The 112,508-nt window shown below is 62.2% G+C and carries 106 protein-coding genes and 1 other RNA gene (1 of these 107 running past the window's edge); 57 read left to right on the forward strand and 50 right to left on the reverse strand.

Features of this window, described 5'->3' with window-relative positions:
• The 13 genes from AC1DYQ_RS13240 to AC1DYQ_RS13300 form a co-directional block, all read right to left on the reverse strand.
• A partial coding sequence (locus AC1DYQ_RS13240; protein ID WP_477687169.1) for an acyltransferase family protein occupies positions 1–356 on the reverse strand: 356 nt, incomplete at its 3' end.
• A 50-nt stretch (positions 357–406) separates the two neighbouring features.
• On the reverse strand, positions 407–2,482 hold the full coding sequence (locus AC1DYQ_RS13245) for an acyltransferase family protein (RefSeq protein ID WP_477687170.1): 2,076 nt from the start codon (positions 2,480–2,482) through the stop codon (positions 407–409).
• A 3-nt stretch (positions 2,483–2,485) separates the two neighbouring features.
• The gene (locus AC1DYQ_RS13250; RefSeq protein ID WP_477687171.1) at positions 2,486–3,544 is read right to left on the reverse strand and encodes a zinc-binding dehydrogenase; all 1,059 of its coding nucleotides are present in this window, start codon (positions 3,542–3,544) and stop codon (positions 2,486–2,488) included.
• A 7-nt stretch (positions 3,545–3,551) separates the two neighbouring features.
• A complete protein-coding gene (locus tag AC1DYQ_RS13255) occupies positions 3,552–4,223 on the reverse strand; it encodes a class I SAM-dependent methyltransferase (protein ID WP_477687172.1) in 672 nt (223 codons plus the stop codon).
• Positions 4,224–4,233: 10 nt separating this feature from the next.
• Complete coding sequence (locus tag AC1DYQ_RS13260; protein WP_477687173.1) at positions 4,234–5,259, reverse strand: aminoglycoside phosphotransferase family protein; 1,026 nt, start codon at positions 5,257–5,259, stop codon at positions 4,234–4,236.
• Positions 5,241–5,858, reverse strand: coding sequence for a haloacid dehalogenase-like hydrolase (locus AC1DYQ_RS13265; protein ID WP_477687174.1), 618 nt, complete (start codon positions 5,856–5,858; stop codon positions 5,241–5,243). The genes AC1DYQ_RS13260 and AC1DYQ_RS13265 overlap by 19 nt, the downstream gene beginning before the upstream one ends.
• Positions 5,859–5,866: 8 nt before the next feature.
• Positions 5,867–6,778: a transketolase family protein gene (locus tag AC1DYQ_RS13270; RefSeq protein ID WP_477687175.1), complete on the reverse strand. Its 912-nt coding sequence runs from the start codon at positions 6,776–6,778 to the stop codon at positions 5,867–5,869.
• A 20-nt stretch (positions 6,779–6,798) separates the two neighbouring features.
• Positions 6,799–7,629, reverse strand: a complete 831-nt coding sequence (locus AC1DYQ_RS13275; protein ID WP_477687176.1) for a transketolase — start codon at positions 7,627–7,629, stop codon at positions 6,799–6,801.
• Positions 7,629–8,615 carry a GDP-mannose 4,6-dehydratase gene (locus tag AC1DYQ_RS13280; RefSeq protein ID WP_477687177.1) on the reverse strand — a complete coding sequence of 329 codons (987 nt, stop codon included), beginning with the start codon at positions 8,613–8,615 and terminating at the stop codon, positions 7,629–7,631. The genes AC1DYQ_RS13275 and AC1DYQ_RS13280 overlap by 1 nt, the downstream gene beginning before the upstream one ends.
• Before the next feature lie 23 nt (positions 8,616–8,638).
• A complete protein-coding gene (locus AC1DYQ_RS13285; protein WP_477687178.1) occupies positions 8,639–9,226 on the reverse strand; it encodes an SIS domain-containing protein in 588 nt (195 codons plus the stop codon).
• A 9-nt stretch (positions 9,227–9,235) separates the two neighbouring features.
• Positions 9,236–10,186: an NAD-dependent epimerase/dehydratase family protein gene (locus tag AC1DYQ_RS13290; protein WP_477687179.1), complete on the reverse strand. Its 951-nt coding sequence runs from the start codon at positions 10,184–10,186 to the stop codon at positions 9,236–9,238.
• A 36-nt stretch (positions 10,187–10,222) separates the two neighbouring features.
• Positions 10,223–10,939 carry an ABC transporter ATP-binding protein gene (locus AC1DYQ_RS13295; RefSeq protein ID WP_477687180.1) on the reverse strand — a complete coding sequence of 239 codons (717 nt, stop codon included), beginning with the start codon at positions 10,937–10,939 and terminating at the stop codon, positions 10,223–10,225.
• 27 nt (positions 10,940–10,966) lie between these two features.
• On the reverse strand, positions 10,967–11,869 hold the full coding sequence (locus AC1DYQ_RS13300; protein WP_477687181.1) for an ABC transporter permease: 903 nt from the start codon (positions 11,867–11,869) through the stop codon (positions 10,967–10,969).
• Positions 11,870–12,377: 508 nt separating this feature from the next.
• Here AC1DYQ_RS13300 and AC1DYQ_RS13305 point away from each other — a divergent pair.
• The 6 genes from AC1DYQ_RS13305 to slmA all read left to right on the forward strand — a co-directional run bounded on the left by AC1DYQ_RS13305 (position 12,378) and on the right by slmA (position 18,526).
• Entirely contained in the window at positions 12,378–13,169 is a 792-nt protein-coding gene (locus AC1DYQ_RS13305; RefSeq protein ID WP_477687182.1) for a glycosyltransferase family 2 protein, read from the forward strand.
• 38 nt (positions 13,170–13,207) lie between these two features.
• On the forward strand, positions 13,208–14,311 hold the full coding sequence (locus AC1DYQ_RS13310) for a glycosyltransferase family 4 protein (RefSeq protein ID WP_477687183.1): 1,104 nt from the start codon (positions 13,208–13,210) through the stop codon (positions 14,309–14,311).
• A gap of 107 nt (positions 14,312–14,418) precedes the next feature.
• Positions 14,419–15,330: an acetylglutamate kinase gene (gene argB / locus AC1DYQ_RS13315; RefSeq protein WP_457281195.1), complete on the forward strand. Its 912-nt coding sequence runs from the start codon at positions 14,419–14,421 to the stop codon at positions 15,328–15,330.
• 119 nt (positions 15,331–15,449) lie between these two features.
• Positions 15,450–16,154 (forward strand): response regulator, encoded by a 705-nt coding sequence (locus AC1DYQ_RS13320; RefSeq protein ID WP_457281194.1) that lies wholly within the window; start codon positions 15,450–15,452, stop codon positions 16,152–16,154.
• Between the two features lie 107 nt (positions 16,155–16,261).
• On the forward strand, positions 16,262–17,719 hold the full coding sequence (locus tag AC1DYQ_RS13325; protein WP_477687397.1) for a sensor histidine kinase: 1,458 nt from the start codon (positions 16,262–16,264) through the stop codon (positions 17,717–17,719).
• A 162-nt stretch (positions 17,720–17,881) separates the two neighbouring features.
• Positions 17,882–18,526 (forward strand): nucleoid occlusion factor SlmA, encoded by a 645-nt coding sequence (gene slmA / locus AC1DYQ_RS13330; protein ID WP_477666576.1) that lies wholly within the window; start codon positions 17,882–17,884, stop codon positions 18,524–18,526.
• 232 nt (positions 18,527–18,758) lie between these two features.
• Here the strand turns inward: slmA and manD are convergent, their stop codons facing one another.
• From manD to AC1DYQ_RS13380, 10 genes are all read right to left on the reverse strand, one after another.
• Positions 18,759–19,970 (reverse strand): D-mannonate dehydratase ManD, encoded by a 1,212-nt coding sequence (gene manD, locus AC1DYQ_RS13335; RefSeq protein WP_457281192.1) that lies wholly within the window; start codon positions 19,968–19,970, stop codon positions 18,759–18,761.
• A gap of 5 nt (positions 19,971–19,975) precedes the next feature.
• A complete protein-coding gene (locus AC1DYQ_RS13340) occupies positions 19,976–21,376 on the reverse strand; it encodes a mannitol dehydrogenase family protein (protein WP_477687184.1) in 1,401 nt (466 codons plus the stop codon).
• A 7-nt stretch (positions 21,377–21,383) separates the two neighbouring features.
• Positions 21,384–22,130, reverse strand: a complete 747-nt coding sequence (locus AC1DYQ_RS13345; RefSeq protein WP_477687185.1) for an SDR family NAD(P)-dependent oxidoreductase — start codon at positions 22,128–22,130, stop codon at positions 21,384–21,386.
• Between the two features lie 87 nt (positions 22,131–22,217).
• Positions 22,218–23,279, reverse strand: coding sequence for a malate/lactate/ureidoglycolate dehydrogenase (locus AC1DYQ_RS13350; protein WP_477687186.1), 1,062 nt, complete (start codon positions 23,277–23,279; stop codon positions 22,218–22,220).
• An 11-nt stretch (positions 23,280–23,290) separates the two neighbouring features.
• Positions 23,291–24,817, reverse strand: a complete 1,527-nt coding sequence (locus tag AC1DYQ_RS13355) for a UxaA family hydrolase (protein WP_477687187.1) — start codon at positions 24,815–24,817, stop codon at positions 23,291–23,293.
• 113 nt (positions 24,818–24,930) lie between these two features.
• The gene (locus AC1DYQ_RS13360) at positions 24,931–26,325 is read right to left on the reverse strand and encodes a TRAP transporter large permease (protein ID WP_477687188.1); all 1,395 of its coding nucleotides are present in this window, start codon (positions 26,323–26,325) and stop codon (positions 24,931–24,933) included.
• Positions 26,326–26,901: a TRAP transporter small permease gene (locus tag AC1DYQ_RS13365; RefSeq protein ID WP_477666580.1), complete on the reverse strand. Its 576-nt coding sequence runs from the start codon at positions 26,899–26,901 to the stop codon at positions 26,326–26,328.
• A gap of 78 nt (positions 26,902–26,979) precedes the next feature.
• Positions 26,980–27,978 carry a sialic acid TRAP transporter substrate-binding protein SiaP gene (locus AC1DYQ_RS13370; protein ID WP_477687189.1) on the reverse strand — a complete coding sequence of 333 codons (999 nt, stop codon included), beginning with the start codon at positions 27,976–27,978 and terminating at the stop codon, positions 26,980–26,982.
• A gap of 86 nt (positions 27,979–28,064) precedes the next feature.
• Positions 28,065–29,030, reverse strand: a complete 966-nt coding sequence (locus AC1DYQ_RS13375; protein ID WP_477687190.1) for a Bug family tripartite tricarboxylate transporter substrate binding protein — start codon at positions 29,028–29,030, stop codon at positions 28,065–28,067.
• Positions 29,031–29,103: 73 nt separating this feature from the next.
• Positions 29,104–29,853, reverse strand: coding sequence for a FadR/GntR family transcriptional regulator (locus AC1DYQ_RS13380; RefSeq protein WP_477687191.1), 750 nt, complete (start codon positions 29,851–29,853; stop codon positions 29,104–29,106).
• 122 nt (positions 29,854–29,975) lie between these two features.
• Between AC1DYQ_RS13380 and AC1DYQ_RS13385 the strand changes: the two genes are divergently transcribed.
• The 14 genes from AC1DYQ_RS13385 to AC1DYQ_RS13450 all read left to right on the forward strand — a co-directional run bounded on the left by AC1DYQ_RS13385 (position 29,976) and on the right by AC1DYQ_RS13450 (position 44,369).
• A complete protein-coding gene (locus AC1DYQ_RS13385) occupies positions 29,976–30,710 on the forward strand; it encodes an SDR family oxidoreductase (protein WP_457281182.1) in 735 nt (244 codons plus the stop codon).
• Positions 30,707–31,453 (forward strand): SDR family NAD(P)-dependent oxidoreductase, encoded by a 747-nt coding sequence (locus AC1DYQ_RS13390; protein WP_477687192.1) that lies wholly within the window; start codon positions 30,707–30,709, stop codon positions 31,451–31,453. The genes AC1DYQ_RS13385 and AC1DYQ_RS13390 overlap by 4 nt, the downstream gene beginning before the upstream one ends.
• A gap of 23 nt (positions 31,454–31,476) precedes the next feature.
• Positions 31,477–32,325 (forward strand): fumarylacetoacetate hydrolase family protein, encoded by an 849-nt coding sequence (locus AC1DYQ_RS13395; protein WP_477687193.1) that lies wholly within the window; start codon positions 31,477–31,479, stop codon positions 32,323–32,325.
• A 291-nt stretch (positions 32,326–32,616) separates the two neighbouring features.
• A complete protein-coding gene (locus AC1DYQ_RS13400; protein ID WP_457281179.1) occupies positions 32,617–33,336 on the forward strand; it encodes a TetR/AcrR family transcriptional regulator in 720 nt (239 codons plus the stop codon).
• A 16-nt stretch (positions 33,337–33,352) separates the two neighbouring features.
• On the forward strand, positions 33,353–35,149 hold the full coding sequence (locus AC1DYQ_RS13405; RefSeq protein WP_457281178.1) for an acyl-CoA dehydrogenase C-terminal domain-containing protein: 1,797 nt from the start codon (positions 33,353–33,355) through the stop codon (positions 35,147–35,149).
• Between the two features lie 31 nt (positions 35,150–35,180).
• The gene (locus AC1DYQ_RS13410) at positions 35,181–35,615 is read left to right on the forward strand and encodes a DUF2147 domain-containing protein (RefSeq protein WP_477687194.1); all 435 of its coding nucleotides are present in this window, start codon (positions 35,181–35,183) and stop codon (positions 35,613–35,615) included.
• A 24-nt stretch (positions 35,616–35,639) separates the two neighbouring features.
• Positions 35,640–36,524 (forward strand): alpha/beta hydrolase family protein, encoded by an 885-nt coding sequence (locus AC1DYQ_RS13415; protein ID WP_477687195.1) that lies wholly within the window; start codon positions 35,640–35,642, stop codon positions 36,522–36,524.
• 2 nt (positions 36,525–36,526) lie between these two features.
• On the forward strand, positions 36,527–38,950 hold the full coding sequence (locus tag AC1DYQ_RS13420; RefSeq protein ID WP_477687196.1) for a 3-hydroxyacyl-CoA dehydrogenase/enoyl-CoA hydratase family protein: 2,424 nt from the start codon (positions 36,527–36,529) through the stop codon (positions 38,948–38,950).
• Positions 38,951–39,062: 112 nt separating this feature from the next.
• Positions 39,063–39,569: a DUF4442 domain-containing protein gene (locus AC1DYQ_RS13425; RefSeq protein WP_477687197.1), complete on the forward strand. Its 507-nt coding sequence runs from the start codon at positions 39,063–39,065 to the stop codon at positions 39,567–39,569.
• A 23-nt stretch (positions 39,570–39,592) separates the two neighbouring features.
• Positions 39,593–40,792 (forward strand): acetyl-CoA C-acyltransferase, encoded by a 1,200-nt coding sequence (locus AC1DYQ_RS13430; RefSeq protein ID WP_477687198.1) that lies wholly within the window; start codon positions 39,593–39,595, stop codon positions 40,790–40,792.
• A gap of 90 nt (positions 40,793–40,882) precedes the next feature.
• Entirely contained in the window at positions 40,883–41,740 is an 858-nt protein-coding gene (locus AC1DYQ_RS13435) for an alpha/beta hydrolase family protein (RefSeq protein WP_477687199.1), read from the forward strand.
• A 43-nt stretch (positions 41,741–41,783) separates the two neighbouring features.
• Positions 41,784–42,662 (forward strand): alpha/beta hydrolase family protein, encoded by an 879-nt coding sequence (locus tag AC1DYQ_RS13440; RefSeq protein ID WP_477687200.1) that lies wholly within the window; start codon positions 41,784–41,786, stop codon positions 42,660–42,662.
• A 28-nt stretch (positions 42,663–42,690) separates the two neighbouring features.
• Complete coding sequence (locus AC1DYQ_RS13445) at positions 42,691–43,515, forward strand: acyl-CoA thioesterase (protein ID WP_477687201.1); 825 nt, start codon at positions 42,691–42,693, stop codon at positions 43,513–43,515.
• A 56-nt stretch (positions 43,516–43,571) separates the two neighbouring features.
• Complete coding sequence (locus tag AC1DYQ_RS13450) at positions 43,572–44,369, forward strand: enoyl-CoA hydratase (RefSeq protein WP_477687202.1); 798 nt, start codon at positions 43,572–43,574, stop codon at positions 44,367–44,369.
• Between the two features lie 49 nt (positions 44,370–44,418).
• Here the strand turns inward: AC1DYQ_RS13450 and amaB are convergent, their stop codons facing one another.
• The 3 genes from amaB to AC1DYQ_RS13465 are packed head-to-tail and all read right to left on the reverse strand — an operon-like array spanning position 44,419 to position 48,196.
• Positions 44,419–45,930 (reverse strand): L-piperidine-6-carboxylate dehydrogenase, encoded by a 1,512-nt coding sequence (amaB, locus tag AC1DYQ_RS13455; protein WP_477687203.1) that lies wholly within the window; start codon positions 45,928–45,930, stop codon positions 44,419–44,421.
• Positions 45,927–47,171, reverse strand: coding sequence for an aminotransferase-like domain-containing protein (locus AC1DYQ_RS13460; RefSeq protein WP_477687204.1), 1,245 nt, complete (start codon positions 47,169–47,171; stop codon positions 45,927–45,929). The genes amaB and AC1DYQ_RS13460 overlap by 4 nt, the downstream gene beginning before the upstream one ends.
• Positions 47,168–48,196, reverse strand: coding sequence for a 2-oxoadipate dioxygenase/decarboxylase family protein (locus tag AC1DYQ_RS13465; RefSeq protein WP_477687205.1), 1,029 nt, complete (start codon positions 48,194–48,196; stop codon positions 47,168–47,170). The genes AC1DYQ_RS13460 and AC1DYQ_RS13465 overlap by 4 nt, the downstream gene beginning before the upstream one ends.
• A gap of 99 nt (positions 48,197–48,295) precedes the next feature.
• Here AC1DYQ_RS13465 and AC1DYQ_RS13470 point away from each other — a divergent pair, with 99 nt between their 5' ends.
• Complete coding sequence (locus AC1DYQ_RS13470; RefSeq protein ID WP_477687206.1) at positions 48,296–49,198, forward strand: LysR family transcriptional regulator; 903 nt, start codon at positions 48,296–48,298, stop codon at positions 49,196–49,198.
• A 4-nt stretch (positions 49,199–49,202) separates the two neighbouring features.
• Here the strand turns inward: AC1DYQ_RS13470 and AC1DYQ_RS13475 are convergent, their stop codons facing one another.
• On the reverse strand, positions 49,203–50,024 hold the full coding sequence (locus AC1DYQ_RS13475; RefSeq protein WP_477687207.1) for an IclR family transcriptional regulator: 822 nt from the start codon (positions 50,022–50,024) through the stop codon (positions 49,203–49,205).
• Between the two features lie 209 nt (positions 50,025–50,233).
• Between AC1DYQ_RS13475 and AC1DYQ_RS13480 the strand changes: the two genes are divergently transcribed.
• The 7 genes from AC1DYQ_RS13480 to AC1DYQ_RS13510 all read left to right on the forward strand — a co-directional run bounded on the left by AC1DYQ_RS13480 (position 50,234) and on the right by AC1DYQ_RS13510 (position 56,990).
• Positions 50,234–51,304, forward strand: a complete 1,071-nt coding sequence (locus AC1DYQ_RS13480; protein ID WP_477687208.1) for an ABC transporter ATP-binding protein — start codon at positions 50,234–50,236, stop codon at positions 51,302–51,304.
• Between the two features lie 23 nt (positions 51,305–51,327).
• Positions 51,328–52,191 carry an ABC transporter permease gene (locus AC1DYQ_RS13485; RefSeq protein ID WP_477687398.1) on the forward strand — a complete coding sequence of 288 codons (864 nt, stop codon included), beginning with the start codon at positions 51,328–51,330 and terminating at the stop codon, positions 52,189–52,191.
• 10 nt (positions 52,192–52,201) lie between these two features.
• A complete protein-coding gene (locus tag AC1DYQ_RS13490) occupies positions 52,202–52,996 on the forward strand; it encodes an ABC transporter permease (RefSeq protein WP_477687209.1) in 795 nt (264 codons plus the stop codon).
• Positions 52,993–53,325 carry a (2Fe-2S)-binding protein gene (locus tag AC1DYQ_RS13495; protein ID WP_477687210.1) on the forward strand — a complete coding sequence of 111 codons (333 nt, stop codon included), beginning with the start codon at positions 52,993–52,995 and terminating at the stop codon, positions 53,323–53,325. The genes AC1DYQ_RS13490 and AC1DYQ_RS13495 overlap by 4 nt, the downstream gene beginning before the upstream one ends.
• A complete protein-coding gene (locus tag AC1DYQ_RS13500) occupies positions 53,322–54,704 on the forward strand; it encodes an FAD/NAD(P)-dependent oxidoreductase (RefSeq protein WP_477687211.1) in 1,383 nt (460 codons plus the stop codon). The genes AC1DYQ_RS13495 and AC1DYQ_RS13500 overlap by 4 nt, the downstream gene beginning before the upstream one ends.
• On the forward strand, positions 54,704–55,858 hold the full coding sequence (locus AC1DYQ_RS13505) for an NAD(P)/FAD-dependent oxidoreductase (protein ID WP_477687212.1): 1,155 nt from the start codon (positions 54,704–54,706) through the stop codon (positions 55,856–55,858). The genes AC1DYQ_RS13500 and AC1DYQ_RS13505 overlap by 1 nt, the downstream gene beginning before the upstream one ends.
• Before the next feature lie 64 nt (positions 55,859–55,922).
• A complete protein-coding gene (locus AC1DYQ_RS13510) occupies positions 55,923–56,990 on the forward strand; it encodes an ABC transporter substrate-binding protein (RefSeq protein ID WP_477687213.1) in 1,068 nt (355 codons plus the stop codon).
• Between the two features lie 136 nt (positions 56,991–57,126).
• Here AC1DYQ_RS13510 and AC1DYQ_RS13515 read toward each other — a convergent pair whose 3' ends face one another.
• Positions 57,127–59,376: a heavy metal translocating P-type ATPase gene (locus AC1DYQ_RS13515; RefSeq protein ID WP_477687214.1), complete on the reverse strand. Its 2,250-nt coding sequence runs from the start codon at positions 59,374–59,376 to the stop codon at positions 57,127–57,129.
• A gap of 92 nt (positions 59,377–59,468) precedes the next feature.
• On the opposite strand from AC1DYQ_RS13515, the gene cadR reads away from it, so the two are divergent.
• The 7 genes from cadR (at position 59,469) to AC1DYQ_RS13550 (ending at position 67,181) form a co-directional block, all read left to right on the forward strand.
• Positions 59,469–60,005: a Cd(II)/Pb(II)-responsive transcriptional regulator gene (cadR, locus tag AC1DYQ_RS13520; RefSeq protein WP_477666599.1), complete on the forward strand. Its 537-nt coding sequence runs from the start codon at positions 59,469–59,471 to the stop codon at positions 60,003–60,005.
• Between the two features lie 73 nt (positions 60,006–60,078).
• The gene (locus tag AC1DYQ_RS13525) at positions 60,079–60,807 is read left to right on the forward strand and encodes a TetR/AcrR family transcriptional regulator (RefSeq protein ID WP_477687215.1); all 729 of its coding nucleotides are present in this window, start codon (positions 60,079–60,081) and stop codon (positions 60,805–60,807) included.
• A complete protein-coding gene (locus tag AC1DYQ_RS13530; RefSeq protein ID WP_477687216.1) occupies positions 60,804–61,688 on the forward strand; it encodes an SDR family oxidoreductase in 885 nt (294 codons plus the stop codon). Before AC1DYQ_RS13525 ends, AC1DYQ_RS13530 begins: the two co-directional genes overlap by 4 nt.
• Complete coding sequence (locus AC1DYQ_RS13535; protein ID WP_477687217.1) at positions 61,685–63,343, forward strand: acyl-CoA carboxylase subunit beta; 1,659 nt, start codon at positions 61,685–61,687, stop codon at positions 63,341–63,343. Before AC1DYQ_RS13530 ends, AC1DYQ_RS13535 begins: the two co-directional genes overlap by 4 nt.
• 27 nt (positions 63,344–63,370) lie before the next feature.
• Positions 63,371–64,549, forward strand: a complete 1,179-nt coding sequence (locus tag AC1DYQ_RS13540) for an acyl-CoA dehydrogenase family protein (RefSeq protein WP_477666603.1) — start codon at positions 63,371–63,373, stop codon at positions 64,547–64,549.
• Between the two features lie 39 nt (positions 64,550–64,588).
• Positions 64,589–66,643, forward strand: a complete 2,055-nt coding sequence (locus AC1DYQ_RS13545; protein WP_477687218.1) for an acetyl/propionyl/methylcrotonyl-CoA carboxylase subunit alpha — start codon at positions 64,589–64,591, stop codon at positions 66,641–66,643.
• A gap of 46 nt (positions 66,644–66,689) precedes the next feature.
• The gene (locus AC1DYQ_RS13550) at positions 66,690–67,181 is read left to right on the forward strand and encodes a thioesterase family protein (protein ID WP_477687399.1); all 492 of its coding nucleotides are present in this window, start codon (positions 66,690–66,692) and stop codon (positions 67,179–67,181) included.
• 660 nt (positions 67,182–67,841) lie between these two features.
• On the opposite strand, the gene otsA is transcribed toward AC1DYQ_RS13550, so the two are convergent.
• The 7 genes from otsA to AC1DYQ_RS13585 form a co-directional block, all read right to left on the reverse strand.
• Complete coding sequence (gene otsA, locus AC1DYQ_RS13555) at positions 67,842–69,224, reverse strand: alpha,alpha-trehalose-phosphate synthase (UDP-forming) (protein ID WP_477651238.1); 1,383 nt, start codon at positions 69,222–69,224, stop codon at positions 67,842–67,844.
• A gap of 121 nt (positions 69,225–69,345) precedes the next feature.
• Positions 69,346–71,205: a glycoside hydrolase family 15 protein gene (locus AC1DYQ_RS13560; RefSeq protein ID WP_477687219.1), complete on the reverse strand. Its 1,860-nt coding sequence runs from the start codon at positions 71,203–71,205 to the stop codon at positions 69,346–69,348.
• Complete coding sequence (otsB, locus tag AC1DYQ_RS13565; protein ID WP_477687220.1) at positions 71,202–72,038, reverse strand: trehalose-phosphatase; 837 nt, start codon at positions 72,036–72,038, stop codon at positions 71,202–71,204. The genes AC1DYQ_RS13560 and otsB overlap by 4 nt, the downstream gene beginning before the upstream one ends.
• Positions 72,039–72,095: 57 nt before the next feature.
• A complete protein-coding gene (locus AC1DYQ_RS13570) occupies positions 72,096–73,391 on the reverse strand; it encodes a multifunctional CCA addition/repair protein (RefSeq protein WP_477687221.1) in 1,296 nt (431 codons plus the stop codon).
• A 59-nt stretch (positions 73,392–73,450) separates the two neighbouring features.
• Entirely contained in the window at positions 73,451–73,756 is a 306-nt protein-coding gene (locus AC1DYQ_RS13575) for an NIPSNAP family protein (protein WP_477651240.1), read from the reverse strand.
• 12 nt (positions 73,757–73,768) lie between these two features.
• Positions 73,769–74,452, reverse strand: coding sequence for a glutathione S-transferase family protein (locus tag AC1DYQ_RS13580; RefSeq protein ID WP_477687222.1), 684 nt, complete (start codon positions 74,450–74,452; stop codon positions 73,769–73,771).
• A gap of 327 nt (positions 74,453–74,779) precedes the next feature.
• On the reverse strand, positions 74,780–75,736 hold the full coding sequence (locus tag AC1DYQ_RS13585) for a complex I NDUFA9 subunit family protein (protein WP_477687223.1): 957 nt from the start codon (positions 75,734–75,736) through the stop codon (positions 74,780–74,782).
• Between the two features lie 180 nt (positions 75,737–75,916).
• Between AC1DYQ_RS13585 and AC1DYQ_RS13590 the strand changes: the two genes are divergently transcribed.
• On the forward strand, positions 75,917–76,360 hold the full coding sequence (locus AC1DYQ_RS13590) for a hemerythrin domain-containing protein (RefSeq protein WP_457281142.1): 444 nt from the start codon (positions 75,917–75,919) through the stop codon (positions 76,358–76,360).
• Positions 76,361–76,385: 25 nt separating this feature from the next.
• Here the strand turns inward: AC1DYQ_RS13590 and AC1DYQ_RS13595 are convergent, their stop codons facing one another.
• From AC1DYQ_RS13595 to AC1DYQ_RS13630, 8 genes are all read right to left on the reverse strand, one after another.
• On the reverse strand, positions 76,386–76,934 hold the full coding sequence (locus AC1DYQ_RS13595; protein WP_477648640.1) for an MgtC/SapB family protein: 549 nt from the start codon (positions 76,932–76,934) through the stop codon (positions 76,386–76,388).
• A 97-nt stretch (positions 76,935–77,031) separates the two neighbouring features.
• Positions 77,032–77,652 carry a YdeI/OmpD-associated family protein gene (locus tag AC1DYQ_RS13600; RefSeq protein WP_477687224.1) on the reverse strand — a complete coding sequence of 207 codons (621 nt, stop codon included), beginning with the start codon at positions 77,650–77,652 and terminating at the stop codon, positions 77,032–77,034.
• A 166-nt stretch (positions 77,653–77,818) separates the two neighbouring features.
• A complete protein-coding gene (locus AC1DYQ_RS13605; protein ID WP_477687225.1) occupies positions 77,819–78,988 on the reverse strand; it encodes an ABC transporter substrate-binding protein in 1,170 nt (389 codons plus the stop codon).
• A gap of 37 nt (positions 78,989–79,025) precedes the next feature.
• A complete protein-coding gene (locus AC1DYQ_RS13610; RefSeq protein WP_477687226.1) occupies positions 79,026–80,879 on the reverse strand; it encodes an AMP-dependent synthetase/ligase in 1,854 nt (617 codons plus the stop codon).
• Positions 80,880–81,081: 202 nt separating this feature from the next.
• Positions 81,082–81,879 (reverse strand): ABC transporter ATP-binding protein, encoded by a 798-nt coding sequence (locus AC1DYQ_RS13615; protein ID WP_477687227.1) that lies wholly within the window; start codon positions 81,877–81,879, stop codon positions 81,082–81,084.
• Positions 81,876–82,673 carry an ABC transporter ATP-binding protein gene (locus AC1DYQ_RS13620; protein WP_477687228.1) on the reverse strand — a complete coding sequence of 266 codons (798 nt, stop codon included), beginning with the start codon at positions 82,671–82,673 and terminating at the stop codon, positions 81,876–81,878. Before AC1DYQ_RS13620 ends, AC1DYQ_RS13615 begins: the two co-directional genes overlap by 4 nt.
• Positions 82,670–83,746, reverse strand: a complete 1,077-nt coding sequence (locus AC1DYQ_RS13625) for a branched-chain amino acid ABC transporter permease (RefSeq protein ID WP_477687229.1) — start codon at positions 83,744–83,746, stop codon at positions 82,670–82,672. Before AC1DYQ_RS13625 ends, AC1DYQ_RS13620 begins: the two co-directional genes overlap by 4 nt.
• Positions 83,747–83,752: 6 nt before the next feature.
• The gene (locus tag AC1DYQ_RS13630) at positions 83,753–84,628 is read right to left on the reverse strand and encodes a branched-chain amino acid ABC transporter permease (RefSeq protein WP_457281134.1); all 876 of its coding nucleotides are present in this window, start codon (positions 84,626–84,628) and stop codon (positions 83,753–83,755) included.
• A 107-nt stretch (positions 84,629–84,735) separates the two neighbouring features.
• Here AC1DYQ_RS13630 and AC1DYQ_RS13635 point away from each other — a divergent pair, with 107 nt between their 5' ends.
• Positions 84,736–86,121: an acyclic terpene utilization AtuA family protein gene (locus tag AC1DYQ_RS13635; RefSeq protein ID WP_477687230.1), complete on the forward strand. Its 1,386-nt coding sequence runs from the start codon at positions 84,736–84,738 to the stop codon at positions 86,119–86,121.
• A complete protein-coding gene (locus tag AC1DYQ_RS13640) occupies positions 86,118–86,486 on the forward strand; it encodes an AtuA-related protein (RefSeq protein WP_477666614.1) in 369 nt (122 codons plus the stop codon). Before AC1DYQ_RS13635 ends, AC1DYQ_RS13640 begins: the two co-directional genes overlap by 4 nt.
• A 116-nt stretch (positions 86,487–86,602) precedes the next feature.
• Here the strand turns inward: AC1DYQ_RS13640 and AC1DYQ_RS13645 are convergent, their stop codons facing one another.
• Complete coding sequence (locus tag AC1DYQ_RS13645; protein ID WP_457281131.1) at positions 86,603–87,040, reverse strand: acyl-CoA thioesterase; 438 nt, start codon at positions 87,038–87,040, stop codon at positions 86,603–86,605.
• A gap of 48 nt (positions 87,041–87,088) precedes the next feature.
• Here AC1DYQ_RS13645 and AC1DYQ_RS13650 point away from each other — a divergent pair, with 48 nt between their 5' ends.
• The 12 genes from AC1DYQ_RS13650 to lepB all read left to right on the forward strand — a co-directional run bounded on the left by AC1DYQ_RS13650 (position 87,089) and on the right by lepB (position 98,251).
• Positions 87,089–88,939: an ABCB family ABC transporter ATP-binding protein/permease gene (locus AC1DYQ_RS13650; RefSeq protein ID WP_477687231.1), complete on the forward strand. Its 1,851-nt coding sequence runs from the start codon at positions 87,089–87,091 to the stop codon at positions 88,937–88,939.
• A gap of 160 nt (positions 88,940–89,099) precedes the next feature.
• Positions 89,100–90,062 carry a LysR substrate-binding domain-containing protein gene (locus tag AC1DYQ_RS13655; RefSeq protein ID WP_457281129.1) on the forward strand — a complete coding sequence of 321 codons (963 nt, stop codon included), beginning with the start codon at positions 89,100–89,102 and terminating at the stop codon, positions 90,060–90,062.
• A 96-nt stretch (positions 90,063–90,158) separates the two neighbouring features.
• A complete protein-coding gene (locus AC1DYQ_RS13660) occupies positions 90,159–90,368 on the forward strand; it encodes a hypothetical protein (protein WP_477687232.1) in 210 nt (69 codons plus the stop codon).
• Positions 90,369–90,603: 235 nt separating this feature from the next.
• Positions 90,604–91,494, forward strand: a complete 891-nt coding sequence (locus AC1DYQ_RS13665) for a transporter substrate-binding domain-containing protein (protein ID WP_457281128.1) — start codon at positions 90,604–90,606, stop codon at positions 91,492–91,494.
• A 106-nt stretch (positions 91,495–91,600) separates the two neighbouring features.
• A complete protein-coding gene (locus AC1DYQ_RS13670) occupies positions 91,601–92,323 on the forward strand; it encodes an amino acid ABC transporter permease (RefSeq protein ID WP_457281127.1) in 723 nt (240 codons plus the stop codon).
• A gap of 1 nt (position 92,324) precedes the next feature.
• On the forward strand, positions 92,325–93,014 hold the full coding sequence (locus tag AC1DYQ_RS13675) for an amino acid ABC transporter permease (protein WP_477687233.1): 690 nt from the start codon (positions 92,325–92,327) through the stop codon (positions 93,012–93,014).
• Positions 93,015–93,069: 55 nt separating this feature from the next.
• Complete coding sequence (locus AC1DYQ_RS13680) at positions 93,070–93,807, forward strand: amino acid ABC transporter ATP-binding protein (protein WP_457281125.1); 738 nt, start codon at positions 93,070–93,072, stop codon at positions 93,805–93,807.
• Between the two features lie 97 nt (positions 93,808–93,904).
• On the forward strand, positions 93,905–94,972 hold the full coding sequence (pyrC, locus tag AC1DYQ_RS13685) for a dihydroorotase (protein WP_477687234.1): 1,068 nt from the start codon (positions 93,905–93,907) through the stop codon (positions 94,970–94,972).
• Positions 94,972–95,754, forward strand: coding sequence for an NYN domain-containing protein (locus tag AC1DYQ_RS13690; RefSeq protein ID WP_477687235.1), 783 nt, complete (start codon positions 94,972–94,974; stop codon positions 95,752–95,754). The genes pyrC and AC1DYQ_RS13690 overlap by 1 nt, the downstream gene beginning before the upstream one ends.
• A gap of 47 nt (positions 95,755–95,801) precedes the next feature.
• Positions 95,802–96,542, forward strand: coding sequence for a DUF3025 domain-containing protein (locus tag AC1DYQ_RS13695; RefSeq protein WP_477687400.1), 741 nt, complete (start codon positions 95,802–95,804; stop codon positions 96,540–96,542).
• Between the two features lie 97 nt (positions 96,543–96,639).
• Positions 96,640–97,515 (forward strand): protease HtpX, encoded by an 876-nt coding sequence (gene htpX, locus AC1DYQ_RS13700; RefSeq protein ID WP_477687236.1) that lies wholly within the window; start codon positions 96,640–96,642, stop codon positions 97,513–97,515.
• Positions 97,516–97,582: 67 nt separating this feature from the next.
• Positions 97,583–98,251 (forward strand): signal peptidase I, encoded by a 669-nt coding sequence (gene lepB / locus AC1DYQ_RS13705; protein ID WP_477687237.1) that lies wholly within the window; start codon positions 97,583–97,585, stop codon positions 98,249–98,251.
• A 41-nt stretch (positions 98,252–98,292) separates the two neighbouring features.
• Here the strand turns inward: lepB and AC1DYQ_RS13710 are convergent, their stop codons facing one another.
• Genes AC1DYQ_RS13710 through AC1DYQ_RS13720 form a run of 3 tightly spaced genes read right to left on the reverse strand, consistent with a single transcriptional unit; the run spans position 98,293 to position 101,298 of the window.
• Positions 98,293–98,964 (reverse strand): ProQ/FINO family protein, encoded by a 672-nt coding sequence (locus tag AC1DYQ_RS13710; protein WP_477687238.1) that lies wholly within the window; start codon positions 98,962–98,964, stop codon positions 98,293–98,295.
• Between the two features lie 43 nt (positions 98,965–99,007).
• Complete coding sequence (locus AC1DYQ_RS13715) at positions 99,008–99,628, reverse strand: flavin reductase family protein (protein WP_457281119.1); 621 nt, start codon at positions 99,626–99,628, stop codon at positions 99,008–99,010.
• Positions 99,628–101,298: an NAD(P)/FAD-dependent oxidoreductase gene (locus tag AC1DYQ_RS13720; RefSeq protein WP_477687239.1), complete on the reverse strand. Its 1,671-nt coding sequence runs from the start codon at positions 101,296–101,298 to the stop codon at positions 99,628–99,630. Before AC1DYQ_RS13720 ends, AC1DYQ_RS13715 begins: the two co-directional genes overlap by 1 nt.
• A gap of 63 nt (positions 101,299–101,361) precedes the next feature.
• Here AC1DYQ_RS13720 and rnpB point away from each other — a divergent pair.
• Positions 101,362–101,702, forward strand: an RNA gene (gene rnpB, locus AC1DYQ_RS13725) — RNase P RNA component class A.
• A 71-nt stretch (positions 101,703–101,773) separates the two neighbouring features.
• Here rnpB and AC1DYQ_RS13730 read toward each other — a convergent pair.
• Complete coding sequence (locus AC1DYQ_RS13730) at positions 101,774–102,658, reverse strand: basic amino acid ABC transporter substrate-binding protein (RefSeq protein ID WP_477687240.1); 885 nt, start codon at positions 102,656–102,658, stop codon at positions 101,774–101,776.
• Between the two features lie 268 nt (positions 102,659–102,926).
• Positions 102,927–104,573, reverse strand: a complete 1,647-nt coding sequence (locus tag AC1DYQ_RS13735; protein WP_477687241.1) for an MBL fold metallo-hydrolase — start codon at positions 104,571–104,573, stop codon at positions 102,927–102,929.
• A gap of 183 nt (positions 104,574–104,756) precedes the next feature.
• On the opposite strand from AC1DYQ_RS13735, the gene dapF reads away from it, so the two are divergent.
• The 3 genes from dapF (at position 104,757) to AC1DYQ_RS13750 (ending at position 107,501) form a co-directional block, all read left to right on the forward strand.
• Positions 104,757–105,644 (forward strand): diaminopimelate epimerase, encoded by an 888-nt coding sequence (gene dapF / locus AC1DYQ_RS13740; protein WP_477687242.1) that lies wholly within the window; start codon positions 104,757–104,759, stop codon positions 105,642–105,644.
• Positions 105,645–105,725: 81 nt separating this feature from the next.
• Entirely contained in the window at positions 105,726–106,421 is a 696-nt protein-coding gene (locus AC1DYQ_RS13745; RefSeq protein ID WP_477687243.1) for a DUF484 family protein, read from the forward strand.
• Positions 106,422–106,445: 24 nt separating this feature from the next.
• A complete protein-coding gene (locus AC1DYQ_RS13750) occupies positions 106,446–107,501 on the forward strand; it encodes a tyrosine recombinase XerC (protein WP_477687244.1) in 1,056 nt (351 codons plus the stop codon).
• A 31-nt stretch (positions 107,502–107,532) separates the two neighbouring features.
• Here AC1DYQ_RS13750 and AC1DYQ_RS13755 read toward each other — a convergent pair whose 3' ends face one another.
• The gene (locus tag AC1DYQ_RS13755) at positions 107,533–109,308 is read right to left on the reverse strand and encodes a sensor domain-containing diguanylate cyclase (RefSeq protein ID WP_477687245.1); all 1,776 of its coding nucleotides are present in this window, start codon (positions 109,306–109,308) and stop codon (positions 107,533–107,535) included.
• A 200-nt stretch (positions 109,309–109,508) separates the two neighbouring features.
• Here AC1DYQ_RS13755 and AC1DYQ_RS13760 point away from each other — a divergent pair, with 200 nt between their 5' ends.
• From AC1DYQ_RS13760 to dksA, 3 genes are all read left to right on the forward strand, one after another.
• Entirely contained in the window at positions 109,509–110,699 is a 1,191-nt protein-coding gene (locus AC1DYQ_RS13760) for a class I SAM-dependent rRNA methyltransferase (protein ID WP_477687246.1), read from the forward strand.
• Between the two features lie 267 nt (positions 110,700–110,966).
• Positions 110,967–112,043 (forward strand): CobW family GTP-binding protein, encoded by a 1,077-nt coding sequence (locus AC1DYQ_RS13765; protein WP_457281110.1) that lies wholly within the window; start codon positions 110,967–110,969, stop codon positions 112,041–112,043.
• A gap of 341 nt (positions 112,044–112,384) precedes the next feature.
• Positions 112,385–112,508 carry the 5' portion of an RNA polymerase-binding protein DksA gene (gene dksA / locus AC1DYQ_RS13770; RefSeq protein ID WP_477687247.1) on the forward strand. 926 nt of this gene lie beyond the right edge of the window, so 124 of the gene's 1,050 nt are visible here — the first part of the coding sequence; its start codon is at positions 112,385–112,387; its stop codon lies off the right edge, out of view.

Here is a 112,508-nt window from a genome sequence, read left to right on the forward strand (position 1 = left end):
ACGTGCTTGCCCAGCTGGCGGTACTCGTCGGGGTACAGCACAAACCAGCCCGCGACCAGCGCAAACAGCAGTACGGTGGTCAGCGCGGGAAATATGCGGCGGATGCGCCGGGAGTAGAAGTCGCGAAAACTGAACTGGGAGGTGGCCAGGCCCTGAAAAATGATCGTCGAGATCAGGAAGCCCGAGATGACGAAGAAGATGTCAACGCCGATGAAGCCGCCGCGAACCCATTCGGGATAGGCATGAAAGCCGAGCACGGACAGCACCGCCACCGCACGCAGACCGTCAATGTCTGCGCGGTATTTGGGATGCGTCAGCGCATCTGTACTCGCAACCTCTCGCCCTTCAGCATCCATCCGTCATGCCCCATCCATGAGTTCGTTCAGGCATTGCCCATGCGACTGATTCATTGTTCGGTCTTCCACGGCAAGCGGTCTTTGCATGCTGAAGTGGCCAAGTATTGCGCCATCTTTTTGGAGCCATAAACCGAGAGATGATGCGAATCCCGCAGCAGAATGCTGCCATTGGCATCCACAAAATTGAGCTTCCCATTGGTAAACAAAATATCAGACTGGCGAAATACGCAAACATCCTTGCGGCCATTGAAGTGTTCGTTGAACAGGGTCAAATAGGGGTACCGGTCAATGATCATGGCCTCGGTAACCTCGCAGTTGCGGGTTGCCCTGAGCAGGCTGGAGTAAGGCCTGTGCACGCAGTCTTTGCTTGAAACCGGGGAATATGCGGCGTCATAGGTCAGGATGACCTGTTTGCCACTGGCCTGCAGCGCGGCAATGTCACGGTCCATCAGCTCCATCGCCTTGGCAAACCGCTCTGCCACAGATGCCTTGGCCGGCAAGTCCTTGTAACCCCAGTCCTGCATGTCGTGCGTAAACACCGACATGATGACGGTCTTGATATGCGGGTCGGCCATAACTACCCGATAGGCATCGTCCACAATTTCGGGGCAGTTGGGCTTGGCACCCCACGTGGCCGTTGGAACCAGCCCGCGAACGGGCGGGCATGCACCATGACCAATATTGATCATGCCTTCGTTTTTTGCCATGACCAGATCAGCAATGCCCGGTACGAGGGCGTTCGCCGTGGAGTCTCCGATGACACCGATGCTGATGGCATTCGCATTGCCAAGCTGCATGCAGAACCCAGCCGGCGTTTTGACTTTAGCGGCGCACTCTGCATTGCCCATGTATTTCCAGGCGAACTGCTCAGAGCTTGCCATACCCATGCCTGGACGTATATTGCCAAAGCCTTCGGTCCGGAAGCACGCAAACGCGATGCCTGCGATGGCGAGCATGAGCAGAAGCAGGCCAACTGTTTTGCGGCGGGCGTGGGCGCCAAAGCGCAAGGGCGTTTCGATAAAGCGATAGGTCAGCCAGGACAGCACAACCGCTGCCAGCAAGCCGCCAGTACGTACGGCCACGGAAGGCGTCTCACTGGCAAGGATGCGCAGGTACACCAGGATGACCCAGTGCCACAAATACAGCGGGTAGCTGATCTTGCCCACCCACACCATCAGCGGATTGGCCAGCATCAGGCGGTTGAGCCAGGCGTGCGGCCCGGCCCAGATCAGCAATGCCGCGCCTAACGTGGGCGCCAGGGCCCAACTGCCCGGGAAGTGCGATTCACGGGTGATGCGCGACATTGCCACGACCAGGAAAAACGCACCCAGCCAGGCCTTGACATTGGAAAGCACCGCCGCTGGCTGAATCTGCACGCCATCGCGGTAAATCACCTTGGTGAGGAATCCTGCAACGCCGGCCTGTACCCGCTTGGCACGCCCTGAATGATCGATCACCAGCAGCGCCAGCAGCGCGCCAATCATCAGCTCCCAAATCCGGGTTTGGGGCTGGTAGAAGGTCCACACCGCGTCCTTGCGCACGTAGGCGATGTTGAGGACATACGAAAACGCGGCAACCAGGACAATGAGGGTGAACAGGTTAAAGCGCCGCTTCCAGGCCAGCCATACCAGCAGGGGGAACACGATGTAGTACTGCTCTTCGATTGCCAGTGACCACAGGTGCAAGAGCGGCTTGACTTCAGCAGCGCTGTCAAAGTAGCCGCTTTCGCGCCAGAGTACAAAGTTGGAGATGAAGCCGGCGCCGCCTATGACGTGCTTGCCCAGCTGGCGGTACTCGTCGGGGTACAGCACAAACCAGCCCGCGACCAGCGCAAACAGCAGTACGGTGGTCAGCGCGGGAAATATGCGGCGGATGCGCCGGGAGTAGAAGTCGCGAAAACTGAACTGGGAGGTGGCCAGGCCCTGAAAAATGATCGTCGAGATCAGGAAGCCCGAGATGACGAAAAAAATGTCAACGCCGATGAAGCCGCCGCGAACCCATTCGGGATACGCATGAAAACCGAGCACGGACAACACCGCCACCGCACGCAGACCGTCGATGTCTGCGCGGTATTTGGGATGCGTCAGCGCATCTGTACTCGCAACCTCTCGCCCTTCAGCATCCATCCGTCATGCCCCATCCATCCGGATCAGGCAGCGTCCGCTTGCTTTGCCGGAGCGCATGTTTTCAATTGCCGTGTTGATATCGGCGAGGGGCACGCGCTCTGTCAGCAGTTCTTTGAGGTGAATACGCCCAGCAACATACAGGTTCTGGTAGCGGGGAATATCTTCGTGAGGAATTGCTTCACCGCCATGTGACCCGGAAAGCACTTTTCCGAAATGCAGGGGCAGCGAGAAGATCTGAGTGGTGTTTCCTTTTCGGGGAACGCCGACCAGCGTCACGCGGCCTTGCGGTTTGGTGATGCCGTAACCCATTTCGATGATGGCTGGTTGGCCGGTGTTGTCGATAAACACGTCGAGGCCTTGCATGCCGACGATGCGTTCAATGGCTGCCTTGGCATCTTCGTTCTTGGAGTTGATCAGGTGGGTGGCACCCATCTCTTTGGCCAGTGCCAGGCGGTTGTCGTGAATGTCGACTGCGATGACAGGGTATGCGCCTACCAGTGCGGATGCCTGCACGATATTGAGGCCTACGCCGCCGGCACCGAACACCACCACGGATTCACCGATCCTGACCTTGGCGTTGTTTTCGACAACACCAAAGCCGGTTGTTACGGCGCATCCGAACAGTGCTGCAACCTCTGGATCGCTGTCCGCTGGAATGGCCGTCATGCGGTTCTCCGCGACGATGGCGTATTCATTGAACGTGGCAATCCAGCCGGCGTTGAGTTTGTTGCCGCGCCAGCGATAGCTCGGTGGTGCGCCCTCGATGCCCAGGCCTTTTCGCCAGTGCAGTACGACCAGATCACCGGCTTTGACATGCTTGACGCCTGGTCCGGTCTCAATGACTTTGGCGGACGCTTCATGACCAAGCAAATGGGGAAGGAATTTGTCTTCGCCCTTGGCGCCGTCGATCTCGCCAAGTTGGGAGCCGCAAATGCCGCTAAAGAGCACCTTGACCAGCACCTGGCCGACCTCGAGTGTGGACGGCATTTCGATGTCGTCAACGATCAGTGGCTTGCGTTGTTCGACGAGGATCGCCGCCTTCATGGTTTTTGGAATGGTCATGCTGGGCTCACTCGAAGTAAATGAAGGAATGGTCGCCGGTGTAGCCGGTTTGCTTGAACCACCAGTCCCACTCTTCCGGCGTGCAGAAGGCTTCGCAGGTCACTTGCCAGTACAGCAGGTTGGCTTTCTCTTGCTCGTTGCGATAGGACTCCACGCACAGATATTTGTTTTTCTTGCCGACACGCTCCATTTCGCGCAGCGCCTTGTCGAGGTCGTAGTTGTGAAGGTTGTGCAGCGTGGTTATCGAGAACACAAAGTCAAAATGGTTGTCAGGAAAAGGCAGGCTGTTTGCATTGCCGACCTGCAGCCGGTCCTTGATTTCTTCTTTGGCGTTTTCAATGGCGTAGGTGGAAGCATCGATGCCATAAACCTCGAGGCCCGGCACCAGTTGGGTTAGCTCATAAAGCTGGAAGCCCTTGCCACAACCGATGTCCAGAACCTTGTCGCCGGCTTTCAGGCCGTAATGGTCGACCATGGCCTGGCCGACGGGCGCCCAGCGCCCGGGCATGTATTTGTAGCCACCGTAGCAGATGCGGCGGTCGCCGTCCCAATAGTCATAACCCCATTGCTTGGCCAGCGCAGCAGCCTTGGCCTTTGGAAACTCCGGCTCGTTGACGCGGGCCAGGTAGTCGCGGGTAGTGCTTTTGTGAACAGATGACAGAAAGTCGATGTAAGCCAATTGAGGTCCTTTAGTGGGCAAATGATTGATAGAGGGTTTGCGCCTTGAGCAACTGGCGTTGCTTGCGCTGTTCTGCGTCGTCCCCGGGATTCGCAAATGTCCTGCGTCTAGCGCCGGCTGGTAGAAATTCGTTAAGGATGATGCAGCACCACTTCAACTGGAACACGGGCTCAAGCAGGCGCACCCTGGCAGCCATGGTTTCAGGCTCCGCAAAAGGCGCCAGCACGGCGGCAAGGAACCTGTCAAAGTACTGCCGGGACACCTGCACCCCGGGATGGGAAAAGAAATCCCCCACCGCCTTGGCTGGGTCATCCCAGCCTGCATATTCAAAATCGATGAAACACAGTGTTCCGTCGGGTCTGACCAATGCGTTGTGAAACCCAAAGTCTGATGGTGACAGGCATCGCTGGGATGCGGGCAAATCGGCCTCGGGGTCGAGCCCCATTGCTTTGCATTCAGCTATCAACCGCGTTTTTGTCAACGCCCAATACTTTGCAAGGTCGGCAACAAAAGTTGCCGCGACGCTGTCGACTGAAGACTCGGGTTGCAAGGTTGCAAAACGTGCGAGCCTCGCATCGACCATCGCCAGGTGCGCGGCAACACTGAAACAGGCTTCCGACGCAGCGGGCAGGGCCCCAGCCGTCGCGCGGCTATGCGCTGTGTTCAGGCTCGCGAGAAACTGCGCGGCCTGCTCCATGTCTGTGTCTTTGATCTGCTGGGCCTGAAGTTTTTCGCCTTCGACAAACTCATACAGCGCAAGATGGTTGACCGGGTCTTTTCCCATAGGTTTGGGAACGCTGCGAAGTCCAGTGTCCCAGGCATGCTCGAGAAAAGCGTATTCAGCGCCCAGACGATCACGCAAATCGGCTGGGTCATGGAAATACCACTTGAGCACCAGGTTTTCGTCAGCGGTGTTGAGGACGAAGACGCGGTTGTTCCCACTGGCCGACAATGGCTGCAGCTCGAACCCCTGCTTTTCCCGCCCAACAGTAGCAAGCAACTGCGAGACGGCAGGTGTCAGGGACTCTGGCGCCATAGAGTCTCCAGGCGGCTACGGACTTCGGGCCAGTTAGCGGCGCGCGGAAGATCCTGCGCAGCATGATGGCCGTCCGGATCGAAGAGCACTTTGTCAGCGGACGCCGGAAACCCCGGGGCCAGCAAGATCTCCGGAAGATCGTCGACGTAGACAGTGCAGCCGATGTCGGTGATGCGTTTGCACTTGGCTTCTTTGGTGAGCTCGAAGTGAACGCGGTCGACCGGAATCAGGGGGCCGTCCGCATCGGTCAGGTACAGGCTGATCCAGTGTCGCGCTGCCTCGTGCAGGTCATATTGCTTGCCCAGAAACGGGTGCTTCGTCTTGTGACTCACGATGGACATCGGAATGCCGTTGGCGCGGGCCCATGTCAGGCAGTCGATGACACCCGGGTAAGCCTGCGCTTCATCCATGCGGCCGCCATAAACGTAGCCTTGCATTTCGGTCCAGACCGGCTCTTTGCCGATCAACCGCAGATGGTCCCGTACGCTTACTTTGGAAACCGGAATTTCTTCAGTGATCCAGCCGCCTTCCATGGCGACTTTATGAAAAAGCCCGTCATAGCTGACGATAGTGTTATCAAAGTCCAACCCAAGGTGCATGGGCATTCTCAAGGACGAGGAATGACTGCAGCCAGAGCCGCCAAAGTCCGGGTCGCCATGTTGTCGGCGGTCAGTCCATATTTTTTACGGGCGTAAACCTGGCTGCCGATTTCGTGCATGAACTCGTCGTCCGTGCCAAAGCTCAGTTGCCGAACGTTGTCGGGCTGAGCCATGCGCCATTCGGCCACTGCGCTTCCAAAGCCGCCGATACGGCTGTGTTCTTCAACCGTCACCAGCAATTTGAAGCGACTTGCCGCTTGCTGCAAGTATTCGGCATCGAGCGGCTTGACGGTGTGAAAGCTCACGACCTCAGCCGAGATACCTTTAGCCGCCAATTGGTCCGCTGTTTTGAGCGTCTCAGCCATCATGTTGCCTGCGCAAAGCAGGGCGACGTCGGTTCCTGGGCGAATCACCAGGGCTTTGCCGAGGCGAAGGTCAGGCAAGCTCTTGTGAATGTCTGCCTCGCCCTTTTTGCCGATACGGATGTACGTTGGGCTGTCGTCTTTGAGCACCTCATGAAGGGCTTGGCGGAGTTCTGACGAATCGCAAGGCGCAAGCACACGCATGCCAGGCAACGTGCGCAAGATGGCCATGTCTTCGAGCGAATGGTGGGTAGGTCCCAGTTCTGCGTAAGACAAACCCGAACCCGTGCCAACAATGACAACCGGTGCATGGTGGTAGCAAACGTCGACACGAATCTGCTCGAAGCAGCGGGTAGTGGTGAAGGGCGTGATGGTGTAAACAAAGGGTCGCAGGCCAGACAATGCCATGCCTGCAGCGACGCCCATCATGTTGGCTTCCGCAACGCCGCAGTTGTAAAACCGCGATGCATCGACCACGCGAAGCTTGTCAAAAAGCCGGTTGCCAATATCGCCGGACAAAACGACAACGCGTTTGTCCGTGGCTGCAACCTTTGTCATCTCTTCTGCAAAGGCGTTTCTCATGCTGCCACCCCAAGTTCAATTTTCGATTGCGCTACTTCGTCTGCAGTGGGGATTCGGTAGTGCCAGTTGTTGTCGTCTTCCATGAACGACACACCCTTGCCTTTGACGGTGTGGGCAATGATGGCGGTGGGTTTGCCATTGGTGTTCGGGAATTGCGCCAAAGCATTCAGCAATTCGGGATAGCTATGCCCGTCCACTTCGACAGCGTTCCAGCCGAATGCGCGCCACTTGTCAGCCAGCGGGTCTAGCGCCATGACTTCCTGGCTGCGGCCAGTGGCCTGCCATTTGTTGAAGTCAATGATGACGCAGAGGTTGTTGACCTTTTGTGCGGCCGACAACATGGCGGACTCCCAAACCGAACCTTCATTGCATTCGCCGTCGCTGAGGACCGCGTAGACGTTGTAGGACTGGCCTTGGATGCGGCCGGCAAGCGCCATGCCCAGGCCGAGCGGAAGGCCATGGCCCAGCGAACCTGTCGCTGCCTCGATGCCGTCCAGATGGTCGGGCGTCGGCGGATGCTCGGCAAACACGCCGCCGTCTTCACCGTAGCTGTCCAGGCGACTCAGTGGATAGAAGCCGCGCTCAGCCAGGACATGAAACAGTCCCATTGCACCGTGGCCCTTGCTGAGAATGCAACGATCGCGGTCCTTGCCGCGCGGGTTGCTGGTGTCGATGCGAAGCACGTTGAAATACAGCGCCGTCAAAATATCCACGCAGGAAAGGCATGAACCGAGGTGAGGGGTGCCGGTCTTCGACGAGGTTTCGATGATGCGCGCGCGAAGCTTGGCAGCCGTTTGCGCGAGTTGGGTTGGGTTTTGGGCTTGCATCAGGGTTTGTGGGAGTAGTCGTAAGAAGACGCCTTGAGCGCCTCGAAATTGTTTCGTACCCAGGCGATGCACTCATCGAGCCCGGCATCCAGGGTGACGTGGTCGGACCAGCCGAGTTCGGTGCGAAGCTTGGTGCTGTCAAGGTGGTAGGCTGAATCCTTGCCCATGCGCTCGCCGACGACCTCGACGTGATCGTCAAAATTGACGCCGAGCTTCTGGCAGATGCGCTCGACCAGCTCCTTGATGGACACGACTTCACTGGTGGAGATATGGTAGGTATCGCCGTTATTGCCCTTGAGCATGATCCGCCACGTGGCGTCGGAGACGTCGGACATATGTATGAACGAGCGTGTCGAAACGCCGCCGCCATGCAATTGCAGTTTGCGGCCCAGCAAAATAAACAGGATGGTGCGGGGAATGATGCGATACAGCTGTTGCCCGGGGCCATACACATTGGCGGCACGCGTGGTGACCACCGGGAAGTCGTACGCTGCACGGAAGGTGCGAAGACTCATGTCGGCTGCGGCCCGCGAGACTGCATAAGGCGTGCTGGGATTGAACGGAAAGTTCTCATCCACGAAACCGGAGCAGCTGCCATAAACCTCAGGCGTCGATACGTGGACGTAGCGTTCCAGGAAGTCGCACTTCCTCAGCGCGTCATGTAGTTTGACGGTGGATACCACGTTGGTCATGAACCAGTCTTCTGGAGTTTTCCAGCTTTCACCCACCATGCTTTGCGCTGCAAAGTTGACGACATGCTTGGGCTTGACCGAATGCAGGAGTGCCTCGATACCGTCGAGATCCTTGTTCAAGTCGAGCTTGTGAAAGGCAAAATTGCTGTGGTCCCGCCACTTGTACGGCAGCATCGCCGGGATAGGCTCTTCGGAACGGCTGGTGCCGATGACCTTGACCCCTTGCTGCAAGGCGAAATCTACAAAGCTGGCACCCGAAAAAGAGTTGCTGCCGATAACGAATACGGTTTCCATGGATACTGCTTATTTTTAATGTGTCAGGTAACGGCCGGCCTGTTGTCGTAAAGCCATTGCATCAACATATGTCCGACGACGAGCTGCATGTCTTCAGCGATCTGCATGTCGTTGACGGGAAAGTGAATGGCTACATCGGCCATGGCCAGGGCCTTGCCGCCGGAATAACCCAGGATGGCGTAACTGCGTACTTTCTTGATCCTGGCCTGCTCAAGGACCTGAAGGATGTTGGGGGAATTGCCGCTGCCGGACAAGGTGATCAGCACGTCGCCTTCGTTGGCAAGTACGGCGAGTTGCTCGCTGTAGATGTGGTCGTATCCGACGTCGTTGGCGAGGCAGGTCATGACCGCTGTATTGGCCGACAAGGCAACCGCTCGAATACCACCGCCGGTACGCTTGGCAACGCCATAAATGAAGTCATTGGCCAAATGCACCGCATTGCCTGCGCTGCCGCCGTTGCCGCAAAAGAACACCTGGTTTCCGTTGTCCCATGCGCGCTTCATGTCTTTGGCCAGCTCGGCCACACCCGACCAGTCGGACGTTTGCAGCACATGCGACAAGCGGTTTGCATAGTCGGCGAATCCTGCTTCCATCGGTACTTTGAGCTCCATCATGGTCTCCTACGCAGTTTGCTTGGACAGCACGGTTTGCTCCATCCACTTCAGGTTGTAGAAGCGGTCTTCGTCTTTCAACTCACCGGCACGGAATTTGGCGATGATTTCCTTGACTGCGTCTTCAACGCCCTTTTTCGGCTTGAATCCGGTTGCAAGCAATTTGTCCGAGTTGACGCGGTAGGAGCGCGGGTCGTTCGATTCGGTCACGACAATTTCAACCGGGACATGCTTCGTGACGATCTTGGCGATGTCAAGGATGGAGATGTTCTCAAAACCTGCGTTGTAGACGCCAGTCACCTCAGGGTGGTCAATCAGGTGCAGATAGACATCAGTGATGTCATCGATGTGGATGTTAGGGCGGGTCTGGTCGCCACCAAACACGGTGATCTTGCCTTTGCTAAGTGCCTGCATCGTCAAGAGGTTGACCGACACGTCGAGGCGCATGCGGGGCGAAACGCCGCAAACAGTTGCCGGACGCACAATCTGGACGACCATGTCGTCCGAATAGCTCAGCAAAACCCGCTCCCCGACCATTTTGGTCTTGTTGTACTCAGAGATTGGCTTGAGATCGAGCTCTTCGGTCACTTGCAGCTCGTCCTTCACCCCGTAGACGCTGCCAGACGAGGCATAGATGAAGCGTTTGACGCCTTTGCGCTTGGCCTTGTCGGCCAGCTGCATGGTTGCCAGCGCGCTGACTTCCCAAGTAAGTTTGGGATCCAGATCGCCACAGGGATCGTTGGCTATGGAAGACAGATGGATGATGCCGTCGATCCCATCGAGGTTGATGGCATCGATATTGCGCACGTCGCCTTGAATGACAGTAAGGTTTGGATGAGGCGGCAGGTAGTTGCCAAACCAGATTGTGTCCAGAACCACTACCTCATAACCCCTGTTCAGGAGCTTGGGAACAAGAACGTGACCTTTGTAGCCGCAGCCGCCGGTGACCAGAAATTTCATAATTGAGGTATTCAAGGTTAAAAAAGATGAAAAGGGTTAACTTTTTTCAATCGAGACGATTTTGCCATGCTCAAGCTTCAGGATGGTCCGGCACTGTTCCTTGATCATCGCGGCGTCATGTGAGGCAATGACGACGAGCCGTGCGTTGTTGACCATGTCTGTGAGCCGGCGTTTTGCCTTGTCGACGAATTCCGCATCGCCAACGCTGAGCCATTCGTCCATCAAAACGATGTCTGCATCTGCACTGGTTGCAATGGCGAAGGCCAGGCGCATCGACATGCCGCTGGAATAGGTCCGCATAGGCAAGTGGAGATAGTCGCCAATCCCTGCAAATTCCGCAATGTTATCTAGCCGCTCTTCAATCTGCTTGCGGGTCAAACCCATGATTCTGCCGCGTAGATAGATGTTTTCAAGCCCGGTAACTTCAGAGTCCATGCCCAAAGTGATGCCCAGCATGGAGGTTACCCGTCCGTGGATTTCGAGGCTGCCACTCGTGGGTTCGTAGATGCCGGCCAGCACTTGAAGCAAAGTGCTCTTGCCGCTCCCGTTATGACCGATCAGGCCAACCCTGTCTCCCTCGCGAAACTCGAAGTTTAGCCCGTCGAGAGCGCGAACCAGCACGCGATTTGCCGCATCTTTGGCCAATACGCCGCCGGTGGCAATATTCACCAAACTTTTCTTTAAAGACCGGTTACTGCTCATCCCGTAGATCGGGAACTCGACAACCAGATTACTCGCTTTAACAATGGTCATTTTTGATTTTCGGGCTGGTCAGCGCCGTTAAAGCCAATAGGCGACGCGGGAGCGAAAACGCGTGAAAGCGAGCAGGGTCAAACCAAATCCGACTACCAGGAGCCCTGCCGCCACTGCCCAGCTGATCAGGCGGATTGGCTCAGCCAGCAAGGGTGCCCGCACAATTTCCATGAAGTGGTATAGCGGATTGAAATCCGACAGAAACCTGACTCGCGGGCTCAGCATTTCCGGGCGCCAGAGAATGGGCGACAAAAAGAATGCAACCTGAACAATATTGGCGATCAGTTGGGGAATGTCGCGAAAGCGCGTGCTCAGTACGCCCAGCAAGAGCGTGAACCAGAACAGGTTGGCAATGATGAGAACCAGCCCGATAGGCACCATCCACAGGTTTTTGAGTGTGGCAGGTGGGAAAACATACAGCACGACCACAATGATCAGGGCGTTGTGTGCCAGCATGATCAGGTTTTTGGCCAGGCCTCTAAACACGAAAACTGACAGTGGCAGCGGCACCTGCTTGATATAAGACTCAGCGCCAATGAATACTGTGCCGGCATCGTTAACGGAGCTGGAGATGAATGTCCACAAGATCAGGCTAATGGCCAGATGCTGGACATAATTCCCGACAGGTTGCCCGAGCAGTGCACCATACAGCGGCCCCATGCCTGCCACCATCACACCCGTACTCAATGTGATCCAGAAAGGTCCCAGGAGAGAGCGCCTGTAGCGTTGTTTGGTATCCAGCCAGGCCAGTGCTCCCCACAATGAGTACATGGTCAAACCGCGCTTGATGTCCAGGATTGCCTTGGCTCGCTGGGAGAGTTGAGAAATAGGCATCGCAGCGCTCAAAACTGAACTCCTGAGTTTGAAGAAGGATCGACTGGTCTGCGTGTCATGCCCCTGAACAACCGACCCAGATCTGAACTGCTGCATGCCTGGCTAAACGGCGTCCACATGTGGGCGTTCGTTTGGGAACCAGAATCGTTGTTGGTAAAGCAAGTAGCGCCAGAGGCTGGCGTTACTGCTCTTAAAGGCTTGTTCACCCAGCTCCTCAAGTTAAATCTCCGGCTAAAAACCTGCAGATTTCTATCCGCGGCATCTTATTCAAGGGGGAGGGGAGGGTAAACGGCAGGCTTCACGAAGCCACCGCATCCCTTGCAAGGGCACTCAAAATAATCAACAATTATAACGCTGACTTCTGCGCCGCCGCCCTGAAGCACTGGCGCGTGCGCGACCCCTTTACACGAACCCACATTCATCGTCCGATCGGCGAGAGCAGAATCAATGCGCCTTATTATTCTGCAGGCTGCGTCATCAGGGCCAAAGGGTGATGATCTCCTGTGCGCCTGGCTTCCAGGCCCCCATTTCAATAAATTTCCTGAATTTAGAATTGTGAACTTGCCAGTTGCGCTGATGCAGGGAAAACCGCAGGAAATAAAAGTTGGAAAATTCGGACGATCTACTAACCGGCAAAGTATGCATATCAGTGGTAAGCCATGGGCATGGAAATGAGGTCTTTCAACTCATTTCCACACTGGAGGCTTTGTGCATTGAAACGGTAAAGCACGTGGTGCTGACAATCAATATTCCGGAGCCTGACTTACTCAATTTGATCAATGCGAGAAGCTGGAAATTCAAGCTGTCAGTCGTACAAAATTTGACGCCAAAGGGTTTTGGCGCCAATCACAACTCTGCATTTTTGAAATGCGACTGCGAATACTATTGCGTGGTCAATCCGGATATTGTTTTAAGTAATGACCCCTTTCCGGCGTTGATCGGCCAATTCAGGGATGCAGCAGTCGGATGCTCGTTTCCAGTGCAACTTGCAGAATCGGGGGCGTTACAGGACTACGCAAGAAAACGTCCGTCGCCGTGGGCTTTGCTTTCACGTTATGTCGGGCCTGATCGACAACAGGCGACATCTTCGCCGCCGGAATGGGTGAATGGCGCGTTCATGGTTTTTCCCACGAAGATATTTGAAGAGCTCGGGGGGTTTGATGAACGGTATTTTATGTACTGCGAAGATGTTGATATTTGCCTCCGGCTTCAGATCGCGGGGTACAGGCTTGGACAATCGAGAGTTACGGTAACGCATCCTGCCCACAGAAATAGCCGAATAAATTTCAAACACCTGGCATGGCATATGACCAGCCTTTTACGTCTTTGGTCAAGCGATTCATACCGAAAATTTTCTCGCCTCAATGGGGCTCCCCAAAGCGTTGACAATGGATAGTGCGTACCGTTGGTGCAGGAACCGTTAGAGGCATATTTATGGTGGCTTTGCTATTTTGTAGCTTTCTCGTGTCCCTGCTGGCGACTATCTTTGTCATACGCGCGGTGCGGGGGCGTACGGGCCACTATGGCGAAGCCAAGCCCCAGCGCTTCCATGCGGGGGATGTCCCGCGCTTGGGCGGTGTGGGCGTACTGGCTGGCATAGCGGTGAGCTGGCTCGCTGCAGCTCTGGCTGAAAGCGTCGGCGTTTCCATCAATGTCGGCGTCGACTGGAAATTTGCTGTGAGCTGGATTGTGGTCGTGCTGCCGGCCGTGTTGGGCGGGGTCTATGAGGACGCAACACAGCGTCTGTCGGTGCGTTACCGGCTCGTGCTGACAGGCATCTCGGCTGTGCTGGCCTGTGGACTGTTGGGTCTGTCACTCTCGCGTCTGGGCTTGCCCGGGATTGACAACTGGCTGCTGGCAATGCCCTGGCTCGGTATCGCGCTTGCGGTATTTGCGATCTGCGGCTTGCCCCATGCGTTCAATATCATCGACGGCTATAACGGGCTGGCAGGAACGGTTGCCCTGCTCGTGTGCATGGCGATTACCCATGTGGCATTGCAGCTCGGCGACAGGCAACTGGCCGCCATGCTGATTTGTCTGGTCGGTGCGACCGCCGGATTTCTTTACTGGAATTACCCGAGAGGGCTGATTTTTGCGGGTGACGGTGGCGCCTATTTGTGGGGTATCGTGATCGCTGTGGCGTCCATCCTGCTGGTTCAGCGCCATGAGTCTGTTTCGCCGTGGTTCCCGATGCTGTTGCTGATTTACCCGGTTTGGGAGACGATTTTTTCGATCTATCGCAAGCTTGCGCGCGGCAGTTCCCCGGGCCTCGCCGATGCCTTGCATTTTCATCAGCTTATCTTTCGCCGTATTGTGCGTGGTGTGTTCCATGATGATGCTTCGCGTCGCATGCTGATGCGAAACAACCGAACTTCACCATATCTGTGGAGTTTCACCCTGATGACGGTGGTGCCTGCGGTCCTGTTCTGGCGAAATACGCTGGTCCTCATGATGTTTTGCGCGCTGTTTGTGCTGTCGTATGTCGGTTTTTATATCGCGATCATCCGTTTCAAGGTTCCGCGCTGGCTGCGTCGCTGAGGCTGGCACGCTGGCCGCAGCGATGCGGCACAATTCGGGCAATATTTCCCGGCAATACCTGCTCCCTGTGTTCCTGTTCCCTGTTTCATCCTGACAAGGCCCCGCGAATGACCACCAATACCGCCAACGACCCAGACCTCTCCCATGTAGGCCCGCGCGACAAGGCCGAGATCCTGGCCCAGGCGCTGCCCTACATCCGCAAGTTTCACGGCAAGACCATGGTCATCAAATATGGCGGCAATGCCATGACGGACCCGGCCCTGCAGGCTGATTTTGCGGAAGACGTGGTGCTGCTCAAGCTGGTGGGCATGAACCCGGTGGTGGTGCACGGCGGCGGCCCGCAAATCGAGGCGGCGCTGAACCGCCTGGGCAAAAAGGGGCATTTCATCCAGGGCATGCGCGTCACCGACGAAGAGACCATGGAAGTCGTGGAATGGGTGCTGGCCGGCCAGGTGCAGCAGGACATCGTCGGGCTGATCAACCAGGCCGGCGGCAAGGCCGTAGGCCTGACGGGCCGCGATGGCGGCCTGATCCGTGCGCAAAAGCTCAAGATGGTCGACAAGGATGACCCGACGAAGGAGCATGACATCGGCTTTGTGGGCGACATCGTCAGCATTGACCCCAGCGTGGTCAAGGCGCTGCAGGACGATGCCTTCATTCCGGTGATCAGTCCGATCGGGTTTGGCGAGGAAAACGAGAGCTACAACATCAATGCCGACGTGGTGGCGGGCAAGCTGGCCACCGTGCTGAAGGCCGAGAAACTGGTGCTGCTCACCAATACCCCCGGCGTGCTGAACAAGGCCGGGGAGCTGCTGACGGACCTGAGCGCCCGCGAAATCGACGAGCTGTTTGCCGACGGAACGATTTCCGGCGGCATGCTGCCCAAAATTGAAGGTGCACTGGATGCCGCCAAAAGCGGCGTGAATTCGGTCCACATCATCGACGGCCGGGTGCCGCATGCCATGCTGCTGGAAATCCTGACCGACCAGGCCTACGGCACCATGATCCGCTCGCACTAGATACCGTGATTGCGCGCCCACCCCCCTTGCAAGCGGCCACCGTGGAGCCGGCTTTGCCGGGCCACAGGTGGCGCCCCCTTGAGGGGGAGGTGCCGAAGGCGCCTCGGGGGGGAGTCTAGATGCGACTCTTACTGGTTGAAGACGACGTGATGGTGGCCAGCGGCATCAAGCTGGGGCTCAGTGACGCCGGCTACGCCGTCGACTGGGTCGGCAGTGCCGAACGCGCGGAGGAAGTGCTGCAGGGCGAGACCTTCGATGCGGCGATCATCGACATCGGGCTGCCGCGCATTGACGGGCTGGAACTGACGCGCCGCCTGCGCCGCGGCGGAATGGCCATGCCGGTGCTCATCCTGACGGCCCGCGACGCGCTGCAGGACCGTGTCCAGGGGCTGGACCTGGGGGCGGATGACTACATGGTCAAGCCGTTTGAGCTGCCCGAGTTGCTGGCGCGCCTGCGCGCGCTGCTGCGCCGCTCCCAGGCCGCCACCAGCGCCACACTGAGTTTTGGAGCGCTGGAACTGGACACGGCCAACCGCGAGGCGCGCGCCAACGGCCAGCTGATAGAGCTCGGACCGCGCGAATGGACGGTGATGGAGTACTTGCTGATTCACGCGCCCAAGCCGGCCAGCAAAGACAAGCTGCTGCAGGCCATGACAGGCTGGGACAAGGAGATCACGCCCAATGCGATTGAGGTGTACATCTCGCGTCTGCGCGGCAAGCTGGAGCCGCACGGCATAGCCGTACGCTCCATTCGCGGCTTTGGCTATCGACTGGAGCTGGTGGAAGTTTCCCCGGGGATGCCGTCCAGCGCTGGCGCTGAATAGGCAGCGCAGGCATGAACCCTTTCGGCCGGTCCTGGGCCGTTCGCCTGAAAAATCGCCTGCGTGCGCTGGCTGCGCGCACGGGCGGCAACGCGTTCGTGCCTGCCGCCATGAAGTCCGGCCTGCAGCGCCGGCTGCTGCTGCTGCTGCTTTTCCCGCTGGGGACTTTTGCGCTGGTGAGCATTTACTTTGACTACCAGACGGCCGGCGATGTCGCCCTGCAAAAAGACCAGCAGCTGCTTCGGCTGATTCCCCTGCTGGCCGATTCGGTTGTGGCGCCGGGCGCCACCCCGGAAAGTGCGCCGGTGCTGCTGATGGCCCCCGCCGTGGATGATTTCCTCAAGGGCCGGCCTGGCTTTGCCGGCTTTCGCCTCGCCGATGCCGGAGGCGACTTTCTGGCCGGTGAGCCCTGGATTCCCGAGTTGCTGCCGGCCACGCACGAGCCGGAATTCCACAGCATCGAATACAACGGCGTGACCTACCGGATTGCCGCGCAGCGCATGAAGACTGCGGTGGGTGAGCTGATCGTCCAGCTGGCGGATGGATCCGATCCGCGCCAGCAATGGGTGCGCTCCGTGTTGTTCAAGGTGCTGCTGCCGAACCTGATCCTGGTCGTGGCGGCAGGTTTTGCCGTCAACTGGGCCGTCACGCGCGCACTCAAGCCATTGATTGAACTCAAGGATGCGGTGGAGCGCCGCAACCCGCGCGACTTGAGCGCCATCGACCCGCTGGCTACGCCGGCAGAGGTGCAGCCTCTGGTGAGTGCCTTGAACCGCCTTTTTGGCCTGGTGAACGACCAGGCGGAGGGGCAGCGCCGTTTTGTGGCCGATGCCGCGCACCAGCTGCGCACGCCTCTGGCCGGGCTGCAGGCCCAGGTCGAGGCCTGGGCACAGGCGGCCAAAGTGGCTGAGGCCGCGGGCTCGGACGGGGCGGTGACCTTGCCGGCTGAAAAAATCATCAAGCTGCGCAATGCCACACGCCGGACGTCGCAGCTGGCCAACCAGCTGCTGGCGCTCTCGCGCGCCGACGCGTCAGCCGCCGGCGCCCAGCCTATGCAGCGGGTAGATCTGAAAGACCTCTGTGAATCCATTCTGCCGCTGCATCTGGATGCCGCCATGCGCAAGGGCATTGACCTGGGACTGGAAACCCGGCCTTCACAGGTCAGTGGTTACGAGTGGCTGCTGCGCGAGCTGCTCGGTAATCTGGTGGACAACGCCGTCAAATACACACCGCCCGGCGGCACGGTCACGATCCGCTGTGGCCCGACGGCTGGCTTCGAAGCGCCAGGCACGCCAAAACAGCCGGGTCCTGGTGGCGCTGCCGCCGAGCACCAGCGCTGGCGCGTTTTCCTGGAAGTGGAAGACGACGGCCCAGGCATAGCCCCGGACGAGCGCAGCATGGCGCTGCAGCGCTTTTACCGCGTGCAGGGAACGGCGGGCGAGGGCAACGGCCTGGGCCTGGCCATTGCCAGCGAAATCGCCCGGGTTCACCATTCGCAGCTGGAGCTGGACCACACCGGAACTGGCCCTGCCGGACCGTACGGATTGCGGGTTCGGTTGAGTTTGTAGCTCGCCCACCACAGTAAGCGCTTGCTGTTACGGAACAGAACGTTGCGCCTTCGCCTCATGGGCGAAAACCCGGGCCTGGTGAGAGACGAACTGTCACTTGGCTGTGCGAGAATCAATTGCAACGATTCCCGGTTTTTTGAAACATTTCCTACTTCATCGCCTATGTCCGACTTAGCGTCTGAATCTGAACTGAGCCCGCACGCCACGCCAGCCGAGCCTGCGGTGCGCAAGCGCCCCAAACCGGGTGAGCGCCGGGTCCAGATCCTTCAGGCGCTGGCCACCATGCTGGAGCAGCCGGGCGCCGAGCGCATCACGACGTCCGCCCTGGCAGCCAAGCTGGATGTGAGCGAAGCCGCCCTTTACCGCCATTTCGCCAGCAAGGCGCAGATGTTCGAAGGCCTGATCGAATTCATCGAGCAAAGCGTCTTCACACTGATCAACCAGATTGGTGAACGTGAACCCGACCATTCAGCCCGTACCCGCAAGCTGGTGGTCATGATCCTGCAGTTTGCCGAAAAGAACCCCGGCATGACGCGTGTCATGGTCGGTGATGCGCTGGTGTTTGAAAACGACCGCCTGCAAGAGCGCATGAACCAGTTCTTCGACAAACTCGAGTCCAGCCTCAAGCAAAGCCTGCGCGACGCAGCGGCCGCCAGCGGCGCGGCGACTCCCACGGTCGACGCCCAGGTGCGTGCCTCGGTCATCGTTGCCTTCATGGTCGGCCGCCTGCAGCGTTTCGCCCGCTCCGGCTTCAAGCGCCTGCCGTCCGAGCACCTCGAAGCCAGCCTCGCGACTATATTGGGCTAACCCCTATCGGACGCGCACTTCGTGTCGCGCCTTTTCCCCTTTCAGGGGACGGGCGCCTTGGCGCCGGCAAAGCCGGACCCCGGCCCCCACTGGAAAAGAACAGTCCTTAGCTGGCCTCCCCGGGGGCATGTCAGTTGGGGCCGCGGAACGGGCTTTGCCCGGCCGCAGGCGCCGTCCCCTGCAAGGGGGAGGGGGCGCTACACGAAGTGAGCGCCAGCAGGGGTGAGCCAGTTCACCAATTCCAGAGGGTGCCGTCGTGCTGCAACCGGTTCACCGGCAGGTAGGCGCGCTGATACGGGTATTTCGCGGCCAGCTTCTCGTCGATTTCCACACCATGGCCCGGCGTTTCGCCGCAGTGCATAAAACCTTTGTCAAAACGGTAGCTGTGCGGAAACACCTCATCGGTCTGCTCGGTGTGGCGCATGTACTCCTGCACGCCGAAATTGGGCACCCAGGTGTCGAAGTGCAGCGCTGCGCCCATGCAGACCGGTGACAAATCGGTCGCACCGTGGCAGCCCGTGCGTACCTGGTACATCGCCGCAAAGTCGGCAATGCGCCGCAGGTGGGTGATACCGCCCGCATGCACCACCGTCGCGCGGATGTAGTCGATCAGCTGGTTCTGGATCAAGTCCTTGCAGTCCCAGATGGTGTTGAAAATTTCGCCCACGGCCAGCGGTGTGGTCGTGTGCTGGCGGATCAGGCGAAAAGCTTCCTGGTTTTCGGCCGGCGTCGCGTCCTCGATCCAGAACAGGTGATAGGGCTCCAGTGATTTGCCCAGCCGGCCCGCCTCGATGGGCGTCAGGCGGTGATGCACGTCGTGCAGCAAATGGATGTCCGGCCCGACGGCGGTACGCACTGCGTCGAACAACTTTGGCGTGTGCAGCAGGTATTTTTCGCTGCTCCAGTCGTGTTCGCTGGGCAGGTCGGCATCGGCCGGTTCGTAAAACAACGTGCCCTTGCCGACGCCATAAACCTTGTCCAGGCCCGGCACGCCGCTCTGCGCGCGTATGGCCTGATAGCCCATCTCCTTGTAGCGCAATACCTCTTCCACGGTCTGCGCAATATCTTTCCCATTGGCATGCCCATAGACCATCACGCCGGTGCGGCTCTTTCCGCCCAGCAGCTGGTACAGCGGCATGTTGGCGGCCTTGGCCTTGATGTCCCAGAGGGCGGTGTCGACTGCGGCGATCGCGCTCATGGTGACCGGTCCGCGCCGCCAGTAGGCGCCCTTGTACAGGTATTGCCAGATGTCCTCGATCTGGTGCGCATCACGCCCGATCAGGCAGGGGATGACATGCTCGGTCAGGTAGCTCACGACAGACAGCTCGCGCCCGTTGAGCGTTGCGTCGCCGATGCCTGTCAGGCCTTCATCGGTTTCGATTTTGAGCGTGACGAAATTGCGGCCGGGGCTGCAGACGATGACGCGGGCGTTGGTGATTTTCATGGTGTTCAGATGGGGTGGGAGTGAAGTTGGTCCAGGGAGGCCGGCATGCCGCGCTGGTTGATCTGCGCCAGCCAGTGGGCGATGCGGGCCAGCCATTGCGCTTGCTGCGGCAGGGCCTCGCCCCAGATGGCCGGCAGCGTGCCCAGGGCCTGCACCGTCGCTGTGGCGTCACCGGAATGGGCGAGGGCGAGGGCTTTCAGCGTTTCGGCCATCGGGTCGTTTAAGGCGTAGGGCTGCCCCTGCTCGTCGATGCCGCGCAGGTAGCGCATCCAGGCTGCCCCTGCAAAAGCCAGCCGTTCCACGGGCTGGCCCGCACGCAGGGCATCGACCACCGAAGGCACCCAGCGCTGCGGGATCTTCTGCGAGCTATCGGTGGCGATCTGGTGCACCCTGTGCTGCAACTCGGGGTTGGCAAAACGGGCCAGCAGCGCGTCGCGGTAGGCGGGCCAGTCCGGGCGGTTGAGCTGCGGGCCGATCTCCTGCGTCATCAGGCCGTGAATGAAGCGATGCACCGCAGGCCGCGCGATGCAGTCGCTGACGACAGCCCAGCCCGCTACCGCGCCCATGCAGGCCATGGCCGTGTGGCTGCCGTTGAGCATGCGCAATTTGGCTTCTTCAAACGGCGCCACGTCGTCCACCACCGTGACGCCCGCAGCGGCCAGCACGTCGCCATCCGCAGAGTCGGCAAAGCGGCGTTCAATTACCCATTCCCAGAAAGCTTCGGTGCCCAGTGCGGCCTGGTCAGCCACGCCGAGAGCCTGCCCGGCAGCGGCCAGACGCTCGCCGGTTGCGGCCGGCACGATGCGGTCCACCATGCTGTTCGGGAAGGCGCAGGCGGTGCTGATCCATTGCGCCAGCGCCGGATTTTCCTTTTGTGCGGCATCGATGCACAAAGCCTGCAACTTGCGGCCGTTGTGCGCCAGGTTGTCGCAGGAAGCCAGCGTCAACCCGGGCAGGCCCGCCGCATGGCGCGCCGCCAGGCCCTGCACCAGCAGTTGGGCCAGTTCCGGGGCGTAGCCTTTTTCAGTGACCGTCAGTGTGACCCAGCGGGTATACGGCGCGGCCAGTGCCTGCACCACCTGCGCAGGCTCGCGGGCGGCCACACAGGTCTGCCAGATGGCGCCACCGACCTGCCACTGCACGTCTGTGCTGCTGGCAACCTGCACGGCATACAGGCCATCTTGCGCGGCCATGGCGTCGGCCAGCTCAGTGCTGCGCATGGCGACGCCCAGCACACCCCAGCGTGTATCGCCGCGCTGCAGCAGGGTATCGAACACCAGTGCCTGGTGCGCACGGTGAAAAGCGCCCAGACCCAGGTGCACCACGCCCACAGTACCGCGGCGTGGGTAAGTTGGGACGCCGATGCCTTGCGTGGCGATTTCCGGCAAAGCGCGGGTGTTCAGCATCGCACGCTCAGTCAAACTGCAGGCCGCCGTTGAGGTCCAGCACTTCGCCGGTGATGAAGCCGCTCATCGGGTGGGCCAGGAACAGCACGCAGTGGGCGAACTCTTCGAGCTCGCAAAAACGGCCCACCGGTATCTTCTGGCGCAGCTCGGCTTGCCGCTCGGCACTGACCTGTTCGGTCAGCATTTGGGTCTTCACAAAGGTCGGAGCCAGCGCGTTGCAGGTCACACCAAACGCGGCGTATTCGCGGGCAAAGCTGAAGGTCAGCGAGATCACGCCGCCCTTGCTGGCCGCATAGGCGGGCAGCGGCGACAGCCCCCCGGTTTTGGCGCCGTAGGACGACACGTTCACGATGCGGCCGAAACCACGCGCCTTCATGCCGGGCGCCACGCGCTGGCTGACGTAGAAGACGCCGTCGAGGTTGATGCGCAGGGTCTTGTGCCAGAGCTCCGGCGTGGTCTGTTCGCAGTTGGCGTACTGCAGGAAACCGGCGTTGTTGACGCAGACGTCGATACGGCCAAAACGCGCTTCGATGGCGTCGCAGGCGGCATGCACCTGGGCCTGCTCGCTCACGTCCATGGTGAAGCACGCCAAACGGTCACCATACGCGGCAAGCTCGGCGGCCACACGTTCGGTGCCGAGGTCAGTGGCCGCCACTTTGTAGCCGGCGGCCAGCAGGGCACGCACCGTGGCCAGGCCCATGCCGGCATTGGCACCGGTGACAAGCGCAACCTGGTCTTGAATCGTTGGGGTCATGGTTTTCCGGCAAAGTTGATGGTAATTTTGGCCAGTAGACCTTATTCAGCGGGCGCGAGCAGCTACTGATTTGATAGCGTTCGGTGCTCAGCCCGGCACACGCACGCCGACCTTCTGGCCGGCTGCGACGATCTCGCGCCAGGTTTCGCCGTCCATTTCAATGCCGCCCTGTTCGCGTTCAAGCCGCGCGCGGCGTTCCGGTTCACCGGCAATCTGCACAGCGTCCACACCGTCGGCCGGCGGGCTTTTGCGCAGCCACTCGACGAAAGCCAGCGCCTCGGTTTCCATGGCCGACTGGGTGCCCAGCTTGCCGGGGTCGATCAGGATGGTGAGCATGCTGTTGTAGACCGCACGTGCGCTGCTTGTGGGGTGGTGCCAGGTGCCGCCGCCGGTGAGCGCGCCGCCCAGCAGCTCGCATGCCACCGCCAGGCCGTAGCCCTTGTGTTCGCCGAACGGCATGAGCGCGCCAAAAAAACCGTTCGGCTGCGGCACCACCACCACGCCGGGGTTGGTGGTGGGCTGGCCGTGTTCGTCGATCAGCAGGCCCGGCTGGACGGATTTTCCCTGGTTGTGCGCCACGCGCATCTTGCCTTGGGCTACACGGCTGGTCGCGAAATCGAGAATGAAGGGCGGCTGGTCCTTCAGCGGTATGCCAATACAGCACGGGTTGGTGCCGTAGCGGCCGTCTGCGCCGCCCCAGGGCGCCACCACGGGCCGCGTCATGACGTTGACGAAGTGCAGCGACACCAGCCCCTGGGCCACGGCCATCTCGGCGAAATGGCCTATGCGCCCCAGATGGTGCGACTCGGCCAGCGCCATGATGCAGCTGCCATGGGTTTTGGCACGTGCCATGCCGAGCGCCATCGCCTGCTCGCCGATCGACTGGCCGTAACCGCGCTGGCCGTTCAGGCTGAGCAGCGAGCCGGTATCGAGCAGGGTTTTGACCTGGGCGTTGGGCGTCAGGCCGCCTTCGAGCACCGCATCGACGTAGCGCGGAAGCATGCCTATGCCGTGCGAGTCATGGCCGCTCAGGTTGGCCATGACAAGGTTGGCGGCGATTTTTTCCGCTTCGGCGGTCGTGCTGCCTGCTGCTATAAAAATAGTAGCTGCTTGCGCCCGTAGATATTGGGCTTGAAGCACTTTTTGCATATGAAAAGCCCTTACATCACCGCGCCGACTTGCCAGGGCACAAATTCGTTTTGTCCGTAACCGTGCTTTTCGCTCTTGCTCGGTTCGCCCGATGCGGTGGCCAGCACCATCTCGAAAATGCGTTGTCCCATCTCCTGCACCGTCACGCCGCTGTCGATGATCTCGCCGCAGTTGATGTCCATGTCCTCTTCCTGCCGCTGCCACAGCGCCGAATTGGTGGCGAGCTTGAGTGAAGGCGAGGGCGCGCAGCCGTAAGCCGAGCCGCGGCCGGTGGTAAAGCAGATGATGTTGGCGCCGCCGGCCACCTGGCCCGTGGCGCTGACCGGGTCGTAGCCCGGCGTGTCCATGTAGACAAAGCCGTGATCCTTCACGGGTTCGGCGTATTCATAGACAGCCTCCAGGTTGGAGGTGCCGCCCTTGGCCACCGCACCCAGCGACTTTTCCAGGATGGTGGTCAGGCCGCCGGCCTTGTTGCCGGGCGACGGGTTGTTGTTCATCTCGCCTTCGTTGATCTGGGTGTAGTGCTCCCACCATTTGATGCGAGAGATCAGCTTTTCGGCGATATCGGGCCGCACGGCGCGCCGCGTGAGCAAATGTTCGGCGCCGTAAATCTCGGGCGTTTCGCTGAGGATGGCTGTGCCGCCGTGGGCCACCAGCAAGTCCACCGCCGCGCCCAGCGCCGGGTTGGCGCTGATGCCCGAATAGCCGTCGGAGCCGCCGCACTGCAGGCCGATGGTGATGTGCGCGGCGCTGCAGGGTTCGCGCTTGACGGCATTGGCCTGCGGCAGCATTTCCTTGATCATCGCGATGCCCTTGGCCACCGTCTTGGCCGTGCCGCCCGTGTCCTGGATGCTGAAGACGCGCAGGGTTTCACCTTCGCGCAGGCTGCCGTGGGCCAGCCAGGCATTGATCTGGTTGGACTCGCAGCCCAGGCCCACCACCAGCACGCCCGCGAAGTTGGGGTGCGTGGCGTAACCCGTCAGAGTGCGTTGCAGGATCTGCAGGCCCAGGCCGTCACTGTCCATGCCGCAGCCGGTGCCGTGCGTCAGCGCGACCACGCCGTCGACGTTGGGAAAATCTTTCAGCGCTGCAGGGTTGTTCTGCCGTGAGAAATGGTCGGCAATCGCCCGCGCGGCGGTGGCCGAACAGTTGACGCTCGAGAGAATCCCGATGTAGTTGCGCGTGGCGACGCGTCCGTCCGGCCGCTTGATGCCCATGAAAGTCGCCTCGCGCCTGGCCGGTGCCGGCTTCACGTCGGCGCCGAATGCGTAGTCCCGCGCAAAGTCGCCCTTGTCAGGGCCCATGTTGAGGTTGTGCGTGTGCACGTGCTCGCCGGGCGCGATGGGTTTGCTGGCAAAACCGATGATCTGGTTGTAGCGCCGCACGGGCTCACCCAGGGCCAGCGCGCGCGTGGCGATCTTGTGGCCGGCAGGGATCAGGCCGCGTACGGTGATGTTTTCGACCTCGGTGCCGCCCACCAGCTGGGCTCGGGCAATCAGGACATCATCGGCGGGGTGGAGGCGAATAAAAGGTGTCATGGTCTGGATTCCGGTCTTTCATCGAGTGCCAGCGCGGAACCGGCTTAGCCGGGCCGCAGGTGGCGCCCCCTGGGGGGAGGCGCCGAAGGCGCTTCGGGGGGAGTGTGACATTTTTAGTAAAACATCTTCGGCAACCAGAGTACCAATTTGGGGAAATAGGTGATGATGACCAGGCTGCCCAGCAGCGGGAACAGCCAGGGCAGGATGGCAATGGTGGTCCGTTCCACGGAAAGTTTGGCCACGCGGGCCAGCACAAACAACACCATACCCATGGGCGGATGCAGCAGGCCGATCATCAAATTGAGCACCATCACCAGCCCGAAATGGACCGGGTCGATCCCCAGCTGCGTGGCGATGGGAACGAGGATGGGCACCAGGATGGTGATAGCTGCGGTCGGCTCGAGGAAGCAGCCCACAAACAGCATCAGCAAATTGGCCAGCAGCAGGAAGACCCAGGCCTCTTTGGTGAAGTCCAGCACCCATTTGGCAATGTCGGTGGTCACGCCGGTGGCGGTGAGCATCCAGCCGAAGATCGATGCCGCGGCCACAATGAACAGCACGGTGGAGGTGGTCTCGACCGTATCAAGGCAGACCTTCACAAAGCTCTTGAAGGTCAGCGTGCGGTACCAGGCAAACCCGAGGATCAGCGCCCAGACGCAGGCGGCAATCGCACCTTCCGTGGGGGTGAAGATGCCGGTGGTCATGCCGCCTATCAGCAGCACGGGTGTCATGATGGGCAACACGGCCTGGAAATTGAAGGCTTTGTCGGCCGCAAACAGCGCTACCAGTGCGACGGCCACGGTGATCTGCGGCGGAAAGTTCAGTTTGCCGATCAGCAGCCACAACAGCAGCGGCCATCCCACGACCACGGCGGTCTCCACCAGCGCCTTGCTCAGGCGGCTCCAGGCGAAGGGGACATCGGCGCCCCAGTTGTTCTTGTGCGCGAAATAGGCCACCGTCAGCATCATCAGGATGGCCATCAGCAGGCCCGGCAGGATGCCCGCCAGGAACAGCGCGCCGACGCTGACATTGGCCATCATGCCGTAGATCACAAAGGGCAGGCTGGGTGGAATGATGGGGCCCAGCGTGGCCGAGGCGGCCGTCACGCCCACGGCAAACTCCGTGCTGTAGCCATGGTCTTTCATGGCCTTGATCTCGATGGTGCCGAGGCCGGCGGCATCGGCAATGGCCGTGCCGCTCATGCCGGCAAACACCACTGAGCCGACGACGTTGACGTGGCCCAGTCCGCCCTTCATCCAGCCTACCAGCGCCAGCGCGTAGTTGTAGATGCGGTTGGTGATGCCGGCGTTGTTCATCAGGTTGCCGGCCAGGATGAAGAACGGCACGGCCAGCAGCGGAAAACTGTCGATGCCGCTGACCATGCGGTGAACCACCACAAAGGGCGGCGAGCTGTTGGTGAACAGGATGTAGACCAGCGACGCCCCGGCCATGGCCATGGCCACCGGCAGGCCGCCGCTCATCAGGAAGAGAAAAATAACCTTCAACATTCAGCGGTCCTCCATCGTGGATTCAGGGCGTTCCAGCACGCTGTAGCCGCGCTGCAGGTGAATGCGCATGACCCAGACCGAGCGCACGGCCATGGCCGCAAACCCCACCAGGCAGACGCCGTACACCAGGTTCATGGGCAGATCGATGATGGTCATCTTGTAGTTGCCCATCTTGTCCATCATTTGCCAGGTCAGCACGACCATGGCGCCCAGGAAGGCGATGCGCAGCACGTCGGTCAACAGGGCCATGCCCCGGGCCAGCCACGCGGGCATGAAGCGATAGAAGAAGTCGACCTGGATGTGGTTGTTCTTGGCCACGCCAATGGCGGCGCCGACGAAGACGGTGGCAATCAGCAGGTAGCGTGCGATTTCTTCCGTCCAGGCGGCGGAATCGTTCATTACATAACGCGTGAAGAACTGGTAGAAAACCGTCAGGCCCAGTGCCCAGAAGAAAAACAGCGCCGCCCAGGCTTCAACGGGCGTGCCGGACAGGTCAACTGCTTCATCCGTGGCGTGGAACTCGCCGTCGTCGCCCATGACCTTGGGCAAGGCGTCAATGTCGGGAATGGAAGTCATGATGGTGGGGTAGTGGGTAATGAGGCCCTTCCCTCCGATGGAGGAAAGGGCGGGAAGCCTTGGCCGGATGGGCAAGACTTACTTGATGGCCTGGATGCGGTCCCAATCCTTCTTGTCGTAGCCCATTGACGCCATGTCCACGGCCTTGACGATGTGATCGCGGAACTCGTCCTTGTTGACCGTGATCAGGTTGATGCCTTTTTTCTTGAACTCGTCCACCAGCTCGCCTTCCCGCTTCTGGATGTCGGCCGTGGCTTTGGCGGCCGCTTCCTGCATCACATCCGTGAAGACTTTCTTGTCGGCATCGCTGAGCTTGGTCCAGACGTGAGGGCCGATCTGCGTGACCAGCGAATCGAGGATGTGGCCGGTCAGGATGATGTTCTTCTGGACCTCATAGAACTTCTTGGCTTCGATGGTGGGCAGCGGATTTTCCTGTGCATCGACCGTGCCGTTTTGCAGCGCCAGGTAAACCTCGGCAAAAGCGATCGGCGTCGGATTGGCGCCGCAGGCGCGCGGCAGGGCCATGTAGGCCGGTACGTCGGGCACCCGCATTTTCAGGCCCTTCATTTCTTCGCAGGTCTTGAAGGGCTTGTTGCTGGTGGAGTGGCGCGCGCCGTAGTAGGTGACGGCGACGGTTTGCACGCCGGTCTTCTGTTTGTAGCCTTCGGTCAGTTCCTTGAAGACATCGCTCTTCGCGTATTTCAGCAGGTGCTCCGGGTCGCGGAAGGTATAGGGGTAGTAGGCTACGCCGATGCGCGGAAAGCTCCGGGCCGCAAACGATGCGCCCGAGATGATGATGTCGACGGTGCCCAGCTGCAGGCCCTGGTTGATGTCGCTTTCCTTGCCCAGCGTGGAAGCCGGGAACACCTGGATCTCGTAGCGGCCGCTGGTGCGCTTCTTGATTTCGTCAGCTGCCCAGACCGACCACTTGTGGTAGGCCTCGGAGGTCTCGTAGACATGCGCCCATTTCAGCTTGGTCTGCGCCGACGCAAGGCCGGAAAAGCCCACAGTGCCTGCCAGTAGGGCGCAAGCAGCTATGGTTTTGATAGCGAATCTCTTTTTGTCGAATGCGTTCATGTTGTCTCCTCGAGAGGGTGGTTGCTGGCAGGAAAGAAATCGGCGGTGCGCGCCAGCGCGCATGCCGTGAAGCCGAGGTCTTTGCCTCAGTTCTTCAGGTTGAGCTTGGTCACGAGTTGTTTGAAGTTGTCGTTGTCGCGCACCATTTGCGCCTTGAAGGCAGGGCCGTCGGCATAGGCGTAGCCGAGGTTCAGCTTGTCCATCACTTCGCGCATGATGGGCTCTTCGGCCGCCTTTTTGCTGAAGGTCCGGATGGTTTCCACGACTTCAGGCGGTGTGCCTTTGGCCACGCCCAAGCCGCGCCAGGTGCCGATGGACAGGTCGATGTTGCGTTCCTTGAGGGTGGGCACGCTCTCAAAACCCTTGACGCGCTGGTCGGCCATCACACCCAAAATCTTCAGCTTGCCGGCCGCCACATGCACGGCAACCTCAGCCGGGCTCACGCCTACTGCGTCCACATGATCGCCCAGCAGGGCCAGCACGGCGGGGCCTGCGCCCTGGTAGGGGATGTGGTTGAATCTGGCGCCGGTTTTTTCTTCCAGCGACGCGGCCGCCAGGTGCCAGATCGAGCCGTTGCCGGCGTTGCCGACCTTCACGTCGCTGCCGGTCTTTTTGGCGGCGGCGAGGAACTCTTCAATCGTGTTGTAGGGTGAGTCCGCTTTCACGGTGATGGCAGCCGGGTCGGCATTCAGGCGGGCAATGGGGATGAAGTCGTCCTGCGTGATCCTGGTGATGCCCATGTGCGGCAGGATGGTTACCTCCACAAACAGCATGGCAATCTTGTAGCCGTCGGGCTTGGCGTTGACCACGTCGGCCAGGCCAATAGCGCCGCTGGCGCCGGGTTTGTTGTAGACCACCAGCGACTGGGTGGTGTATTTCTTGGCGGCTTCGGCATAGGCGCGCGCCAGCGAGTCGGTGCCGCCGCCAGGCTGGAAGGCCACCATCACTTCAATAGGCTTGTTCGGGTAGGCCTGCGCCCAGGCGTTGCCGCAGAGGCTGGTGAGCGCCATAAGGGCTGTTGCCAGCAATTTGCGCGGTGTCGGAAACTTCATGCTTGTCTCGCTTTCGCTTTTTGTTGGAAGGGAAATCCGGGGTGAGGTGAGCGCTGAAAGAAATCGTGGCGACTCATTTCTTCTGCACCTCCTGGTTTTTGGTCCGGCTCCAGCTCACGCTGAAACGCTTGTGCGACTGGTCCATGTGCGCATGCATGGCCGCACGCGCGGCATCCGGTTCGTGGTTGCGCACCGCATCAAAAATGGCCTGGTGCTCCGCAATCGCCGAACGCCAGGATTCAACGGTTTCAAAATGCCCGCCCAGCCGCTCGAACAACGGGCCGCGGCGCGAGTCCCAGAAGCGCTGAATGGTTTCAATCAGCACCACATTGCCGCAAGACTCGACGACGGCGGTATGAAAAGCGCGGTCGCCTTCGAGCGGCAGCACGCCGCGGTCGGCGTCAAGCTGCATGCTGGCGATGGCCTTGTCCATCGCGTCTATGTGTTTGCGCTTGGCCTGGGTGGCGGCCATTGCGGCGACTTCGCCTTCCACCACACGGCGGGCGCGTATCAATTCCAGAGGACCCCATTCGTCGGGCGAAATCTGCGCGGCCCGCCCATTTCCATTGCCGTCGTGGCTGGCGGGCTTGCTTCGGTCCAGAACATAGACACCCGAGCCGGTGCGTACTTCGACCCAGCCTTCGACCTCCATCGCGATCAGCGCTTCGCGCACCGAAGGCCGGCTCACGCCCAGCTGGCGCGCCAGGTCGCGCTCGGCCGGCAGGCGTGCACCCACGGCCCATTCGCCGGCCGAGATCAATGAGCGCAGTTGCTCGGCGATCTGGCGGTAAAGGCGTTGCGGTTCGACGGTTTGCAGGGGCATGGAGAGAAAAGGGTGAAAGGTGGGGCTTTAAGGGTTAGCCAGAATTGGACAAGTGGTAAGACCAATTGATAATCCCATGAAACCCCCGGGACAACATCCGGCAAAACCCTGTAGGAGTGAAGATGAGACTTGAAGGAAAAAAAGCGCTGGTGACCGCAGCCGGCCAGGGAATCGGCCATGCCACAGCACTGGCGCTGGCGGCCGAAGGCGCGCAGGTCTGGGCCACCGACCTGAAACCCGAACTGCTGGAAAGCTACAAAGGGGCGGCCAACATCACGGCGCTGCCCCTGGACGTGCTGGACAAGGCAGCCATTCAGAAACTGGTAGGCGGCCTGCCGCCCATGGACATTCTTTTTAACTGCGCCGGTTTTGTCCACGGGGGCACTGCCCTGCAGGCCACCGATGCCGATCTGGAGTTCGCCTTCAACCTCAATGTGCGCGCCCAGTTCTGGATGATCCAGGCCGTGCTGCCGGGCATGCAGGCCAAAAAAGGCGGCAGCATTGTCAACATGGCCAGCGTCTGCAGCAGCATCAAAGGACTGCCCAACCGGTTTGTGTATGGCACCACCAAGGCGGCCGTGATTGGCCTCACCAAAAGCGTCGCGGCCGACTTTGTGGGTGACGGCGTGCGTTGCAATGCGATTTGCCCTGGTACCGTGGACACGCCTTCGCTGCAGGACCGTATCAATGCCAACGAGGATCCCGTGGCGGCCCGCAAGGCCTTCATCGCGCGCCAGCCGCTCGGGCGCCTGGCGCAGGCTCATGAGATTGCCCCGCTGGTGGTCTTTCTGGCCAGCGACGAGGCTGCTTTCGTGACCGGCCAGGCCTACAACGTGGACGGTGGCATCACCATATGAACCAGCTTGACCTGAGGGGGCGCCATGCGGTCATCACCGGCGGTGCGGTCGGCTTGGGTTTTGCCGTGGCTCAGCGCATGCTGGCGTCGGGCGGCACGGTGACGCTGTGGGACATCAACCCCGAGGCACTGGCGACGGCCAGGGGCGCGCTGGGCGCCGGGGTACATACGGTGGCCGTCGATGTGGCCAGCCATGCCAGCGTGGTGGAGGCGGTCCAGCAAACCGTGGCGCACAACCCGGCCATCGATGCGCTCGTCAACTCGGCCGGCATCACCGGCCCCAACGTCAAGCTCTGGGACTACCCGCCCGAGCAATGGATGCAGGTGCAGCAGGTCAACCTCAACGGTCTGTTCTTCTGCTGCCGTGAAATCGTTCCGCACATGCGTGCGCGCAACTATGGTCGCATCGTCAATATTGCCTCGGTGGCCGGCAAGGAGGGCAACCCGAATGCCAGTGCCTACAGCGCCAGCAAGGCGGCAGTCATCGCGCTGACCAAATCGCTGGGCAAGGAACTCGCCGATACCGGCGTGCGCGTCAACTGCATCACACCGGCCGCGGTGAAAACGCCGATTTTTGAGCAGATGACGCCCGAGTTCATACAGTTCATGCTTTCTAAGATCCCCATGGGCCGCTTCGGCACGCCCGATGAGGTAGCCGCCATGGTCGGCTGGCTGTGCACCGAAGATTGCTCGTTCTCAACCGGTGCCGTTTTCGATCTGTCGGGCGGACGTTCTACATACTGAATCATTAACCAGAAGGAAAAACCATGAAACTCGTTCGTTATGGCAACCCCGGCAAAGAAAAGCCCGGCCTCATCGACGCCGATGGCAAGCTGCGCGACCTGAGCGCCGTCATCAAAGACATCGGCCCCGACCAGCTGGGTGACGCAGCGATTGCCAAACTGCGCAAGCTCAAGGCCGACAAGCTGCCGCTGGTCAAAGGCTCGCCGCGCTACGGCAGCCCGGTCAATGGCGTGCCCAAGTTCATCGCCATCGGCCTGAACTACGCCGACCACGCGGCCGAGTCCGGCTTGCCGATTCCCGCTGAGCCGGTGGTTTTCATGAAAGCCACCAGCTGCATCCAGGGCCCGAACGATCCCATCATGCTGCCCAAAGGCTCGGTCAAGACCGACTGGGAGGTTGAACTTGGCGTGATCATCGGCAAGACGGCGCGTTACGTGTCGCAGAAAGAAGCGCTCGACTACGTGGCGGGCTACTGCACCATCAACGACGTGAGCGAGCGCGAGTTCCAGATTGAGCGCGGCGGCACCTGGGACAAGGGCAAAGGTTGCGACACCTTTGGCCCGCTCGGCCCCTGGCTGGTCACGCGCGACGAAGTGCCCAACCCGCAAAAGCTGGGCCTCTGGCTCGAGGTGAACGGCAAGCGCGTTCAAAAGGGCAACACCAAGACCATGATCTTCAGCGTCGCCAAGATCGTCAGCTACGTGAGCCAGTTCATGACGCTGGAGCCCGGCGACGTCATCACCACCGGCACACCGCCCGGCGTGGGCTTGGGCATGAAGCCGCCTGTGTACCTGAAGAAGGGCGACAAAATCTCCCTGGGAATCGAAGGCTTGGGCGAGCAGCACCAGACGGTGGTGGCGTTCAAGAAGTAACTCGCGCTCCGGCCCGGCGAAGCGGGTTCCGGGGCTCATGCTGGGTTTGAAGGGGGGAGACAACCAGGGGTGCCGCGGGACTGGCTTCGCCAGACCGCAGGCGCCGCCCCCTTGAGGGGGAACAGGCTACACGCAGTGAGCCTGGACGGGGGTGGACTCAATATGTGGGGTTTACCCTTGTTTTGGTTAGAACAGGGTCCCTATAAGCGGGGGCTAAACAACCCCTGCTTGCTGATGGTCATCAAAGTGTTGCAAAATAGAACGACCGTTCGTTTTATTTTGTAGCACCTCATGGCCATCACAGAACTTCCCGCTAAAGCCTCCCGCGCCCCGGCAACGGGCAGCGCTGTGGCCAAAAGCCAGCAAAAAGGCCAACAGACCAAGGCGGCCATCGTGGACGCGGCCCTGGGTTTGGCCACGCAGATCGGGCTGGAAGGCCTGAGCATAGGCGCGCTGGCCGAGGTCATGCGCATGAGCAAGTCGGGCGTGTTCGCCCATTTCGGCTCACGCGAGGAATTGCAGATCTCCGTCATCCGTGAATACCACGTGCGCTTTGAAGAAGAGGTTTTCTTCCCTGCCCTGCAGCAGCCGCGCGGCCTGCCTCGTCTGGCGGCGCTGTTTCATAACTGGATGAAACGCACCTCGCTTGAAATCGACTCGGGCTGCCTTTACATCAGCGGCGCCGTTGAATTTGACGACAGGCCCGGCCCGGTGCGCGATGCGCTGGCGGGCTCGGTTCGCACCTGGCTGGCGGCCATGTACCGCGCCGTGGTGCAGGCCAAAGAGGCCGGTCACCTGCATGCTGACGCCGACGAGCACCAGATGGCGTTTGAAATCCACGGCCTGATCCTGGCGCTGCATTACGAAGCCCGCTTCCTCAAGACGCCGGGTTCCATGGATCGCGCCAATACCGGCTTTGCCAACATTCTGGCGCGCTATGGCAGCGACGCCCCCCTTTCCACCTTGCCGAAGAAAGCTTCCGGCAAGGCATCCCCTTCCAAACCAGTTTAAGCAAAAGGAATCCACCATGCCTCAGTACAGCCCGCCCCTGCGCGACATGCAATTCGTCATGCACGAAGTGCTCAAGGTCACCGATGAATTCAAGGCCATCCCAAAGCATGCGGACGTCGATGTCGAGACCATCAACGCTGTACTCGAGGAGGCCGGAAAGTTTGCCGCTGAAGTGACTTTTCCGCTGAACATCAGCGGCGACGAAGAGGGTTGCAAGCTCGACAAGACCACGCACGAAGTCACGCCACCCAAGGGCTTCAAGGAAGCCTACGCGCAGTACGTCGAAGGTGGCTGGGCCGCGCTCAGCTGCGACCCGGAATATGGCGGCCAGGGCCTGCCTTTTGTGTTGAACCAGTGCCTCTATGAAATGCTGAACTCGGCCAACCAGGCCTGGACCATGTACCCCGGCCTGTCGCACGGCGCGTATGAAGCCCTGCATGCGCACGGTACTGACGAGCAGAAAAAGCTCTACCTGCCCAAGCTCACCAGTGGCGAATGGACCGGCACCATGTGTCTGACCGAGCCGCATTGCGGCACCGACCTGGGCTTGCTGCGCACCAAGGCCGAGCCGCAGCCCGACGGCACCTACCGCCTGACCGGCAACAAGATCTTCATCAGCGCCGGTGAGCACGACATGGCCGCCAACATCGTGCACCTGGTGCTGGCCCGCCTTCCTGATGCGCCCCAGGGCAGCAAGGGCATCAGCCTGTTCGCCGTGCCCAAGTTCAACATCGGCAAAGACGGCGCTATCGGCTCGCGCAACGGCATTTATTGCGGCGGCCTGGAGCACAAGATGGGCATCCACGGCAACGCCACCGCGCAGATGGTGCTGGAAGACGCTGTCGGCACCATGGTGGGCGCGCCCAACAAGGGCCTGGCCGCGATGTTCGTGATGATGAACGCTGCCCGCCTGGGCGTGGGCAACCAGTCGCTGGGCCTGACCGAGGTGGCTTTCCAAAATGCGCTGGCTTACGCCAAAGACCGCATCCAGATGCGCTCGCTCTCCGGCGTCAAAGCCAAAGACAAACCGGCCGACCCGATCATCGTGCACCCCGACGTGCGCAAGATGCTGTTGACGGCCAAGGCCTATGCCGAAGGCGGCCGTGCACTGGCGATCTATTGCACGCTGTTGCTCGACAAGGAACTGCATCACCCCGACGAAAAGGTGCGCAAGGACTCCGGCGAAATCGTCGCATTGCTCACGCCCATCGTCAAAGCCTTTTTGACCGACAACGGCCACATCTCCACCAACGCCTGCATGCAGGTCTTCGGCGGCCACGGCTTCATCAAAGAGTGGGGCATGGAGCAGTTTGTGCGCGACAACCGCATCAACATGATTTACGAAGGTACCAACACCGTCCAGTCGCTGGACTTGCTGGGCCGCAAGGTGCTGGGCAACAACGGCGCCACGCTGAAGAAATTCGGCAAGGTCATCGGCGCGCTGATTGCCGAAGAAGGCGTCAACGAGAAGATGGCCGAGTTCATCAACCCGCTGGCTTATCTGGCCGACCAGATGACCAAGTTCACCACCGAGCTGGGCTTCAAGGGCTTCCAGAACCCCGACGAAGTGGGCGCCGCCGCAGTGGACTACCTGCGCGTGGCCGGCCACCTGGTGTTTGGCTACTTCTGGGCATTGATGGCGCAAACCGCGCTGCGTGAAATTGCTGCCGGCAACACGGACAAGTTCTATGTCGCCAAACTGCAGACCGCACGCTTTTACTTCGCCAAGCTGTTCCCCGAAACCGCAACGCTGATGCGCACCGCACGCTCGGGCAGCAAGGCGCTCATGGAAACAGACGAAGCACTGGCCTGAACCATCTGAACAGATCAAGGGAGACACCACCATGAAACGCAATTTGTTGTTCCTGGCATTCAGTCTTGTCGCTATCCCCGCGCTTGCCCAGAACACGCCCGTGGGCTTGTGGCGCGGTTTCGATGAAAAAACCGGCGACCCCAAAGTCGAGGTGCGTATTGTCGACACAGGTGGCGTGTTGAGCGGAAAAGTCGAAAAGCGCCTGTCCCCGGGCGTCAAACCCGACGACATCTGCACCGAATGCACGGACGACCGCAAGGACAAGCCTCGGCTGGGCCTTGAGATCATTCGGGGCGCCAAGAAGTCACCCGATGGCGACGTTTGGGAAGGCGGCAAGATACTCGACCCCGAGAACGGCAAAAGCTATTCCCTCAAGATGACACCCGTTGAGGGTGGCAAGAAGATGGAAGTCCGCGGCTCCATCGGGCCTTTTGGCCGCACTCAAACCTGGGTGCGTGTGCAATGAGCATGCTGAAAGCGAGGACTCGCCATGGGTGAAGCCATTTCCCGTTTGCGGTCACTGCCTTTCGGCGCCGGTGGCAGCACTGTGCCGGCCGCGCGCCGCTGGTATGGCCACCATCTTCTCAAAAAGCCGTTTTTCGGCCGCTTCATGAAACCCTGGCGTTGGCCGGCGGACGTGCCGCAAGAAGGCTGGGAACGGGTGCAGATAGCCAGCCGAAGCACCAGCCAGCTTGAGGCCATCGTGGCGCGTACACCGCTGGCACCGCGCGGTGTGGTGGTGTGCGCCCATCCCATGGGTTTTGCCTGCAAGGGTTTTTGGCTGCGCCACGGCCATGCCCTGGCGCTGCTCGATGCGGGCTTTCATGTGGTGGCTTTCGACTTCAACGGTTTCGGTGAAAGCCCGTCGACCAACTTCGATTACCCCGGTGACGTGATATCGGTGGGCTCCTGGGCGCGTGGCGCTTTTACCGGGCTGCCGGTGCATGCACTGACGGCGTCTTTCGGCGCGATCAACACGCTGAGTGCGATTGACGAAGCGGATTTTCCTTACGACAAGGTGGTGGCTGAAGCTTGCGCGCCCTCGCTGCCCGATTTCTGGAAAGCTTATCCTTTTGCCCATGCCGTGCTCAACATCAGCCGGCGCATTAACCCGCAAGGCGAGTTGCGCCTGCGGCCCGTACACCACCTTGCCAACATGCGCGACGTGGACGTGCTGCTGATCCACAGCCAGGGCGACCGCTGGACGCCGGTGCATTTCGGCGATGCCTTGCAGCAGGCTGCTTCACGTCCTGAACGCATCCAGCGCCTGATCCTTGAACGCGCCGACCACACCCACGGCATGCGCGACGAGCCACAGCGCTACTGGAGCGCCGTGCTTGAATTTTTCAACCAGATTCCCTCAACCAGGTCTTAACCATGTCCCGATTCCAAGTCAAAAAAGTCGCCGTCCTCGGCGCCGGTGTCATGGGCGCGCAGATCGCCGCCCATCTGGTCAACGTCAAGGTGCCGGTGGTGCTGTTCGACCTCGCCGCCAAGGACGGCCCGAAGAACGGCATCGTCATCAAGGCGGTCGAAGGCCTCAAGAAGCTCAAGCCGGCGCCGCTGGGTGTGCCCGAAGACGCGGCGATGATCCAGCAAGCCAACTACGAAGAGAACATGGAGCTGCTCAGGGAATGCGACCTCATCATCGAGGCGATTGCCGAGCGCATGGACTGGAAGACCGACCTGTACCACAAGATCGCGCCCTTCATTGCCGAAGGCGCCATCGTGGCCAGCAATACCTCGGGCCTGTCCATCACCAAGCTCAGCGAGGCGCTGCCCGAATCCATCAAGCCGCGCTTTTGCGGCATTCACTTCTTCAACCCGCCGCGCTACATGACGCTGGTGGAGCTGATCAACACGCCGACCACCGAACCCAAGGTGCTGGACGACCTGGAGGCCTTTGTCACCAGCGCGCTGGGCAAGGGCGTGATCCGTGCCCACGACACACCCAACTTCATCGCCAACCGCGTGGGCATCGCCAGCATGCTGGCTACCATCAAGGAAGCCGAAACTTTCGGTCTGACCTATGACGTGGTCGATGACCTGACCGGCAAGAAGCTGGGCCGCGCAAGCTCAGGCACCTTCCGCACCGCCGACGTGGTGGGCCTGGACACCATGGCCCACGTCATCAAGACGCTGCAAGACAACCTCGGCCCCGGCAAGGTGGAAGATCCGTTCTCCGACGTCTACGGCACGCCGCCCGTGCTGGCCAAGCTGCTCGAGTCGAAAAGCCTGGGCCAGAAGACCGGCGCCGGTTTCTACAAAAAACAGGGCCGCGACATCCTGCGCCTGGACCCGGAGAGCATGGAATACGTGCCCGCCGGCGCCAAGGCCAATGAAGTTGTCGGCCGCATGCTGAAAAAACCTGCGGGCGAACGCCTCAAGCTCTTGCGCGAAGCCGAGGGCGCGGAAGCGCGCTTCCTCTGGGCCATCCTGCGCGACCAGTTTCATTACGCCGCCGTGCACCTGGAAAGCATTGCCGAAACCGCACGCGACATCGACTTCGCCATGCGCTGGGGCTTTGGCTCCAAGCAGGGTCCCTTCGAGCTGTGGCAACAGGCCGGCTGGAAGCAGGTAGCTACCTGGATCCAGGAAGACATCGACGCCGGCAAGGCGCTGTCCAAGGCGCCGCTGCCAGACTGGGTGTTCAAGGGCCCGGTGGCCGACGCCGGTGGCGTGCACACGGCAGAGGGTTCCTGGAGCGCTTCAGCCAAAAAATTCATCCCGCGCCGCCAGCTGCCGGTCTATGAGCGCCAGTTTTTCCCCGAAGACGTGCTCGGCGCCAAGGCGCCTGCTTTTGAGACGGCAGGTACCACGCTGCATGAAGACGACGCGATCCGCCTCTGGACGCTGGACGGTGTCAATGGTGAAGTAGGCGACGTATTGATCGCCAGCATCAAGACCAAGATGCACGCCATCAGCCCCGACGTTGCTGAAGGCCTGGCGATGGGTGTGGACCTGGCCGAGAAAAGCTACAAGGGCATGGTCATCTGGTCGAATGACGAGATGTTCTCTGCCGGCGCCGACCTGCAAGCCATGCTGCCCGCCTTCATGATGGGCGGCGCCAAGGCGATTGAAGGGGCCGAGGCCGAACTGCAGAACGTGATGCTCAAGCTGCGCTACGCGGCGGTTCCCGTGGTGTCGGCGATTCGCGGCCTGGCGCTGGGCGGCGGTTGCGAAATGGCAGTGTATTCGGCCAAACGCGTGGCTGCGATGGAAAGTTATATCGGCCTCGTCGAAGTCGGCGTGGGCCTGGTGCCCGGCGCCGGTGGCCTGGCCTACATCGCCCGCCGTGCCGCGGAAAACGCCGGCACCTCGACCAACAAGGACATCCTGCCTTTCCTCACCGAAGGCTTCACCGCCGCCGCGATGGCCAAGGTCGGTACCAGCGCGATTGAAAGCCGCAAGATTGGCTATTTGCTCGACAGCGACGTGATCGTGCCGAACAAGGACGAGCTGCTGTTCGTGGCACTCAATGAAGCGCGTGCCCTGTTCAACTCCGGCTACCGCGCACCGCACAGGCGCCAGTTCCCGGTGGTGGGCCGTAGCGGTCTGGCCACCATCAAGGGCCAGCTGGTCAACATGCGCGACGGTGGCTTCATCAGCGCGCATGACTTCCATATCGCCAGCCTGATCGCGAATGTGGTCTGCGGCGGTGATGTCGATGCTGGCACGCTGGTGACCGAAGAGTATTTGATGACGCTGGAGCGCAAGGCGTTCTGCTCGCTGCTTGAACACCCGAAAACGCAAGAGCGGATCATGGGAATGATGAGTACGGGCAAGCCCGTCAGAAACTGATGAACACCTCCATCGGACACTCACTGCGTGTAGCGCCTTTCCCCTTTGCAGGGGGCAACGCCTGCGGCCCGGCAAAGCCGGTTCCGCGGCGTTTGCTGGTTGGGAGAAACTCATGAACGATCAACTACCCAACCGTCTGGCGCGGCAACTGCAGCGGCTTGAGGAAGTACCGGCGTTTGCGCGCGCCTGGTTCCGCAGCGTGGTGCTGCGCCGTGCCGTGCCCTTTACCGGCACCGCCGGCCTGGACTTTATTGAGATGGGCACGGGCCGGGTCGAGATCGGCATCAGGAACGAGAAGAAGGTGCAGAACCACATCGGCGGCGTGCATGCTTCGGCCATGAACCTGCTGGCGGAAACCGCCACCGGCATGGTGGTGGGCATGAACGTGCGCGACGACTGCATCCCGCTGGCCAAGGAGCTGAAGATGGCGTTCAAGAAACGCGCCACCGGCGCCCTGCGTGCGGTGGCCACCTTGAGCGAAGCGCAACGCGCGGCCATGCAGGCCAGCGACAAGGGTGAAGTCACTGTGCCGGTCACCGTGACCGATGAAGCCGGCGTCAACCCGGTTGAATGTGAATTTGTCTGGGCCTGGATTCCCTCCGGCCCACGGAAAAGTTAACCGAGAAATTGAAGGAAACCATCATGGCCAAACAAGTCCAGGAAGCCTACATCGTCGCCGCCACCCGCACGCCCATCGGGCGCTCGGGCCGCGGCTATTTCCGCAACATGCGGCCCGACGACCTGCTGGTCAAGGCGCTGCAGGCCGCGTTGGCGCAAGTGCCCTCGCTGGACCCGAAGGCGATTGAAGACATCATCTGCGGCTGCGCAATCCCCGAAGGCCCGCAAGGCCTGAACGTGGCGCGCATTGGCGCGGTGCTGGCGGGCCTGCCCACCAGCGTGGGCGGAATCACCGTCAACCGTTTTTGTGCCTCCGGCCTCTCGGCCATCCAGATGGCGGCCGACCGCATCCGCGTGGGCGAAGCCGACGTGATGATCGCCGCCGGCACCGAGAGCATGAGCATGGTGCCCATGTCGGGCAACTCGCCGTCGCTGTCGCCCAATATGTTCATGAACGACGAGAACGTCGGCATCGCCTACGGCATGGGCCTCACGGCCGAAAAGGTGGCGCAACAGTGGAAGGTCTCACGCGAGGCGCAGGACCAGTTCGCGCTGGAGTCACACCTAAAGGCCATCAAGGCGCAGCAGGCTGGCGAGTTCAGCAACGAGATCACGCCTGTTGAAGTGACCGACCGCACGGCCAACCTGGAAACCGGCGAAGTCGTCGCCAAGACGCGCACCGTGAGCCTGGATGAAGGCCCACGGCCTGATACCTCGCTGGAAGGCCTGGCCAAACTCAAGACGGTGTTTGCCGCGCGCGGCTCGGTCACCGCGGGCAACAGCTCGCAGACGTCCGACGGCGCGGGTGCCCTGGTGCTGGCCAGCGAAAAAGCCGTCAAGGACTTCGGCCTGAAGCCGCTCGCCCGCTTTGTCAGCTACGCCGCCAAGGGCGTGCCGCCCGAGATCATGGGCATTGGCCCGATCGAAGCCATCCCCGCAGCCTTGCGTTATGCCGGCCTCAAGCAGGAAGACATCGACTGGTTTGAATTGAATGAAGCCTTTGCCGCACAGTCGCTGGCGGTGATCAATACACTCAAGCTCGACGCCTCCAAAGTCAACCGCATGGGCGGCGCAATCGCCTTGGGCCATCCGCTGGGTGCGACGGGTGCGATCCGCGCTGCGACTGTGATCCACGCATTGCATCGCCACCAGCTCAAGTACGGCATGGTGACCATGTGCGTAGGTATGGGTCAGGGCGCTGCGGGTATTTTCGAACGCGTGTAAGGCCGTCGGCGGCGACCCCGCTGTCGCGCTTGCGGCAGCGGTTATGGCAGCTGCGGGGCAGACTGGGCTTTTCCTGACTGGAGACAGAAGATGGAGCGAATCACGGTTCTGACCCAGGACTCCTGGGCGCTGGCAGCGACGGTATTTGCAGCGGATCTCGCGGGAGGCGAGGCCCGCGGCGGTGTACTGCTGGCCGGTGCAATGGCCACGCCCCAGCAACATTACGAGCCCTTCGCCCGCTGGCTGGCCGGGCAAGGCTTTACCGTGCTGACGCTCGATTACCGCGGCACTTTTGCCTCCGGCGGTGAGCGCGTGGCGTCCACCGATGCCACCTTCGATACCTGGGGCCAGCAGGACGTGAGCGCCGCTGCCCGGTTCTTGCGGCAACGCGTGCCGGGCCTTCCGCTTTACTACCTGGGGCACAGCCTGGGCGGGCAATTGTTTGCCAGCTCCGAAACTACGCACTTCTTTCAGCGTGCCGTGCTGGTTGCCAGTGGCAGCGGTTACTGGCCGCGCCTGCGCAACGCCGTGCCGCGTTGGGGCCTGTTTGCCGCCACGCAGATCTGGGCGCCCTTACTGGTACCGTTGTTCGGTTATTTCCCGGGCCGGAAACTGCGCAAGGTTGGCAACATTCCCGCAGGTGTGATGCGGCAATGGACGCGCTGGTGCCGCCATCCGGACTACCTGGCGCGTGATGCCCATCAGCGTGAACGTTTTGAACGCGTGCAGACGCCCATCACCTACTTCAACTCAAGCGATGACGAGGTCTTTTCACAGTGGTCGTCAGACCGGTTTGTGGCCTTGTTCGGTGCGCGAAGTGAACCGGTGCAATGCATGACCCTTGACCCGGGAAATCTGGGTGTCAGGCATATAGGCCACTTCGGCTACTTTCGCGACAAGCTGCGTGCCAGCTTCTGGCCGCAGCTTGTGCAACATCTTCACGCCTGATGCGTGTGCCCGAGTTCAGTTCATCCATTTCCAGGAGCATGTGATGCAGATGCAGATCCTCAGTTCAGGCACGGCGCAACTGTCCACTCGCGTCTATGCGCCTTCTTCGCCTGCGCGTGCCAGCGTGGTCATCGGTGGCGCCATGGGGGTGCGGCAAGACTATTACGCACCGTTTGCGCAATGGCTTTCTGCCCAGGGCTTTTGCGTCACCACTTTTGACTACCGCGGTTCGGGCGGATCCTTGCCCAACACCGCCAGCGGCAGCCTGCGTGGTTTCAAGGCCGACCTGCTCGACTGGGCTGCCGACTATGAGGCTGTGGTAGATGCCGCCAAGGCAGCTTTACCGGATGCACCGCTTTACCTGCTGGGTCACAGCCTGGGTGCGCAGCTGCCGGGTTTCCTGAAGAATCAGGACAAGATCGATGGCCTCGTCAGCATCGCGGCAGGAAGCGGTTACTGGCGCGACAACGCACCGCAGCTCAGGCGCCTGATTCTGTACTTCTGGTATGTGCTGGTGCCTTTGGCCACGCGTCTTTGCGGTTATTTCCCCGGGCGCAGGCTCAAAAAAGTCGGCGACCTGCCAGCCGGCGTGATGCTGCAGTGGCGCAAGTGGTGCCTGGATCCGCACTACAGCGTGGGGGCCGAGGGAGAAAGCGCACGGCTGAGTTATGGGCGGGTCAGTTTTCCTGTGACCGCGCTGTCCATGACAGACGACGAGCTGATGACCTGGCGCGGCACGCAAAACCTCATCAACCTGTACACCAATGCACCGCGCAGCTTTGAACGCATCGCGCCGGCAGATCTCAAGGTCAGGCGCATCGGGCATTTCGGCTTCTTCCGGGAACAGTTCAACCAGACCTTGTGGCCGCGCGTCCAGCAGATCATCGACGGCATGACCGGTGCCGCCAAAGCCCCGGTTTGAAACGGAAAGCCCCATCACACCTGCCGACATGACAAGCACGCATACTTTTGACGACGCGCTCAGGCTGGAAGCCGCCGGCAGCGACAGGCCCGACACCTGGCTGGGTCACAGCAGCCCTGAGTACTGGAACATGGTGGGCCCCTTCGGCGGCACTACAGCGGCCACGGCCCTGCGGGCCATTCTGCTGCATCCGGCCCTGCTGGGCGAGCCGGTGGCGTTGACGGTGAACTACGCGGCGGCCATGGCAGAAGGGCCGTTCACCGTCACGGCCAGGCCGGCCCGCACCAACCGTTCCACCCAGCATTGGGTGGTGGAGTTGTCGCAGGACGGCGACGTCGCCGGTGCCGTGATGACAGCCACAGCCGTCACGGCCGTGCGGCGCGAGACCTGGAGCCTCAACGACACGCCCATGCCCGCGGTCACGCTGGCCGACGCTGCGGGCAGGCTGCGGTTTTCAACATCCGCGTGGACGAATCGCTACGACATGCGGCCGGTACGCGGCGTGATTCCGCAGGTGTGGGACGGCAGTGGCGTAGACAGCCTTACGCAGCTGTGGGTGCGCGACGATCCACCGCGGCCGCTCGACTTCCCGGCACTGGCGGCCATGTCCGACGTGTTCTATCCGCGGGTCTGGCTGCGCCGTGCCACACGTGTACCCGCCGGTACGGTGTCGATCACCACGTACTTCCACGCCGACGGGCGGCAACTGGCTGAATGCGGTGAAGGCTATTTGCTGGGGCAAGCCAGGGCCCAGGCCTTTCGCAATGGTTTCTTTGACCAGACTGCGCAGCTGTGGAGCGAAGCGGGTGTACTGCTGGCTACCAGCGCGCAGATTGTTTATTACAAAGAATAGGCCCGCAGGGCAGCATGCATGGCTGGCCCCTACACTTGCGTCTTAACGGAAAACACATGAACACTCCCACCCCTATTTCCACCGGCAGCATTCCCGAAATCCTGAGCCACGTCGACGCGGGCGTGATGACCATCACGCTCAACCGTGTGGACAAAAAAAATTCCATCACCTCCGCCATGTATGGCGCCATGGCCGATGCGCTGGAGTCGGCCCACCACGATGCAGCCGTGCGTGTGGTGGTGATCCAGGGACATGAAACCATTTTTTCCGCCGGTAACGACATCGGCGACTTCCTGAACAAGCCGCCATCAACGCCCGATTCGCCGGTCTTCCGTTTCCTGCGCGGCATCAGCAGCTTTCCCAAACCGCTGATAGCCGCTGTGTGCGGCCCCGCAGTCGGCATAGGCACCACGCTGCTGCTGCATTGCGACCTGGTCTATGCCGGAGACAACGCTGCGTTTTCCATGCCTTTCGTCAACCTGGGCCTGTGCCCTGAAGCCGCGTCGAGCTTTCTGGTGCCGCAGCTCATGGGTTACCCGCGCGCCGCCGAGGCACTGCTGCTGGGCGAACCCTTCATGGCCGAGACCGCACTGGAGATCGGCTTGATCAACCGCATCGTGCCGCCCACCGAAGCCAATGCACTGGCCCAGCGCCAGGCGCAAAAGCTGGTCGCCAAACCGCTCAGCGCGCTGATGGAAACCAAGCGTCTCATGAAAAAAGGCAACGCCACCGTGGTGGCCGAGCGCATGGCCGAAGAAGGCGTGAGTTTCGGCCGCATGCTGGGTGAGCCCGCGGCGCGCGAAGCCTTCTCTGCCTTCATGGAGAAGCGCAAGCCGGATTTCAGCGCCGTCTGAGTTTCTCGCTCCTTCCCCCGCTGGGGGAAGGCAGGGGGGCTCGCGACTTTTAGATATCGAACCGGATTCCTTGTGCCAATGGCAGGCTGCTGCCGTAGTTGACGGTATTGGTGGCACGGCGCATGTAAGCCTTCCACGAATCGGAGCCCGACTCGCGTCCGCCGCCGGTTTCTTTCTCACCACCAAAGGCGCCGCCGATTTCTGCGCCGCTGGTGCCGATGTTGACGTTGGCAATGCCGCAGTCGGAGCCGCGCGCCGAGGTGAACTGCTCGGCTTCGCGCAGGTCTTGCGTGAAGACCGCCGACGACAGGCCATGCACCACGGCGTTGTTGAGTGCGATGGCTTCGTCAAAGTTGTCATAAGGCACCACATACAGAATCGGTGCGAAAGTCTCGTGCAACATGGGGCCGGCTTGCGTCTTCAACTCGACGATGGCGGGGCGCACATAGTGGGCTGATCCATCGCCTGGTTGCCGCTCACCGAAATGCACGGTCGCGCCCAGCTTCTTCGCTTCGCCCAAGGCCGACTGCATGGCGTCAAATGCGCGGCCATCGATCAGCGGGCCGACCAGCGTGCCGTCATTGAGCGGGTTGCCAATGGGCAGTCGCTCGAAGACAGCGACCAGGCGTTTGACCAGCTCCGGGTAAATTGAGCGGTGAACGATCAGGCGGCGCAGGCTGGTGCAGCGTTGGCCTGCGGTGCCAGCGGCAGCAAAGGCTGCGCCGCGCACCACCAGCTCCAGGTTGGCCGACGGGCAGACGATGGCCGCGTTGTTGCCGCCCAGCTCCAGCAGCGAGCGTTTGAAAAGGCCGGCGCAGGCAATCGCCACATTCTTGCCCATGGCGGTGGAACCAGTGGCGCTCACCAGCTTCACATGCGGGTGATTGACCAGCGCCTCGCCGGTGGCACGCTCGCCGATCAGCAGTTCGCTCAGGCCTTGCGTTGCCAGGCCCAGGTCTTTCGCCGTTTGCAGCAGCAGGCCGTTGAGGGCGATGGCTGATAGCGGCGTCTTTTCCGAAGGCTTCCAGGCCAGCGTGTTGCCGCACACCAGCGCCAGCGCCGCGTTCCAGGCAAACACCGCCATCGGGAAGTTGAAGGCCGAGATGATGCCCACCACGCCCACGGGGTGCCAGGTTTCCAGCAGCTTGTGGTCGGGGCGCTCGCTGGCAATCGTGAGGCCGTAGAGCTGGCGCGAAAGGCCCACGGCGAACTCGCAGATGTCGATGACTTCCTGCACCTCGCCCAGGCCTTCCTGCAAGATCTTGCCGGTCTCCAGAGAGATCAGCTGCCCCAGCTGGGCCTTGTGGCGGCGTACGGTTTCACCAAAAGCGCGTACCAGCTCACCGCGCTTGGGCGCGGGCACATTGCGCCAGGCTATGAAACGCTGGTGTGCGCCGTTCAGTGCGCTGTCGACTTCGTTGGCGCTGTGGATGGCTACGCGCGCCAGGAGGCTGCCGTCGATGGGGGTGACCACTTCGATGGCCGCGGACGCCTTGCTGCCGAGGTCGGCGTTGACGCCCAGGGTTTTAAAGAGGGATGAAACGTCGCTGGAGTGACTCATGCGAAAGTCCTTTCGTGGGTTGTCCTGAAATCGGAAGCGGTGTGGGTGGCGAGGCTTTGCAGCCCGCGGCCCAGGCGCTCGGCGCCTTGTTGCAACGCGGCCTGTGATGGGTTGGCAAAACTCAAACGCAACCAGGGTTGTGCGGCGTTGCTGATGCTGAAGGCGGCGCCTGGTACTACCAGCACTCGATGCCGAAGCCCGAAGTCCACCCAATCTTTTGTCGGCAACAGGGGCAAGTCGCTGCGCAGTCGTGCCCAGACAAACATGCCGCCCTGCGGCGCATCGAATTCGAGCAACCCGCCGGCATGCGCGCGCAAGGCGTTGGCCAGCGTGGCGCCTTTGGCCGCGTAGGCTGTGCGCAGCGAGGCCAGGTGCGACGCGAGGCGGTAGGAGCCCAGCATGGTCGCCAGCGTGAGCTGCTCCAGCGAACCGCTGTGCACGTCGGCCGCCTGCTTGGCCAGCACCACCGCGCGCAGAATGTCCGCCGGCGCGAGCAGTACACCCAGGCGAAGGGCAGGGGCCACTACCTTGGAATAGCTGGTCATGTAGGCGACCTGCGCGGGCGAGCCGGCCTGCTGGTTGAGTTGTGCGAGCGGAGGCGGCGGCGCCTCGCCAAACCACAGCTCACCATACGGGTCGTCTTCCATCAAGGTCACGCCGTATTGCGTGGCCAGCTCGAGCAGGCGCACGCGCCGCGCCAGCGGCATGACCGCGCCGGTCGGGTTGGCAAAGTTTGGCACTACATACAACACGCGCGGGTGTTCGGCCTGCAGAATGGATTCGAGCCGGTCGATATCCATGCCGTGTGCGTCGGTCGGAACTTCAATCAGCCGCGCGCCCGCAAAACGGAAAGCCTGCAACGCGGCCGGGTAGTTGAACGATTCCACCGCGATGCCTTCGCCGGGCTCGATGAGCACACGCGCCAGCAAATCGATAGCCTGTTGCGAACCGGTGGTGATGAGCAGCTCGGTTGCCTGGGCCACCAGTCCGCGTTGTGTGAGCAAGGCAGCGCTAGCTTCGCGCAACTCGGGCAGGCCCTCGGTGGCGCCGTATTGCAAGCTGCGGCCTTGCAGCTTGCCTGTCACGTCCTCCAGCGATTCACGCAGCCAGTCGGCAGGCAGCAGGGCCGGATCGGGATGCCCGCCAGCCAGCGAAATCATGCCCTCCTGGCTGGCCAGTGCCAGCATGGCGCGTATCGGTGAGCCACTGGCCTGTGCGTACAGCGCACGCACAGCGCTCATGCGCGTGCAGCCGTCATGCCGAAAATGCCGGTGGCGTTGCCGGCGTCAAAGGCCAGGTCCAGCCGCGGCGCCTGCACGGGGTCGTTTGCGGCGATGGGTATCAGTGCATCACGTGTGATGAATTCATAGAAGGATCCCGGCACGTCGCGTGTGACGCGGCCCTGCGCGGTGATGAACTCGCGTTGTACCGTGGCGGCACGGAAGGCCGTCTGCCGCACGCGGCCGCTGGCTGACACTTCAACCTTGTCCTTGATGGGCCGGCCCAGCATGCGCTGGCGCTCCGCCACCGCGTCCACGTCACTCACGCGGTCGGTCGCATGGTTGAAGGCATTACCCTCGGTGGCAATCCAGGCCATCTCGGCGGATTCGGCCAGCAGCAATTCATAGTCGTCCATGCCAAAGACACCGTGCTGGCGGTCAAAGCATTGCAGCAGCTGTGGCAGCAAGCGCAGTGCCTGTGCCAGGGGCAGCATGCCATCGCGTGTGAGCTGCTCCAGGTCGGCCACGTCCTGCGGGCCCAGTGGATCGCGCGAGGTCGACAGCACGCGTGTCACGGCCGACTGGAAGGGCGTGGAGAACTGCTCGGGGTGCAGTTCAGACACAAAAAACTGCGCGATGTCTTCAGGAAAATCGCGGTGGCTGTAGGCGCGGCCGGTCATCTTCAGGCGCGGCAGCGGGTAGGTGCCCTGCAGTTCAAAACCCAGCGGGCGCAGCACGCGGGTGAAGGCCGCTTCGCCCGCGGGCAGGGCGCCGCTGGCCCAGCGCACGGTACGCAGCGCGCCGTGGTCAAACACCACCTGGCGCTTTTGCGCCACCACGTCGCTGGCGATATAGTCCTGCCCGGCCGGCACACGCTGCACCAGGCCGTGAAACAGCGCCATGTTCAGCGCCTGGGCCAACTCGGCCCGGGTGACGATGCCCGAAGCGGCTTGCTGTAGCGACGGGTGAACGTACATCTGTTCATGGATATTTTTGACGGCTTCGGCTGGCAGGCAGCAGGCGAGGAGCTTCTTAACATGGGTCATATCAGTCGTGTAATTGGCAGGTGAAAGCCGGATTTTCGGCAGTTTCAGCGCCACGCACAAAGGATGTATTTCGATGGAGCCATGAGATATATTCATGCGATGCGCCGAAAAATCCCATCCACCCAGGCCCTGCTGGCCTTTGAAGCGGCGGCCCATCGCGGCAGCTTTACGCTGGCGGCGCAAGACCTCTCGGTGAGCCAGAGCGCGGTCAGCCACCAGATTCTGGGCCTCGAGCAGGATCTGGACGTGAGCCTTTTCCTGCGCCTGCCTCGCCAGCTGGAACTGACGGACGCCGGCCGCTCGTTGCTGGCGCGTGTCAGCCCCGCGCTGGATTCACTCGAGGCCGCCATGCTGGACTTGGTGTCCTCCAAAGGCGAGGGCGGCACGCTGGAGCTGGGCGTGGTGCCCACCTTTGCCACGAAGTGGTTGATCCCGCGCATGCCGTCTTTTTTGAAAGCACACCCGCATGTGACGCTGAACCTGGCCACGCGTCTGCAGCCTTTTGATTTTTCAATGACGGGGCTGGACGCGGCCATCCATTACGGCCGGCCCGACTGGCCCGGCACGGAGTCTGAATACCTGATGGGGGAAGACAGTGTGGTGGTGTGCAGCCCGCTGCTCATGAAAAAGCGCCAGCTGCGCCGCCCGGCTGATGTCCTGAAGTTCACGCTCATCCACCAGAGCACACGCCCGCATGCCTGGCGCGACTGGTTTCAGCTGGCCGGCATTGACGATGCGCAGGGCGCAGGCACCGGCCCCAAATACGAACTTTTTTCCATGATCGCGCAGGCCGTCAAGGCCGGGCTGGGGCTGGCGGTGCTGCCGCGCTTTCTGGTGGCCGACGACATCGCCGATGGCACGCTGGCTGTTCCCTTTGATCTTTCGCTGAGCTCAGACTTTGCGTACTACCTGGTCTGGCCTTCGCAGAAAACCAGCTGGCGGCCGTTGGTGCAATTGCGTAGCTGGTTACGCGAGCAGGCTTCACAGACCACCCAACCCTGACACGTCACGTGTTATCGGCAGGCGCCAGACTCTGCGCTGGCCGCCTCAGCGTACTGTCAAACGGATTGATCTGCGCACTGATGGCCGTCGCTTCGCGCTTAAGCAACTCCACCACCGTGGGCAGGCGGTCGGGGCTCAGGCGTGACGAGATCGTGCCCACGCTGAGCGCGGCGACGGCGCGGCCTTCGCGGTCCAGCACCGGCACGCCGACGCCGGCCATACCGTCGAGCAGATTGGTGTTGCGCCCTGCATAACCAAGCTCGCGCACGCGCTCGATCTCGGTGCGCAGGTAGACCTCGTCGTACACGCCAAACTCTCGTACGCGCGGCAGGTTGTAGCGGATCACTTCTTCGCGCTCGGTTTCTGGCAAAAAGGCCAGGATGGCCAGACCGCCCTGGCCCATGCCCAGCGCCACGCGCCCGCCGATGTCGCCGGTGAAAGAGCGGATGGGAAACGGCCCTTCGCTGCGGTCCAGGCAGACAGCGTCAAAGCCGCTGCGCACCAGCAAAAAGATGGTGTCGCCCAGGCTGGCGCACAGCCGCAGCATTGAAGGCCGACACAGGCTGCGCAGGTCCATCGTGTTGCCGGCCTGCGCGGCCAGCGCAAAAAAATCAATGCTCAGCCGATACAGCTTGGAGCCGGTTTCCTGCTCCACCACGCGCTCGGCCACCAGGCTTTGCAGGATGCGGTGGGTGGTCGCCTGCGTGAGGCCTGTGGCCTTGGCGATGTGCGTGATGCGCCCACCCTTGGCCTGCGTGGCGGCCAGCGCCCGGATGATGGAAAAGGCGCGTTGCACGCTGCTGGAACTATTGTCTTCATCCTTCACGGCGTCTCCTTTGGTGGAATCAGTATGGCATTAAGTGTATATAAATTCCATTCAACGGAATAAATCAAATAAAGATATCTCTATACGGAATAACCTATTGACGATTTTTTAGGTGATGCCCTAGCATGAAGTCATCAAGGTGTCATCGTTTTGCATATCGTTTGCATGTTGCGGCGCTGGCCATCCCCCTTGTTGCAGAGGTGCTCCCCATGTCTTTTTTGACCCTGGCGAATGTGAACAAGTCTTATGGCGCCACCCGCGCCGTGGCCGACATGAACCTGTCGGTGGAAAAGGGCGAATTCGTCTCGCTGCTCGGCCCTTCGGGTTGCGGCAAGACCACCACCTTGCAAATGATTGCGGGCTTTTGTGAGGTGACCTCCGGCCATGTCACGCTGGACGGTCGCGACATCACCCACGCCAAACCCAATTCGCGCGGCTTGGGCATCGTGTTCCAGAGCTACGCGCTTTTCCCGCACATGAGCGTGTACGACAACGTCAGTTTCGGCCTGGAGATGCGCCGCGTGCCCAAAGAAGAACGTGCCGAGCGCGTGAAAGCCGCGCTGGCTCTGGTACATCTTGAGGCGCACGCCGGCCGCTACCCGCGTGAGCTGTCGGGCGGCCAGCGCCAGCGTGTGGCCCTGGCGCGTGCGTTGGTCATCTCGCCGCCCGTGCTGCTGCTGGATGAGCCACTCTCCAACCTCGACGCCAAACTGCGCGAGGAAATGCAGTTCGAGCTGCGGCAGATCCAGCGCAAGGTCGGCACCACCACCGTGATGGTCACGCACGACCAGACCGAGGCCATGTCTATCAGCGACCGCGTGGTGGTGATGGAAGCCGGCCGTGTGACGCAGATCGACCAGCCGCACCGGCTGTATGAACATCCGCAGACACGCTTTATCTCCAGCTTTGTCGGCAAGGCCAATTTGCTGGAAGGCCGTGTGATGGCCACCGGCCCCTGGGCCACGGTGAATGTAGGCGGCAATGTGCCGCTGGAAGTCGAAGCGCCCGGTGTGTCAGAGGGCGATGCCGTGGTGCTGAGCCTGCGTCCCGAGAAAATCCGCCTGGTGCCTGAAGCCCAGGGCCGTATAGGCGGCACGGTGCATGAACGTTTTTTCCTCGGCAGCCAGTGGCTTTACCAGGTGTCGACGGCAGCCGGCAAGCTCGCGGTGGTCTGCCCTAACGATGGCACGTCGCCCGCCGAAGAAGGCTCGAACGTCGGTCTGGACTGGACCGCCCAGCAGGTGCGCCTGCTGCCCGGCACGCAAGGGGTGCCAGCGTGAACAGTACGGCCGTGGCTGCACCGATGGCACCGGCCCGGGCCAGTGCATCCCGCACGCCCTGGCTGTTGTCAGCGCCGGCCTTCACGCTGTTTGCCTGCCTGTTGCTGGTGCCGCTGGCGCTCACCGCGGTGCTGTCGTTCCAGGTGTTTGACCACGCCACCGGCGTGAAGAACAGTTTCACCCTGGCGCATTACGCCGCCGTGCTGACGGACGACTACTACCACGGCATCTTCTGGCGCACGCTGTGGATTTCGGCGCTCACCACGCTGATCTGCATCGTTGTCGGCGCGCCCGAAGCGTATGTGCTCAGCCGCATGCGCAGCCCCTGGCGTTCTATTTTGTTGCTGGTGGTGCTGGCGCCGCTGCTGGTGTCGGTGGTGGTGCGGGCGTTTGGGTGGAGCATGCTGCTCGGCCCCGAAGGCGTGGTCAACCAGGCCATGCGCGCCGTGGGCCTGCCGTCCATGCGTATTCTCTACACCGAAGCCGCCGTGGTCATCGCGCTGGTGCATGTCATGCTGCCCTTCATGGTGATCCCGGTCTGGACCTCGCTGCAAAAGCTGGACCCGGGTGTGGAAGACGCGGCGCTGTCGTTGCAAGCTTCGCACTTCACCACCTTGCGCCGCATCATTTTTCCGCAGGTGTTGCCGGGCATCCTGTCTGGCAGCCTGATTGTGTTCGGCCTGAGCGCCAGCGCCTTCGCGATCCCGGGCCTCCTGGGCGGGCGGCGTTTGAAGATGGTGGCCACTGTGGTGTACGACGAATACCTGCACGAGCTCAACTGGCCGCTGGGCGCGGCGATCGCGCTCACTCTGCTGCTGGCCAACCTGGCCATCATGCTGAGCTACAACCGCGTGCTTGAGCGTTCGTACAAGAAATCGCTGGGATAAGGAGTACGCCATGTCCAAGAACGGTCCTCTCGCGCTGCTCTTCAACGCACTCGTCATCACCTTCATGCTGGCGCCTCTGGTCATCGTATGCGTGGTGGCCTTCACGCCCGGCAACACGCTGGCGATTCCGACCACGGAGTTTTCATTGCGCTGGTTTCGTGCGGTGTTTGCGCATTCCGACTTTGTGCAGTCCTTCAAGAACAGCCTCTGGCTGGCGTCGATAGCTGCCACGCTGGCTACGCTGCTGGCTGTGCCGGCCGGGCTGGCGATTGCCCGCCATACCTTCCCGGGCCGTGATTTCCTCAATGGCCTGTTTCTCTCGCCGCTCATCATTCCGCACCTGGTGTTGGGCGTGGCGCTGCTGCGTACCTTCTCGCTGATCGGTGCGACCGGCAGCTTTTTCTGGCTGGCGCTGGCGCACGTGGTCATCATCACGCCCTATGTGCTGCGGCTGGTGCTGGCTTCGGTCGAAGGCAGCGACCGCAGCGCTGAGCAGGCGGCCCTCTCGCTGGGCGCAAGCCAGGCGACGGTGTTTGTGCGCGTCACGCTGCCGATGATCCTGCCTGGCGTTACCGGCGGCTGGCTGCTCGCTTTTATCAACAGCTTTGATGAGGTGACCATGTCGATCTTTGTCACCGCGCCCTCCACCGTGACCTTGCCGGTGCGGATGTACATGTATGCGACCGAGTCGATAGACCCCTTGATGGCGGCCGTCTCGGCCCTCATGGTGGCGCTGACGGCTGTGGCCATGCTGGTGCTGGACCGCATCTACGGCCTCGACAAGATCCTGGTCGGACACAAATGAAATCAACCATTGAAATTGCCCGGGTGAGCCGCAAGCCTGCAGCCCTGCTTCACCGCCTGGCCGAAGGCAATCGCAAACCGGTGAACTTTGTGCTCAATGGGCAGGCCCTGAAGGCCTTGGCCGGCGACACCGTGATGACGGCGGTGCTGACGCACAGCGCGCAGTTGCGCTTCAGCGAATTCAGCGGTGAGCCGCGCGCCGGCTTTTGCATGATGGGCGCCTGCCAGGACTGCTGGGTCGCGACCGAATCGGGCCGGCGCCTGCGTGCCTGCAGCACCTTCATCGAAGAAGGCATGCGGCTGGTGACTGGCGCGGAGGGACCGGTATGAGTACGCAGGCGGTGATTGTGGGCGCCGGCCCGGCCGGCGTGCGCGCTGCCGAGGCGCTGGTGGCGCACGGCCTGCGCCCTGTGGTGGTGGACGAGGCGCCGCGCTGGGGCGGGCAGATTTACCGCCAGCCGCCCGCAGGCTTCATGCGGCCCAAAGAAGCTCTGTATGGTTTTGAGGCCGGGCGCGCCGACGCGGTACATGAGGCCATGGCCGGTATCCTGGACAAGGTCGATTACCGCCCCGACACCCTGGTCTGGAGCGCTGAAGGCGGCAAGCTCGACTTGCTTCACCATGGGGTGATGAGCACGCTGCCCTACAGCCATCTCATCGTTGCCACCGGTGCGGCGGACCGTGTCCTGCCTTTTCCCGGCTGGACTTTGCCCGGCGTCTACACGCTGGGCGCCGCGCAGGTGGCCCTGAAATTCCAGGGCTGCGCGATCGGTTCGCGCGTGGTGTTTGCCGGCACCGGGCCGCTGCTGTATTTGATTGCTTACCAATACGCCAGGGCGGGCGCCAAAGTTGTGGCAGTGCTTGATACGGCCAGTTTTGCAGGCAAGGCCGCCGCCGTGCCCGCCATGCTGCGCCAGCCGGCGCTGTTGGCCAAGGGCCTTTATTACCTGGGCTGGTTGCGAGCGCACGGCGTCGCGGTGCACCAAGGCGCGGAACTGGTATGCGCCACAGGCGACGAACGCGTGCAGGCGATGCACTGGCGCAAGGCCGGCCGAACGCACGAGATCGCCTGCGACGGCGTGGGTTTTGGCTACGCGCTGCGGCCCGAGACGCAACTGGCCGATTTGCTGGGCTGCCATTTTCGCTATGACAGCCTGCAGCGTGGCGCATTGCCCGAGCGCGACGCCATGGGCCGCTCCAGCGTGGCAGGTGTTTACCTGGCCGGCGATGGTGCCGGCATCATGGGCGCTGATGCCGCGGAATGGGCTGGCGAGCGTGCCGCGCTGGCTCTGCTGGCGGACACCGGGCACAGGATCGATGTGGCACGCGCGGCCTCGCTCGAAAACCAGCTTTCGCGTACGGCGGCCTTCCGGGAAGGACTGGAGCGGGCCTTTCCATTTCCCGCTGGTTGGGCTGCAGCCGCCCCTGATGAACTGGTGGTCTGCCGCTGTGAAGAAATCACTGCGGGCGAGTTGCGCCGCTGCGTGGCCGAAACCGGCGCGCGCGAGATGAACCGCCTCAAGGCACTGACGCGGGTCGGCATGGGACGCTGCCAGGGGCGTACCTGCGGCGTGGCCGCGGCGGAAATCCTCGCCCAGGCCTGTGCTGCGCAGCCTGACGCCGTGGGCCGGCTGCGCGGGCAGTCACCTATCAAGCCGTTGCCGTTTTCAGCCATGGCCGCCCAGGTGATAACGCAGGAGGGCGTCTGATGGAACGCATTGCGGCCGACGTTGCCATTGTGGGCGGCGGCATCATGGGCTCGTCGGCGGCGCTGTTCCTGCGCCGTATGGGTTTGTCGGTCGTGCTGCTCGAGCGTGACCTGTGCGGTTCGCGCTCCAGCGGTGTCAACTACGGCGGCGTGCGCCGCCAGGGCCGCCCGATCAGCCAGCTGCCGCTTTCGCAGCGCGCGCAGGGCTTGTGGACGCAATTGCCCGAACTGATCGGCATCGACGGCGAATATCTCCCTTCGGGGCACCTCAAGATCGCGCGCAGCGAAGCCGACCTGGTCTCGCTCGAAAGCTACCGTGAGCGCACGTTGGGCTTCGGCATGGATTTGCAGATGCTCTCCATGCGGGCCTTGCGCGAACGCTGCCCGTGGCTGGGAAAAGCTCCCATAGGCGCGTCGCTGTGCCCTGGTGACGGACAGGCCAACCCGCGCCTCGTGTCGCCGGCCTTTGCAATGGCCGCGCGCAAGCTCGGCGCCGACGTACGCGAACAGACCCGTGTGGACGAGGTGGCGCGCGACGGAGCGGTGTTTGTGCTGCGTTCGGGCGATGCGCTGGAGGTTCGCGCCAAACACCTGCTCAATTGCGCGGGCGCATGGGCAGGCGCCCTCGCGACGCAGTTCGGTGAGCCCGTGCCCATGGAGGCCGGCCATCCCGAGATGTCGGTGACCGAACCGCTGCCCGCATTCATGAACCTCAGTCTCGGCGTGGAAGGCGGCGGTATCTATGCCCGCCAGGTCGCGCGGGGCAACTGCGTCATCGGCGGCGGCCGGGGTTACGCGCTGGACGAGCAGCGTGCCCGCGCCCAGCGCAGCGGCCTGGCCGGCCTGATGCAGCAAGCCGTCGAACTGCTGCCGGCACTGAAGAACGCCCACATCATTCGCACCTGGAGCGGCACCGAAGGCTACCTGCCCGACCGCCAGCCGGTCATAGGACCGAGCGCCACCACACCGGGCCTGATTCATGCATTCGGATTCGCCGGGGGCGGCTTCCAGCTGGGGCCGGGTGTGGGCGCGGTGCTGGCTGACCTGGTGCAAAGCGGCGAGAGTGCCACGCCTATCGACGCCTTTTCGATTGAACGCTTTTCCGCAAACCCGCGTGCGACAACCGCCGGGCTCGTTTCTTCCTCCGTTGTCTAGTTCTCTTTCACAGCCCTCCTCGATTTCACTGCCTTCACTTCACCAACGCCACCAGGAGCTTTCCATGAACATCTCCCTACGATTCCTGACCGCCCGCGCTACAGCGGTGTCGCTTGCCGTTGCAGCCGCCGGCCTGGCCGGCGGAAACGCCATGGCTCAGACCAAGACGCTGTATATCGGCATGAACGGCGGCACCATGGAAAAAACCTACACCGAACATGTCTTCGGCGCGTTCGAGAAGGCCAACAACGTCAAGGTCGTCGTCGTGCCCGGCACCTCGTCGGACATCCTGGCCAAAGCGCAGGCCAACAAGGACAACCCGCAGATGCATGTGATGTTCCTGGACGACGGCATCATGTACCGTGCCATCGGCATGGGCCTGTGCGAGAAGATGCAGGCCACCCCCGCGCTGAATGACCTGTTTCCCACGGCACGCTTCAAGGGCGACATGGCCGCCGGCGTCAACATCGGCATGACCGGCATCGCCTACAACAAGAAGATGTTCACCGAGAAGGGCTGGGCGCCGCCGACTTCGTGGATGGACATGGCCAACCCGAAATACAAGGGCAAGGTAGTGTTCCAGTCGCTGTCGTCGTCAACTTTCGGCCTGCACGGCTTCCTGCTGTTCAACCGCATCCAGGGCGGCAACGACAAGAATGTGGAGCCCGGCTTCAAGGCCTGGCCCACCACCATAGGCCCCAACGTGCTCGAGTACATCCCGAGCTCGGCCAAGATCGCTGAAATGGTGCAGACCGGTGAGGCCGCGATGTTCCCGCTCACGCCCACCGCCGTCGGCGTGCTCAAAGACAAGGGCTTGCCCGTGGAATACGTGCAGCCCAAGGAAGGCTCGGCCGTGCTGACGGTGGGTGAATGCGTGATTGCGAAGAACAGCGAACCTGCGCTGGCTCACAAGCTGGCCCAGTACCTGCTGTCGCCTGAGGCGCAGGCCGCGGCGCTGGAGTTTGGCGACCAGATACCGTCCAACCCCAAAACCAAGGCCAGCGGCAAGGCTGCCGCGCTTGTGACCCAGATGAACACCTACATGAAGACGGCGACTACGGTGGATTGGGATGCCATCAACGAGAACCGCCCGGCCTGGAATGCGCGCTGGAACAAGACGGTCGAGCGCTGATCATCCATTGCCAGCGCCTTTCGCAGGCGCATGCGAAAACCCGAAGCGGGCCTTTCCGGGCCACTTCGGGTTTTATGCTTTTTGGGCCTCCATCGCAGTCGGAATGAGCGCAGGCAGCTATTAAATTTATAGCATCCTAGTTGTGCCGATGGCGCAGCAAACGCAAGCCATTGCCCACCACCAGCAGGCTGGCACCCATGTCGGCAAACACTGCCATCCACATCGTCGCCGTGCCGAAGATGGCCAGCAGCAGGAAGATGCCTTTGATGCCCAGCGCCAGGCTGATGTTCTGCCACAGGATGGCGTGCGTGCGTTGTGACATCCGCACTGTTTCGGCCACCCGCTCCAGGTTGTCGTTCATGATCACCACGTCGGCCGCTTCCATGGCCGTGTCGGCGCCGGCGCCGCCCATGGCGAAGCCGATGTCGGCCTGCGCCAGTGCGGGCGCGTCGTTGATGCCGTCGCCTGTCATGCCGGTGGCGCCGTAGTGCTGCTGCATTTCGCGGATGGCGTCGAGCTTGGCCTCGGGCAGCAGGTCGCCGCGCGCATCGCTGATGCCGGCCTGGGCGGCGATGGCGCGCGCCGTAGCAGTGTTGTCACCGGTCAGCATCACGGGCGTGACACCCAGCGCCTTCAGGTCGGCAATCGCCTGCCGGGACGTTGGCTTGATGGTGTCGGCCACCGCGAACAGGGCCAGCACACGTGTGTTGTCGGCCAGCAGCGTCACCGTGCGGCCTTGCTGTTCATGCCGGGCGAGTTCAGTTTCCAGCTCCACGCCGCACAAGCCCAACTCATGGATAAGGCGGTGATTGCCCAACACGAGGCGTTGGCCCTGGGCCGTTCCCTCAACGCCCCGGCCCGGCAGGGCCTTGAAGGCTTGCACGTCGGCGGCTTCGGTGTTCAGGCCCGCTGCAATCGCTTTGGACACCGGATGATCAGACCGTGAGGCCATGCCGGCGGCCAGCTGTACGGCCATCGCTGCGTCTGCGTTGCCCCAGGTACGCCAATCCACCAACCGGGGCTTGCCCTCCGTGATGGTGCCGGTCTTGTCGAGCGCGACGGCTTTGAGCAGGCGCGCCTGCTCGAGGTAGGTGCCGCCCTTGATCAGGATGCCCCGGCGCGCGGCGGCCGAGAGCCCGCTCACCACCGTGACGGGCGTGGAAATCACCAGCGCGCAGGGGCAGGCGATGACCAGCAGCACCAGCGCCTTGTAGATCGACTCCTGCCAGCTCAGGCCCGCCAGCAGCGGCATCAACACGGCGACCGCAACGGCGATGGCGAACACGGCCGGCGTGTAGACGGCGGCAAAGCGGTCGACAAAACGTTGCGTGGGTGCGCGGCTGCCTTGCGCCTGTTCGACGGCGTGGATGATGCGTGCCAGCGTGGTATTCCCGGCAGCCGCCGTGACGCGCACTTCGATCTCTCCGGTTTGATTGATGGTGCCGGCAAAGACGGCGGCACCGGGTTCCTTGTCGACCGGGATGCTTTCGCCCGTGATCGGCGCCTGATTGACGGCGCTGTTGCCCAGGGTGACTACGCCATCCAGCGGCACGCGCTCACCCGGCTTGATGCGCACCACGGCCTCTAGCGGAACGGCGGCCACAGGCGTTGCTGTCCATGCGCCGTCCGCGCCCCGCATCAGCGCTTCTTCTGGCGCCATGTCCAGCAGGCCCTTGATGGCATTGCGCGCGCGGTCTACGGCTTTGGCTTCGATCAACTCGGCAATGGCATAGAGTGCCATCACCATCGCGGCTTCCGGCCACTGGCCGATCAGGAAAGCGCCGGTGACGGCGACCGACATCAGCGCGTTGATGTTGAGCTTGCCGCGCAGCAGGGCGGCCATGCCCTTTTTATAGGTGTCCAGGCCGGCCAGGCCAATGGCCAGCGCCGCCACCGCCATGCCGGCGACTTTCCAGGCCAGCAGCTCGGGCGCAAAAAAAGACACGGCCTCGGCGCCCACGGCCAGCACCAGCGCCGCGGCCAGGCGGGTGACACCGCTGCCAAAACCGTCATCATGGCCGTGGTCGTGCGCATGCCCCTCATGGTCATGGCCGTCTGCTTGCGCGTTGGCACCCGTCTGGGCAGGTTGCGGGTCAAACCCGGCCTTGCGGATCGCGTCCAGGGCCGTCGCACAGGCTTCTTCGCTGGCGTCTATTCGCAGCGTGCGTGCACCCAGCTGGAAGCCCAGCGACCGGATACCGGCGATCGGCTCCAGCGCGCGCCGGATGTCAGACTCTTCGGCGCTGCAATCCATGGTGGCGATGCGGAAAATCCGCCCCGCGGCACCGGCGGCATTGGATACAGGTGCGTGTGCGGCATGGGCGCCGCCACAGCAGTCGCCGGTAGGGGCATCCGGGCCGGAAACAAGGGTTTTTTCAGATTTCATGGCCTAATTGGAAACCCTGTAGCGGCCTTAGAGTCAAGCTGGCTGCTGAAGTGACCCTACAGCGATGTGGGGACGATGTTCAAGGAGTCGCCATGAAAATCGGAGAACTGGCCAAAACCGCGCAGACCCAGACGGAAACCATCCGTTACTACGAACGTGAGGGTCTGTTGCCCGAAGCGGCGCGCACCGACGCCAATTACCGTATCTATGACGAAAGCCATGTGCAGCGCCTGGCCTTCATACGCCACTGCCGGTCGCTGGACATGACGCTGGCGGAAATTCGCGCATTGCTGAACTTCAAGGATGCGCCGGCCGGCAGCTGCGACGACGTCAACAGCCTGCTGGACGAGCACATCAGCCACGTCGCCACGCGCATCCGCGAACTCAAGGCGCTGGAAAAAGACCTCAAGGTCTTGCGTGAGCAGTGTGCCAGCGGCCAGGCCGCGGGCGACTGCGGCATCCTCAGCGGCCTGGAAAAAGCTGCACTGCGGCAAAGCCAGAACCGCGTCCCCGCCGGGCGCGGCCATGCCGCACATATCCACGGCGCGCACCCGCAGGTCGGTGTGCCCGCCAAAGAAGAGGACCGCCAAAACCCCGCCACCGGCAAGGCGGCAGCCGTGCGCAAGTGACGAAACGCGGGCTGCTTATTTTTACAAAGCACTTGCTTGCTAAAAATATCGGGTTTTGCTAAGGTCCGTCCTTATGGACAAACCTGCCGCGCGTTCGCGACCTGCCGCACGCGCTCATACCCCTTCGAAAACCGCAACCGACAGCGCTGAAAAGCGCCCGCGCGGCCGGCCGCGCAAAACCCTGGACGAACGCGACGACGGCAACCGGCGGGTCGAACTCGTCAATGCGGCCGCCCGGTTGTTCCGGAAAAAAGGCTTTGACGCCACCAGCACGCGCGACATCGCGGCGGCCGTCGGCATGCACAGCGGTTCGCCCTTCTACCACTTCAAAAGCAAGGCGGCACTCCTCAATGCCGTGATGGAAGAGGGCATGCGTTCCGCCTTGCAGCGCCAGGCCGCGGCTTTGAAGGCGGCAGGGCTTTCCACCGCTGAGGCGCCAGCGCTGCTGCGCGTGCTGATCCGCAATCACTTTGACGTCTTGCTGGGCCCCGGCAGCGACTTCATCCCTGTGATGCTTTACGAGTCGCGTTCCATCACAGCCCGGCAGCGCAACCTGCTGGCAAAGCTGCAAGGCGACTACGAAGCCGTGTGGGAGCCGGTGCTGGAGGCGCTGGCCACCGCAGGGCAACTCAAGGGGCCGGTGAAGCTGTCGCGCCTTTTGATTTTTGGCGCGCTCAACTGGTCGGTGCAGTGGTTTGACGCCAAAAAAGATGCATCGCTGGATGATCTGGCGGATGCGGCCATGGCGCTGTTCATTGGAGAAAAAACTCCGAAATCCCCGGCAAGAAAGGTCCGCGCATGAGTTACCAATCCGTGTTCCGCCCCGGCCTTTTTTCCGGCCAGGTCATCGTTGTCACCGGTGGTGGCTCCGGCATTGGCCGCTGCATCGCGCATGAACTCGCTGCGCTGGGCGCGCATGTGGTGCTGATAGGCAGGAATATCGAGAAACTTCACAGCGTGGCCGGGGAAATCGTGGCGCAGGGCGGTCGCGTGAGTTTTCACCCCTGCGACATCCGCCAGGAAGAGGCCGTCAAGACCACCATCACCGCCATCGTGGTGGCGCAGGGCCGTATCGATGGGCTTGTCAACAACGCGGGCGGCCAGTACATCACGCCGCTGGAGTCCATCAGCGCCAAGGGCTGGGAGGCCGTCATCAACACCAACCTGACCGGCGGCTTCCTGATGGCGCGCGAATGCTATTTGCAAGCCATGCAGGGCAAAGGCGGCAGCATCGTCAACATCGTGGCCGACATGTGGGGTTCCATGCCCAGCATGGGCCACAGCGGCGCGGCGCGCGCCGGCATGGTGAGCTTCACCGAAACCGCGGTGGCCGAATGGGCCCATAGCGGCGTGCGGGTGAATGCGGTCGCGCCCGGCTACATCGCCTCCAGCGGCATGGACCACTACCCGCCAGAGGCCGGTCCCATGCTGCGCGAGATGCGCCACACCGTGCCGCTGGGCCGCTTCGGCACCGAAAGTGAAACCTCGGCGGCCGTCGTCTTCCTGCTCAGCAAAGCCGCCAACTTCATCAGCGGCACGACGCTGCGGGTGGATGGCGCCCGGCCCCAGGTGCGCATGGGCTGGCCCATGCGGCGGCCCGATGCCGAAGCGCTGCAGCGTGAGGCGATCAAGCCCTTCGACGGCTTTCACCTGGCAGAAACCCCCAAGGTCTTCCAGTCATGACGCTGTTCCAGTCTGCGTGGAATGCGCAATCGCCACAAGCCTCGCAGCGGCGTGAGGCGATGCTGTCGCGCATCGCCGCACTGCGTGCGCTGGAAGAACGCAGCGCTGCCGCCTCGGCGAAGTCGCGGCCCGCCTTCGACAAGCGCGGCCAGTTGCTGCCGCGTGAGCGTGTGGCCTTGCTGCTGGATGCGGGGGCGCCCTGGCTGGGCCTGTGTTCCCTCGCGGGTTATTTGCAGGACAGCAAGGAGGCCGGCCAGTCGGTGCCGGGTGGCGGCGTGGTGGCCGGCATCGGCTTTGTGAGTGGCGTGCGCTGCATGGTGGTGGCCAGCGACTCGGGTATAGAAGCCGGCGCCGTCCAGGCCATGGGGCTGGAAAAGATCCTGCGCGTGCAGGAGATCGCGCTGCAAAACAAGCTGCCCTTTATCCACCTGGTGGAAAGCGCGGGCGCCAACCTCATGCGCTACCGGGTCGAAGGCTTTGTGCACGGCGGCAGCCTCTTTCGCAACCTGGCGCGCCTGTCGGCGGCGGGCATTCCCGTGATCACCGTGCAGCACGGTTCGGGCACGGCGGGGGGCGCCTACATGCCGGGCCTGAGCGACGTCGTCATCATGGTGCGCAAGCGTTCCCGCGCTTTCCTTGCCGGCCCGCCGCTGCTGATGGCTGCCACCGGCGAAGTCGCCACCGAGGAAGAGTTGGGCGGCGCCGAAATGCACACCGGCGTGTCGGGCCTGGGTGAGCATCTGGCTGATGACGATCGCCATGCGCTGGGGCTGGCGCGCCAGGTAGTGGCCCGAACTTCATGGTCAAATCGGGCGGCAGGCAAAGCAGGACGGGCGCAAGCAGCTACTAATTTAATAGCAGGTAAGGATTCCCCCAGCGAACCTGTTTACCCGCCTGACGAGCTGCTGGGCCTGGTCCCCAGCGACCTGCGCCAGCCGCTGGACATGCACGAGGTCATCGCGCGGCTGGTGGATGGCTCCGATTTTCTGCCTTTCAAAGCGCTCTACGGTGAGGCCACGGTGTGCGTGCAGGCATCGATTGATGGCTATGCGGTCGGCATCATCAGCAACAACGGCCCGATTGATGTGGCCGGCGCCAACAAGGCCACGCACTTCATCCAGCTGATGTGCCAGTTGGGCCACCCCCTCATCTACCTGCAGAACACCACCGGCTACATGGTGGGCAAGGAGAGCGAGCAGGCCGGCATGATCAAGCACGGCTCCAAGATGATCCAGGCCGTCACCAACGCCTCCGTCCCGCAAATCACCATCCAGTGCGGTGCGTCCTTCGGCGCGGGCAACTACGGCATGTGCGGCCGCGGCTACGCGCCGCGCTTTCTCTTCAGCTGGCCCAGCGCCAAAACGGCGGTGATGGGCGGCGAACAGGCCGCGCGCACCATGCAGATCGTGGGTGAGGCGGCCCTGGCGCGCAAAGGCATCACGCCGGACCCGGCCCAGTCGCAAGCCCAGTACGACAAGATCGTCGCCATGTTCGAGGCGCAGGCCGATGTGTTCTACACCTCGGGCCTGATGCTGGACGACGGCGTCATCGACCCGCGCGACACGCGCGCAGTGCTGGCACAGTGCCTGGCGATGTGCGCCGAGGCCGATGCGCGGCAGCTCAGGCCCATGCAGTTTGGCGTGGCGCGTATGTAGACCGCCTGAAAAAAAACGGAGACAAAAATGCAGTACACCCACGAACACCTCGAAATCCAGAAAACTCTCAAGCGTTTCATTGATGCCGAGATCAACCCGCACGTCGATGAATGGGAAGCCGCCGAAATATTCCCGGCGCATGAAGTGTTCAAGAAGCTCGGCAACCTGGGCATGCTGGGCCTGACCAAATCTGAGGAATACGGCGGCGCTGGCTTGGACTACTCCTACGCCATGGCCATGGCCGAGGCGCTGGGTCATATTGACTGTGGCGGCGTGCCCATGGCCATCGGCGTGCAGACCGACATGTGCACACCGGCCCTGGCGCGCTTCGGCAGCGACGAACTCAAGCGCGAGTTTTTGGTGCCCGCAATTTCCGGCGATGCCGTGGGCTGTGTCGGTGTGAGCGAGCCAGGCGCCGGCAGCGACGTCGCCTCCATCAAAAGCCACGCCCGCAAGGACGGCGGCGACTACATCATCAGCGGCCAGAAGATGTGGATCACCAACAGCCTGCAGGCCGACTGGATGTGCATGCTGGTCAACACCGGCGAGGGCCCCGTGCACAAGAACAAGAGCCTGGTCATGGTGCCCATGCGCGACAAGGGCAAGCTGCGAAAAGGCATTGAAGCGGCGAAGAAGATCAAGAAAATCGGCATGAACTCATCCGACACCGGCCTGATCTACTTTGACGAAGTGCGTGTGCCGCAGCGCTACCTCATCGGCAGCGAAGGCTCGGGCTTTGTCTACCAGATGATGCAATTTCAGGAAGAGCGCCTGTGGTGCGCGGCCAGTTGCATCCAGTCACTCTCCAACTGTATTGAATGGACAGTCGGGTGGGCGCACGAGCGCAAGCTTTTCGGCGCCACCCTGGCTGACCAGCAATGGGTGCAGTTCAAGCTCGCCGAGATGAAGACCGAAGTCGAGAGCCTGCGCGCCATGACTTACCGCGCCTGCGAGCTCTATGTGCAGGGCCAGGATGTGACCGAGCTCGCCTCCATGGCCAAGCTCAAGGCCGGGCGGCTCAACCGCCTGGTGCCCGACACCTGCCTGCAGTTCTGGGGCGGCATGGGCTACACCTGGGAAAACAAAGTGGCGCGCATGTTCCGCGACGGCCGGCTCGGCTCCATAGGCGGCGGGGCCGACGAAGTCATGATGGGGATCATTGCCAAAATGATGGGTGTGGCCAAGTCCGGCAAGAAGGGTGGCTGAGTTCATGACCGTGCCTGGCATATGGAGCGGGGCGTCTGCATGAAAAATATCCGCTGCCTGCTGGTGGCCAACCGCGGGGAGATTGCCCGCCGCATCATGCGCACCGCACGAACCATGGGCATGCAGACGGTGGCGGTGTATTCAGACGCCGATACCGGTGCGCTGCATGTGCAGGAGGCGGACATCGCCTGTGCGCTGGGAGGTGTCAGCTCGGTCGATTCCTATCTGCGCATCGACAAACTGGTTGCTGCGGCCAAGACCAGCGGCGCCGATGCGGTGCATCCGGGCTACGGCTTCCTCAGCGAGAACGCCGCCTTTGCCGACGCGGTGATTGCTGCGGGGCTGACCTGGGTGGGGCCACCGCCGGCCGCGATCCGGCAGCTCGGCAGCAAGTCGGCTGCCAAGCAACTCGCAAGCGCCCAGGGCGTACCCTGCCTGCCGGGCTACCAGGGTCATGACCAGTCCGACGCGCGCTTTGAAGCCGAAGCCGCGCGCATCGGTTACCCGCTGATGGTCAAGGCCGTGGCCGGTGGCGGCGGGCGCGGCATGCGGCTGGTGCGGGATGCCGCGCACCTTTCGGCGGCGCTGCAAAGCGCCCGTTCGGAAGCGCTCTCGGCCTTTGGCAGCGGGGAGCTGCTGATGGAACGGGCTTTGTTGAATCCACGCCATGTCGAGGTGCAGGTATTTGCCGACGCCCACGGCCATTGCATTCACCTGGGAGAGCGCGACTGTTCGGTACAGCGCCGCCACCAGAAGATCATTGAAGAAACGCCCAGCCCGGCGGTGGATGCTGCGCTGCGTGCGCGCATGTGTGGGGCGGCGGTAGCGCTGGCGCAAGCCGCGGGTTATGTGGGTGCAGGGACGGTGGAGTTTCTGGTTGATGGTGGCGACGTGAGCGCCGCCGGGTCGCCCCAAGGCGCGAAGGCCCCCTTGGGGGGCAGCGCAGCACACGAAGTGGCAAGCGTGGGGGCTAGTTTCTTCCTTATGGAAATGAACACTCGCTTGCAGGTCGAGCATCCGGTGACTGAAGCTGTCACAGGCCTTGATCTCGTCGAATGGCAGCTGCGCGTAGCGCAAGGCGAGCCGCTGCCTCTTGCGCAGGAGCAGGTGGTGTTCAGCGGTCATGCGATGGAGGTGCGTCTATGTGCGGAAGACGAAAACTTCACCCCGCACACGGGCATCGTTCAGCGGTTCCGCGAACCCGGCGATGTGCGCTTTGACCACGCGCTGTTTGAAGGCCAGGTGGTGTCGCCGCACTACGACTCCATGCTGGGCAAGCTGGTGGCGCATGCCGCGACACGTGAGCAAGCCATAGACCAGCTGGTGGCGGCGCTGGGCCGCACCGAAGTGCTGGGCCTGCCCACCAACCGGCAGTTTTTGTCGGCTTGCCTTGTCCATCCGGTGTTCCGCGCCGGGCACGCACTGATTCCTTTCCTGGCGGAGCAGGGCGATGCGATACGCGGAGCGCTACAAAAAGAGGAGCTGCTTGCGCTCGTCCCTTATGGCCTGGCGGCCATTTTCTCTCAAGATATTGATTCAAACAGTACCGCAAACAGCCTGCCGTGCCCGTTTCCCAGACCGGTCCGGCTGCGCCACCGCGCGCAGCTGCTGGACCTGCGTGTGCGTGAGCTGGGCGGGGGGGCGCTGGAAATCGAAACGGGCGGCGAAGTGTTGCCGGCGGTGATCATGCAGGGCGCCGATGGTGCTCTGGCGGTACGCACGGGCCGGGCAGGGCAGCGCGTATCGGTGGTGCGCCTGAAGGAATCTGCCGGGCAACCCGGTGCACGCTGGCATGTGCAGACGGGCTCTGTCGACCTGTTTCTGGAAGATGCCACGTTGGAGCCAGCGGCATCCGGCGGTGTTGCAACCGCGCGGGAGTTGCGGGCGCCCTTCAACGGCAAGGTGATTGCAGTCCATGTGGCGCCCGGCCAGACTGTGAAGCGCGGCGACACGCTGCTGGTGATTGAATCCATGAAGCTGGAGCACGCGGTCAATGCCCCGCACGATGCTGCGGTGGCTGCCGTGATGGCAGAGGTGGGCCAGCAGACCAGTCCCGGGCAGGTGTTGCTGAGGTTCGATGAGGCCAAAGCATGAGAACCCGGAAAATCAGGAAAGATTTCGCTGCACGACAATGGACGCCATGACCAAAGCACAGCCCACCCCTACCGGCGCCATTGAGTTCGAGCCGGAATTTGTCGCCAGCCTCAAAGAGCTGTTCGAGGAAAAAATCGTTTTCAACAAGTTGCTGGGGCTCAAGATCACCTCGGTGACGGCGGAACGGGTCACCGCCCGCATCGACATGCGCAACGAGCTGATCGGCCACTACGCCCACAACCGAATTCACGGCGGCGTGATCAGCGCCGGTCTGGACGCCATGGGCGGGCTCGCCGTGATGGCGGCCATAGGCGCGCGCCACATGGACGAATCGCCGATGCAGCGGCTGCACCGCTTTGCCAAGCTGGGAACCATCGATCTGCGGGTGGATTATTTGCGGCCTGGCATCAGTGAGTTTTTTGAGTTGCGGGCTGAGGTGATGCGGCTGGGGTCTCGGGTGGCGAGTACGAGGATGGAGTTTCTGGGGGCTGACGGTAAGTTGTTTTCTACTGGGGCTGGGGCTTACATCGTTTCTTAAGTTTTCTTGGCCGGCTCTTGCTCCGGCCTTAGCGCTCTTTGCTGAGGGTTGCTGGCCGGGGTCGCCCGGCAGGCGACTCACTTTTCTTTGCTTCGCCAAAGAAAAGTAAGCAAAAGAAAGGCGACCCTGGTTCCTGCGTCCCTACGCTTCGCTGCGGGCAACCTGCGGTGCTCGGTCCAGCCGGGGTCAAAAACAACTCGCTTCGCTCAAACAAGTTTTTGCCCTGATCCGTCTGGACCTCCGCTCCTCGGCGCATCCACAAGGGGGTGGGAGAGGAATACCGAACAGCCAACAACCGAATACCAGAACCCGAACACCTGAAGAAACAAGGACACGCCATGGCGTGTCCTTGTTGGTATTGGCGTTGGTATTTGTCTTGAGTCCCCGCTCCCGATTACCCCTTCTGTATGCGCCGAGGAGCGCAGGGCCAGGCGGATCAGGGATCGCGATTGTCTGAGCGAAGCGAGTTCGAGCGAGACCCCGCCTGGACCGAGCACCGCAGGTTGCCCGTAGCGCAGCGAAGGGTCGCAGACAGCAGGGTCGCCTTTTCTTTTGCTTACTTTTCTTTTGGCGAAGCAAAAGAAAAGTGAGTAGCCGCCGGGCTACCCCCGGCCAGCAACCCTCAGCAAAGAGCGCTAAGGCCGGAGCAAGAACCGTCAACTAAGCCGGTCCCTCGTAGCCGAGAGCATTAAGAAACTCCCTGCGCCACCAATGCACATCGCGTTCCCGGATGGTCTTGAGCAGCTTCTGGTGCCGGGCTTGGCGTTCTTCCAGAGGCATCTGCAATGCCCGCTGTACGGTGTCCGCAGTACCGTCGATGTCGTAGGGATTGACCAGCAACGCGTCTTCCAGTTGCTCAGCGGCCCCCGCAAAGCGGGACAGCACCAGCACCCCGGGGTCGGCCGGGTCTTGCGCGGCAATGAATTCCTTGGCCACCAGGTTCATGCCGTCGCGCAGCGGCGTGACCAGCGCCACCCGCGCCACACGGTACAAGCCCGGCAGGCGCTTGCGCGCCACGTTGCGGTGGATGTAGCGAACGGGCATCCAGTCGAGCTCGCCGAAATTGCCGTTGATGGCGCCGCACAGGCTTTCCAGTTCCTGCAGCAGATCGGTGTAGGTGCCCATGTCTTCACGGCTGGGCGAGGCGATCTGGATCAGCGTGGCGCTGCGGAGATTTTCCGGGTACTTTTTCAGCAAGGTTTCAAACGTCCGCAGCCGCTGCGGCAAGCCTTTGGAATAGTCGAGCCGCTCTACACCCAGCAGAAGTTTGCGGCGTGAATACTCTTCCTTCATGCGTTCGTACATGTCGCGCGCATCCTGCGCGTGCGTGAGCGCCGCGAACTCGTCCACGTCGATGCCGATGGGAAAAGCGCCCGCGCGTACGGTGCGGTGAAAGGCCCTGAAGCGGTTGTCGCCCAGCGCCACGGCGCCGGCTTCAGCCTGCACATAGCGCGAGAAGTGCAGCAGGTCGTTTTCGCTCTGGAAACCGACCAGGTCATACGCGAACAGCGCGCGCATCAGCCATTCGTGCTGGGGAATGGCCGCCAGCACCTGCTGCGGCGGCAACGGAATGTGCAGGAAAAACCCGATGCGGTTGTTGCAACCCATGGCGCGCAATTCGGCCGCCATGGGGATCAGGTGGTAATCGTGGATCCAGATGATGTCGTCGGGCTGCAGCAGGCTCATGAGCTTGTGCGCAAACAGCCGGTTCACGCGGCGGTAGGCCTCGATGAAGCCCGCGTCAAAACGGGCCAGGTCCAGCCGGTAATGAAATACCGGCCAGAGCACGCCGTTGCTGTAGCCCAGGTAATAGCCCGCATGGTCTTCGGCCGACAGGTCCACCGTGGCCAGCTTGATGTTGCCCGCCTGCTGCACATGCAGCTCGCCTTCACCGGCGGCGCCGCCCTCAACGACCGTGCCGCTCCAGCCGAACCAAAGCCCACCGGTAGCGTTCAGCGCGTCCCCGAGTGCCACAGCAAGCCCACCGGCGGCCGCCTTGCGCGGATCCGCCACGCGATTCGAAACAACAACAAGCCGGCTCATGACAAACAGTCCTCTTCACCAGCAGGGGCCGCGGAACCGGCTTCGCCGGGGCGCAGGCGCCGTCCCCTGGAATGGGGAAAGGGGCTACACGCAGTGAGCCACCGACGGGGGTGAGCCATCCTCATACTTGTGACTCCCAGGGGGTTGAGAGCCTTACCGCCGCGTTGATGATCCCCACCATCGAATACGTCTGCGGAAAATTCCCCCACATCTCGCCGGTCACGGGATGCGTGTCTTCCGAGAGCAGGCCCACATGGTTGCGCGCGGCCAGCATGGTGTTGAAAATTTCGCGGGCCTGCTCCTTGCGGCCTATGCGTGCCAGCGCGTCGATGCGCCAGAAGGTGCAGATGTTAAAGGCGGTTTCGGGCTTGCCGAAATCGTCCGGCGCCTCATAGCGGCGCATATAGGGGCCGTCGCACAAATGGGTTTCCAGCGCGTCTACAGTGGCCACAAAGCGCGGGTCTTTGGGGTCGATAAAACCTACCTCAATCATCAGCAGGACGCTGGCGTCGAGGTCGCGCCCGCCAAAGCTTTCGGCAAAGGCCTGGCGTTCTTCGCTCCAGGATTCGCGCAGGATACGTTCCTGCATCACTGCCGCGTGGCTGCGCCAGTAGTCGGCCCTATCCTGCAGCTTGAGCACCAGCGCAATCTTGGCCAGCCGGTCGCAGGCGGCCCAGCACATCAGGGCCGATGAGGTGTGGATGCGTGCACGCGTGCGCAGCTCCCACATGCCGGCATCTGGCTTGTCATAGCTGTGCACGGCCTGCTCGCCAACTTCCTCGAGCCGCTTGAACTCGGCAATGCCGGCGCGGTGCAGCAGGCGATGGTCGTGAAAGGCCTGGGCCGCGCCCAGCACCACATTGCCGTAGACGTCGTGCTGGAAGTGCTCTTGCGCCTGGTTGCCCACGCGCACCGGTCCCATGCCGCGGTACCCGCCCAGGTGCAACATGGTGGATTCGGGCAGCTCGCGCTCCAGGCCTATACCGTAGAGCGGCTGGATGTGCCCGCCCTTGGACTGCACCACCACGTTGGCGAGCCAGCGCAGGTAGTCTTCCATGGTGCCGACTTCCGACAGGCTGTTGAGCGCGCGCACCACAAAAAAGGCGTCGCGCAGCCAGCAATAACGGTAGTCCCAGTTGCGCTGGCTGCCGGGTGCCTCGGGAATGCTGGTGGTCATGGCGGCGACGATGGCGCCGGTGTCTTCAAAGAGCGAAAGCTTGAGCGTGATGGCTGCGCGTATCACGGCCTCCTGCCATTCCAGCGGAATGTGCAGGCGCTGGCTCCATTTTTTCCAGTAGGAAATGGTTTCCTGTTCAAACAGGCGCGCCGTGTCGGCAATGCCATCGGGCAGTGACTCGTCGGCGCCGAGCAGAAAATTGTGCTCGCGTGTCAGCACAAAAGGCTGCTTTGACAGCAGGTGTGAAATCGACACGTCGGTGTTCAGGCGCAGCGTCAGCTCGTCGCCCACATAGCGCAGGTGGTTGCTGCCCTGGGTGATCAGCGGCTTGCGCCGGCCCCAGTCGAAGCGGATGTCCAGCGATACGCGGATGCGCGGCGCGCCATGGATGGGCTTGACGCGGCGCACCAGCGTCATGGGCCTGAAAAAGCGCGAGCGGCTGAAAAAACGCGGTGCGAAGTCGGTGATCTCTATGCCCTGGCCGCGTGTGTCAAACAGCTGGGTGCGCAGTACGGCGGTATTGGGCTCATACCACTGCTTTGCTTCGGCGAAATCCTCGATCTCGATGGCGAAGGCGCTGGACTGCGAGTCCTGGATGCCCGGGGCGGTCGCGTCGTCCTGCGCGGGCTGCGGCTCGAGAAGCGCATTGAATACAGGGTCGCCGTCAAACCGCGGCAGGCAGCACCAGACGATGCGGCCGCGCACATCAATCAGCGCACTGAAGGCGCAGTTGCCGATGACGCCCATGGCCAGCGAAGGTTGGGCGGGCGGCGCGAAGTGAAGCGAGTCGGCGGCGACGTTCATGGGCGGCTTTCTGGCGCGGCGGCCGGTGCATCGTCGGTCTCCCGCGCCATGCCGCCGAAGGCCGCATGCAGCCATTGGTGCAGCGCCTCGGGCGATGCGCAGCGGTGGCGTGCCTGGGTGGCGCCTTCGCCGACCTTGATGCCTTCACCGCCCAGCAACTGCACGGCCGCGAAGCCGGCTTCGTCGGTGGTGTCGTCGCCGGCGAAAAGGGGCAGGCGGCCGGCAAACGGCGCCTCGGCCATAAAAGCCTTGATGGCCGAGCCCTTGCTGACGTTGGACGGCTTGACTTCAAAAACATACTTGCCGTGCAGCAGTTCGACACCGGGCGTGCGGTCGGCTGCCTCCTGCATGACCTGCTGGCATAGCGATTCCAGTTCGGGTGCGTGGCGATAGTGCAGGGCAACGGCCGCCTGTTTGATTTCCACGCGCAGCCCGTCATGGTGCGCGGCCAGGTCGGTGACGCGGTGGGTGAGCTCCCGCAGGTCCGGTTCTGCCAGGCTGACGACGCGGCCCAGCATATCGCGGCGCTGCGCGCCATGCTCGGTGGCCAGGGGTAGCCGCAAAGGCGCGAGAAAGCCATCGAGGTCGGCCAGCCTGCGGCCCGACACAATCGCCAGCGCGCCGCCCAACTGCGCTGAAAGCCTCGCCAAGGCTGGAATCACGCCTGAAACCAGCTGAACTGCGTCGGGCTCAGGCGCCAGGTCGGCCAACGTTCCGTCAAAGTCCAGAAAAAGGGCAGTCTGCGCGTTGATGACCGGCAATAACCCGAAAGGCCCGTGAGGAAGTGCGTGCGAAGAGGGCCGGGGCGGCGATGAAGAAGGTGATAAATGCATCGCCATTCACCTTAGCAGAGCCCCTGTTGAATCACTGTAGGCCGGTTTCGCCTTTTTTCACATTTCAGCCAATGGCGGCTGCCCTGTAGCGGTGCCGGGGAGGCTGTCCTGCACCGCTTTGACGCGTGCCTTGTGGATGGCCTCACCAATCTGTTTGCCGCCGCGTCCCGCCGCCTGGGCCTCCAGCGCCAGCGGCTGCGTCTGTACCGCCTGGGCTGCGGCCAGGGTATCCAGCAGGCGCGGGCGTTGCGGGTAGGGTGAATCCTGCAGGCCCAGGCGCCCGCGGGCGTCGCATTCGCAGGCCAGCAAAATATCGGCAAAACGCCGGGGCTTGCGAAACGCATCGCAGCGCTCCAGCAGCCGCACCAGGGCTGCGGCGCCCAGGCTTTCGCTGCGGTGCACGTTGCCGTGCTCGCGTGCCACCACGTCGGCAATCTCGCGGCAGTCCACCGGCACGCGCAGGCGCTCGCAGACGTCTTTCAGCAGTTGGGCGCTGCGCTCTTCGTGGCCGATGTGCCGCGGCAAAACATCGGCGGGTGTCGTGCCCTTTCCGAGGTCGTGGCACAGGCAGGCAAAGCGCACGGCCAGAGAGCCCTCAAGCTGCGCCGACATGTCCAGCACCATCATCAGGTGAACGCCGGTGTCGACTTCGGGGTGGTGGCTGGCGGGCTGGGGTACGCCCCAGAGGCGCGCAACCTCGGGCAACAACTTTTGCAGCGCGCCGCATTCGCGCAGTACCTCGAACATGCGTGAAGGCTTGCCCTCCATCAGCCCGCGTGCGAACTCCTGCCACACGCGTTCGGGTACCAGTGCATCGGCTTCGCCTTCGGCCACCATGTCCCGCATCAGCGCCATGGTTTCGGGCGCCACGGAAAAATCCGGAAAGCGCGCGGCAAAGCGGGCCAGGCGAAGGATGCGGACGGGGTCCTCGCGGAAGGCATCCGTCACGTGGCGCAATACCTTGTCCCGGATGTCCTGCTGCCCACCGAACGGGTCGATCAGCGCCGAAAAATTGGGGTTAAAACTGGCTGAAGCTGTTTCTGGACGGGCGGGAGCAGCTATTGAATTGATAGTGAGGTCGCGCCGCGCCAGGTCCTGCTCCAGCGTGACGTCGGGCTCGGCGTGCACCACAAACCCGCGGTAGCCCGGCGCGGTTTTGCGTTCAGTGCGGGCCAGGGCGTATTCCTCACGGGTGTCCGGGTGCAGGAACACCGGGAAATCCTTGCCGACCGGCAGGTAGCCTTGTGCCACCAGCGCTTCGGGGGTGGCGCCCACGACGACCCAATCGTGGTCCTGCACGGGCAGGCCCAGCAAGGCATCGCGCACCGCGCCACCAACCATGAATATTTCCATCAGGCCAGTTTAGCGGTTCGCGCCAGCCCCAAAAGCCCGGTCGGCGCCGGATTTTCAGTTCAGGAAAAAACAGGCCGGAAGAAACTGCGCTCGTAGCTGATGATGCAGCCGGTCGTTTCGGCGTATTTGAAAGCCGCCAGGCATTCCTGGTCGGAAAAGGAGTTCTGGCGGTAAATCTCGTAGGCCGCCAGGCTCTCAAAGGTGAACAAGGCCAATGCAATGTTGTTGGCGCCTTCGCTGGGCATGAAGTAGCCATGGTGCGTGCCGCCGAATTTCTCGACCAGCGGAATCCACAGCTTGCCGTAGTGCTCGAACTCCTTGAGTTTGGCGGTGTTCAGCACGTAACGCAGATAGATCGTGACCATGATGTCTCCCGTTCAGCGCTTGACGCGGTAGGGCTCTTCGAATTCGCGGAAATCGTCTTCGGCCAGCGCGTCGTCGATCCAGGCTTTCACGCCGGGCAGCTCCACAACGCGCTGGATGTAGGCGCCGATCTCTGCAGGCACCGGCAGGGCGTAGCGACTCAGGCGCATGCACACCGGTGCAAAAAAGGCGTCTGCAATGCCGAATTCGCCAAACAGCATGGCCCCTTTGTATTGCTGCAGCAGCTCGGTCCACATCTCGACCAGGCGCTGCACGTCGGCACGCACGGCCGATTTGTCGCGCCAGATCAGCTGGCCCATGTCCGACAGGTCGGCCTCGATGTTCATGGGGCAGGCCGAGCGCAGGGCTCCGAAGCCGCTGTGCATTTCAGCGCACACGCTGCGCGCCCGGGCGCGCGCTTTCACATCCTGCGGCCAGAGCTTTTTCTCGGGAAAGCGTTCCGCGAGGTATTCGGCGATGGCCAGCGTGTCCCATACGACAAAACCGCCGTCGTCCAGCGCCGGCACCCGGCCGGTCGGGTTCACGCCGCCGATTTTTTCCTTGAAGGTCGAGTTGGCATCGAACGAGTCAAAGCGCAGCTTGATTTCTTCAAAGGGAATGCCGGCCTGCTTGAGCAGAACCCAGGGGCGCATGGACCAGGAGGAGTAGTTTTTATTGCCGATGTAGAGCTTGAGCATGGTGTCCCCGTATGCTGGTGATAAAGGTGGAAGTCAAAATGAAACGACTTGCGATGCTACAACTCCGCCAGCGCGTCATTGATGCAAAAAAACTCTGAAATTGATGCTACCCCCGCGGCGAATAAGAAGCGCGGAATTCCTCTTCAGGCCAGCTGGGGCCGCGGAACCGGCTTTGCCGGGCCGCAGGCGCAGTCCCCCTGCAAGGGGAAAAGGGCTACACGCAGTGAGCCCGATAGGGGTGTGCCAATTTTCGGCTTTGCCAGGCCGCAGGCGGGCGGCCCCCTCGGGGGGCAGGGAGCTACACGAAGTGAGCGACCGTGGGGGCTTTTAGAAACGGCCGGCGGTTTTACGCTTGGCCGTCAGCCCGCTGCGCAAGCCCTGCGCTCCCAGATAAGAAGGCCCCACCGCATCCAGCGCGGCAGGGTGAACCCCCAGTGCCTGCAGGCCGGGCAGCTTGCCGGTGGCCACGTTGTCGGTGGCCATGGCATCGAGGTTGTCGCGGCTCAGCAGCGGCTCTCCGGGCGCGAGCTCCATGAGGCGCGCCTGCAGGCGCCCCAGGGAATCCGGCAAGCTGATCACCGGGCGACCTTGGCCACCGTTGATACCGGCGTAGCGGCCGGCCAGCCCGACCAGCTGGCGCAGCGTGAACACGTCGGGCCCGCAAACTTCATAGATCTGGCCGGCGGTGTCGGGGTCTTGCAGGCAGTGCACGATGGCGTCGGCGACATCTTCCACCCAGACGGGCTGAAAGCGCGCATCGGCGGCTGCGAGCGGAACCACCGGAAAGATCTGCTGGAGCCGGGCAAAGGTGTTGAGGAATTTATCTTCGGCACCAAAGATCACGCTGGGCCGCAGCACAGTCACATCCAGCCCGGTGCTGAGCAGCACGGCTTCACCGCGCGCCTTGCTGCGCTGGTACATCGATGCTGAACCTGGCGAAGCGCCCAGGGCGCTGATGTGAACGATGCGCCTGAGGCCGCTGGCTTCACAGGCCCGCGCCAGCTCCAGCGGCAGTTGCACATGCGCCTTGTCGAACGCGGCCTCTGTGCCGTGAAGGATGGCAATCAGGTTGACCACGGCGTCGTGGCCGGCCAGCAGCGGTGCCAGCGAGGAAGCATCGTGGGCGTCGGCCTCAATCACGTCGACCAGCGGCAGCATTTGCAGGTGGCGGGCGCTGGCCTGCCGGCGTGTGACCACGGTGACGCGGCATTGCAGCCGCGCCAGTTTTTCACAGACGTGCGCGCCGACGAAGCCGGTTCCGCCAAGAAGAAGGATTTTGTTCATAACCCCTAATTTAGCGCTTTTACCGTGCCCTGCGCCCTGTTGGCCCATTCTTTGGCCATTCAGGCCTACAGGCCATGCTGGATGGGCGAAAGCAGCTATCAAATTAATAGCGATTTTTGGCCTTGCAGGATCCGTCCTTGGCCTACACGCCAAGGCGTGCACCGTCCCCATAATGGTTGAATGAACATTTTTGAAGCACTGCGAACAAGCCATGTCACCCAGCGCGCCCTGGCGGACAACCTCATCAAAACGCAGGGCGACAGCAAGGAAAGAGCCACACTGTTCAAGGAACTCAAGCTCGAACTCGCGGCGCATGCCGCGGCGGAGGAGCGCTTTTTTTATGTGCCGCTGATCGCGCACGACATGACACAGGAACCCTCACGCCACGGCATTGCCGAGCACCACCAGATGGACAAGCTGGTGGAAACGCTGGAAGAAACCGATTTCAGCTCGCCCGCCTGGCTGGCCACTGCCAAAGAGCTGCACCACAAGATTTATCACCACCTTGAAGACGAGGAGCAGGGTGTGTTCCAGCTGGCGGGCAAGGTGCTCACTGAAGCAGAGAAGCTGTCTCTGGCCAAGGGCTATGAAGGCGAATTCGTCTCGCAGCGCACGAAAAATTAAACCACCACGGCGCCCCTGGACGAGCTTATGAACCGTCCCCGCGCTTGTCGCCGTCAGGCTTGAGCAGCGGTTCGGGCTTTTCCAGAAAACGCACCAGGCGCGGCACCAGCGCCAGGATGCCGAGCGCCAGCAGGGTGCTGAGCACCGCAGTGCTTTCGCGGCCCATGCCGGCCGCCACGCCAATGGCCGCCGTCAGCCAGATGCCGGCGGCGGTGGTCAGGCCCTTGACCTGCTCTTCGTCAGGGTTGCCTTTGATGTGGCCCTTGAGGATGGTGCCCGCGCCCAGAAAGCCGATGCCGGCAATCACGCCCTGAATCACCCGGCTCAAGTCGGCGGTGATCATGCCGGACTGCTGCGACACCAGCACGAACATCGCAGAACCCATGGCCACCAGCATGTGCGTGCGCACGCCGGCGGCCTTGCCCTTTTGCTCGCGCTCTATGCCCAGCAGGCCGCCCAGCAACGCCGCCAGCGTCAGGCGAACCATGACGCGCGTGGCCTGCTCGGCATCGGGCAAATCTGAAAACTCCGAGGCGATGGTTTCACCGACTTGCTGCCACCAGGTGGACGCCATGCGGACTCCTTTTTACGGTTTCGGTTGAGGGATGGGCTCGCCCGATTGACTGTAGCGTGTCTGCCGTACGGCGTCACCGAAAAGGCCCTGTCCACTGTCAGGGATGGATTTTTTCACCCCGCTTGAGCATGTCGGCGAACTTCACCAGCCGGCGCTCGCGTGTTTCGCTCTTCTTGGCGGTTTGCAGCCTGAACAAAATCGCGAAGCGGTTGCGCGAATCCAGTGACTCGAAGAATGCCTTGGCCTTGGCGCTTTTTGCGAGCAATGCCACCAGATCATCCGGTACCGTCATCTTGCTCTGCGCGTCATAAGCCGCGTCCCAGCGGCCATCGGATTTGGCGCGTTCAACTTCGGCCAGGCCCGCCGGCTGCATGTCGCCGGATTCAATCAGTGCCAGGGCCTTGGCGCAGTTGACCTTGGACCAGGTGCTGCGTGCGCGGCGCGGGGTGAACTTTTGCAAAAAATACTGCGCGTCCATGGAATTCCTCTGGCCGTCTATCCAGCCGTGGCAGAGTGCAGCTTCCAGTGCTTCGGCGTGGGTGATGGAGGCGATTCCCGAATCCTTCTTCGCGATCTGCAGCCAGACGCCGGCGCTGTCGGTGTGGTGTTTGGCCAGCCACTTCGTGAAGGCCTGGGTGTCTTTGCAGCGCACGGTGGCAAGCGGGGCGGCGGGAGTCCTGGCAGGCGTTTTGGAAGCGGGTTTGGTGGAGGTGGGCATGACGCATTTTGCGTGACGCGCGGGGTTCAGGGCAAGCCATGGGGGCGATTGATGGAGGGTACGCGCTATTAATTCAGGAGCTGCTTGCGCTCGTATTTAAAGGGCTTCGGCCACCTTTTGCATAAAAAAACCACCCGGAGGTGGTTTTTCGGAGTCGCGGCTGGCTTCACTGCGTGATGTAGTCAGACACCACTTTCCAGCGCGCATCCTGCAACATCGACAGGCGCGACTGGTTGTTGCCCAGGCGCTTTTGCGGGCCAAACTTGCCTTCGGAGCTGCCGAAGATGTCGGCCGGGATCACCATGGTGTCCATGGCCTTGATGAAACTGTCGGTCGTCAGGTTGGCGCCGGCTTTTTGCGACGCACGGATAAAGCTGTCGACCACCGTATAGCCGTAGACCGAGAACACCGTCGGGTCTTCATTGAAGGCGGTCTTGTACTTGTTGGCCCAGAAGCGGATGGGCTGCGAGGCTTCGTCCAGGTAAGGGTTTTGCACCGTCATGGTGGCGTAGAGGCCGTCCATGGCCTTGCCGCCCAGCTTGTGGATCAGGTCGGTGTAGGCCGCGCTGGAGCCCAGGAAGACCGGGTTATAGCCCAGCTTGCGAGCGGTGCCGATGCCGCCAATGGTTTCGCGGATGATGGTGCCCAGCACCACCAGGTCGCACTCAGAAGCCTTGAGCTTGGCGATCTGCGACGAGAAATCGGTTGCGCCGCGCTTGAAAGAGGTCTTCTCGACCATGGTCATGCCGATGGTCTTGAGACCGTCATCGGCGCCGCGCTGCACTTCGAGGCCAAACTCGTCGTCCTGGTACATCGAGCAGACCTTTTTGGCGTTCTTTTCTTTCACCAGCTTGGGCACGGCCGACTTCATCTGGTCGTAGTAAGTAGCGGCGAAAGAGTATTTGAGCTTGTGGAAAGGCTCATACATCTCGCGTGCGGCCGTCACCGGGAAGAAGTTGATGACATTTTTTTCGAACTGTACCGGCATGGCGGCCAGGTTTTGCGCCGTGCCCAGGTGGCCGACCATAGCGAAGATCTTGTCCTGGTTGACCAGTTTTTGCGCCGCCAGCACCGCCTTCTTCGGGTCGTAGCCCGAGTCTTCAACGATCAGCTTGACCTTGCGGCCGTTGATGCCACCCTGTTCATTCAGTTCGTTGACGCGCAGCGTCATGCCGTTGCGGATCTGCTTGCCGAAGCCCGCGAGCGGCCCCGACAGGTCCTGGATGGAACCCAGAGTGATTTCGGTTTTGCTGACGCCCTGGCTTTGCGCCTGGGCGAGGGGCAGGAAGGCTGCACAGGCCAGCGCGGAAAGAACGGCGGTTGACTTCAGTTTCATGGTTTTGTCTCCTGTAAAGGTTTTTGGCTCTTGTTGACTAGTACATGGCCTCTATTTGCGGGGCGTATTTTTTTTCTACGAGTTTGCGCTTGAGCTTCATGGTCGGCGTGAGTTCTTCGTCCTCCGCCGTGAGCTGCGTGTCGAGCAGGAAGAATTTCTTGATCTGCTCGACCCGCGCAAACTTCTTGTTGACCCGGTCGATCTCCGACTGAATCAATTCTTGCACTTCAGTGGCCCGCGTCAAGCTGGCGTAATTACTGAAGGGTATGTCCGCATCCTGGGCGAATTTCTCGACGTTTTCCTGGTCAATCATGATGATGACCGTGAGGTAGGCGCGCTTGTCGCCGATGACCACCGCGTCGGTGACGTAAGGCGAGAACTTGAGTTCGTTTTCCAGCTCGCTGGGCGTCACGTTCTTGCCGCCGGCGGTGATGATGATGTCCTTCATCCGGTCGGTGATCCGGAAAAATCCCTGCTCGTCCATCACGCCCACGTCGCCGGTGTGCAGCCAGCCTTCGGCGTCCAGCGTTTCGGCGGTTTTCCCGGGCTGGTTCAGGTAGCCCATGAAGACATTGGTGCCGCGCACCAGGATTTCTCCGGTGGCCGGGTCCAGCCGCATCTCGTTGTAGCCGGCGGCCGGGCCGATGGAGCCGGGTTTCATGCAACTGGCCGGCACGCCGCTGGCCGCGCCGCAGGTCTCCGTCATGCCCCAGACCTCGAGCATGGGAACGCCCAGCGCCATGTACCACTTCACCAGGTCGGGCGAGATGGGCGCGGCACCGGTGACGCAAAACCGCGCCTTGTGAATGCCGATGAGCTTGCGTGTGTTGTTGAGCGCCAGCCAGCGCGCCAGCGTGAACCGGGCCTTGAGCGATGCGCTGACCGGCTGACCGGCCAGCACGGTGTCGGTAATGCGCATGCCCACGCCGATGCTCCAGGCATAGGCGGCCTGCTGCAGCCAGCTGGCTTCCTTCAACGCGATCATCACGCCGGAGTAAAACTTTTCCCACACACGCGGTACGGCGGTAAACACCGTGGGTGCGATCTCCCGCACGTTCTCGGGAATGGTTTCGGGGTTTTCGACAAAGTTGAGTTTGGCGCCCGCATACATCGCAAAATATTCGCCGCCCGTGCGCTCGGCGATGTGGCACAGCGGCAAAAAGCACATGCGCTCGTCGTCTTCGTTTTGCGCCACCAGCGTGTTGTAGCCGCGCGCGGTAAACACCAGACCCCGCTGGCTGTGCATCGCACCCTTGGGCTTGCCGGTGGTGCCAGAGGTGTAGACCAGGATGGCCAGGTCTTCGGGTTTGCAGGCGGCGGCGCTGTTCTTCACGGCATCGGGGTGGTCGGCCAGGTAGTCGCGGCCCAGCGCGCGAAGTTCGGCCAGGCCCATCACGCCGGCGTCATCCAGGTCGCGCAGGCCTTCGGTGTCAAACACAATGATCTTGCGCAGCAGGGGCAATTGCGGTCGCACTTCCAGCGCCTTGTCGAGCTGCTCGTCGTCTTCGACAAACAGCATGGTGGTGCGGGAGTCTTCACAAAGGTAGTGCGCCTGCGATGCGGCGTCGGTCGGGTAGATGCCGCTGCAAACCCCGCCACTACTCAACACAGCCAGGTCGGCCAGCACCCATTCGATCACGGTATTGGAGAGGATGGAGGCGCACTCGCCGCGCGCAAAACCCAGGGCGAGCAGGCCGGCGGCGACTTCGCGCACGGCGTCGCCGGTTTGTGTCCACGTCCAGCTGCGCCAGATGCCGAGCTTTTTCTGCCGCATCCAGGTCTTGTTGGCGCGCTGCTCCACTGCATTCCAGAACACGGCGGGAATGGTTTCGCCGGGCATGACGATGGCATGCTCGGGCTGAATGTGAGAGAGATCCCAAAGATTGCTCATTCAAAACTCCATTGCGCGATTCCACCGAGCCAAGACGAGGATGCCGCGGAGCTGGCTCCGCCAGGCCGCAAGCATCGCCCCCCAGTGGGGGGAGTGGCCGAAGGCCGCACAGGGGGCGTCCAACGATACGGCTTAGCCGGGCCGCCAGCATCGCCCCCCAGTGGGGGGAGGAGGCCGAAGGCCGATTCAGGGGGCGTCTTTTTCATCTCCAGGTTTTTTTCTTTTTCCAGCGCCGCTCGCCGCGCACACCGTCTTCCTTCATGCCCAGGTAGAACTCCTTGATATCGTCCTTCTCCCGCAGGCGGGCGCAGGTGTCTTCCATGACGATGCGGCCGTTTTCCAGCACATAGCCGTAGTCCGAAGCGTTGAGCGCCATGTTGGCGTTCTGCTCGACCAGCAGGATGGTGGTGCCGCGCTCGCGGTTGATGCGCACCACGATCTCGAAAATTTCCTTGGTGAGCTTGGGTGAAAGCCCCAGGCTGGGTTCGTCGAGCAGGATGAGGTCGGGCGAAGCCATGAGTGCGCGCGAGATCGCCAGCATCTGCTGCTGCCCGCCCGACAGCAGCCCGGCATCCTGCAGGGCCCGCTCTTTCAGGATGGGGAAGTAGCCGTACACCGACTCCATGTCGAGCGCCACGCCGTCGCGGTCCTTGCGGGTGTAGGCTCCCATCAATAGGTTGTCGCGCACGCTCAGCAAAGGAAATACCTCGCGTCCCTCGGGCACATGCGACAGGCCTTGCTGCACGATATGAGCCGGGTCCTGCGCCGTGATGTCCTCGCCCTTGAAGTCGATGGAGCCCTTGCGCGGATCGAGAATGCCCGAGATGGTCTTGAGGATGGTGGATTTGCCCGCGCCGTTGGAGCCCAGCACCGTGGCGATTTCGCTGCGGCGCACCTGCAGGCTGATGCCGCGTATGGCCTTGATCGGGCCGTACGAACTCTCGACGTTGAGGAGCTTCAGGACGGGTTGGTCACTCACCGGTGGGGGAACCGCGCTCATGCCGTTCTCCTTAAAGACGTGACCTCATCCACCGAGCCAAGATAAGCCTCAATCACACCGGGATCGTTCTGCACTTCGCGCGGCGTGCCCATGGCCAGGACTTCGCCCTGGTTCATGGCAAGAACCCGGTCAGACACGCGTGAGACCAGCGACATATCGTGCTCGACCATCAGTACCGTGATGCCCAGCTCATGCTGGATGTCCTGGATCCAGAAGGCCATGTCGCCGGTTTCCTCCACATTGAGGCCGGAAGAGGGTTCGTCAAGCAGCAGCAACTGCGGCTCGGTGCACAGCGCCCGCGCCAGCTCGACCACCTTGCGTACACCGTAGGGCAGGCCTGCGACCATCGAATCGCGGTGATGTTGCAGGTCGAGGAAGTCAATGACCTGCTCGGCTTTTTCGCGTGCCAGAAGTTCGGCCTCGCGCGCCTTGGCGGTGAAGAAAAGGTCGTGCAGCAAACCTGTCTGCCGGTGCGTGTGCCGGCCAATCAGCAGGTTGTGCAACACCGTGGCGTGTTCAAACAGCTCGATGTTCTGGAAGGTGCGCGCAATGCCCAGTGAGGCAATCTTGTGGGGCGGCTGGTAGGTGAGTTTTTCGCCGCGGTATTCAATCTCACCGGTGGTGGGCGTGTAGATGCGGCTGATCAGATTGAATACCGTGGTCTTGCCCGCGCCGTTGGGGCCGATGAGTGTGAAGACCTCGCCCTGCTTGACATCAAAGCTCACGTTGTTGACCGCCAGCACGCCGCCGAAGCGAACGCTGAGGTTTTTGGCGGAAAGGAGGGTCGTGCTCATTTCAGGCGATCTGACTTCTGGAATGATTTCTGCCGTTTAAAGAGCCCTTTTCTGTAGAAAGGAAAGAGCTGCAAATAGGTGCGAATCTTCAGCCAGCGGCCATACAGCCCCATCGGCTCAAACAACACAAAGGCAATCAGCACGATGCCGTAGACCGCTGCCTGCAGGCCCGGCGCCTGGCCTATAGTGGCGGGCAAATAGTCTTTGGTGAGGCCAATGATCTGCGGCATGGAGATCAGAAAGATGGCGCCCAGGAAAGCGCCGTGCACCGAACCCACGCCGCCGATCACGATCATCAAGAGCAGGTCGATGGACTGCAGGATGTTGAACTGGTCGGGCGAGATGAACTGCAGCTTGTGCGCATAGAGCGCGCCGGCCACACCGGCAAGCGCGGCAGACAGCGCAAACGAAAGTGTCTTGTAACGCGCCAGGTGGATGCCCATGCTCTGCGCGGAAATCTCTGAATCGCGAATCGCCACAAAAGCGCGGCCCGTGGGTGAGCGCAACAGGTTGAGGATGCCCAGCGTGGCCGCCACGGTGATGATGAGGCAGAGGAAATAAAACGACTCACCGCTGGCCAGCTTCCAGCCGAACATGTCGGGCATCTTGATGTGGATGCCTGCATTGCCGCCGGTGACGCTTTCCCAGCGTGCAAACACCTCTTCAACAATGAAGCCGAAGGACAGCGTGGCCATGCCGAGGTAAATGCCCTTCACGCGCAGGGCGGGCAGGCCCACGACCAGGCCCACGGCGGCTGATAGCCCGGCGGCGCACAACAAGGCGATGGGAAAGGGCAGGCCGGCGTTGGTCATCACCGCCTGCGTGTAAGCGCCGACGCCCAGAAAGGCCGCATGCCCCAAAGAGAAGAGGCCGGTAAAGCCTGCCAGCAGCATCAGGCCCAGCCCGGCGATGGAATAAATCATCACGAAGGTGAGCTGCGCCAGCCAGTACTCGGGAAACAGCCAGGGCGCGGCGAGCAGCAGCAACATCAGCGCGCCGTACCAGAACACATGGCCGGCATGTTTGGCGAGTTTGATGTCCTGGCCGTAGTCAGTTTTAAAGATAAAACGCATGGGCAGTCAAACTTTCTTGCGCAGCTTTTCGCCGAACAGGCCGCTGGGCTTGACCATCAGCATGATGAGCACCACCACATAGGCGGCGATGTCCTTGAAGCCGTCGGGCAAATAAAAACCCGAGAACGATTCGACCAGGCCGATGACAAGGCCGCCCACAATTGCGCCTGGCAGGCTGCCGAAACCGCCTACCACCGCAGCCGGGAAAGCCTTGAGCCCGATAAAACCCATGTTGGCATGCACAAAGGTGATGGGCGCGAGCAAGAGCCCGGCAATCGCCGCGACGGCCGAGGCCAGCGCCCACACGAGGCCATTAAGGCGTTTCACGGGGATGCCCATGTAGTACGCAGCCAGCTGGTTTTGCGACGACGCCTGCATGGCGATGCCCAGCTTGCTGTACTTGAACATCGCAAACAGGACGAGGCACAGCGCTGCGGTGGTGACGATGATGGCAACCTGCTCGACATTGATGACCAGCGCGCCCAGGCTCCAAATCTGGTCTTTGTAGGGCACGGGCAGCACATAGGTTTCGGTGCCTATGCCGGGGATCATGGTGATAAGGCCGCGCGCCGTGTAGCCGACGCCGATGGTGAGCATCACGATGGAAAACGCGGGCTGGCCGAGGATGGGGCGTATCACGAGGCGCTCCAGCACCATGCCGAAGAGCGCCATGCCGGCAATCGCGCTGATCACTGCCAGCCAGAAGGGAAAGCCCAGCAAGGTCATGCAGGCCAGGCCGCCGAAAGCGCCCAGCATCATCAGCTCACCCTGCGCAAAGCTGACCGTTTCGGTGGCTTTGTAGATGAGTACGAAGCCCAGCGCGATCAACCCATAAATACAACCTTGGGCAATACCGCTGATGAGCAGCTGCAAGAATTGCACGTCGCGGTCTCCCTTTAGTGAGACTTGGTTATAGCTCTCGCCTATTGCTCTGTCGCTAGGGGTTGTTCCGAATACGTGTCGCCTTGGCGATCAAGCGTAATCCCTAGATGGAACGAAATGTTCGAATCGGCGCTGGCCTGGGCTTCTACGGCGACGCGTGGGAGCCTGTGGCCGCGAGCATCGAGCGCGGCGGTGTGCACTACATCGCAAGTGACCATCTGGCTGAGCTGACGCTGGCCATCCTGCAAAAGGACCGGCAGCGCGACCCTGCACTGGGCTATGCACGCGATGTGGTCCCCATGCTGATGAAGCTGTGGCCGCTGATGCAGACGCGCGGCGTGAAGTTCATCTGCAACGCGGGCGGGCTCAATCCCGCCGGCGCTGGTGCTGCCTTGCGCGCTGCGTTTTCAGCCAGGGGCTGGAAGGCGCGCATCGCGGTGGTCACGGGTGATGAAGTACTGCCGCAACTGGGGGCGATTGCACCGCCGCACATGTTCAACGGCCAGGGCTTTGAGTCCGTGCGCGAGCGCATGGTGTTTGCCAATGCCTATCTGGGCGCGCGGCCCATCGTGTCGGCGTTGCAGCAAGGCGCCGATATTGTGGTGACAGGGCGCGTCGCCGATGCGGCGCTGTTCCTGGCGCCGCTGGTGCATGAATTCAACTGGAAGCTGGAGGACGCAGAGGCGCAGGTAGATCTTGACCGGCTGGCGCAAGGGCTGGCGGTGGGGCACTTGCTCGAATGTTCGGGCCAGGGCAGCGGCGGCAACTTTGGCAGCCAGCAGGCGTGGAAGGCCATTCCCGATCTCGCCCATATCGGCTACCCGATCGCCGAAGTGAGTGAAGACGGCAGCGCGCTCATCACCAAGGCGCCGGGCACCGGCGGCCGCATCAACTTCGATACGGTGCGCCAGCAACTGCTGTATGAAGTGCACGACCCGGGGCACTATGCCTCGCCCGATGTGGTGATGGATTTATCGGCGGTGCGGCTCGAAGACCTGGGCGACGATGCCGTGCGCATGACGGGCGTGCGCGGCCACGCGCGGCCCGCGCAGCTCAAGGTGGTGGGCGGGTTTCGCGACGGCTACAAGGCCGAGGTCACCTGGGGCTTTAGCTGGCCTGATGCGCATGACAAGGCGCTTGCGGCGGTAGAGATGGTGAAGGCGCAACTGGCCGACAAGCGCATGGCACATGACGAACTCTTTGTCGAATTCCCGGGGCTCAACTCGGCACATGGCCCACTGGCGCCACTGCCTGCGCCTGCAGTGCTGGCGGAGCTCAACGAAGTCTGGGTCCGTATGGCGATCAGGACGCAGGACAAAGCGGTGGCCGAAGGTTTTGGCCGGCTCTTTCCGTGGATGGCCTTGAGCGGGCCGGCCTATACCTGCGGCTTTCACGGCCTGAACAACAGCAGTGAGTTGTTGGGCATCTGGCCTGCGCTGATTGACCGGCAAACGGTTGAGGCGGCGGTGCGTGTGGAGGTGTTGCAGTCATGAGGGTGCAATTGGTGAAGCTCGCGCATGCGCGCAGCGGCGACAAGGCCGACTGGGTGGACTTTGGCCTCTTTGCCTGGAACGAAGCGGGTTACCGGATCATGGAGCGCGAGGTGACGGCCGAACGCGTGCAGGCGCACTTTGCGCCCTGGCTGCCGGGCGCGGTGCAATGCTGGCGCTTGCCCAATATCCTGGCCCTCAAGCTGGTATTGCAGGGCGCGCTGCAAGGCGGTGGCGCGCGCAACCTGCGCATGGACAACCTGGGCAAGGCCATGGCAGCAGCGCTGCTGCGCATGGAGATCGAAGTCAGCGAGGCAGAGCTGGAAGAAGCCCAGGCTGCCCCTCGTGCGGGCTGGTGGGGTGCCTGACGGGGATTGCGTAAAAATTTAAGCAAAAAAAGCCTGTACGCCTTTTGTATCGGGCGCAAGCAGCTATCAAATAAATAGCATCCGGGTGGCGGGTGAAGGTGCCTGGCACCCGGGCGTCAGGCCTTGGGAATCTTGCGGGGCTTGCCGAAATCGTCAATGGCCACGTAAGTCAGGCTGGCTTCCGTGACCTTGATGTAGCGGCCCTGGGCGCGGAAGCGCTCGGCGTAGACCTCAACCTGGACCGTGATGGACGTGGTGCCGATACGGGTCACGCAGGAGAAAAACGACAGGATGTCGCCGACCCGCACGGGCTGCTTGAAGATGAACTGGTTGACGGCCACAGTCGCCATGCGCCCGTCCACGTGGCGGGCCGGTACCACCGAGCCGGCCAGGTCGACTTGCGCCATGACCCAGCCGCCGAAGATGTCGCCGTTGGCATTGCAGTCGGCCGGCATGGGAATGACCTTGAGCACCAGCTCCTTGTCGGTGGGCAACTGGACGTTCAGGGCATCCTCGGCGTGAATGTCCGTATGGGTGCTTGATTCGGTAGACATAGGCACAATCTGAAAAAGTTATTACAACAACCTACACGATTGTCCCTCATGCGCTCCCGAGCTTCCGCTGTTGATTCTTCCCTGGCTGTGCCTGCCGCCGCGTCAGCGCCGGGCGCCGGCAAGGCGCTCGCGTTCCAGCGCTCGGACCTTGGCACCCTCAAACGCCTTTTCCCCTACCTGTGGGATTACAAATGGCGCGTGCTGGCGGCCCTGAGCTTCATGGTGGGCGCCAAGATGGCCAACGTGGGCGTGCCGCTCTTGCTGAAGAACCTGGTCGACGCCATGAACTTCAAGCCGGGCGACACACAGGCCGTGCTGGTGGTGCCGGTGGCGCTGCTGCTGGCCTACGGCCTGCTGCGCCTGTCGACGACGCTTTTTACCGAACTGCGCGAATTGGTGTTTGCCAAAGCCACCGAAGGCGCGGCGCGGCGGATTTCGCTGGAAGTGTTCAGGCATCTGCATGCGCTCAGCCTGCGTTTTCACCTGGAGCGGCAGACCGGCGGCATGACGCGCGACATCGAGCGCGGAACGCGCGGCGTGCATTCGTTGATCTCGTACTCGCTCTACAGCATCATCCCGACGCTGATTGAAGTAACACTGGTGCTGACGCTGCTGGCCGTCAAGTTCGACGTCTGGTTTGCCGGCATCACGGGCATCGCGCTGGTGTTCTACATCTTCTTCACTGTCACGGTGACCGAGTGGCGCACACAGTTTCGCAAGGCCATGAATGAGCTCGACTCGTCGGCCCACAGCCGCGCCATCGACTCGCTGCTGAACTACGAGACCGTCAAGTACTTCAACAACGAAGAGTTTGAAGCCGCACGCTACGACGAAAACCTGCAGCGTTACCGGCGTGCCGCCATCAAGAGCCAGAACACGCTGAGCCTGCTCAACACCGGGCAGCAGCTCATCATCGCCTTCGGGCTGGTGGCCATGCTCTGGCGCGCGACCCAGGGCGTGGTGGACGGTCGCATGACGCTGGGCGACCTGGTGATGGTCAATGCCTTCATGATCCAGCTCTACATTCCGCTCGGTTTCCTGGGTGTGATTTACCGCGAGATCAAGCAAAGCCTGACCGACCTGGACAAGATGTTTGTGCTGATGGAGCGCGAGCGTGAAATCGCCGATGTGGCGGGTGCCCAGCCTATCGTCATCAAAGGCACGCCGGCGGTGCGTTTTGAGAATGTGAACTTCGCTTACGACCCGGCACGGCCCATCCTGCACAACGTGAGTTTTGAGATCCCGCCGGGCAAGACCGTCGCGGTGGTGGGCTCTTCGGGCGCCGGCAAGTCCACGCTGGCGCGCCTGCTCTACCGCTTTTACGATGTCCAGCAGGGCCACATCACCATTGCCGGCCAGGACATCAAGCAGGTCACACAGTCCAGCGTGCGCCAGTCCATCGGCATCGTGCCGCAGGACACCGTGCTGTTCAACGACACGGTGGAATACAACATCGCCTACGGCAAGCCGGGCGCCAGCCATGCCGAGGTCGAGGAAGCGGCGCGTGCGGCCCGCATCCACGGTTTTATTGCCTCGACGCCGCTGGGCTACCAGACCATGGTGGGCGAGCGCGGCCTGAAGCTGTCGGGCGGCGAAAAACAGCGCGTGGCCATTGCCCGCACACTGCTGAAAAACCCGCCGGTGGTGATTTTTGACGAAGCCACTTCGGCGCTGGATTCTGCCAATGAGCGCGCCATCCAGGCCGAGCTGCGCACCGCCGCGCAAAACAAGACCACGCTGGTGATCGCGCACCGGTTGTCCACGGTGGTCGATGCGCATGAAATTCTGGTGATGGACGCCGGGCGGATTGTGGAGCGCGGCACGCATGCACAGTTGCTGGCCATGGAGGGCGCTTATGCACGCATGTGGGCGCTGCAGCAGAGTTCGGCAGAGGCTTGATTTAAGTGAAATATCGGTTTTGGCCATAACTGACGAGCGCAAGCAGCTATAAAATTAATAGCGCTCTGGCGCGGGCCGTGTGAGCCGGAATTTCCAGCTTCTTTGCAGCCATGGGATTCCCCGTAGGTCGAAATGCTTCAGGCCCTCGCATAATTGGCCTATGGAAACCAAATGGCTGGAAGATTTTGTGAGCCTGGCTGAAACCCGCAGTTTCAGCCGCTCCGCCCAATTGCGTCATGTCACCCAGCCCGCGTTTTCACGGCGGATTCAGGCGCTGGAAGCCTGGGCCGGTACCGACCTGGTGGACCGCAGCTCATACCCCACGCGGCTCACGCCGGCCGGAGAAACCCTGTACAGCCAGTCGCTGGAGATGCTGCAGGGCCTGCAGTCGACCCGCGCCATGCTGCGCGGCCACACCTCGGCCGGGCAGGATGTCATCGAGTTTGCGGTGCCGCACACCTTGGCGTTCACCTTTTTCCCGGCCTGGGTCAGCAGCCTGCGCGAGAAGTTCGGCCCCATCAAGAGTCGGCTGATCGCCCTGAATGTGCACGATGCGGTACTGCGCCTTGTCGAGGGCAGTTGTGACCTGCTGATCGCCTATCACCACGACTCCCAGCCTTTCCAGCTGGACCCGGACCGCTATGAAATGGTGTCGCTGGGCCAGGAAGTGCTGGCGCCTTTTGTCAGGGCCAATTCCGCGGGCGAGCCCGAGTTCAGCCTGCCGGGCCGCGCTGGCCAGCCCTTGCCTTATCTGGGCTATGCGCCGGGCGCCTACCTGGGCCGCATGGTCGACATGATCCTCAAGCAGTCCAGCACGGCCATCCACCTGGACCGGGTGTACGAAACCGATATGGCCGAAGGCCTGAAGGCGATGGCGCTGGAAGGCCACGGCATCGCATTTTTGCCGCTCAGCGCCGTCAAGAAGGAATTGCGGGCCAAAAAACTGGTCAGCGCCGGCGGCAACCTGGAAATGACCATGGACGTGCGCGTGTACCGTGAGCGGCCCACCTCCAAGGAGTCTGCCAAAACCCATGCCCAGGCCTTGTGGACTTACCTGCAGGCACAAACCGGCGGCAAGGAAAAGGCTGGCGGCCGCGGCGCGGGGGCACCGGCATCGCGCTAGCCGACCGCCCGTTGCCTAAGCGGGCTGGCCTTGCGGTCAAATGCTGGCATCAGACTGACGACTAGTAGTAACCCTAAGTGGTTATAAGAAAAATGCATGGAAGATCGTCGAAACAGCATTGGTGTTTTGACACCTCCAAATTTACAGTTCGTGACGTTCAAATTTTGGTGCTTGCCCGTGCTTGTTGATTCATTTGCTGTCTGCGTTGCCTTCCTTACGGCCCTTGGTGCGGCATCGGTCTGCGCAAGGCACGGCGCCATTCGGGTGATCGCCCAGCCTGTGCGGCCACGGGTGCAGGCGGCCTGACGGTCCGCTGGCACAAAGACTGCTTACATCTGCCGTATAGTTCCGGACTTTTAATGCGTGCACCATTTTGGAAAACCCCAGAAATTGCTGTCAATGCTGCGGGTTTGCAAAACCATCAACCCTTTCACGCCGTCCGCTTTCCCCCATTTTTAGAGGCCGGGTAAACCTAGGCGTAGCCCGGGAACCAACTCTCTAGAATAGTTCGCTAATCGTTTCATTCATTACAGGAGATTCCATGAAACTCAAGCTAGTCGCTCTGTCTGTTGCATTGCTCGCCACCGGCGGTGCGTTTGCCGACACCCTTTCCAAAGTCAAGGCTTCAGGCGTTGTGACCATGGGCGTGCGTGACTCCTCCGGTGCACTGTCCTATACCCTCGGTGACGGCAAATACACCGGCTACCACGTCGAAATCTGCCAGCGCATCCTGGCCGGCCTCGAAAAAGCCGCCGAGCGCAAGCTGGAAGTCAAATACCAGCCCGTGACCTCGCAAAACCGCATTCCCCTCGTGCAAAACGGCACAGTCGACATCGAGTGCGGCTCCACCACCAACAACGCGACCCGTCAAAAAGACGTGGCCTTCGTCGTGACCACCTTCGTCGAAGAAGTCCGCATCGCGGTGAAAGCCACCTCCGGCATCACCTCCGTTGCCCAGCTCAGCGGCAAGACCGTGGCCACCACCACGGGTACCACTTCCGTGCAGACGCTGCGCAAGAACAAGCGCGCCACCGGCGTCGAGTTCAAGGAAATCTTCGGCAAGGACCACTCCGACAGCTTCCTGCTGCTCGAATCGGGCCGCGCCGATGCGTTCGTCATGGACGGTTCCATCCTGGCCGGCAACATCGCCACCGCCAAGAAGCCTTCGGACTTCAAGATCGTTGGTGAAGTGTTGAGCGTCGAGCCCATCGCCATCATGATCCGCAAGGATGACCCGCTGCTCAAGCGCCTGGCCGACGACACGGTCAAGGGCATGATCAAGTCGGGCGAGATGAACAAGCTGTGGACCAAATGGTTCCTGTCGCCGATTCCTCCGAAGAACACCAAGGTGGGCCTGGCACTGAGCGCCAGCACCAAGGCTGCCTGGGACAATCCGAACGACAAGCCCATGGAAGAGTACGCCCAGAAGTAATTCGGGTCAGGTAAATTGAGAACCCCGCCGGACATCATGCTCTGGCGGGGTTTCTCGTTTACCGTGGCATGGAAAAACAACACAACAACCCTTTGCTGGAGCCGTGATGACTTGGGATTGGCAGGTATTTCTAAATGACGACGGTAGTGGCCGAACCTACTTGCAGTGGATGTTTGACGCATGGGGCTGGACGCTGTCCGTCGCCGGTGCATCCTGGGTGATCGCCATGCTGTTTGGCGCACTGGTCGGCACGCTGCGCACCTTGCCCAACAGCCCGTGGCTGGTCCGCTTTGCCAATGCCTGGGTCGAGCTGTTTCGCAACGTTCCCTTGCTGGTCCAGATTTTCATCTGGTACTTTGTGGTTCCCAAAATTTTCCCCGCCATGAAGGAGCTGCCCAGCTTCATCCTGGTGGTGTTCGCTCTCGGATTTTTCACCTCGGCGCGTATTGCCGAGCAGGTCAGGGCCGGCGTGCAGGCCTTGCCGCGCGGCCAGCGCTATGCCGGCATGGCCATGGGCTTTACCACCGTGCAGACGTACCGCTACGTGATCCTGCCCATGGCCTTTCGCATCATCATTCCGCCGCTCACCAGCGAGTCGATGAACCTCTTGAAAAATTCCTCCGTGGCTTTCGCGGTGTCGATCGCCGAGCTCACCATGTTCGCCATGCAGGCGCAGGAAGAAACTTCGCGCGGCATTGAGATCTACCTGGCGGTGACGGCCCTTTATGCAATCTCTGCCTTCGCGGTCAACCGGGTCATGGCCTTTGTTGAAAAGAAGGTCCAGATCCCCGGCTTCGTTGTAGCCGGCTCAACGGGCGGAGGGCACTGACATGCTTGGACTCGACATGAGCTTCCTGAACTGGGAAATGATTTCCCAGTTCGTCGTCAAGGGCTTTATTTTCAGCATCGAGCTGACCGTCATCGCCACCATAGGCGGCATTATTTTCGGCACCGTGCTTGCGCTGATGCGTCTGTCGGGCAAAAAATTCCTGACGGTTCCCGCGACCATCTACGTCAACGGCATGCGTTCCGTTCCGCTGGTCATGGTGATCCTGTGGTTCTTCCTGCTGGTACCTGCGTCGTTCTACACGACCTTCGGCGCCTGGGGGGCCAACTACCGCGCCGAGATTTCGGCCATCATCACCTTCGTGGCCTTCGAGGCCGCGTACTTCAGCGAAATCATGCGTGCGGGCATCCAGTCGATCTCGCGCGGGCAGGTCAATGCGGGTCGTGCCCTGGGCATGACCTATTCGCAGAACATGAAGCTGATCATCCTGCCGCAGGCTTTCCGCAACATGGTGCCCATCCTGCTGACCCAGACCATCATCCTGTTCCAGGATACTTCGCTGGTTTACGCCATCGGCGCCTACGACCTGCTCAAGGGCTTCAGCACCGCCGGCAAGATCTTCGGCCGTCCTGAAGAGGCCTACCTGCTGGCCGCCGTGGTTTATTTCGTGATTTGCTTTGGGCTGTCCTACATGGTCAAGCGCCTGAACAGCCGAATCGCCATCATTCGCTGAGATCGCTGTTTCTTAAAACACCCCCTATCTCTCAAAGAGCACACTGGAGAAGAAGATGATTGAGTTGAAAGAAGTTTCCAAATGGTACGGTGAAGTGCAGGTTCTCAATAACTGCACCACCAGCATCAAGAAGGGTGAAGTTGTTGTGGTCTGCGGCCCATCGGGCTCAGGCAAATCCACCCTCATCAAGACCATCAACGCGCTGGAGCCTTTCCAGAAGGGTCAGATCTTTGTCGACGGCAAGGCTGTGCATGACCCCAAGACCGACCTGCCCAAGCTGCGCAGCCGCGTCGGCATGGTGTTCCAGAATTTCGAGCTGTTCCCGCACCTGAGCGTGACCGAGAACCTGACGCTGGCGCAGGTCAAGGTACTGGGCCGCAAGCCCGACGAAGCCAAAAAGCACGGCCTCAAATACCTGGATCGCGTGGGCCTGATGGCGCACAAGGATAAATTCCCCGGCCAGCTCTCCGGCGGCCAGCAGCAGCGTGTGGCGATTGCCCGCGCGCTCAGCATGGACCCGATCGCCATGCTGTTTGACGAACCCACCTCCGCGCTGGACCCGGAAATGGTGGGCGAGGTGCTGGACTGCATGATGGGCCTGGCTGTCGAAGGCATGACCATGATGGTGGTGACCCACGAAATGGGCTTTGCCAAAAAAGTGGGCAGCCGCGTGATTTTCATGGATGTCGGCGGCAAGATTCTGGAAGACTGCTCGAAGGACGAGTTTTTCAGTCACCCGGAAAACCGCCAGGCGCGCACCAAGGATTTCCTCAACAAGATCCTGGCGCACTGAAAGCCATGCGCCCCGGAAAAAAAGCCCCGAACCCCGGGGCTTTTTTCATGGCGGCTCATGATGGTCGGGTGGTGTGACCAGTGCGACAATTCAGGCCATGACTTCAGCCACCCGCACACCCGCCTCCACCCTGACCATCACCCGGCCCGACGATTGGCACCTGCATGTGCGCGACGGCGAGGCCCTGCACACCGTGGTGCCGCACACGGCCGCACAGTTTGGCCGTGCCATCATCATGCCCAACCTGCGCCCGCCGGTGACCACGGCCGCCCAGGCGGCGGCGTATCGGGAACGCATCCAGGCCGCTGTGCCGGCCGGCGTGCAGTTCGAGCCATTGATGACGCTCTACCTCACCGACAACCTGCCACCCGATGAGATCAAGCGCGCGAAAGACGCCGGTGTTGTGGCGCTCAAGCTATACCCGGCCGGCGCCACCACCAACAGCGATGCCGGTGTGACCGACCTGCGCAAGACTTACAAGACACTCGAGGCCATGCAAAAGGAAGGGTTGCTGCTGCTGGTGCATGGCGAGGTGACGTCCTCCGACATCGACCTGTTCGACCGGGAAGCGGTATTCATTGACACCCAGTTGATTCCGCTGCGCCGCGATTTCCCTGAGCTCAAGATCGTGTTTGAGCACATCACCACCCGCGAAGCCGCCCATTACGTGCGCGATGCCGGCCAGTTCACGGGTGCGACCGTCACCGCGCACCACCTGCTCTACAACCGCAATGCCATTTTCACGGGCGGCATTCGCCCGCATTACTACTGCCTGCCGGTGCTCAAGCGCGAAACGCATCGTCTGGCATTGGTAGAAGCTGCCACCAGCGGCAACAACCGCTTTTTCCTGGGTACTGACAGCGCACCGCACCCTGCGCACCTCAAGGAGCACGCGACGGGCTGCGCAGGGTGCTACACCGCCCACGCCGCCATGGAGCTTTACGCCGAAGCCTTTGATGCGGCCGGCGCACTGGACAAGCTGGAGGCCTTTGCCAGCTTTAACGGTGCGGATTTTTACGGCCTGCCGCGCAATACCGGCCGCATCACGCTCAAGAAGGAAAGCTGGCACCCGCCCGAGAGCTTTGCCTTCGGCGAGGCCGAGCTCAAGCCTTTGCGCTCGGGTGAAAACCTGCCCTGGAAACTGCACACTTCAGAAAGCACCTGATGGACCACAAGCCGCGTGTTGCCCTGCTCATTGATGCCGACAACTCGCCGGCGTCCAAGATCGACCTGATCCTCAACGAGCTGTCGACCTTCGGCGAAACGAACATCCGCCGCGCCTACGGCAACTGGAAGAAGAATGAACTCAAGGGCTGGGAAGAGGTGTTGCACGAGCATGCCATCCGACCCATGCAGCAGTTCGACTACACCAAAGGCAAGAACGCCAGCGACATGGCCATGGTGATCGACGCGCTGGAGCTGCTCTATACCGACCGGCCCGACGCCTTTGGCATCGTCTCGTCGGACGCCGACTTCACGCCGCTGGTCATGCACCTGCGCGCCAAGGGCGCAGCGGTCTACGGCTTTGGCGCGCAGAAAACGCCGGAGCCTTTTGTCAATGCGTGTTCGAGATTCCTGTTCCTCGACAAGCTGCGCCCCATCGCCGTCAGTGATGCGGCGGGCGGTGCCCACGGAGACAGCCGTGACGATGGCGAGGCGGTTGCCGCCGCGCCCCTCAGGGCAACACCCGCCCAGCTCAAGCAGGACGCCAAGCTGGTCATGCTGCTGCGCAATGCCGTCCAGGCCGCAGCCGACGACGAGGGTTGGGCGCGCGTGGGTGCTGTGGGGACGCAAATCGCCAACCAGGCCTCGTTTGACCATCGCAACTACGGCTATGCCACGCTGACCAAGCTGCTGGTGGCCACCCAGCTGTTTGACATCGCCGACGAAGGCAAGTCGACCGTCGCAGTGCGCGACAGGCGACTGAACAAGTCGGCCCGGGCCTAGGGGGCCTGCAGGTGCGAGTCGCTGCAGCCCTGCAGCCAGCGCCGGCCATGCCGATGCCGGCATGGAACCAGCCCTGGCTGCAACCCTGGCAGGAGCCTGGCGAACGCGTCGCCCAGGCCATTGCGGCGGGCACTGCGCTGCATCAGGCCCTGAATGCCGGGCAGCGTGCCCCGGTGCGCTTTGTTCCCCAAAGTGCATTGCCCGCCGGCGAGGCTTACGAGAGCTTTATTTTCAGGACAGGTGAATGCCCCACGCGCGAAGGTGCCCATGATTTTTTCAATGGCCTGTGCTGGATGCAGTTCCCCGAAACCAAAAAAAGGCTCAATCAACTGCAGGCCGCCGAAATAGCGCAGGCCGGTGTGCAAAAGGTGCGCGGCCCGGTCCGTGACGCGCTGACCCTCTTTGACGAGAACGCTGCTTTCCTGTCGGCGCCGCAACCCTTGTGGGACGCGCTGGCGGCGCGGGACTGGCAGCAGCTCTTTGTGGGTTTGCGCCCACTCTGGCAGCAAGCCCGGCTGGTGCTGTTTGGCCATGCGCTGCTGGAGAAACTGATTTGTCCACGAAAACCGATCACAGCCCATGTGTACCGGGCGCAACCAGCTATCAATTCAATAGCAGATCTGGACTGCTGGATTGCTGCCGACCTGAGCGCGGACAAGCTGGCCGGCAAGCCGTTTCTTCCTTTGCCGGTGCTGGGGGTGCCCGGCTGGTGGCCCGGGAACGAGAACTTTTCCTTTTATGATGACTCCCTTGTATTCCGACCGCCACGGCTGCAAAACAACAGATAGAGATCAGCCGTCAATGTGCCCCACAGCTTGAACTGGGCTGGCAAGCCCTCATATCCTGCGCAAGGCGGGCTTTTTTCACCGACCCCACGGAGAACCCATGAAACGTATTTTTCTGTTTGTCCTGACCAACCTTGCTGTCGTGGTGGTGCTGGGCATTGTCGCCAGCCTGCTCGGCGTCAACCGCTTCCTCACGGCCAACGGGCTGAACCTGACTGCGCTGCTCGGCTTTGCACTGATCATGGGCTTCGGCGGCGCCTTTATCTCGCTGCTGATCAGCAAGCCCGTCGCCAAATGGAGCGCCGGCGTACGGGTGATTGAGTCGCCCCAAAATGCCGACGAGGCCTGGATCGTCGAAACTGTGCGCAAGCTGGCCGACAAGGCCCAGATCGGCATGCCCGAAGTCGGCATCTTTGACGGCGCACCCAATGCCTTTGCCACCGGCGCGTTCAAGAATTCGTCGCTTGTGGCCGTGTCCACCGGCCTGCTGCAAGGCATGACCAAGGAAGAAATCGAAGCCGTGCTGGGCCATGAGATTGCCCACGTGGCCAACGGCGACATGGTCACCATGACGCTGATCCAGGGCGTGATGAATACCTTTGTGGTTTTCCTCTCGCGTGTGATCGGCTACGCCGTCGACAGCTTTTTGCGGCGCGGCAGCGACAACAACTCCGGCCCCGGTATCGGCTACTACGTCAGCACCATCGTGCTGGACATCGTGCTCGGTTTTGCCGCCGCCATCGTCGTGGCCTGGTTCTCGCGCCAGCGCGAGTTTCGCGCCGACGCCGGCGCCGCGCAGCTGATGGGCCGCCGCCAGCCCATGATGAATGCGCTGGCCCGCCTGGGCGGCATGCAGCAGGGCGAATTGCCCAAAGCGGTGGAAGCCATGGGTATCACCGGCAGCATCGGCAAGCTGTTTGCCACGCACCCGCCGATTGAAGAGCGCATCGCAGCATTGCAGAACAGCCAGGCTTGAACCATCAAAGGGCGCCCCGCACAGGGCGCCCTTTTTTTCTTCCCATTTTCTTCACAGGAGTGCAGGCATGAAAAGCTGGATCAGGCAGAACCGCAGTTTTCTGGTGTTGCTGTTGTTGTTCGGGCTGTTCCGTACCGCAATCGCGGACTGGAACCCCATTCCCTCAGGTTCCATGCGGCCCAACCTGCTCGAAGGTGACGTGGTCTTCGTCAACCGGCTGGCCTACAACGTCAAGATTCCGCTGACCGATACCGTGCTGGCGCGCACCACCGATCCGCAGCGCGGCGACGTCGTCACTTTTTCCTCGCCGGTGGACGGCGTCCGCCTGATCAAGCGGCTGGTGGCTGTGCCGGGCGACGTCGTGGAAATGCGCGACAAGGTGCTCATCATCAACGGGCAGTCAGCCCGCTATGAGGCGCTGGACACGGTGCTGGAGCCGGCCGGGCCGGTTGGCGTACTGGTGGCCACGCACGTGAAAGAAGCCACTGCCCAGGAGCAACATGAAATCCAGTGGCTGGCCGGTGTGAAGGCCAAGGACAGCTGGGGGCCGATCACGATTCCCGCTGACCAGTACCTGATGCTGGGTGACAACCGCGACAACAGCGCAGATTCGCGCTACATAGGCCTGGTGCCGCGCAACCTGCTGATTGGGCGTGCGGAACGGATCCTGGTGTCGGCGGACATCCTCGAGAAGTGGCAGCCGCGCTTCGAGCGTTTTGGCCGCTCGCTCTACTGATCCATTGATCTGCTGATCGACTGAGGCTGCAGCGGGGAACCTCAGGCCTGGCGGCTTCGCTGTACCCGCTCTATGGTTTGTGCCACTTCCGCCGGGTCCAGGCCGTACATCTCGGCAAATTCCGCCGCCGTTTTCCCGCTGGCCTCAAAGGCACGCATCAGTGCTTCGCGTTTGGCAGTTTGCACGGCCATCTCTGCAAAAGCCTCGTCCAGCAAGGTGTTCGACACCTCATCCTGCGTGCGGGTGCGTTCTGCGTACTCTTCGCGGCTCAAGCCGGATGCTTCAATGGCCTCGATGAGGCGCATACGCACTTTGGGGCGCAGGTCTTCCTTTGAACGTGCCTGGCGCCGGCGGAACACCTCCATGATCGCGTGGTGCACATGCTCGGGTGCGACCGGCTCGACGGGCTCGCCTTGCAGGTTGTGGCGCGGGTGGCCGGCCGCCACGCATTCGAGGTAACGCGTGGAACGGGCATGCAGGCCCAGCGCCACTTTCAGTTCGTCGCGCTTGAATGCTTCGGGGTTTTCCGCCAGCAGGTCCTGGAAAGCGCCCAGCTTGAGCGGCAGGAACTGTGCGCCGAACATTTTTGGGTAGAGCTCGAACAGCTTTTCCAGCACGGGATGGACTTCGCGTGAGCGCTGCTGCGGATTAGCCGGGCGCTGCGGGGGGCGGGGGCGTTTGGCACGCGGGGAGGGTGTGGTGGTTTCGGTCATGTGTGTGGGTGAAAAAGATGGTATGGCGGGGTGTTCAGAAAGCTCAGCGGGGTCTGAACATGCGAAAGAGGTTGTCGGGTGTGACGGCGAAGTAATCGGCCGGGCCGCCGCCGCGAAGAATGGGCTCGGCAGCCGCCGTGTCGTAAATGCCGTCTTTGAGCAGATGCCTTGCAATGTACACGCCGACGACTTCGCCCAGCACCAGCCAGGTGGGAACCGGCACGCCGTCGGCGCCCTGCAACTGCAGGATTTGCGTCAGCCGGCATTCAAACGATACCGGGCTTTCCTGCACGCGCGGCACGGCAATGCGTTGCGAGGCCACGGGCGTGAGGCCCGCGAGTTCGAACTCGTTGACCTCGGGCGGCACCATCGCGCAGGAACGGTTCATGGCCTCGGCCAGCGGCCGCGTCGCCAGGTTCCAGCCGAACTCGCCGGTTTCGCGGATGTTGTGCAGGCTGTCCTTGGCGCCAATGCTGGCGAAGCCGATGATGGGAGGCGTGTAGTTGAAGGCGTTGAAAAAGCTGTAGGGTGCCAGGTTGAGCTGCCCCCTGGCGTCCTGCGACGAAATCCAGCCAATGGGGCGTGGCCCCACCATGGCGTTGAAGGGATCGTGCGGCAGGCCGTGGCCTTTCGAGGGCTCGTAGTAGTGAAAGTCCTGGCCCATCACGCGGCCATCCGCTGTTGTTCGGCGTCCTGCAGCACGCTGCGCGCCAGGGCTTCCGCAACCTTGATGCCATCCACGCCGGCCGACAAGATGCCGCCGGCGTAGCTGGCGCCTTCGCCGGCCGGGTAGAGGCCGCGCACGTTGACGCTTTGCAGGTCTTCTCCGCGGCTGATGCGGATCGGCGAGGAAGTGCGCGTTTCCACCCCGGTCAGCACCGCGTCATGGGTGTCAAAGCCCTTGATCTTTTTGCCGAACACGGGAAAGGCCTCGCGCATGGCCTCGATCGCATACGCAGGCAGGGCAGACGACAGGTCGCCGATGGTCACGCCCGGCTTGTAGGACGGAGTGATGCTGCCCAGCGCGGTCGAGGGGCGGCCCGCCACGAAGTCACCCACCAGCTGCGCCGGCGCCTGGTAATTGCTGCCGCCCAATACAAACGCGTGCGATTCGAGCTGGCGCTGCAGCGCGATGCCGGCCAGCGCGTCGCCCGCCTCGAAGCCGGGGTAGTCGCGCGGGTCTATGCCCACCACGATGCCGGCATTGGCATTGCGCTCATTGCGCGAATACTGGCTCATGCCGTTGGTCACCACGCGGCCGGGCTCGGAGGTGGCGGCCACCACCGTGCCGCCCGGGCACATGCAAAAACTGTAGACCGAGCGGCCGTTGCTGGCGTGGTGCACCAGCTTGTATTCGGCCGCGCCCAGCGACGGATGGCCGGCATGGCGGCCCCAGCGCGCGCGGTCGATGATGCCCTGCGGGTGCTCGACCCGAAAGCCGATGGAAAAGGGTTTTGCCTCGATGTACACACCGCGCGCATACAGCATGGCGAAGGTGTCGCGCGAGCTGTGGCCCAGCGCCATCACCACCTGGTCGGCACGCATCTCGTGGCTCTGGCCCGTGGCCTGGTCCAGTACCGTGAGGCCGCGCAGCTGTTTGCCTTGCGGGCCGTCCTCGATCAGCACGTCGGTCACGCGCTGCTCGAAGCGGATCTCGCCGCCCAGGGCGACGATCTGCGCGCGCATGTTTTCGACCACCTTCACCAGCTTGAAGGTGCCGATGTGCGGGTGCGCCTCGAACAGGATGTCGGCGGGCGCGCCGGCCTTCACGAACTCGTTCATCACCTTGCGGCCCAGGTGACGCGGGTCCTTGATCTGGCTGTAGAGCTTGCCGTCGGAAAAGGTGCCGGCGCCGCCTTCGCCGAACTGTACGTTCGATTCCGGGTTGAGCACGTTCTTGCGCCACAGGCCCCAGGTGTCCCGGGTGCGCTGGCGCACCGTCTTGCCGCGTTCCAGCACGATGGGCTTGAAGCCCATCTGCGCCAGCAGCAGGGCTGCGAACATACCGCAGGGGCCGAAGCCGACGACGACCGGTCGCAACGGCAGGGCGGCGGGCGCCTGGCCCACCGTGCGGTAGGCCATGTCCGGTGTGGGAAAGATGTGCGGGTTGCCGGAAAATTTCGCCAGCAGTGCGCCTTCCTGGGCCGCATCGGCGAGCGTGACGTCGACGATGTAGACCTTGAGCAGGTCTGCCTTGCGGGCATCAAAGCTGCGTTTGTGGATGTGGACGTTCTGCAGGGCGGCTGCGGCGACGCCCAGTGTCTGGGCCACCAGGGAGGGCAGGGCATCCTCCGCGTGGTCCAGCGGAAGTTTGAGTTCGGTCAGGCGAATCATGAGAGGGGCTCGTGTTGATCAAGCAACCTGCATTTTAAAGGACTGGCGGATAATGGGCCCCGTGAAGCACGCCAGACCGCCGCTGGTGCAATCTGGGAAACCAGGCACTGGAGGAACGTCCGGACTGCACAGGACAGCGTAGGAGGTAATACCTCTCCACCGTGAGGTGAGGATCAGAGCAACAGAGACGAGTCGGCCTTGGGGCAACCCCGGGCCGGGTGAAACGGGCAATCTCTACGCGCAGCAATACCAAGTAGGCCAACGTTGATGTGGTTCCGCAGAGTTGGCGGGTAGGTAGCATTGAGCCGTGGGGGCGACCCCCGGCCCAGATTAATGGCGGTCACGCCGGACTTTCTCCAAGGGGGTCCGGTGCACAGAATCCGGCTTATCGGCGGGCTTCACACTAATAAAAAAGCCCCGTTCAGCAATGAACGGGGCTTTGTCTTTGGGCCTTGCCGGCCCTGCCTGCAGCGTCTTATTTGGCGGGAGAGGCGGCGGCAGCCGGTGCCGGTGCGGTGGCGGCTGCAGCGGGCGCTTTACCGAAGTACTGGGCGAAAATCTTGTCGTAGGTGCCGTCGGCCTTGATGTCGGCCAGGCCCTTGTTCAGTTTTGCGAGCAGCTCGGCGTTGCCCTTTTTCACGGCCAGGCCGTATTGCTCGGGTGCAAAGCTGGCGTCGGCGATGGTCTTGAACTTCGAGCCGGTGTTGTTGTTGACGTAGTGCTCCACCACGCCGTTGTCGGCGACCACGGCGTCCACGCCGCCGGCTTCCAGCTCTTTCAGTGCCAGTGGCGTCGCTTCAAAGCGCTTGATGTTGGCGCTGTCCTTGCCCTGCAGCTTGGTGATGACTTCGTCACCCGTGGTGCCGTTCTGCACGCCGACCTTGAGTTTCTTGAGGTCGTTGAACTTGGCGATCTTCGAATCCTTCTTCACGGCGATCAGTTGCTGCGCGTCAAAGTAAGGCGACGAAAAATCCATGGTCTGCTTGCGCTCGGCCGTGATCGTGATGGCCGAGACCAGCAGGTCGCGGTCGCCCTGGTTCAGGGAGTTAAAGATGCCTTCCCATGGCGTATTCAGGAACTTGACTTCGATGCCGGCCTTCTGTGCCACGGCCTTGACGACTTCGATGTCGAAACCGACGATCTCGCCTTTGTCGTTCTGGGACTCAAAAGGTACATACGCGGCATCCGTGCCGACGACGTACACCTTGGCCGCAGGTGCGGGTGCCGAGGCGGCGGGAGCGGGTGTGCTGGCTGCGGGTGCCGGCGGCTCGGTCTTGCTGCAGGCGGCCAGAACGATACCGGCGACCAGGGTGCCGGCGGTTTGCAGGAAACGTCGCGTTGAGATGGAGTAGGAAGACATGAAGTCCCTCAAAAAAGGTTGAAATGATGGTGATGCCCGTCAAGCCATGCGGTCAGGCACGGCTTCCGGCATACGAACAAAAAGTATAAACCGCAGCCCCTGGGTCAAACAGCCCCTTTCAGTAGCCTTGGTGACTGTTCAAGGCCTTAACGCCGGTATATACCCTTACGTACGGTCCAAGGTTTAGCAACTTTCACGCCACAGTAGTGTGGGTACTCGGTGGCGGCTTGCAAATCAATAGCGATGCCTGGCGCGTGTGCAGAAATCGTTAATGGACAAGGCCCAGCTCACGCACGCGGTCCACGTGCGCCAGCAGCGAGCGTTTGGCCACCGGCCAGATACGCGGGTCCACGTCGTCGTAGGCGCCCGCGACCCAGTCGTCGATCGTGCCTTCCGGGTGGGCCTGCATCACGCGCATGATCTTGGCTTCGCGCTGCAGGCGATGCGCCTTGAGCCGGGCGATCGCATTCTTTGCGTCCGCCAGCACGTAGCCATGCGCCGGGGCGATGAAGCCGATTTGGTGTTCATCGCAGGCCGCGCTCAGCGCATCCAGGGAGTCCAGGTAGGCACTCATGTCACCGTCGGGCGGGTCAATGACCGTGGTGCTGCCGTTGAGGATGTGGTCGCCGCTGAACAGCAGGCCGTCTTCCACCAGCACCAGGCACACATGGTTGGCGGCATGGCCGGGTGTGTGCAGCACCTTCAGGGTATGGGTGATTTCGCCTTCCGGCCCTTTGCTGGTGAGCGCAAGCAGCTCCTGATTTGATAGCGATCGATCCGGCGAGAAGGCGCTGGCGGCGCGCGCGGTGGGTGCCGAGGGCAGGCCCAGAATCGGCGGCGCAACGCTGCACATGGCCTGCAGCGGTTTGGCGCCGGGTGAATGGTCGGGGTGCGAGTGGGTGCACACAATCATGCGGATGTCGCCGCCGGCCGCCCGCCAGAGGCGCTGCAGGTGCTCGTGATCAGCCGGGCCGGGGTCGATGGCGATGTAGCCGCTGCCAGGGTCGCCGACCAGGTAGCTGTTGGTGCCCGGCCCGGTCATCACGCCGGGGTTGGGCGCCGTCAGGCGCATCACGTTGTGGAGCAGCGCCACGGGCTGTGATGTCTGCCAGTCGAGTGCGTGCACGATCTGCCCGTCCGGGCAGGTCAGCGCCAGCTCACCATAGGGCGCTTCGTGTTCCATATAGCGCGCTTCCTTGCCGGCCAGCAGCCCGGCACGCGGGCAGGAGGTCCAGAGCGGGACTTCGGATGCGCAGGCCGCCAGCACCGAGGCCACGTCGGGATAGTGCTGCAGCCTTTCCAGTGTGCGTATGGTGGGAAAGATGATGAAGAATCCCCCTGCCGCGTGCCGCGCCAGCGCCTCGGCCGGCCGCACCCAGACCGGCTCAAACTGCTCTGCCTCGTCGGCCACCGGGCTTTGCCCTTCGGGCATGCGCGCAACGAGAAAAGGCACGTCAAAGCGGCGCGGCAGGTCGCGGTCGGTGACCCAGTGCGCCAGCACAAACACCTGGTCACCGGCCAGCGTCAAGCCGCGCTCCCGGCATTGCGCGGCAAAGGGCGCCTTGCGGTCCAGCGAAGCGATGTCGGCGGTCGTGGCATAACTGCCGTCGGCATGGCGCGCCAGCAGCACGCCGAGTTCCTCAAAACTTTCGCGAATGGCGGCGATGGCCTGGGTCAGGTGCAGGTCGCTTTGCGTGGCCCGCCGCGTGGACTGTGCATGCGCCAGGGCATCGGCCGGGTCGATGCCGCCGCCGGGGAAAACATAGGCCCCCGGGGCGAAGCTGGCGGTCATGGAGCGCCGTGTCATCAGGACTTCGACGCCGTGCGGGGTGTCGCGCAGCAACAGCACGGTGGCCGCCGGGCGTACAGGCGCGGGTTCGCGCGAAGGATGGAGCAGTTGGGAAGGACGTGGCATCCGCAAATTATGGCTTCGGGGCTGCGCGGGCGTTGCCGGCGGGATTTGGAGGGTTTTCTGCTGTGCAATGCCCAGGGCAAACCAAGCGTATTGCCCCGAATTCCTTCAAAACAACGGCCGGTGGGCGCGAAATGGCCGATTCACCTCTTTAAGCGCCGCCTTCGCACCGCAGATAATTCCCCCATGCGAATCCGATTCACCAAAATGCAGGGCGCGGGCAATGACTTTGTCATGCTCGACGAAACCCGCGCCCCGCTGGGCCTTTCCACCGCGCAATACCGCTTCCTGGCCGATCGTCACTTCGGCGTGGGCGCCGACCAGATTCTCTCGGTGCGGCCGCCGCCTGCGGATGCGGGGGAGGGCATCGACTTTGAGTACGTGATCCACAACGCCGACGGCGGCGAGGTTGAGCAGTGCGGCAACGGTGCGCGCTGCTTTGTGCGTTTTGTGCGCGAGCAGGGGCTGACGACAAAGGACGTCGTGAGGGTCAAGACCCTGAGCGGCATCATCGAGCCACGCATGCAGGCTGACGGGCGTGTGACGGTCGACATGGGCGCGCCGGTGTTTGACCCGGTGCGCATTCCCTTCGACGCTTCCGGACTCGCGCCTGTGACCCAGGGTTCATGGCAAAAATGGCCACTGGCGCTTGATGGACGGGCGCAAGCAGCTCCTCTTTTGATAGCGGCCTTGTCGATGGGTAACCCACACGCGGTGCAACTGGTGGATGACGTGGACGCTGCGCCGGTGCTGCAAACCGGTCCGCTGATTGAAAACCACGTGCGTTTTCCGCGCCGTGTGAACGCCGGCTTCATGCAGGTGGTTTCGCGTAGCCAGATCCGACTGCGGGTCTTTGAGCGCGGCGCGGGCGAGACGCTGGCCTGCGGCACGGGCGCCTGCGCGGCGGTGGTGGCGGGCATACGCTGGGGCCTGCTGGACACGCGGGTCGACGTGATGACGCGGGGCGGCCAGCTCACCATCGAATGGCCGGGGCGGCTCGATGCGCCTGTCATGATGACCGGGCCGGCTACGACGGTATTCGAGTCCGAGATTAATATCCCCGACGGGATCTGAAGACTGCCTTTCGACGAAAGCGGATGTAACGCGGGCACCCTGCGCCTTTGCGCCCGCCACAAAACTGAGGACAATGCCCGGATGAATCCAACTGAACACCCCATCACCGAAGACGACATCGCCAACTTCCTGGCCAACACGCCCGACTTCTTCGAGCGCCACGCCGAACTGCTGGCTTCGGTGCAACTGTCCAGCGGACACGGCAACCGTGCCGTCAGCCTGCAGGAGCGCCAGGCCTTGATGCTGCGCGAGAAGATCAAGGGGCTCGAAACCCGGATGGTCGACATGATCCGTCACGGGCAGGACAACGTGGCCATTGCCGACAAGATGCAGCGCTGGACACGCAAGCTGCTGCAGGCGACGCAGGCGCGCGACCTGCCGGGCGCCATCGTCGAGGGCATCACCGGCGAATTCCTGATCCCGCAGGCCGCCATCAAGGTCTGGGACGTGAACGGGATTTTTTCGGATGAAAGCTTTGCGACCGATGTGAGCGAGGACGCCAAAACTTTTGCATCGTCATTGAGCGCACCCTACTGCGGCGTCAATTCGGGCTTCGAAGCGGTTAACTGGCTGCCCGAGCCCGCGGTGGCGCTGTCGATCGCGCTGATACCGCTGCGCGCCGCAGCGGGGGCGGAAGTCTCGGGCCTGCTCGTGCTGGCCTCGCCCGACCCGGAACGCTTTCACAGCGGCATGGGCACGGATTTTCTGGAGCGTCTGGGTGAACTGGCCGGCGCGGCGCTGACCCGGCTGCGGCCCCAGCCGGTTGCTGCCGAATAGGCACCGGGGCCATGCACCACGGCCATGATGCAAACGCCGCCTTCAGCCTCTGAATCCGGCGGCGGGCAGCCAGTGTTGCCGCCTTCCGATCCGCTGGTCGAGCGTTACCTGGAGCATGTGCGCGTGGAAAAGCGCCTGGCCCAGCGCACCGTGGAGCTCTACGCGCTCGACCTGCAGAAGCTTGAAGCCAATGCGCACCAGGCCAGGGTGGCGCTGGTGGCGGTACAAAACGTTCACATGCGGCGCTGGGTGGCGCAAATGCATGGTGCGGGGCGCAGCGGCCGGGGCATTGCACTGATCCTCTCAGGCTGGCGCGGCTTTTACACCTGGCTGGGCCGCGAAGGCCTGATCAGCGGCAACCCCGTGCAGGACGTGCGGGCGCCCAAAGCCGCCAAGCCCCTGCCCAAGGCATTGAGCGTAGACGAAGCCGTGCAGCTCGCGGGCTACCAGGCCGACGCTTCGGATGGTGACCCGCTGCTGGAACTGCGCGACCAATGCATCACCGAGCTGCTGTACGGCTGCGGGCTGCGTATCGGCGAGCTGGTGGGCCTGGATGTGAAGGCCAGTGCGCAGGCGCGCGGCTGGATCGACACGGATGCGGCCGAAGCTTATGTGCTGGGCAAGGGTTCCAAAAGGCGCAGCGTGCCGGTCGGCCGGGCTGCGCTGCAATCACTGCAGCAGTGGCTTGCCGCGCGGGCCGGCTGGGCGCGTGAAGACCATGCGCTTTTTATCAACCAGCGCGGCACCCGCCTGACGCCGCAGCACATCCGGGTGCGGCTGAAGCAGCGCTCGCTGAAAGCGGGGCTGGCCACGCCGGTGCATCCCCACATGCTGCGCCACTCCTTTGCCAGCCATGTGCTGCAGTCGAGCGGTGATTTGCGGGCGGTTCAGGAGCTGCTGGGCCATGCCAACATCACGACCACGCAGGTCTATACCCGGCTGGATTTCCAGCACCTGGCCAAGGTGTATGACGCGGCGCACCCGCGGGCCCTGTCGAAAGCCGGAAAGGCCGGCGCGGGCGCGCCGGCATCGCCAGGAAGCCTGGCGAAGGCGGACAAAGACGCTAAAGACAAAGCCTGAGCCTGGCACCAGCACTGGTGCCGGGCGGCGCTCAGGCTGGACTGGGGCGGTCGCGCCTTGCCGGCCGTATCGGCGGCACTTCCCCGAGCATGAACACCGCCCGCTTGCTGTCAGCCGGGGCGGCGGCCAGGCGCTCTTCAAGTTGGGTCAGCAGGCCCTGGGCGTTGGAGCCCTGGTAGGGCACCAGGGCGTACGCGACATGCACCTGTGCGACGCAGTCCACATGCAGGCCTTTGTAGGGCATGAGGCAGCGCGCCACGATGCGCGGCCCGAGCGTGCCGGCGTCCTCGGCGCTGAAGGGGCCTTCGACCAGCATGCCGAAGCGCCGTTCCGACAGCCGTGCGGCGCTGTCGATTTCACGTGCGGTGGACAGGAGGCGCTCGGCCACGTGCAGCGGCAATTCCTCGGCGGCCTTGCGTCCGAAGTCGCGCTGGATCTGCTCGGAGTTGACCAGGTCGATGATCATCACCGCGCTTTGGTGGCGCAGCCGTTCGGAACGCGCAATCATGCGGATCAGGCGCTCGGCAAACACGTGGCCGTTGATCAGGCCCGTGGCCGGGTCCACCCGGTCCAGGCCCTGGATCCGGCGGATGTTCTCGCGCCGGTGCTGGCTGCGCAGCATCAATACCAGCATGACGATGGGCAGATGCAGCGCCACGCCCAGCTGCATGCCGTGCTGCGTGAAGAAGCCGATGGGCACCAGCTCGGCATTGCGGGCCATGGTCCATCCGGCGGCGGCCAGCACCGGCACATAGGCCAGCATCAGCCAGGGCGCAAACCGGTCGCCGCGGCGCCAGGCCCAGCCCATGACCAGCATGCTGCTGAATTCCAGCAGTGACACGATGGGAATGAACAGGCCCATGCGCGATGCAGATGGCACCAGCGCCAGCACCACAGCCGCCAGCACGCCCAGCGCGGCCTGGCCCGCCATCAGCCAGTGCAGGCGCAATGAGCGTTCGGGCAGGGCCACCACCGCGGAAATGAACAACAACGTGGCCGACACCGCCAGCATGGGCAGCACGGATGTCGAAATGTCGTTCCACCCCGGCCACGCCGGCCACAGGTGCAGCCCCGCGATGCCGGTGACGGTCGCCTGCGTCAGGCCCATCAGGGTCACGCAGAGGGCGTAGTAACCGTACGCGGTGTCGCGCAGTGAAATAGCGCCCAGCGCCGAGATCAGCGCCGCCAGCCCCGTCAGCCCGAAGAAGATACCCAGGATCAGGGAAACACGCTGTTCTGAGTGGCTCAGGCGCCCCTCACTGATGAACTGCAGGGGCGCGCTGAAAGCGTGGCCGTTCTCCAGGCGCAAAAGGTAATGGGTGGGTACCTCGGCCGACAGCGCGATGGGCAGCAGGGGATGGCGGTGCGGCACTGGCCACTTGTCTACCGCCACCAGGTCGCCGGCGCGCTGCTCGTTCCACCGGCCGACACCGTCCAGGGTATACAGCGAAGCCCGGTCAATGGACGGGTAGGGAACCTCAAGGTACCAGCGCTCTGCGTCCGGCGCCGGAGGCACGTTAAAGCGCACCCACATGGTCTGGCCGCTGGTCACCGGGTAGATCGCGTTGCCGTGTGTCGGCTTCCAGGGGAGGTCGGGGTTGGCGGCAACCTGCTCGGGGGTGAACTGGCCGGTTGTGTCTATCCAGTAGTCGCCCCAGTCCTGCAGTGCGACAGGTTCTGTCTGGGTGTCCAGGTCCAGTATGGTGCGTGATCGTGCATCCAGGCTGGTCAGCGCCAGCAACGAGCCCATGAACAGGCTGATAACCAGCCCCAGCAACAGGGTGCGGACGGGTGCGGGCGTGCGCATGGCCGGGCTTGCCAGCGGCCCGTGTTTCTTCCATCGCCGCGAAAATGAGGTCAAAAACATTAACCTGCGATTGTCGCAAAACTTTCACGAAAATTACACCGAGCTGTCAAACCGCTGTCAGCCAGCTCATTTAGCTCATTTGTCAGGGTGGACGCTCCGTGCTCAGGAGGGGTGATGCCACCAGCCGCGACAATAGCGGCATGAAAATAATTCGACTGCGGGACGGCAAGGAGCGCTCATTGCTGCGGCGCCATCCCTGGATTTTTGACGGCGCCATCGCCAAAGGGGGCGGTGACGCAGGCGAGACCGTGCGGGTGGAAAGCCACTCCGGCGAATTTTTGGGCTGGGCAGCGTTCAGCCCGGCCTCCAGGATCCGGGCCCGGGTCTGGAGCTTTGACGAAGCCCAACGCATCGACGCGGCCTTCTTTTCAGCGCGCATCGCCCAGGCCCTGAAAGCACGGGAGCTGTTTGACATCCAGAGCGACGGGCGGCGGCTCATTCACGGTGAATCCGACGGCCTGCCGGGCCTGGTGGTGGACCGTTATGCAGACACGCTGGTGGCGCAGTTTTCCAGCTGTGGCGCAGAAAAATGGAAAAGCGTGATTGTCGAAGCCCTGCTGGCCCAAACCGGCCTCACGCGCCTGTACGAACGCTCCGACGCCAGTTCACGTGCCCTGGAAGGCCTGCCAGAAGTGACCGGCTGGCTGGCCGGCTCGGGCGAAACCGGCATCACCATCATCGAACACGGCTGGAAGCTCAGCCTGGACGTGGCCGAAGGCCATAAAACCGGCTTTTACCTGGACCAGCGCGACAGCCGGCAGAAATTTGCCGCCTACACGCGCCGCCTGCAGTTCGGCCAGGTGCTCAACTGTTATTGCTATACCGGCGGCTTCACCGTGGCCGCGCTGGCTGGCGGCGCCGGGCACGTCACGTCCATCGATTCGTCCGGCCCGGCGATCGAGCGGGCCCGGGCCAATGTGGCACTGAACGGCTTTGACGCCAGCCGCACTACCTTGCTGGATGCCGACGTCAACGCCTCGCTGCGCCAGTACCAGAAGGAAGGCCGGATGTTCGACGCCATCGTGCTGGACCCGCCCAAATTCGCGCCCACGGTGACGCATGCCGAGCGTGCCGCCCGTGCCTACAAGGACATCAACCGGCTGGCGTTGTCGATTCTGGCGCCCGGCGGTGTGCTGTTTACCTACTCGTGTTCGGGCGGGGTCAGCGCCGACCTGTTCCACAAGATCGTAGCCTCGGCCGGCATCGATGCGGGGGTGGACGCTTTCATCTCCGAGCGCATGGGCGGCGCACCCGACCATCCCATGACGGTAGCCTTCCCGGAAGGCGAATACCTGAAGGGCCTGGTGCTGGTGAAACGGGTGGGCGGCTGATTTTTATATAAATAGTGGTTCCAGGCCAATAAGGACGAGCGCGAGCAGCTATTAAAAATATAGCAGATGCGAGGCCAAAATTACCAGCCTGCACTGGCTTTTGAGGCCCTGCGCTTGACACGACCTGTAAAGTAACTGCTGGCCAAGGTGGTATTCAGTCCGGCGGCGCGGCGGGCTTGAACCCGCCGCTAAACTCCCCCACCTGTGTGGCTGCGACCTGCTTCGCCCTTCGCGCTACCCCTGCAATTCCTGTTTTTAGGTAACACCATGAGCTTGATCCCCGTCACCATCCTCACCGGCTTCCTGGGCTCCGGCAAAACCACGCTGCTCAAGCGTGTGCTGACCGAGGCGCACGGCCAGAAAATCGCTGTTATCGAGAACGAGTTCGGTGAAGAAAACATCGACAACGAAATCCTGGTCAATGACACCGAAGAAAACATCATCCAGATGAACAACGGCTGCATCTGCTGCTCGATCCGCGAGGACCTGCGCGAAACACTGCAGTTGCTGGCCGCCAAAAAACGCAAAGGCCTGCTCGACTTTGAGCGCGTGGTCATTGAAACCACCGGGCTGGCCGACCCGGGACCGGTGGCGCAGACGTTTTTCATGGACGAAGAAATTGCCGAGCAGTATCTGCTCGATTCGATCCTGACCCTGGTTGACGCCAAACATGCCGCGACCCAGCTCAACGACCGCCAGGAGGCGCGCCGCCAGGTCGGGTTTGCCGACCAGATATTCATCAGCAAAACGGACCTGGTGGCCAAGGACGAAGTTGACGCGCTGATGCACCGCCTGAAGCACATGAACCCGCGCGCGCCCCAGAAAGCGGTGCATTTCGGGGAAGTCGCCATCAAGGACGTGTTTGACCTGCGCGGCTTCAACCTCAATGCCAAGCTGGACATCGACCCCGACTTCCTCAAGGAAGACGACCATGCCGGGCATGACCACGATCATGACCATGAGCACGGGGAGCACTGTGATCACCCTTCACATGCGCACGACGCCAAGGACGGGCATGAGGGCCATGGCCACCATCACCACCACGACGATGACGTCAAGAGCTTTGTGTTCCGGTCGGACAAGGCTTTCAGCCCCGCCAAGCTGGAGGATTTTCTGGGTGCGGTCGTCAATATTTACGGCCCGCGCATGTTGCGCTACAAGGGCGTGCTGAATATGGAAGGCACCGACCGTAAGGTGATTTTCCAGGGGGTGCACCAGCTCATGGGCAGCGACCTGGGGCCCGCCTGGGCCGAGGGTGAGAAGAAAAACAGCAAGATGGTCTTCATCGGCATCGATTTGCCCAAAGATATTTTTCTGCAGGGCCTGGAGCAATGCCTGGTTTGAGGTAGGCTGTCCGCCTGTGGCCTGTAAAAGGCGGAGGGCTTCATGTTTGTCTCGATTCTCCAACGATTTGTTCCAAGGGTGCTACGGCAGGCTGCGCAGCCGCTACAATCGCGCGCCGACCAAAATACCCGGAAAATCGATTCGGGAGGCCAGCCAGGCACAAAATCGGCTACAAAGCGGATTGAAACCCACCCAAGTGTGGTTTTCGAGGCTGGCAGGCGGCAGACAAACCAGGAAATCTGGCAACAGGTAGGGTTGAACTGCGCTGCAGCGGTTTGGCCAGGAAGCCGCCGCGGGGGGCCATGGGCCATTCCGGGGCTGCTTCCCAGAGGAGACACATTGTGAAAGCCCAAGCAAAAAAGACCAAGACACCTGCCAAACCGGCCGTCAAACCTGCATCGAAAGCCAAGCCGGCGCCAAAACCCGCCGCCAAAGCTGTGAAGAAAGCGGCCAAACCTGTTGCCA

It is taken from the genome of Polaromonas sp. P1_F4, assembly GCF_056405675.1.

Excerpts from the sequence above, each read along its gene's own strand:
- AC1DYQ_RS13245 (WP_477687170.1), bottom strand. The coding sequence starts at position 2,482 with ATGGATGCTGAAGGGCGAGAGGTTGCGAGTACAGATGCGCTGACGCAT.
- AC1DYQ_RS13250 (WP_477687171.1), bottom strand. The coding sequence starts at position 3,544 with ATGACCATTCCAAAAACCATGAAGGCGGCGATCCTCGTCGAACAACGC.
- AC1DYQ_RS13260 (WP_477687173.1), bottom strand. The coding sequence starts at position 5,259 with ATGGCGCCAGAGTCCCTGACACCTGCCGTCTCGCAGTTGCTTGCTACT.
- AC1DYQ_RS13265 (WP_477687174.1), bottom strand. The coding sequence starts at position 5,858 with ATGCACCTTGGGTTGGACTTTGATAACACTATCGTCAGCTATGACGGG.
- AC1DYQ_RS13270 (WP_477687175.1), bottom strand. The coding sequence starts at position 6,778 with ATGACAAAGGTTGCAGCCACGGACAAACGCGTTGTCGTTTTGTCCGGC.
- AC1DYQ_RS13275 (WP_477687176.1), bottom strand. The coding sequence starts at position 7,629 with ATGCAAGCCCAAAACCCAACCCAACTCGCGCAAACGGCTGCCAAGCTT.
- AC1DYQ_RS13280 (WP_477687177.1), bottom strand. The coding sequence starts at position 8,615 with ATGGAAACCGTATTCGTTATCGGCAGCAACTCTTTTTCGGGTGCCAGC.
- AC1DYQ_RS13285 (WP_477687178.1), bottom strand. The coding sequence starts at position 9,226 with ATGGAGCTCAAAGTACCGATGGAAGCAGGATTCGCCGACTATGCAAAC.
- AC1DYQ_RS13290 (WP_477687179.1), bottom strand. The coding sequence starts at position 10,186 with ATGAAATTTCTGGTCACCGGCGGCTGCGGCTACAAAGGTCACGTTCTT.
- AC1DYQ_RS13295 (WP_477687180.1), bottom strand. The coding sequence starts at position 10,939 with ATGACCATTGTTAAAGCGAGTAATCTGGTTGTCGAGTTCCCGATCTAC.
- AC1DYQ_RS13300 (WP_477687181.1), bottom strand. The coding sequence starts at position 11,869 with ATGCAGCAGTTCAGATCTGGGTCGGTTGTTCAGGGGCATGACACGCAG.
- AC1DYQ_RS13310 (WP_477687183.1), top strand. The coding sequence starts at position 13,208 with ATGGTGGCTTTGCTATTTTGTAGCTTTCTCGTGTCCCTGCTGGCGACT.
- argB (WP_457281195.1), top strand. The coding sequence starts at position 14,419 with ATGACCACCAATACCGCCAACGACCCAGACCTCTCCCATGTAGGCCCG.
- AC1DYQ_RS13320 (WP_457281194.1), top strand. The coding sequence starts at position 15,450 with ATGCGACTCTTACTGGTTGAAGACGACGTGATGGTGGCCAGCGGCATC.
- AC1DYQ_RS13325 (WP_477687397.1), top strand. The coding sequence starts at position 16,262 with ATGAAGTCCGGCCTGCAGCGCCGGCTGCTGCTGCTGCTGCTTTTCCCG.
- slmA (WP_477666576.1), top strand. The coding sequence starts at position 17,882 with ATGTCCGACTTAGCGTCTGAATCTGAACTGAGCCCGCACGCCACGCCA.
- manD (WP_457281192.1), bottom strand. The coding sequence starts at position 19,970 with ATGAAAATCACCAACGCCCGCGTCATCGTCTGCAGCCCCGGCCGCAAT.
- AC1DYQ_RS13340 (WP_477687184.1), bottom strand. The coding sequence starts at position 21,376 with ATGCTGAACACCCGCGCTTTGCCGGAAATCGCCACGCAAGGCATCGGC.
- AC1DYQ_RS13345 (WP_477687185.1), bottom strand. The coding sequence starts at position 22,130 with ATGACCCCAACGATTCAAGACCAGGTTGCGCTTGTCACCGGTGCCAAT.
- AC1DYQ_RS13350 (WP_477687186.1), bottom strand. The coding sequence starts at position 23,279 with ATGCAAAAAGTGCTTCAAGCCCAATATCTACGGGCGCAAGCAGCTACT.
- AC1DYQ_RS13355 (WP_477687187.1), bottom strand. The coding sequence starts at position 24,817 with ATGACACCTTTTATTCGCCTCCACCCCGCCGATGATGTCCTGATTGCC.
- AC1DYQ_RS13360 (WP_477687188.1), bottom strand. The coding sequence starts at position 26,325 with ATGTTGAAGGTTATTTTTCTCTTCCTGATGAGCGGCGGCCTGCCGGTG.
- AC1DYQ_RS13365 (WP_477666580.1), bottom strand. The coding sequence starts at position 26,901 with ATGACTTCCATTCCCGACATTGACGCCTTGCCCAAGGTCATGGGCGAC.
- AC1DYQ_RS13370 (WP_477687189.1), bottom strand. The coding sequence starts at position 27,978 with ATGAACGCATTCGACAAAAAGAGATTCGCTATCAAAACCATAGCTGCT.
- AC1DYQ_RS13375 (WP_477687190.1), bottom strand. The coding sequence starts at position 29,030 with ATGAAGTTTCCGACACCGCGCAAATTGCTGGCAACAGCCCTTATGGCG.
- AC1DYQ_RS13380 (WP_477687191.1), bottom strand. The coding sequence starts at position 29,853 with ATGCCCCTGCAAACCGTCGAACCGCAACGCCTTTACCGCCAGATCGCC.
- AC1DYQ_RS13385 (WP_457281182.1), top strand. The coding sequence starts at position 29,976 with ATGAGACTTGAAGGAAAAAAAGCGCTGGTGACCGCAGCCGGCCAGGGA.
- AC1DYQ_RS13390 (WP_477687192.1), top strand. The coding sequence starts at position 30,707 with ATGAACCAGCTTGACCTGAGGGGGCGCCATGCGGTCATCACCGGCGGT.
- AC1DYQ_RS13395 (WP_477687193.1), top strand. The coding sequence starts at position 31,477 with ATGAAACTCGTTCGTTATGGCAACCCCGGCAAAGAAAAGCCCGGCCTC.
- AC1DYQ_RS13400 (WP_457281179.1), top strand. The coding sequence starts at position 32,617 with ATGGCCATCACAGAACTTCCCGCTAAAGCCTCCCGCGCCCCGGCAACG.
- AC1DYQ_RS13405 (WP_457281178.1), top strand. The coding sequence starts at position 33,353 with ATGCCTCAGTACAGCCCGCCCCTGCGCGACATGCAATTCGTCATGCAC.
- AC1DYQ_RS13410 (WP_477687194.1), top strand. The coding sequence starts at position 35,181 with ATGAAACGCAATTTGTTGTTCCTGGCATTCAGTCTTGTCGCTATCCCC.
- AC1DYQ_RS13415 (WP_477687195.1), top strand. The coding sequence starts at position 35,640 with ATGGGTGAAGCCATTTCCCGTTTGCGGTCACTGCCTTTCGGCGCCGGT.
- AC1DYQ_RS13420 (WP_477687196.1), top strand. The coding sequence starts at position 36,527 with ATGTCCCGATTCCAAGTCAAAAAAGTCGCCGTCCTCGGCGCCGGTGTC.
- AC1DYQ_RS13425 (WP_477687197.1), top strand. The coding sequence starts at position 39,063 with ATGAACGATCAACTACCCAACCGTCTGGCGCGGCAACTGCAGCGGCTT.
- AC1DYQ_RS13430 (WP_477687198.1), top strand. The coding sequence starts at position 39,593 with ATGGCCAAACAAGTCCAGGAAGCCTACATCGTCGCCGCCACCCGCACG.
- AC1DYQ_RS13435 (WP_477687199.1), top strand. The coding sequence starts at position 40,883 with ATGGAGCGAATCACGGTTCTGACCCAGGACTCCTGGGCGCTGGCAGCG.
- AC1DYQ_RS13440 (WP_477687200.1), top strand. The coding sequence starts at position 41,784 with ATGCAGATGCAGATCCTCAGTTCAGGCACGGCGCAACTGTCCACTCGC.
- AC1DYQ_RS13445 (WP_477687201.1), top strand. The coding sequence starts at position 42,691 with ATGACAAGCACGCATACTTTTGACGACGCGCTCAGGCTGGAAGCCGCC.
- AC1DYQ_RS13450 (WP_477687202.1), top strand. The coding sequence starts at position 43,572 with ATGAACACTCCCACCCCTATTTCCACCGGCAGCATTCCCGAAATCCTG.
- amaB (WP_477687203.1), bottom strand. The coding sequence starts at position 45,930 with ATGAGTCACTCCAGCGACGTTTCATCCCTCTTTAAAACCCTGGGCGTC.
- AC1DYQ_RS13460 (WP_477687204.1), bottom strand. The coding sequence starts at position 47,171 with ATGAGCGCTGTGCGTGCGCTGTACGCACAGGCCAGTGGCTCACCGATA.
- AC1DYQ_RS13465 (WP_477687205.1), bottom strand. The coding sequence starts at position 48,196 with ATGACCCATGTTAAGAAGCTCCTCGCCTGCTGCCTGCCAGCCGAAGCC.
- AC1DYQ_RS13470 (WP_477687206.1), top strand. The coding sequence starts at position 48,296 with ATGCGCCGAAAAATCCCATCCACCCAGGCCCTGCTGGCCTTTGAAGCG.
- AC1DYQ_RS13480 (WP_477687208.1), top strand. The coding sequence starts at position 50,234 with ATGTCTTTTTTGACCCTGGCGAATGTGAACAAGTCTTATGGCGCCACC.
- AC1DYQ_RS13485 (WP_477687398.1), top strand. The coding sequence starts at position 51,328 with ATGGCACCGGCCCGGGCCAGTGCATCCCGCACGCCCTGGCTGTTGTCA.
- AC1DYQ_RS13490 (WP_477687209.1), top strand. The coding sequence starts at position 52,202 with ATGTCCAAGAACGGTCCTCTCGCGCTGCTCTTCAACGCACTCGTCATC.
- AC1DYQ_RS13495 (WP_477687210.1), top strand. The coding sequence starts at position 52,993 with ATGAAATCAACCATTGAAATTGCCCGGGTGAGCCGCAAGCCTGCAGCC.
- AC1DYQ_RS13500 (WP_477687211.1), top strand. The coding sequence starts at position 53,322 with ATGAGTACGCAGGCGGTGATTGTGGGCGCCGGCCCGGCCGGCGTGCGC.
- AC1DYQ_RS13505 (WP_477687212.1), top strand. The coding sequence starts at position 54,704 with ATGGAACGCATTGCGGCCGACGTTGCCATTGTGGGCGGCGGCATCATG.
- AC1DYQ_RS13510 (WP_477687213.1), top strand. The coding sequence starts at position 55,923 with ATGAACATCTCCCTACGATTCCTGACCGCCCGCGCTACAGCGGTGTCG.
- AC1DYQ_RS13515 (WP_477687214.1), bottom strand. The coding sequence starts at position 59,376 with ATGAAATCTGAAAAAACCCTTGTTTCCGGCCCGGATGCCCCTACCGGC.
- cadR (WP_477666599.1), top strand. The coding sequence starts at position 59,469 with ATGAAAATCGGAGAACTGGCCAAAACCGCGCAGACCCAGACGGAAACC.
- AC1DYQ_RS13525 (WP_477687215.1), top strand. The coding sequence starts at position 60,079 with ATGGACAAACCTGCCGCGCGTTCGCGACCTGCCGCACGCGCTCATACC.
- AC1DYQ_RS13530 (WP_477687216.1), top strand. The coding sequence starts at position 60,804 with ATGAGTTACCAATCCGTGTTCCGCCCCGGCCTTTTTTCCGGCCAGGTC.
- AC1DYQ_RS13535 (WP_477687217.1), top strand. The coding sequence starts at position 61,685 with ATGACGCTGTTCCAGTCTGCGTGGAATGCGCAATCGCCACAAGCCTCG.
- AC1DYQ_RS13540 (WP_477666603.1), top strand. The coding sequence starts at position 63,371 with ATGCAGTACACCCACGAACACCTCGAAATCCAGAAAACTCTCAAGCGT.
- AC1DYQ_RS13545 (WP_477687218.1), top strand. The coding sequence starts at position 64,589 with ATGAAAAATATCCGCTGCCTGCTGGTGGCCAACCGCGGGGAGATTGCC.
- AC1DYQ_RS13550 (WP_477687399.1), top strand. The coding sequence starts at position 66,690 with ATGACCAAAGCACAGCCCACCCCTACCGGCGCCATTGAGTTCGAGCCG.
- otsA (WP_477651238.1), bottom strand. The coding sequence starts at position 69,224 with ATGAGCCGGCTTGTTGTTGTTTCGAATCGCGTGGCGGATCCGCGCAAG.
- AC1DYQ_RS13560 (WP_477687219.1), bottom strand. The coding sequence starts at position 71,205 with ATGAACGTCGCCGCCGACTCGCTTCACTTCGCGCCGCCCGCCCAACCT.
- otsB (WP_477687220.1), bottom strand. The coding sequence starts at position 72,038 with ATGCATTTATCACCTTCTTCATCGCCGCCCCGGCCCTCTTCGCACGCA.
- AC1DYQ_RS13570 (WP_477687221.1), bottom strand. The coding sequence starts at position 73,391 with ATGGAAATATTCATGGTTGGTGGCGCGGTGCGCGATGCCTTGCTGGGC.
- AC1DYQ_RS13575 (WP_477651240.1), bottom strand. The coding sequence starts at position 73,756 with ATGGTCACGATCTATCTGCGTTACGTGCTGAACACCGCCAAACTCAAG.
- AC1DYQ_RS13580 (WP_477687222.1), bottom strand. The coding sequence starts at position 74,452 with ATGCTCAAGCTCTACATCGGCAATAAAAACTACTCCTCCTGGTCCATG.
- AC1DYQ_RS13585 (WP_477687223.1), bottom strand. The coding sequence starts at position 75,736 with ATGAACAAAATCCTTCTTCTTGGCGGAACCGGCTTCGTCGGCGCGCAC.
- AC1DYQ_RS13590 (WP_457281142.1), top strand. The coding sequence starts at position 75,917 with ATGAACATTTTTGAAGCACTGCGAACAAGCCATGTCACCCAGCGCGCC.
- AC1DYQ_RS13595 (WP_477648640.1), bottom strand. The coding sequence starts at position 76,934 with ATGGCGTCCACCTGGTGGCAGCAAGTCGGTGAAACCATCGCCTCGGAG.
- AC1DYQ_RS13600 (WP_477687224.1), bottom strand. The coding sequence starts at position 77,652 with ATGCCCACCTCCACCAAACCCGCTTCCAAAACGCCTGCCAGGACTCCC.
- AC1DYQ_RS13605 (WP_477687225.1), bottom strand. The coding sequence starts at position 78,988 with ATGAAACTGAAGTCAACCGCCGTTCTTTCCGCGCTGGCCTGTGCAGCC.
- AC1DYQ_RS13610 (WP_477687226.1), bottom strand. The coding sequence starts at position 80,879 with ATGAGCAATCTTTGGGATCTCTCTCACATTCAGCCCGAGCATGCCATC.
- AC1DYQ_RS13615 (WP_477687227.1), bottom strand. The coding sequence starts at position 81,879 with ATGAGCGCGGTTCCCCCACCGGTGAGTGACCAACCCGTCCTGAAGCTC.
- AC1DYQ_RS13620 (WP_477687228.1), bottom strand. The coding sequence starts at position 82,673 with ATGAGCACGACCCTCCTTTCCGCCAAAAACCTCAGCGTTCGCTTCGGC.
- AC1DYQ_RS13625 (WP_477687229.1), bottom strand. The coding sequence starts at position 83,746 with ATGCGTTTTATCTTTAAAACTGACTACGGCCAGGACATCAAACTCGCC.
- AC1DYQ_RS13635 (WP_477687230.1), top strand. The coding sequence starts at position 84,736 with ATGGAACGAAATGTTCGAATCGGCGCTGGCCTGGGCTTCTACGGCGAC.
- AC1DYQ_RS13640 (WP_477666614.1), top strand. The coding sequence starts at position 86,118 with ATGAGGGTGCAATTGGTGAAGCTCGCGCATGCGCGCAGCGGCGACAAG.
- AC1DYQ_RS13645 (WP_457281131.1), bottom strand. The coding sequence starts at position 87,040 with ATGTCTACCGAATCAAGCACCCATACGGACATTCACGCCGAGGATGCC.
- AC1DYQ_RS13650 (WP_477687231.1), top strand. The coding sequence starts at position 87,089 with ATGCGCTCCCGAGCTTCCGCTGTTGATTCTTCCCTGGCTGTGCCTGCC.
- AC1DYQ_RS13655 (WP_457281129.1), top strand. The coding sequence starts at position 89,100 with ATGGAAACCAAATGGCTGGAAGATTTTGTGAGCCTGGCTGAAACCCGC.
- AC1DYQ_RS13660 (WP_477687232.1), top strand. The coding sequence starts at position 90,159 with ATGGAAGATCGTCGAAACAGCATTGGTGTTTTGACACCTCCAAATTTA.
- AC1DYQ_RS13665 (WP_457281128.1), top strand. The coding sequence starts at position 90,604 with ATGAAACTCAAGCTAGTCGCTCTGTCTGTTGCATTGCTCGCCACCGGC.
- AC1DYQ_RS13670 (WP_457281127.1), top strand. The coding sequence starts at position 91,601 with ATGACTTGGGATTGGCAGGTATTTCTAAATGACGACGGTAGTGGCCGA.
- AC1DYQ_RS13675 (WP_477687233.1), top strand. The coding sequence starts at position 92,325 with ATGCTTGGACTCGACATGAGCTTCCTGAACTGGGAAATGATTTCCCAG.
- AC1DYQ_RS13680 (WP_457281125.1), top strand. The coding sequence starts at position 93,070 with ATGATTGAGTTGAAAGAAGTTTCCAAATGGTACGGTGAAGTGCAGGTT.
- pyrC (WP_477687234.1), top strand. The coding sequence starts at position 93,905 with ATGACTTCAGCCACCCGCACACCCGCCTCCACCCTGACCATCACCCGG.
- AC1DYQ_RS13690 (WP_477687235.1), top strand. The coding sequence starts at position 94,972 with ATGGACCACAAGCCGCGTGTTGCCCTGCTCATTGATGCCGACAACTCG.
- AC1DYQ_RS13695 (WP_477687400.1), top strand. The coding sequence starts at position 95,802 with ATGCCGATGCCGGCATGGAACCAGCCCTGGCTGCAACCCTGGCAGGAG.
- htpX (WP_477687236.1), top strand. The coding sequence starts at position 96,640 with ATGAAACGTATTTTTCTGTTTGTCCTGACCAACCTTGCTGTCGTGGTG.
- lepB (WP_477687237.1), top strand. The coding sequence starts at position 97,583 with ATGAAAAGCTGGATCAGGCAGAACCGCAGTTTTCTGGTGTTGCTGTTG.
- AC1DYQ_RS13710 (WP_477687238.1), bottom strand. The coding sequence starts at position 98,964 with ATGACCGAAACCACCACACCCTCCCCGCGTGCCAAACGCCCCCGCCCC.
- AC1DYQ_RS13715 (WP_457281119.1), bottom strand. The coding sequence starts at position 99,628 with ATGGGCCAGGACTTTCACTACTACGAGCCCTCGAAAGGCCACGGCCTG.
- AC1DYQ_RS13720 (WP_477687239.1), bottom strand. The coding sequence starts at position 101,298 with ATGATTCGCCTGACCGAACTCAAACTTCCGCTGGACCACGCGGAGGAT.
- AC1DYQ_RS13730 (WP_477687240.1), bottom strand. The coding sequence starts at position 102,658 with ATGTCTTCCTACTCCATCTCAACGCGACGTTTCCTGCAAACCGCCGGC.
- AC1DYQ_RS13735 (WP_477687241.1), bottom strand. The coding sequence starts at position 104,573 with ATGCCACGTCCTTCCCAACTGCTCCATCCTTCGCGCGAACCCGCGCCT.
- dapF (WP_477687242.1), top strand. The coding sequence starts at position 104,757 with ATGCGAATCCGATTCACCAAAATGCAGGGCGCGGGCAATGACTTTGTC.
- AC1DYQ_RS13745 (WP_477687243.1), top strand. The coding sequence starts at position 105,726 with ATGAATCCAACTGAACACCCCATCACCGAAGACGACATCGCCAACTTC.
- AC1DYQ_RS13750 (WP_477687244.1), top strand. The coding sequence starts at position 106,446 with ATGATGCAAACGCCGCCTTCAGCCTCTGAATCCGGCGGCGGGCAGCCA.
- AC1DYQ_RS13755 (WP_477687245.1), bottom strand. The coding sequence starts at position 109,308 with ATGCGCACGCCCGCACCCGTCCGCACCCTGTTGCTGGGGCTGGTTATC.
- AC1DYQ_RS13760 (WP_477687246.1), top strand. The coding sequence starts at position 109,509 with ATGAAAATAATTCGACTGCGGGACGGCAAGGAGCGCTCATTGCTGCGG.
- AC1DYQ_RS13765 (WP_457281110.1), top strand. The coding sequence starts at position 110,967 with ATGAGCTTGATCCCCGTCACCATCCTCACCGGCTTCCTGGGCTCCGGC.